We start from the raw sequence: 115343 nt of genomic DNA on the forward strand, positions 1-115343 counted from the left end.
AACCGGGCTAACGGCAGGAACTTACAACCTCACCATCACCGATGCCAATAATTGTAGCACCACACAGAGCGTCATCATTACACAACCTGCTGCAGCATTAAGTGCTACAATGAGTGCACAAACTGATGTAGCCTGTTTTGGTGCTGATACAGGCAGCGCTACGGTTTCAGCAATTGGTGGTACGGCGCCGTATACCTATTCGTGGAATACCAATCCTATACAGACCTCTGCTACGGCCAGCAATCTTATTGCTGGTTCATATATGGTAACGGTTACTGATGCAAATGGCTGTATTACTACACAAAACGTAATGATTGCACAGCCTACTGCTGCTTTAGCGGCGCCAACCGCCAGTGCCATCCAACCTACCTGTAACATTGTTACGGGCAGTATTGAAATCAGTGGGCCTAAAGGTACCGACTTAAGCTATAGCATTGACGGGACAAATTACCAGGCCTCAACCAGCTTTACAACTGTGGCTCCTGGAAATTATCTGTTAACCGTTCGCAACAACGCTGGCTGTACTTCGGAGTCTACCAGCATCACTATAAACAATATACCTTCGGCACCAGGCATACCCGCTCCGGCCAGTATTACCCAACCTAATTGTACGTTAATTACCGGAACGATTACTTTCACGACTCAAACGGGCGTGGAATACAGCATCGATAACGGTATTAACTACCAGAGAAGCGAAATCTTTAACAATTTAAGCCCGGGTCCTTATAACCTAAGGGTAAGAAGTACTACTGATAATACCTGTTTCAGTAATGGAGCAGCAGCAATAACCATTAATTCAGCTATTTGTGCCGCCAACGATACGCCACCCGCAATCGGTGGAGGCAACGGAGGCACCACGCCAAGTGTATTGGATAACGATATCTTGAACGGTATCCCGGTTACACAGACCACAGTAACGCTTAGCCCAGGCACCAGCCCTCAGGCCGGTATTTCGATGAACCCTGATGGTACGGTTACAGTAGCACCGAATACGCCAGCGGGGACTTACACTTATCCATATACGATTTGCGATAAGGTTAACCCGAACAACTGCAGTACGGCAGGTACAACCATTACAGTTAACCCACCGGCAATAGTGGCGAGCAATGACACGCCACCGGCAATTGGTGCTAATGGAGGCAAAATACCAAGTGTACTGGACAACGATACCTTGAACGGTAACCCGGTTTCATTAACAAGCATAACCCTTAGCCCGGGTACAAGTCCTAATCCAGGTTTGGTGATGACCTCTGATGGAACGGTTACTGTGGCACCGAATACGCCAGCAGGTACTTATATTTATCCATACACCATTTGCGATCAGGTTAACCCGAACAACTGCAGTACTGGAAGTACAACAGTAACGGTAAATCCACCGGCAATAGTGGCGAGCAATGATATGCCACCAGCAATAGGTGGAGGGAACGGTGGCACCACGCCAAGTGTATTGGATAACGATACCTTGAACGGTAATCCGGTTAGCCCGACTACGGTAACGCTTACCCCAGGCACCAGCCCTCAGGCCGGTATTTCGATGAACCCTGATGGAACAGTTGCGGTGGCACCAAATACTCCAGCGGGTACCTACACTTATCCATACACCATTTGCGATAAGGTTAACCCGAACAATTGCAGTACAGCAAGTACCACCATTACGGTAACACCACCGGCAATAGTGGCGAGCAATGATACGCCACCTGCAATAGGTGGAGGGAACGGTGGTGTCACACCTTCGGTACTGGACAACGATACCTTGAACGGTAATCCTGTTTCATTAACAACCGTAACCCTTACCCCGGGTACAAGTCCTAATCCAGGTTTGGTGATGAACCCTGATGGAACGGTTTCGGTAGCACCAAATACCCCAGCGGGCACTTACACTTATCCATATACGATTTGCGATAAGGTTAACCCGAACAATTGCAGTACGGCAAGTACAACCATTACAGTTAACCCACCAGCGATTGTGGCAACCAATGATACCCCACCAGCAATTGGTGGCAGTAACGGCGGCACCACGCCAAGTGTATTGGATAACGATACCCTGAACGGTATCCCGGTTAGCCCGACTACGGTAACGCTTAGCCCAGGCACCAGCCCTCAGGCCGGTATTTCGATGAACCCTGACGGAACGGTTACGGTAGCACCAAATACACCGGCGGGCACTTATACTTATCCATATACTATTTGTGATAAGGTGAATCCGAACAATTGCAGTACGGCAAGTACCACCATTACGGTTAATCCACCAGCGATTGTGGCAACCAATGATGCGCCACCGGCAATCGGTGTAAATGGCGGCAAAACGCCATCTGTACTGGATGATGATACGCTGAACGGTAATCCGGTAAGCCTTACTACGGTAACGTTAACGCCGGGTACAAGTCCAAATGCAGGATTATTGATGAACCCTGACGGAACGGTTACGGTGGCACCCAATACGCCTGCAGGTACCTATAGTTATTCCTATACGATTTGCGATAAGGCAAACCCGAACAACTGCAGTACCGCCATTGCATTGATTGTTGTGGAAGCCCCTAATTTCCATATCCCGAACCTGTTTACACCAAACGGGGATGGCAATAACGATACCTTCGAGATCATCGGCCTGGACCAGTTTGCCCAGAACAAGCTGGTAATTGTAAACCGTTGGGGAAATGAGGTATACCATGCAGATGGTTATCAGAACAACTGGACAGGTGAGGGGCTAAACGAGGGCACCTATTACTACCTGTTAAAGGTTAAGAAATCAGGAGATTCAGACTGGAGTGTATACAAAGGTTACATTACCCTGATCAGGGCATTTAAAAAATAGAATGTAAAAAGGAAAGACGGCCGGTTTTAATTTTCCGGCTGTCTTTTAAAGAACTTAAAAGCGATGAAGAGACAACTATTGTTAATAACAGCCTTTTTTTTACTGTTCGTTATTCCTGGTTTTGGCCAGCAGGATGCACAGTTTAGCCAGTATATGTTTAACGGGATTTACATTAACCCTGCTTATGCAGGTTACCGGGAGCAGCTCAATGTTCATGCCTTTTACCGCAACCAGTGGACTGGTATAGAAGGTTCGCCAAAAACGGTTTCTGTTGCAATCGATGCGATAGCGAACGATGGAAATGTAGGACTTGCCCTTCAGTTATCAAGTGATAAGCTGGGTGCGCAGCGTAACCTTGCGGGTTATGCCAATTATGCTTACAGGATTCGTCTGAATGCAGACGGGAGCTCGCGTTTAGCATTTGGCATTGGTGCGGGTGCCGTTCAGCTGGGTATCGACGGGTCTTTACTGGATCCAAACCATCCTGAAATGGACCAGCCACTTGGGGTTCAGAGTACAATTGTACCCGATGCACGTGCAGGAGTTTTTTATTCAAACAACCGTTTTTATGCGGGTTTTTCTGTAGACAACCTGGTTTCCCAATATATAGATATAGACCGTTATGCATTTATTCCCCAGCCTAAACCCCATTACTATTTAACCGCAGGGATGCTGGTGCCAATTAATGAAGATGTTCAGGTTAAACCATCTTTTTTATTAAAAGACGACCGTGGAGGGCCAACGAGTTTAGATGTGAATGCCTTTTTTATCATAGCCGACAAATTATGGCTGGGCGGTTCCTACCGTACGGGGGTTAAGTTATACGATAAATCCTATTTACAGAAAGACCTGACCAATTTAAACTCTGTTGTTGGTGCGGTTCAGGTTTTTCCGAACCAGAATTTACGGATTGGTTATGCCTATGATTTTTCTATTGGCCCGTTGCAGGGTTACAGCAGCGGTACCCACGAAATTTCAGTAGGGTATTTCTTTAACCGTAAAAATGTACGGATGCTTACCCCACGATATTTTTAATAAACGATGTTCCTGCTAAATAATTAAGAAATGAAGAAGAACTACTTAAGTTTACTGCTTGTTGTATTGCTGTTGGGCATAGTACAGAAATCAAAAGCACAATATGTTTTAAAGGCGGCCGATGCCCAGTATGAACTGTATAATTACATTAAAGCAATAGATTTATACGAGCAGGCTTACCAGAAGAAAGCTACGCTGCATGCTGCCGGACAGCTTGCCCGGAGTTACGATCAAACACGCAACTATAAACAAACCGAAAGCTGGGCTGCCATTGCAGCAGGCATGGAAGGGAGCGGGGCTGAAGAGGTACTATTGTATGCCCGGGCTTTACAGAATAATTCCAAATATGCTGAGGCGAGGGTACAATACGAGAAATACAGTTCGCTGGATAAAAAGGTAACGGCCGGGCAAAAAAGCACCTGGCTGCTGTCCTGCGATTCGGCTTTACACTGGATGAAAAATCCAGTGAGTACGGTTATAAAGAATGAGCAGCCATTAAACACACCCTCTTCAGACTGGGGTGCTGTGAAGTACAATCATGCTGTTGTTTTTGCCTCTGACCGGGGATTCAAAACCGACAGTTTAAAGCAGTCGGATAACCGCCCTTTTTTAACGTTTGACGGTTCAAAAAAGCCTGATAAAACCATTTATGGCTGGACAGGGAACCATTACCTGCGATTGTATAACCAGGATGCTGGTGGATTGATCAGCCTTTTTCCGATCAATGCCGGCACAGATTACCATGTCGGTCCTGCGAGTTTTACCTCCGATGGGAACGAGCTGTATTTTACCCTTACGCGTATTCCAAAAAAGCCTGAATATGTAAAAGGTAAACTCGCTACGGTAAACATTGAAATTTACAGCAGCAAAAAGGATAAAGAAGGAAAGTGGGCCACCCCGGTTGCATTTCCATATAATAAGTTAAACGAATATTCAGTTGGCGACCCTTTTATCAGTAAAGACGGCAATAGTTTATATTTCAGTTCTGACCTTCCCGGTGGCACCGGCGGAACGGATTTATATGTAAGTTTTAAAACGGACCAAGGGGATTGGGGGCTTCCGGTTAATTTGAAGGAAGTCAACACCACGGGTAACGAACGGAGCCCGTTTTTTGATGAAAACAACAATTTGTATTTCAGCAGTGACGGCCTGATCGGAATGGGTGGCCTGGATATTTTTAAGGCTGTAATGGCAGGCGGAAAAATGGGTAGGCCTGTAAACATGGGTTATCCGGTCAATTCGCCACAAGATGATTTTGCCTATAATTTAATGAATGTAAGCGAGGGTTACCTGTCTTCTAACCGGGTAGAAGGCCTGGGTGATGATGATATTTATAGTTTTAAAGCCCAGGAACCGGTATTATTCAAACTGACCGGAGTTGCGTATAATAAACAGAGTGGTGAACCAATGGCAAATGCGATGGTTAGTTTGGCGAAAATAGGTGGCGGGGTACTCCAGCTGCAAACAGAAGCAGATGGGCGGTATAAGTTTAACCTGGACAAATCATCAGATTATAACTTAACCGGTGAGAAAACAAATTACCGCAGTGATGGAGCAAAGGTAAGCACCCAAGGGCTTTTAACTTCTACTGAATTAAAGCAGGATCTTTACCTGGAGCTAATTGTAATCAACAAAGCGATCCGGATTGAAAACATTTATTATGATTTTGATAAATCGAACATCAGGCCTGATGCAGCGAAAGAGTTGGATAAGCTGGTCAAGATTATGCAGGATAACCCAACGATCTGGATCGAACTCGGTTCACATACCGATAGCAGGGGTAATGATCAGTATAACCAATGGTTGTCGCAAAGCCGTGCAAACTCTGCTGTTCAGTATATCATAGACCAGGGAATTAGTAAGAATAGGATTACGGCAAAAGGTTACGGAGAAAGCCAGCTGGTTAACAAATGTGCCAACGGGGTTAAATGTTCTGAAGCCGATCATCAGCTAAACAGAAGGACTGAATTTAAAATCGTTAAACAATAATAGGAAATTGGTCATGCATGAGGAGGTTGATGGGTCTCAGGGATGGACATTGGTCTTCCTCCCGGCATGCCCATAATTTAAGGTTGGTTAATTTTTATGAGGCCAAACAACAGCTGAACTGAAAAACTGAATTTAAGTTAGTTAAGCAATAAAAAAACTGGTCATGCGTGCGGAGGTCGATGGTCTCAGGGATGGACATTGGTCTTCCTCCCGGCATGACCATAATTTAAGGTTGGTTAATTTTTATGAGGCCAAACAACAGCTGAACTGAAAAACTGAATTTAAGTTAGTTAAGCAATAAAAAAACTGGTCATGCGTGCGGAGGTCGACGGTCTCAGGGATGGACATTGGTCTTCCTCCCGGCATGACCTTAATTAAATTCGGTTGAATTTTTTGAAGCCGAACAATAGTGAAACAAAGAACTGAATTCAAGATAATTAAACAATAAAAAGAAACTGGTCATGCGCGCGGAGGTCGACGGTCTCAGGGATGGACATTGGTCTTCCTCCCGGCATGCCCATTAGTTTAAGGCTTGAAATCCTTAAGAATTAAATACAGCAAAAGGAAAATCAAAGGTTAAAAAAAGAAATAGTTGCCTGACAACTTGAATTAGATATATGGGACACAGTGTAATTGAAATTATAGATATACTCGAAAAAAAATTCGAGGGTGATAATGTTATTAATCTTTGTAATGAAAATAAAATAAATACCTCAACATTATATCGATGGGAAAAACAATATGGTAAAGTTGTTATGGATCATGTAAGAGTTAAAAAGGATTATGAACATCTGAAGAAAATGTATGACGGGTTGTTGCTGACCTATGAGTGTCTTTATGAAATGATGATTAAAAATGGTAAAAATGAATAAATATTACACATCAACCTGAAATGAATATAGTTTACAAAGCCTGATGATAATAAAAAAGACATTGTATTATTTTTATATGCAACGCCACTTATATTTAGTGCTCAAATAAAAGCCATAGCATCATCGTCATACGACTAATTAATATCTTAACTGTTTTCGTCGTATTCATTTAAATTTGTTTTTTAAGTAATAGATATTTGTTGATTATCGATAAATATCTAATATGTTTGTGTTGTTATTTAAATTGTGTGGCTTTTTATGAGGGTTGTATTTTTCGTAATTGCACAAATATTTAAAAGGGGAATTGAAATTCAAAAAGAAAACAAACTAACGGTGTGAGATAACATATGGCGATTATTGTAAATCTTGATGTCATGATGGCGAAGCGAAAAATATCATTAAACGAACTTTCAGATAGGGTTGGTTTAACACTGTCCAATCTCTCCATACTTAAAACCGGAAAAGCAAAAGCCATACGGTTTAGTACGCTTAATGCCATTTGTAAGGTGTTGGATTGCCAGCCGTCCGACTTATTAGAATATAAAGAAGAAGAATAGAATTCGCATTCGTTTTATTGAAATAATTTAATTCATATGTTATGTTTGTAAAACAATATAATATGCTTATTAACAGTAAGTTGTATTGTTTTAATTACAAAAGGCGCAATCTGTTTGCGCCTTTTGTAATTCTGTTAAAAAATTAAGTTTTAAGTAATCCAACATATCGTAAGCTTAATAATAAATCAATCTGCATTTTTTTATTACGCTTTTGGCTAAAACAAAGATAGATTTGGCTAATCGCTGTTTAGTTACAATTCGGAATTTTGTGTCAACAAAAGATAAAAAATATGAATATTGTTTTGACAGGTTCCATCGGGAACATCGGAAAACCACTTGCAAAAGAATTGGTACAAAAAGGACATTTGGTAACCGTTATTAGCAGCAATCCGGAAAGAAAGCAAGCTATAGAGGCTTTAGGTGCAACAGCTGCAATTGGAAGTATGTTTGACGTAGATTTTCTATCATTAACGTTTAAAGGTGCAGATCTTGTTTACCTGATGGAAACTATGGAAGCAGCTGGAGATGTGTTCGATAAAAGTGTCGATTTTATAGGGACAATCAGTAAAATTGGAAACAATTATAAAACGGCTATAGAACAATCGGGTGTGAAAAAAGTAGTACATTTAAGCAGCATTGGTGCACACACCAATAAAAACACAGGTATTCTCGTTTTTCATCATAATGTAGAAAATATTCTAAAACAACTGCCTGATAATATTTCAATCAAATTTATTCGTCCGGTTGCCATCTACTTTAACATGTTTTCGTTTGTGCAGACGATCAAAAATAAAGGGATGATTATTTCTAATTATGGTGGCGATAAAAAAGAACCATGGGTTTCACCGCTGGATATTGCAGAAGTAATTGCTGTGGAAATGGAATTGCCTTTTGCCGGAAGAACAGTTCGTTATGTTGCCAGTGATGAGGTTTCGCCAAATCAAATTGCAAAGACATTGGGAGCGGCCATCGGTAAGCCAGAGCTGCAATGGAAAGTAATTACGGATGAAGAGTTATTGAGTAATTGGCTAAACATTGGTTTCAACGAACAAGTGGCAAAAGGTTTTGTAGATTTTCAGGCAAGCCAACGTACAGGGATTTTTTATGAAGATTATAATCAGAATAAACCTAAGCTTGGGAAGGTGAAAATTAGCGATTTTGCAAAAGAATTTGCTGAAGTCTATGCTCAGGATTAAATAAAAATGCTGCAAATGTGGTTTCAATACATTTGCGGCTTAAACGCTATTTTGTATTTAGGTAGCAGGTCGTTATTTTAGATTTTATTTATGGAAAAACGTCAGACAAAAAGAATAAAAACCATTACTGAATTTCACCGGTCAAGAGGTTTATCCTCACCTGAGCACCCGTTGATCAGTTTGCTTGATTATGCATCCATTCAACGTCCGGCAGATATTGGTGATTTCAATTGGGTATTCGATTTTTACCAGATTTCCATGAAAAGAGGAATGAATGGTAAGTTGAAATATGGGCAGCAGGAATATGATTTTGATGAAGGTATTATGTTTTTTATTTCACCCAATCAGGTTTTTAGGATTGAACCTGAAGTTAATCTGGTAACCAAGCCCTCGGGCTGGATGTTGCTCATTCATCCAGATTTTTTATGGCATAAGCCACTTGCTAACAGGATAAAACAATACGACTTTTTTAGTTATTCTGTTCGCGAAGCTTTATTTCTTTCAAAAAAAGAGGAAGAGATAATTAATGGAATTGCAGCGAATATCCGGCAAGAATATCATGCCAATATTGATTCATTTAGCCAGAATATCATCCTATCCCATATTGAAACATTGCTTAACTATTCAGAACGGTATTACGAACGACAGTTTATTACCCGTAAAGCGCAACATCACCAGGTTCTCAATCGTTTAGAGGATTTACTAAATAAGTATTTTGATAGCGACGATGTGATTTTAAAAGGTTTGCCAACGGTACAATTTATAGCGGATGAACTTAATGTATCTCCCAATTACCTGAGTCGTTTGCTTAAAGTACTTTCCGGGCAAAGTACACAGCAGTTTATCCATGATAAATTGATTGATAAAGCGAAAGAAAAACTTTCCATCACCGATTTATCCGTGAGCGAAATCGCATATGAACTGGGGTTTGAGCACCCACAATCGTTTACCAAATTATTTAAGAGCAAAACGAATCTTTCTCCTTTAGAATTTAGGCAATCGTTTAATTAAATAGGTTTGCTATAAAGTATACTACGGTAAAACCTTTGCAAACTGGAAAGTAAAGCCAAATAGTAGGTAAACAGAAAATCTGTTTTATCTGCTTGGTGTTGCCATCGAAAAGCAGGTAAATTTTGCTTTTTTTTTAAACGAAAAATGCCTCAATTTACATTGAGGCATTTCGTGCTCACGCTGGGATTCGAACCTCGTTCAAATATCAGCGTTTAAATAGTATTTAGTGTGGTTTTCAAATTCGACTCACCGAATCGCTCACCATTTTTTTCGATACGTTTTAGCTGCAATTGCTATAGAATGAATATAGGGACTTTTGGTCAAAAATTATTTAATTATTCATAATAGAACGATTAATAAGCTTGGATTAGGACTTCAGCTGGTATATGAAGTATATCCGTTAATTTCCGAATCATAGAAAGACTTAGTTTTCTTTTCCCTGATAGGACTTCAGACTTTCTTGAACGTGTACCTAACAAGTCACTTAGTTCATTTTCAGATAAGTTCATTTGTTCCATTCTAAACTTTATAGCTTCTATTGGATTTGGATAAGAAACAGGATAATGTACCTGTTCATATTCTTTGATTAATAGGCTTAAGATTTCTAATTCATCAGAAATTGCAGAGCCCTCTACGATATCAGTTTGCATCAACTCATATACATGAGCCAGAGCATCATCGTATTCTTTCTCAGTTTTAATTGGTTTTAACATAACTAATTGTTTTAGCGTTTATTTTATCATATTGATTATGCGATCCAAACCAGACAATAAAAACAATTTTTAATCGATATTCTATGTCTACGATTAAGCGGTAACTATTACCATGGATATTAAATACAACTCTTTTTTCATTAAGTATAGAAGCATTTTTATATTGTGCTTTTAATTCATTTGGATTATTCCATAGTGCAGAAGCTGCCTCTTCATACCAGCTTAATAATGCTTGTTCTGCCTGATGGAATTCATCAATATAATCTTTTAGAGTTTTTATTGCTATCACTCGCATATTTAACAAAGATACTAAAGCGTTCCCAAAACGGGAACGTTTTGTTTTATTAATTTCTTTTTTCAAATTTATGTATGTATACGGATAGCGATCTTAAAAACTCAATAATAAAGCTTCTTATTTCAAATGCGAATTTGGAAGAGAAAATAAGCGACAATTTGATCAGAAGAAACACCACATGGGAGTTAGTCGATCAGTTTTCTAAGAATCAAGAATTAATCAAAGAAATTGAAAACGTAATCAACACGATTTAAGGATATGGCTTACTCTTTTAAAACCCATTGGGAAATAAAAATGTTATATGATAGGTATCCCAATGGATGTGGGAAAGGTTGTCATTGTGTTCATCCAGCGGACGATTGCGCATGTGATGATTGTGAACTCAGACATTCATACCGACTTTTAAAAAGTCGTATTATGAATAAATTGATCACAATTAGATTGAATTAAGTTTCACTTAGCTCAATATTTTTTAATGCAAAATGCCTCAATTTTCATTGAGGCATTTCGTGATCCCGCTGGGATTCGAACCCAGGACCACTACATTAAAAGTGTAATGCTCTACCAGCTGAGCTACGGAATCATTTCCCCTTCGATTAGGGAGTGCAAATATAGAAATTATTATTATTCATGCCAACACTTTTTTAAAATAGTTTTGTTGTTTTACAGTAATTACAGCACTATTTTTTGTAAGTGTTTGATTTTTAATTTTGTAAAACAACTCAGATAAATGCATTTTTTTCTTATGAGTTAATATTTTTCAACTTTAAGAGCCTTAGTTAAGGCTATTTTATTCTTCCGTTTTCGTTATCCAAAGCCGATTTTCTGTCTCGTGGACCTTTAGATGCCCCATTTGCAAATTTATAAGTAAAGTTTAAACGGATTTGCCTGCTTTCAAAATAACCATAACTTCTGATGGAAAAATTGTCGAGGCTTTGCAACGAATTTAATTTATTGCCTTTATAAATATCACTAAAAACCAATCTAACAGAAGCCTTATTCTCCATAAAACTTTTTTGCAAGCCTAAATCTACCTGACTGTTGGCTTTACTAATTTTGTTCCCGCCAGCTAAACGTTTGGTATTGTAGGCTGTAGAAATTTCTCCGTTGAGTTTAAATGGCAATTTAAAATTTTGCTGTAAGGTAATTCTGCTGGCCAGCTGTTTTAAGTTCTGGCTTCGATAGGCATCGTAGGTAATTTTATTATTTAAATGATAAATAACACCATTAAAATTCAGGTTCCACCAATTGGTTGCGTTAATATTTTGTGTTAATGAAAGTGATAAATTTTCCTGTACCCCAAGATTTCTTGGCATCATTATAATTTTATTCACATCAATGGTATCTGTTATCTCAGTTGTAAATCCATTTGTGCGTGCAAACGTAAAACCAATAATGGTTGAACTTTTAAAAGCGTACTGAGCTATTATTCGATGGGAGAGTTGTGGCTGTAGAAACGGATTACCTTGCCAAAAGGAAAGTTCATCCAAAAGGTAAGTAAAAGGGTTTAAGTCCTGATAGGCCGGTCGGTCTATTCTGCGCGAATAACCAATTGAAAAACTGTGGCCTTCAACAGGTTTATAAGAAATGCTGGCCGAAGGAAACAAATTGGTGTAATTACGCGGAACTTTGTTAATGGTATTTTGTCCATTTTTAGTTGCAAATAATGAACCCTTAGAATCAGAACGCTCTAATCTTAAACCCGCTTCAAAGGTCCATTTGCTAAATATCTTCTTATAATCTGCATAAGCACTCGAAATTTTTTCATCATATTCAAAAGCATTGGAGCGGTTTTCATCCAATGTTTCAGTAGTAGGCAAAACCAGTAAAAAACGCGAATCGTTTGCCGATTGTGTGGAGGAAAATTTTAATCCGGTTTCAAATTTTCCACCTAACAAATTACTGCTGTAATCTAATTTAGCTGCAAATAGATTAATATTGGCCGCATTTACCGATCGGTAAAGGTTATCACTGGTAACCTGCTGTTGATCGTTTGTGTAACGGTTGGATTGTAAATTGCCAGACCCTTTTTGGTAGTAACCATAATCCGCATCAATGTTAAGCAACCTACCCAAACTATCTTCGTACTTATAGTTTACGTTGAAATTATAGCGCTGTGTTTGTTGACTGTAATAATCATTTACGGCATCCAAAACCTGGTTTATGTGAGTCGAATTGGGTAAACTGATGTCGGTTTTAGTTTCTGTAATGCCACCGCCAAACAGAAAATTTCCGTTCATTAAAAAGCCAATCGTATTTTTTTTATTTAGGTTATAGTCAATACCCAGTCTGCCCGACATTTTCTTCCGCTTATCCGTGTCGTCTGTAAAGCTGTTGTATCGGTTGCCCTCTTGTATGCGGTCTGAACCGTACAAATAAGCGTAATTTCCGAAAAAGTGATTGTATCCACCAAATAGATTGAATTTATTTTTACGGTAGCTAAAGGAAAGATCCTGGTTTTGTTTTAAACTTACGCCATAGGATAGGCCGGTAGTTGTGCTGCCGCTAAAGCCACTGATTTGAGTTTTTAAGGTTTTAATATTGATTATCCCTGCAGAACCTGCCGCATCGTATTTGGCTGTTGGGCTATTGATAATTTCAATTGATTTAAGCCCTGAAGCAGGCATTGACTTGAGTAAGTCAGTAATGTCTTTTGCCGAAAGATAAGTTTGCTTCCCGTCTAATAAAACCATGGCACCTGTTTTCCCATTTAAACTAATGTTATTGTCGTTATCAATGTAAATTCCGGGAGCCTTTTTTAAAGCATCAAATGCGGTGCTTCCTTGCGCTGAAATGCTGTTTTGTACATTATAAATCAAGTTGGTTCCATTAGTTTCAATTAGGTTTTGTTTAGATTGTATAACCACATCCTTTAAATTCTGACTTTCGGTAACCAACTGTATTTTGCCAAAATCACGGTCCTCAAATTCGTAAAAAGAAGATTGAAAAGGGCTGAATCCGGTATGTGTTACCGTTACTTTATAACGGCTGGCAACCTTAGGGTTTAGTGTAAAGCTACCCGAACTATCAGAAATAACTTTGCCCATTTCTTTATTTTCGGCATTGTATAAAACAATAGTGCAGCCTGGCAAAGGATTTTGGTATTCATCTATAATAATTCCCTTAATCTGGATGGTTTTATTCTGGGCATAAGTTGCAACAGTAAATAAGAAGGAAAGAAATACCGAAAGGCTGGTAATTCTTTTGGTTTGTGCTATCATTTGGTTAAGGCCTTAATCTGATAACGAATATGCAGATTTTTTAACTTTTAAATAGAATCATACTTGTTGCCATATATTTTTGTTACACCATTTTAATGTTCCGAATTTAATTTTTCAAGCTTGGTTTTAATGTCAGCCCGGTATTTTAATGACAATGCCTTTTTGAAGTATTTAATTGCATTTTGTTTCTCGCCCTTAGCCAAAAAATAGTCTCCCATACTGTCGTAAGCATTAAAACTACCCGGGAAATAATCAATATTTACCTGGAAAAAAAATGCGGCTTTGTTATACTCCTTCTGCTGTAAAAACATGTAGCCGAAATTATTCATGTCTTTTTCTGAAGCACGAATTTCGTAACCCATTTCTTTAGAAAGAGAATCGTAATGGGTTTTAATAAGCTTTTGAAGGTCAGCATTCGAACTGTTTTTATCAAAAAACTGCCTCAAAAGTTCAGCGTTTGGAAACTTGTTATCTCTAAATATAAATTTTAAGGCATCATATTCTGCAATTAAAGGTACCGAAATATGGTCCTCGTCGGGGTAATATTTGAAATTCCATTTCAATTCGTCATTCCTGTTCGTTTTTAGAATATCTGAAAACTTTAAAATTGACCTCATGTGGTGGTTATATTCATTGGTATCAAGCTTAACATTCGATGTATCCATTCCTGTGCGTGCGGTATTTGCAGCTGCCAGGAAAAATGAAGTTTTATTAAATTTTGTTTCCTTAAACTTAACTTCAGCCTGCTTTAGCAGATCATCATGGTTATAAAATAGACTTGGGTCAATGGCAACGTAGGCATTAAACAAATTAGAATGGTTTAGTAAATTATGAACAACCGTTAAGCCACCAAGAGAATGGCCTACTAATATTTGATATGGAGCCGTTGAATAATTTTTATTAATATATGGGATGAGTTCTGTTGATAAGAATTGCGTAAAATTTTCTCCACCTCCTGAGTTCTGAAATGTTGTGCTTTTGGATGGTGTTAAATCTCTATTGCGGTTACCATTTGTATTTGGAATGCCCACAATAATCATTTCTGGAAAACTTGTATTCCCGTTAATTACACTCAGCTGATTGATCATGGCCATTAACGACATAAAGTGGCTGTCGCCATCCAATACGTATAGAACAGGATAACTTACTTTCGTAAAAAAGGTAGTATCCAAAACAGGTGTATAAATTAATAAAGGCCTTTTTTCTTTTAAAATGGTCGAATATAAAGTGTCTATATGTCCAATGTTTGCAGAAATAGGCCCAAGCTGTGCTTTTGCATGATTGAAAAATAAAACACAGGCTATAATTAAGAGAGATTTTTTCATTAAAGTCGTTTTAGAAACAATTAAATTTTCACAAGAATAAGACCCTCAACAATAACTTTTTAAAAAATGGGATGGATTTAGCTGTAAATGAGACAGAAATATTAAACTCAAAGTTAAAATGCTGAAATTTACCATGTATTTATCTTGTTACGTTTTTGAAATTACTATTTTGAACCGTTATATAGTTAAAAAAATCAATCTATGATAACAGATAATCCGGTAGCATCGGCAATTAAAAATAATGATTTTGCTGAAGCACAAAAACTTTTAGCTGATGGCGATAACTTTCCAGAAGGGGTTAATGAATATAGCCTCAGTACACTCTATCAAAGTATATTGAGTGCAAAAGCATTTGGTATAATAGATACTTTAATAGATAAAGGTAAGTTTGAATCTGACATTTATGAGTATGATTCTTTAAAGAGGAGTATATTTAAAACATTGTTTAAGTCGTGGCCAACTGACCGGGAGTCTCTTGACTATCTGGAGAATTTTATAAAAAAGCTAAGCAATATTAATGATGAGGTTGAAGGTGAAACGCTATTAAGTTTTGCCCTTGCAGAGGGTACAGACCCGTTAATTATAAAAGCGTTAATAGATGCAGGGTGCAGCACCGATTTTAGAAATGTTGCGGAGGAAAACCTGGTTTACCAGGTGGCAAACAGTACAACTGTAAAACCGGAGGTTACGCTGCAGTACCTGTCTCTTTTGCTGGATCACGGTATTGATATCAATGAGCCAAATGTTGCAGGTACAACAGCTTTGCAGGAGGCTGTTCAAAGGGTAAAAAGAGAGGTTATCACAGTGTTGCTTGCTAATGGAGCAAATCCTAATGAAGTGGATCAAAAAGGAGAGAGTGCTTTTTATGCAGCCTTGGTTCATTTAAGTGACGCAAAAATTTATGCAGAACTTTCTGAAAACCACCAGGTAGATTTTGAACAGCGAACCAGGGAAGGAGAGACCATATTATCTGCTTTTCTCCGGATGATGCAGGTTTCAGAAAGCGCTTTTAAACTATTAGAGCAGTTGATTGATGATGGGGCAAACCTTAAAGAAGCTTCAACCTATTATAGTAAAAATAAATCCGGAATAGATTGGGTGGCCGAGAAAAAATCGCCGGTATTAATTGCATTGATTCATAAAGGGGCAATTGAGGTAAACGATCAGGATGATGAAGGCAATACGTTACTGCATAAAGTATGTGCTGTGGATTCCAATTACGATCAGGAGGTTGCTAAAGATACTTACAGGAAAGTAAAATTGTTGATCGAATCAGGAGCAGATGCAGGTATAACCAATAATAAAGATGAAACAGCCATGATGCTTGCTTCTAAAGATAATTTGAAAACAAAAACGGTGGAAATTTTATTATCTGCTAACGCTAAATAAAAAAACATGTCATTATCATTTATTATAGCCTGCGAAGGAGGTAAAAGAAAAATTGCTGAATTATTACTCGCCAATAAAGAGGTAGATGTAAGTTATACTGATGAAAAAGGTAGAACGGCATTACATTACGCAGCACACAGGGGGTACCTGGATATTGTAAAATTATTAATCGAAGAAGGCGCTGTACTTGATTATGAAGATCATCAGGGCGAAACACCTTGTTTCTTTGCTTGTCTTCAAAAGCAAAAACAAACTGCATTGTATTTGCTTGAACAGGGCGCCAAAACATCGGTTAACGATTTTAAGGGAAATAGTTTATTACACCTCACAGCGCAAACCGGGCAAATAGAAGTGCTTAAAAAACTGCTTGAACTGGGCGTTGAAGTTGATTTGGAAAATAATGAAGCCGAAACAGCATTACTCATTGCATCTGCATGGCGCCATAAAGAAATCGCTGACACACTGATCAAAGAAGGCGCAAATGTAAATACCAGTAATAAGTTTGGCACCACGCCACTATTATTTGCGGTACAAACTAAAAATATCCCAATGGTAGAGTTGCTTTTAAATAATGGAGCCGAAATAGATCATGTAAACCAGGCCGGAGAGAGTGCATTGCTATTAGCATGTTACGAAACCAATAAAGCTATTATTAATTTATTGATTGATCAGGGTGCTGATTTGTTTATCGCTTCTAAAACAGGACTTTCGCCTATCTGGTATGCCTGTGCAAATAACCAGAAAGAAGTTGTTGCGCTGTTTTTAGCCAAAGGCCTGGATGTTAACCACAATAAACCATTGTCGGGGGCCGAAGATTCTATGAATTCTTACCTGGATTGGATAGAAACGGCTAATGATTTATCTGCCGATAATAGTTTTAACCTTAATAATTCTTATAGTTATGGCGGTGAAAGTCTTTTACATATAGCCGTAAAAAGCGGCCATATAAGTATGGTTAAACTATTGCTGGAGCAAGGTGCTTCCATTAACATACAAGACGAATCTGGAAATACAGCATTACACTATGCAGCAGCAAATGGTAAAAAAGATGCCGTTAAATTATTATTAGAGCAAGGTGCAGATGTAAGCATCGTAAACGTAAAGGAACAAAAGGCTATAGATTACGCTAATATTAAAGGGTTTAATGAAATTACCGAATTAATATTGAAATTCAGCCCTGCCGGGACCAAAGTGTCGGCTGTCTCCAGTCAAAATGCGCCGGCAGAACCCGCTCCGCTTAATGATATGGATAAGAAGAAAAGAGCATTGCTCGACCTTAAAGAGCTTCTTGATGCAGGTATTTTGACGCAGGAAGAGTTTGATGCAGAAAAAATGAAAGTCTTAAAAGGATAAGGCTAAGCATTTAAACCTTAAAAAGAGAAAGAATATTTTAATAAGAATGTTCTTTCTCTTAAAGGGATTTGAAAAACGGATAACTGATTTGAACTTGAATTGATTTGCTGATATAAATTCTGGTTCATTAAATTTATGCACTGAAATTCAAAAGAACTTTTCCATTTGGTGGGTGCATATTTTACATTTAAATCCAGGAAATGATTGCGCACGGTTTGTTGCAGCGATTGCCGATAAGAAGTAAAACTATACGATAACGTGTACGAAATCTTGCTGTTTAAATTGTGTTGCCATTCCGCCTTGAGCTTGTTTATTTTTGTCTCGTTGTTAACTGTATTGAGAATTGTTTTTTGTTGGTTTATAAATTTTGCCATTTCTCCGGTAACAGAAAGTGTGGCTTTGCTAAAAATCTTTTTTCTGGCCGTTATTGAGAAATTAATGTCATACGCATCAAAAGGAGTAATTTCATTATTATAATAACTATTTCCTTTTTGCAGACCAAAACTGCCACTAACCGAAACGTTGGTTTCCAAAAAAAATAAGTATTTGGATAGGCTGCCATTTAAAGTGAATTTATCAGCCTTGTTTCTAAAATCTACCGCTATAACTTTTGTTAAGCCACTTTCAATAATATATGAATTAATAAAGTTTTGCTTTGTCCTGGTAAAGTTAAAATTAAGGTTGTAAAAAAGCATTTTTAATGGTTTACGATAAGCATATCTTGCCCCAAAAGAAATTAAATCAGTTTTAGGCAATGGCGTTTCATTAAAATTAAACTCCCTGTAATTCACTAAAATTGTACCCGGGTAAATTTCATTAATTTGTCCGAAAACGGTTTGCTTCGAATACCTAAAATTAAGTTCACCATACCTGCCCGTATTTTTTCGAAATTCGATTATCGGATTGATTAAAAAATATTTGTTTTTTGTTGATGAACTTTTTTCTGCCGAATAATAATCAATAACATCAAAAGAAGGACTTGTTTCAATAATAAGCGATCCTTTTGGCAGGAGGTAGGTGAGCAATGCTTTCGCAAATGGGCTTAGACGAATGAAGTTTACATCATTTTTGAAAAGACTTCCAACCGGGCTTGTCACATTGGTACTGTCTGTTTTATATAAATTGCTGTTTAATTTATTGCGTTCAAAAGAAATACCTAATGCAGTAGAAAGAATAAACTGGTTAAATTTTAGTTTATAAGTTGCAGATTGATTTATAAAAATGTTTTTGGTGTACACTTGTTGATCAAGTTTTAGGTAGCCTATACTGTCATTTACAATATCTTCCTGAATCCCGGGAGAAATTGTCAAACTTTCATTCATCTTGTAATATTGTACAACCGAATTATATTGGAGAATATGATCTGTTCCCAACGCTTTTACAACGCTGGTTTCATTACTTACAGATAAATAATGAGCAGGCTGACTTTGTGAGAAATTTAATCCATTCAAGGCAGAATTACCCGCCCTGTTCCATTTTGGAATATCTAACTTGGTAATGGATTTTAAGTAAACTGAATTGCTGTTTTTCTCAATTTGAGCCTGAAATTGCCATTGATTTAATGTATAAATGTTATCCTGTAATTCCTGGTACGAAATCGTATCAGCATTTGGTAAAAAGTAATTAACAAAGTTGCTGTAATTATACTTACGTTTTAATTGCAAAGAAGAAAAGTTTAGGCGCAAGCCCCAATCAGATTTAAGTTTAAACAATGTATTAAGGTTTCCCGCATAGTCATTGTTCATTAAATAATATTTATCGCTTAGCGATGGCTGTGTGCCGCCTTCCATAGATAAATAAGGTTGCGCTGTTTTTAGGCTAACTTCATTATTAAAAGATGTGCCTAAATTAGCATTTTCACCCAACAAATCCTGTCCGATATTATTTGCCTTAAGGTTATTGATACTTTTAACTTTCTTTTTGAAAATAAGATTGTTCAGTTCTGCAGAATAAGCCTTATTGCCTAAGCCAGCATGTCCGGTATTAATCGTTATGGTGCGGGCACTATCCGTAAGTTTAAGGTTTAATGAAACATTATTGGTTACTACATAACCATTTAGTGCTTTTATAGGTTGGTCGCGCTCAATAACCTGCACCTGTTCAACAGCGTCAACAGGTACGCTTTTAGTTGCAATTCCATATTTCCCATCCAAAAGATTATCGCCATCAATATAAACGTTAGAAATTCGCTTCCCATTGTAACTGATGGTGCCTTTTTCGTCTATCTGTATGCCTGGTAATTTGTTAATCAAATCAGCAATTACCCGATCATTCTGGTCTCTGAAGGCCTTAACATTATATTTTAAGGTATCGCTGGATAGCGATATTTTACTGTTCGATTTTATGGTTACTTCTTTAAGTAGATTAACCGCTTTTTTTAAGGTAATTACATAGGTTTCGTTTCCTGTTTGAACAAGCCTAACAATAGCTTGCTGGTAACCTAAGGAACTTACTTTAATCGATAATTTTTCTGTAGAGCTTTGAAATTTACAGCTAAAAGAGCCTTGTTGATTCGTTTTGGCAAAAGTAATTCCCGATCCGCTTTCGCTTATAATGGTGACAGATGCTGTCGCTACCGGATTGCCAATACTATCCTTTACTATGCCATTTACAATTACTAAATTTTGTGCAAATAGCAACAGTGTCGAAAACAACAGGGTTAAAAATAAAAACAGGCTTTTTTTGTACACACCAGAAATCGGTTTAATTTTTTAACTCTAAAGGATAGTTTAAAGCTGGCCTTTTAATATTGGATGTAGATTTGTTATTGTTTACGCTAATTTTATCTATGGTTGCGGCACCATCATTATACCCATCCATACTTAAACCTTCTTTGTAGGCTTTTTCCATCCGGTTATATTCTGCATCCGTAGTTGCAATAGCCTCTTTAGGCAAGTTTAACGATAGGCTGTTTGGGATTGTAGTACCCAAGGTTATTTTAGTACAGGTAAATTTTATCCTTTGACTGGCATCATAAGCTTCTAAAATTAAGCCGGGCAAACCATGTAACTTCCAAGGGCCAAAACTAACTGGTACATCTGTTGTAAACCAAGCCGTGTAAGCCCGCCCTTTACAAATACCAATAGCTTTTTGACAGGTATAACCGAGTAATGTTTTAGTTTCTTTTTCAATTTTCCAGTTAATTTTCTCAAAATCTTCTTTAATTACATAATTGTTATCATTGAAAAATTTGTTTACGTAAACGGTGTTTTCGTCTTCTGAAGTATATATATTATCGGCAGTAGATGGAACGAAAAGCCCCATATCAATCTCGTTGGAACCAGATTTAATTGCGGCTTCAAATTTTGCGTTATGAATAGAATCCTGGATTTTCTTGGTATAACTGCTATATAAACTCTTCCGACTATTAAAGGCCATTTGAAAATCTTCTTCCCAAATTTTACCAATATTGGTCGTATCACGAATATGGAAAAAATGGTAAAAAGCAATGCCACTTGCAGGTTCAGGTGCATTTCTATAACTAAAGGAATACAAAGAGTATAATAATGCTGCCGATACAAAAAGCTTCAAATAATAACGCATATATTTTTAATTAAGAATAGATAAAATATGCCCCGGAAAGAATACCGGGACATATTGAAAAAAAGAAAAACCACCCTTTACGCTAAATTATTTCTTATCTTATTAAAATTATGGCTGATAGCATCCAGCGCTATCTAAATGGTCAATTACATAGTGACTTGCGGTGCTTCCCATTTCGGCCCAATACGTGCCATGAGGAGCACTTACATAAACTGTAATTGCTTGTCCGCAGGAGTCATGAAAGGTAAATGCACGCTGTATACGGAAGAAATTACCATTTTCACTCTTTTTTGAATTTGTTTTAATTTCTAATTCTACCTTGATTGATTTACGAAGCTCGTTTTTCGGAGTTAAATCGCTTGCTGAAGCGCTAAATCCAATTACTGTACAAATTAATGCGATAAATAAATGTTTCATAATTTTTGTTTTTTAAGTAATAAATGATTGATTATATGTATTCAGAAGTAGAGGATGGTCATATTTATATTCGTTGTGCTTTTAAAATTGAGGTTAAATTATAAATCACGCAACTGTGAATTTATATTTGCATCTTGAATAGCCATATTCGTGGACTTTGAACCGATATCTGTATTAACCTGTCTTTAATTCAAAACAGATTTCAAATATTAAGCTAAAGGCTACGAATATGGAATGGAAACTGTTGAATATTTAGTGGCTTCTTTACTAAAGTTTTCTATTGATATATTTAAAAAGAATCCAATATTAATCCCTTAAATAAAGAATAACCATACCAATATTTATGCTTTCTGAATTAACCAGATTTGTTCAATTAATGAATGCCAAAACTGTATTCTTATGTTTTGGAGCTTTAACATTGTTAACGGTGTTTTCGTGTAGAGATACCGGAAATACAAAAAAAGGAGCGGAAATTACGCCAATAAAAAAGACGGTCAACAGCGATTATTTATCGCTGATTGTTTCTATGGATACCTTAAACCAAAGCAGTTATAGAAAGGCAATTTACAAGGAAGACAGTCTGCTTAATCTTACTGAAAATAAACTGACTAATCCATTTTACCACTATTTCAGGGCCAGGAAATTCATTGTAATAAAACAGCGGGACAGTGCATTTATTGAATATGAAAAAATAAATAATGAGGGTAAAAATGAAGAAGTTAGTTTACTGAAGGATTACTGTATTTTAAACTACAAAACCAATAATGGCGGCGCAGTAGATGCTACATTGATGAAAGAGCTGCTTGCTAAAATGGAAGAAGCGGAAAAAATCAACAGCAAATTAACCTATTTTTTTTACGATTTACTTGCCAAAGCTTATTATCAAAACAAAAATGTAAGAGAAGCACTAGTGTATGCAGAGTTGTATTATAAAAGCCATCCATATAAAGCACATAAAGTAATTCAGCAAAGATATTTCGACATTTCCTTTTTATTAGCTTCTAAAGTGGGCGACTATAATAAGATGATGTTTTATAATACCAAAGCACGGAATTTTGCTAAAAGCATTAATGATAGTCTTGCATTAGCCCGAACTTATGACAATGAATCTCAAATTTATAGCCGCAGAGGACAGTTCGCAAAATCTTTAGCCAGCAGTAAAATTTATTTCAATTATTTAAAAAGGACAAATAACCTTAACGATGTTGCCTATAACAATTTAGCAACAAGTTTTGCTCAAAACAAATTGATTGATTCTGCCATCTATTATTATAAGGAGGGTATTGCTTTCGAAAAGAAAAATCGTTTAGGAAGACGGAAGAATATGTATTATAACGGGCTTATAAATGCATATAAAAAGAAAGGTGCGTATGCCGAAGCCTTGCAGGCAGCTGATTCATCTTATGTGATGGAAATACGGGATATTATTGCAATAGATGCCGTAAAAGTAGCCGAACTACATGAAAAGTATGAAGCTGAAAAGAAGGATCGGAGTATAATTGAACTCAACAGCCGTAATGAACTTTATCAAAAAATCATTGTTCAGCAAAGGTGGACACTCGGTTTGGGTTTACTTATATTCTTAGGTCTGCTTTTCTTTTTTTATATCCTTTACCGGCAGCAAAGGTTAAAGGGGAAAAATAAACTATTAGCATCAGAAAATAAAAGATTAAACATCGAACAAAAATTATTGCAGGCCCAACTTAATCCGCACTTTATTTTTAACGCAATTGCCAATTTGCAAGGTTTAATAGCTGCCGGCGATACGAAAGAATCAGTACGTTATTTATCATCTTTTTCAAAGCTATTAAGAAGTGTACTGGAGCAGAGCAGGAAAGATTTTATTGATCTGGAAGAAGAAATAAGTTCCTTGGATAATTACCTCCAGTTGCAGCAAATGCGCTTCGCAGGGCTTTTTGATTATCAGGTAACTGCTGATGAAAATCTCTGTTTGGAGAATACGCTTATTCCACCCATGTTAATACAACCTTTTGTTGAAAATGCAATTGAACATGGTTTCAGAAACATTAAGTACAAAGGTATTTTGCAAATTCTGTTTAAAACAGAAAGTAATCAACTCGTGATTATTGTAGATGATAATGGCATAGGTATAGCGAATGAAGAAACAAAAAAACCAAAGAAAAAATCACTTGCCCGGGTTATATTAAAAGAACGACTCGATGTACTTTTTAATTCGGGTGGGGAAGATGCAAAGTTTGAAGTTGAAGATAAAAAGGATCAAGGAACCCACGGTATACGGGTAGAAATTAGAATACCGTTAGTAAAAGATTAAAAAAAGGCAATATGAAGCTGTATATACTCGAAGACGAAATCCACATCATGCAGCACATTTTACAAATTGTGCAGAAGTTGAATCATTTTAGCGTTGTTGGTTACTCAGGAGAAGTTGCCAAAGCCGCCGCTGAAATACCGTTGTTAAAACCTGAAATTATTTTAGCAGATATCCGCCTTAAAGATGGCGACAGTTTTGCCCTTTTTAATGATATGGGAATGGAAGATTTTCAGGTTATTTTTCTTACCGCTTATGATCAATATGCTATACAGGCACTTAATATGGGTGCATTTGGATATTTGCTTAAACCAATAGATGAGACCGCACTTGCTGAAGTGCTGGATAGGTGTTACCGGCAACGAGAACAAGAACATTTTGACCATCAGCAACTTGAGGTTGCCCGAAATCATTACCTTTCGCAAGGTATTGGTGGTACTAAACGCATTGCATTAAAAAGTTTTGAATATATTGAAATTGTTGATGTGGAGGATATTATGTATTGTAAAAGTGATAAAGGATACACAACCTTTTACTTAAAAAACAAGCGCGAAATTCTGGTGTCAAAAGGTTTAAAAGAATACGAAGCCATGTTAACGCTTTTAGGCTTTTTAAGGTGCCATCAATCTTATCTGATCAATTTTCAATGCGTAAAAAAATATTACCGGGAAGGCTTTTTGCAAATGCAGAATGATGAAAAAATCCCGGTATCCAGCCGTAAAAAAGAAGAAGTACTCCGGTATTTACAAAACATCGCTTAATGCCTCATAATTTGCTTGTAACGCTAAGGCAGGCATCCAAAATGCCTTGGCTTTGCAAGTATCTAAAAGAAGCAGGATTTGCAACCAAAGTATATTTAAATTTGGGTTCGGCACTTCTGTTTTATCTCCATTATTCTTCCTGTTAAAATTAATTTACTGATAATAAGTAAGTTATATCTATATTATTATATTTATAGCAAAGTACATTGTATAGCTATGTATTTTATTATATGTTTGCTGTATGAACGAAACCTTTATAGCAAATTGGAAATCGCAGTTAAAAAAGGGAACCCTGACTTTTATTATCCTAAACATTCTAAAAGAAAATGAATATTACGGTTATGAGCTTATCGAGCAGATTAGAAAACATGCCGAAATAGAAATTGCTGAAGGCACCTTATATCCGCTAATGAACAGGTTGAAGACCGAAAATTTAGTAAACTCTAAATGGGTAGAGCAGGAAACCGGCATTCCGAGAAAATATTATTGTTTAACAAAAAACGGAACAGAAACCCTGCTTCAAATGAATTCGTATTGGAAAAATTTAGAAAGCGCCATCCAAAAAATAATCAAATGAAAATAGAAAACATAAAGTTTAATCAAGAAGCCTCCAAAAGAGTATATACAGATTACATGAGGCGCGTTAAAAAAGCAACCGCTTCTCTTTCAAAAGAAAACCAGGACGATATTTATATGGAATTTAACAGCCATATTTTCGAAGCAATTCAGCAAAATGGCCATTCCAATGAAATTGATGCCTTACTGGATATTTTAGAAAAGCTTGGTACACCTGAAGAAGTTTTAAAACCTTTGGTTGCCGATAAAAAATTAGAACAGGCTACAACGACCTTCAATCCGATTCATATTTTTAAAGCATTAATGCTAAACCTTACCAATGGTATTTCGTATCTGATTTTCTTTATTTTGTATTTGCTGTTGTTTGGTTTTGTATTCTTAATCTTTGCTAAAATTATCCATCCGGCCGAAGTAGGTTTGTTCTACAAGGATTCCACATTTTTGGTTTTAGGTAGTTCTAACCAAACCAGCCAAAGCGGAGTAACAGAGCAATTAGGCAACTGGTTTATTCCGGTTATGTTACTTTCTATTGTACTGTTTTTCATGCTGATTACATTCCTGTTAAAATTCAAAAACAATATCAACAAAAAATAAATCATGATTAGAAAAATTATAGTATTCAGTCTGATGACTGTATTTGCGGCAACTTGCTTCTCTCAAACGCTTAATAAACAACGTTTGGATAGCTTATTTACCGTTTTAAAAGAAAACGATAAGTTTATGGGAAGCATTGCCATTTCAAAAGATGGTAAACTTTTATATAGTAATGCCATTGGTTATTCTGATGTAGATCTTTCTAAAAAAGCCGATCCCAAAACCCAATATAGAATTGGTTCCGTTTCTAAAATGTTTACAGCTGTATTGGTGTTAAAAGCTGTTGAAGAAAATAAAATTCAGTTGAAACAAACACTTGACCCTTATTTTCCGCAGATTGAAAATGCGAACAAAATTACCATTGAAAATTTGCTGAACCACAGGAGCGGCATTCATAATTTTACAAGTGACAAATTGTATTTAGATTACCACACCGAGCCTAAATCAGAAAAAGAAATGGTTGAGATTATTGCTAAAGGAAAAAGTGATTTTGAGCCCAATAGCAAAGCACAATACAGCAATTCTAATTATGTGCTTTTAAGCTATATTTTAGAGAAAATTTATAGCAAACCTTATGCAAAAATCTTAGATGCAAAAATTATTAACCCTTTGAGTTTAATGAATACGCATTCGGGCGGAAAAACCAATTCCGATAAAAATGAATCTTTTTCTTATGCCTTTGATGATAAGTGGATTAAAGAAGATGAAACAGATTTATCGGTACCCATGGGCGCAGGTGCAATCGTATCTACGCCAAGGGATTTAACTATTTTTATTGAACAGCTTTTTGCGGGTAAAATCATCACAAACCATTCGTTAACGTTAATGAAAACCATGAATGAAAAATTTGGCTTGGGTATGTTTGAATTTACGTATGCTGGTAATACTGGTTATGGCCATACGGGAGGAATTGATAAATTTCAGTCTGTTTTATGGTATTTTCCAAAAGAAAAACTTTCAGTAGCATTAATTTCCAATGGAATGATATACTCCATTGATCAGGTGCTGCAAGGTGCATTGAGTAGTTATTTTAACCAGACATTTGAAATGCCAACCTTTAAGTCAATCGTTTTAAAAGCAGCAGAATTAGATCAGTTTTTAGGTACCTACGCAAGTGCACAAATGCCGGTAAAAATCATTATAACTAAAAATAACGATAAATTATTGGCCCAGGCTACGGGCCAGGCAGCGATTGTTTTAGACGCAACTGCCCCAAACGTTTTTCAGTTTGAAAAATTTGGAATCGTAATGGAATTTATCAAAGATAAAAAACAGGTTGTACTTAAACAAAGTGGCAAAGAACTGCTCTTTACCAAAGAATAAATGATTTCTTTGATGGTGTAATTTTATTTTCAGAAAATCGTGCACACAACTGCACGATTTTCTGCTATAAATTAATGCTCAGGCGCTACGGGCTGAATACGCAGATATTGATTCTTCATCAGCGAATTGTAATTGAAACTGGGCGAATTTAAATCAGCAGAATAATTAAAAATAATTAACTGTAGCTTCAACAAGCAATTAAATATTCAGTAAATTCTTGCATTACGAAGATGAAAACATTTAAGTTTAAGCAGCACAATAAACAAATAGCGCTTATGTTTGCTGTTGCTTATTTAATTATAGTATTTGCGCTGTTTTACTATGTGCTTGGTGGTATAATTGGTATGGCAAATCAGGTTAATCGTATTGGAAGTCCTAAAGCTGCAGGTTTAATTGTTGCCGTACTGGTGCTTGGTCCGTTTTTTTTGCTCCTGCAACTGTTGCATCAAAAAATAGAATTAGACATCAATTCCAGGGAAATGATTGTTAAAAGAAAAGGCAAGGCAGCAGTAATCATCAACCTGGCTACGATTCATAAAATGGAGTTCAATGCAACTTCCATTAACCGATTGGATATTTACGACAGGCAAAATAATCTATTGATCAATTTTCATCCGGCCAATACACCTGATGTAGCTAAGCAAATTATTAAAGAAATTTGTGGTACTACAAATTTCGAGCGAAAAGCAGGCAGCAAAAGTTATTTTAGAACAAGAATTGAAACCCTTACTTATACAAGAGTATAATTTTTATTTCTTGTATAGATTTTCTTCTTCTTTTAGTCGATGTTATTACCGAAAAGCAGGTAGATTTTGTTTTTTTTAAACGAAAAATGCCTCAATTTACATTGAGGCATTTCGTGATCCCGCTGGGATAATGACTTATTAATCCAATTGGTACAAAATGAGCAAGTTGTGAAAATTATATAATCATTATTTCAATGTGGGCACCAAATTGGGCACCAGTTATTTTGATATGATATGACTAGTTTTGAAAGAACATTTTTTTTAATACAATATAGTGATTATTTTAATGTTAAAATATTTTTAAAAATAAAATCAATAAGTATAAGGTAATGTTTTTTTTAATCACAGATTTTTTTCTTCCTTCTTGGGATACCTAGTATGATTTCCGTAAGGAATTTATCTCTCAAATTATTATTTCTTTCTAGTTCATCTTTTGAAAATGAAGTTTGTGAATTTCGGTTATAAGTCTGGAAATTTCTTTGAATTGCACAAGTTCTCTGCTCATTACATTTATCTTTTCAATTAGTTCCACATTTGTTTTGAGGATTTGCTTTAAAATTTCCTCATTTCGGTTGTAATCTAGTTCTCTTATTCTGGTGTTCATTAAACAATTAACATTTAGGAGGAACGGTTATGGGTATAATTTATTTTCTATTTCATCTTAGTAGAGAATATTGCATTTGATCAAAACACTTATAAATATTTGATATTTAATTAATTGGCAAATCGCCGGTCAGTTACTCAACCAAAAGTCAGACATCTTTGTCAAATGATGAGACTTGAATAACTGTTTAAATTTCTGCTTGTTAAATTATTTTCTACATTTGTACTGGATGAAATACCTAGCCATCATATTCTGTCTTTACATGACCATGTTAACCCTTCTGCCTTGCCAGGATAAGGAGGATTTTGCAGATGGCAAGGTGAGTAAGTCATCCATCCAAAAAACACCAAAAGGTGTTGAACATTATGGACAGGAAACATGCCCACCCTTCTGCACCTGTTCCTGCTGTTCGGTTTCACGGGATTTCATTCAGTCCAAAGCTGATAAGGTTATAGTTTACCATATTGAAATTCCCTACAGCGAATATCAAATGCCAGCAATTGCAGAGCAACCGCTAGACATTTACCAACCTCCGCAAATCTCTTAATACGTTTACATTTCTAAATTTTTGCCGCCAATTGATTGGACGGTAATTCTGTACGTATTAAATTTCATATTTCATGTTTGATAAAATCATATCGTTCTCCATAAAGAACAAAATAACGATAGGGCTGGCTACCCTGGCGCTTATCCTTGTCGGGATATATTCTGCCTACCACCTACCCATTGATGCCCAGCCCGACATTACGAACAATCAGGTTCAAATTATAACCCAAGCCCCCAGTCTTGGCGCACAGGAAATTGAACAGTTTATCACTGCGCCAATAGAACTGGCAATGGCCAATATCTCGGGGATCGTAGAAAAACGTTCCATCTCTCGGTCTGGGATATCTGTGATCACCATTGTATTCCATGACAACATCGATATCTATTGGGCAAGATCACAGGTAAATGCACAGCTAAAGGAAGCTGAAAATTCAATCCCAAAGGGATTGGGCGAACCTATGCTTGCACCGATCACAACGGGACTTGGCGAAATCTACCAATATGTGATACATGCCAAGAAAGGCTACGAAGAAAAATATACAGCGACCGACCTGCGTACCCTGCAGGATTGGCTGGTGCGGACACAGCTTGCCGGAACCGTTGGGGTTGCCGAGGTGAGTGGATGGGGCGGCTATGTAAAGCAATATGAAATTGCCCTGGATAACGATAAGCTGAACTCGCTGGGCCTTACCATTCCAGAAGTTTATGAAGCCCTTGAAAAAAACAACGAAAATACTGGTGGCTCCTATATAGAGCAGCAACAGAATGCCTATTTTATCCGTGGCCTAGGACAGGTTCAGAACTTGGACGACATCAGAAAAATAGTAGTCAAAAACCGCAATGGTTCGCCAATATTGGTTCGTGACGTTGCTATCGTACAATTTGGAAGTGCCACTAGGTATGGTGCTGTAACACGGAACGGAGAAGGAGAAGTTGTAGCTGGTGTGACCCTCATGTTAAAGGGAGAGAATTTTAGCGAGGTTATCCAGAACGTAAAGGACAGGATGGCACAGGTACAGAAATCATTGCCCGAGGGCGTGGTAATCGAACCCTTCATTGACCGGACAGAACTGGTGGGCAGGGCAATTGGAACGGTTAAACAGAATTTGCTTGAAGGTGCACTGATCGTAGTCTTCGTACTGGTGCTGCTGCTAGGAAACTGGCGAGCAGGACTTGTGGTAGCCTCGGTTATTCCTTTGGCGATGCTTTTTGCATTTTCCATGATGCAGCTGTTCGGTATTTCCGGAAACCTGATGAGCTTGGGAGCAATTGACTTTGGGCTGATCGTTGATGGTGCGGTAATCATTGTGGAAAGCGTGGTGCATCACATTACCACAGGACGATACCGAAAGGAAGGCATATTGAAACTTACTTCTGCACAGATGGATGTTGAGGTAAGGGACAGTGCCAGCAAACTGATGAAATCTGCCGCATTCGGACAGATCATTATCCTGATCGTGTATCTTCCCTTATTGTCATTGATCGGCATAGAGGGAAAGATGTTTAAACCAATGGCACAGACAGTGGCCTTTGCCATACTCGGGGCATTTATTCTTTCGCTAACCTATGTGCCAATGGCGAGTGCGCTCTTTTTGAGCAAGAACACTGCGCCCAAAAGAAATATTTCCGATAGGCTGATTGAGTTCCTGCAAAGAATTTATCAAAGCGCACTTATTAGAATTCTGAAAATCAAAAAAATAACGGTTGCCATTGTAATTGCAGTTTTTGCCCTTGCGATATGGGCATTTTCCAATATGGGTGGAGAGTTTATCCCGACGCTGGAAGAAGGTGACCTTACCGTAGAAATCTCGATGATGCAGGGAACCTCACTTTCCGAAGTGGTAAAGATCTTTGGAAAGGCAGAAAAATTGCTTAAAGATAAATTCCCGGAAATCAAGCAGGCAGTTACCCGTATCGGGAGTTCTGAAATCCCAACCGATCCAATGCCAATGGAAAAAGGTGACATGATGCTCTCCATGAAGCCAAAAGATGAGTGGACTTCAGCCAGAACAAGGGAAGAGCTCATGGAAAAGATGGAAGAAGAACTTGCCATTATTCCAGGAATAAGCGTAGAAATATCCCAGCCCATGCAGATGCGCTTTAATGAGCTGATGACAGGTATCAGGCAGGATGTGGCCATTAAGATCTATGGCAGCGACCTTGATATTCTTGCCCTGCAAGCCAACAAAATTGCAAAACTGATCGCTCCAGTTGCAGGGGTAAACGAGCCCTATATTGAAAAGGTAAATGGATTGCCACAAATCCAGGTTACCTATAACAGGGATGCAATGGCTCAATATGGACTAAATATCCAAGATGTGAACATCATTCTAAAAACAGCCTTCGCCGGCAATGTGGCAGGGGTGGTTTTTGAAGGCGAAAAGCGTTTCGATATGGTGGTAAGATTAAATCGTGATCTGAGGGAAAATATATCGGGCGTAGAAAACCTGTTGATTCCGTTGCCATCTGGAAACAAAGTACCTTTAAACCAAGTGGCTACTGTTGAATTTAAGGATGCACCAGCACAGGTTTCCCGTGAAGGCGGTAATAGGAGAATATACGTTGGCTTTAATGTAAAAGGTCGTGATATCGAAACTACGGTAAAAGAAATACAGGCAAAATTGGATAAAGAGCTTAAGCTGCCCAGTGGTTACTATACCACTTACGGTGGGCAATTTCAAAACCTGCAAGCGGCCAAAGAAAGATTATCCATAGCCGTACCAGCTGCCCTAATTTTAATCCTATTACTACTTTATGTAACCTTTAGATCGGTAAAGGATAGCCTTTTGATATTCACTGCTGTTCCACTTGCTTCAATGGGTGGCATTGCTGCACTGCTTCTTAGGGGAATGCCTTTTAGTATTTCTGCCGGTGTTGGTTTCATTGCACTTTTTGGAGTTGCGGTACTGAATGGGATTGTACTGATCGGTTACTTTAACCAGCTAAGGGACGAGGGGATGAGCGACATTTACCAAAGGGTAATGGAAGGAACAAAAACAAGGCTACGGCCTGTACTGATGACAGCCTGTGTGGCATCATTAGGGTTTTTGCCCATGGCATTGTCATCCAGTGCTGGTGCAGAAGTGCAAAAACCACTGGCCACGGTTGTGATCGGTGGACTGATAACCGCAACCCTGCTCACACTTTTTGTACTGCCATGTCTATATCTTTTATTTAACAGAAAGGAAACGATCAAAGTGAAAGTTCCAAAACCGATTGCAGTTATTTTATTGATTGGTGCTTTGATTTTTGCCCAGTCAGCTAATGCAAATGCACAACAAACTAAGCTTACACTGGACAGTGCCATTGCAAAGGCTTTGAAAAATAACCTACAAATCCGCACTTCAAGACTCTCGATAGAACAGGCCAAGGCGCTTCAGAAATCTGGTGTCGATATTCCCAAAACCGAACTGCTTTTGACCCAAGATCCAACAAGTGGAGGTAACATGGATAATTCCTTTGGGATTACCCAGAATATTGCCTGGCCCGGTCTATATAAAAACAATAAAAAGCTGCTGAACCAGCAAACGATATTAGCGGAAAGAAACAGCGGATCCGTTCAGACCGAGATTATCCGTAATGTTCGCATTGCCTGGTATAGCTATCTGTTGAACAGAGAAACCCTTCGTGTGCTAAATTACCAGGATAGCGTCTATAGCAGTTTCGTTAAAAAGGCCGAGATAAGGTGGAAAACGGGCGAAACTTCTAAACTTGAGCTGATCAGTGCCACGACCAAGTTCCAGGAAGTGCAGGCATTGAAAGCAAATGCGGAAGCAGAACTCAGCAATAGCGAAGCAGTCCTAAAACAGTTGTTGAATATTTCTGAACCTTTGAAGATAGCCGAAAGCGGTCTTACCATGCAACCAATTAATGAAAAAGAAAATACCGACCTTTCGTCAAATGCGCAGGCCCTGGTCGAGCTGCAGAACATAGAAGTTGCGGATGCGAGGTTAGCAGTAGAAAAATCCAAATCGCTCCCCGACTTTTCACTCGGCTACAGCCAACAGCTCATTATTTCTGGTTTCAATCCCGCAGGCATTTCCAGAACCTATTCCCCAGGAACTCGCATAGCAGGTTTTCAGATCGGTGTTGCAGTTCCAATCTTCAATGGTGCTGGCCGCTCTAGGGTAAGGGCAGAAAAGATAGCCATAGAGGTGGCCAGATCAAATTATGAGAGCCAAAAATCTCAAGTTGAACTCGCCTATGAGCAGGAACAGCAACATTATCTGACATTTAAAAAGCTTGTCGATTATTATACTAATTCTGGGATCAAGCTTGCGGATGAACAGTCTAGGATCGCACAGGTATCGTTCAATCTTGGAGAGATCGGTTATGTGGAATACATACAGCACATCTCTGGTTCTGTCCAAACCAAACTGGCCTATCTCGAAGCGTTAAGCCAGCTCAATCAATCTGCAATCCAATTACAATATCTAAAAGGAAATTAATCATGCATACGTTCAAATTTAAATATATAGCACTATCTACCCTGTTAAGCTTAGGCCTGATGCTGGGCTGTTCTGGCGACAAGTCAAGCGAAACAAAAACTGAATCCCCTACAGAAGAAGCAAATCCAGCCGAAGGAGGGCTTGAACTCACTACCGCCCAGATGAAAACCGTGGGAATAGAAATTGGCAGCATCGAAGACCGGAACTTGGATGCCGTTGTAAAGGCCAATGGCCAGTTAGAGGTACCGCCGCAGAACAAGGCTGACGTTAGTATCCTTTCTGGAGGCATCATTACACGTATAAACGTGCTGGAAGGACAACAGGTAAGAAAGGGGCAGGTTTTGGCAACAATAAACAATCAGGATTTGATCAAGATCCAACAAGATTATCTATCTAGCAAAAATAGTTTTACCTATGTGCAGGCAGAATATGAGCGCCAAAAACAGTTAAAGGATGCTGGTGCAGGAACAGGAAAGTCTTTTCAGTCAGCAGAGGCTACCTATAATGCAGAAAAATCTAAGCTCATGGCCTATGAAAGCCAGCTCAGCCAACTTGGCGTTTCTCCATCCAGTATTGCAAAGGGAAAGATCATTTCACAGTTTCCTGTGATTTCACCAATCAATGGTACGGTTGGACAGATTACAGCAAATACAGGTGCATTCGTTCAACCTGGAACCTCGATTATGGAAGTGGTCGATAATTCAAAGATACACTGCGACCTTACTGTTTTCGAAAAAGATTTGATGGCGGTAAAAATTGGACAAAAAGTAAGCTTCCAATTGACCAACCAGGGCAATCAGGTAATAACCGGAAAGATCAACGGGATCAACAAATCTTTCCAGAACGAGACCAAAGGTGTAATCGTTCATGCGGTAATCGATAATGCGACCAAAAAGAACCTTATACCAGGGATGTACGTAACGGCATTGATCAGTACGGGCAGCCAGATGACGCCATCGTTACCCGTTGAGGCTATTGTCCGCTCGGGAGGCAAACAGTATATTTTCATTGTTTCCGACGATAATAAGGATTCAAAGACGGGTACATTCCGTTTTGTGAAAGCTGAAGTGAAAGCCGGCGTTTCAGAACTTGGCTATATTCAGGTTACGCCTTTGGAAGAATTGCCGAAAAATACAAAAGTGGTAACTAAGGGTGCATTTTATCTGGAATCTAAAGGTGCTGGTGGAGCGGAGGAAGAGTAAAATGAAAGAGCTTGAGCAACGACTTATTGATAAACAAATCAATCCAACCGCTATGCGCTTGGTAGTCCTGGATTTTTTGCTTGGCCAATCTTCAGCCCAGAGCCTGACCGATATGGAACTGAAAATGGTTCGTACCGATAGGGTAACACTTTATCGAACGATTAGGACTTTTGAAGAAAACGGAATAGTTCATCGTATTGAAGATGGAAGTGGAATAACAAAATTTGCACTTTGTTCAGCTGGATGCGACGTAGAGGGACATCACGATCTTCATTTACATTTTTATTGTACGGTATGTAAGCAGACCCATTGTTTGCCAAAAACTATTATTCCAGAAATCAGCTTGCCCGAAGGATATCAATCTTTGGAAACCCAATTGATGGTCAGGGGAATCTGCAGAGACTGTGGAATTTGAAGTTTGCAATACGATTGCAATCGAACTGGGCCTAGATTTGTTATAAATAAAAAATATGAATAGTCAATTTGAAAATATCGAACTACAATTGAAAGATCTTAGGCCTGCCGTTAAGGAAAAGGCATTGGAAATTTTAAATGCGATGCCAGCTGAAACCAAGTCAGATCAGAAATCGGCAATAAAAAAAGCGATCGAGCAGGCAGAAAATTGGTTCATGGATTCTGAAGGGTAAACATTAAAAATATTATTATGAAAGATTGTTGCGATAACGACGATAAAAAAAAGCCAAAAACAGTACATCCAGTAAGGGATTCAAAAGCTTCGCCAAAAAAAGCGAAAGCCGAACATTCTAATGAAGAGGAAGAGGAGGGGCATGACCACGGGCATGCAGACCCCAGCCAGCCGCAATGGAAACAGCATCTGGGGTTGTTGATAGGGCTTTTTATATTGGTCTGTGTGCTGGTTGCAGATTACGGTTTTGGTATCAAGCTTTCCAAATGGGTTTCCCTTGGCGTAAATAGTGCGGCATTCATATTAGCTGGTTGGGGCGTGCTCAAGCTTGCATTCAGAAAAGCAATCAGGGGCGATTTCTTTAATGAGTTCGTGCTGATGAGCGTTGCCACTTTGGGAGCTTTCTATATCGGCGAATATTCGGAGGGCGTAGCGGTTATGGTATTTTATTCCATTGGAGAATGGTTCCAGGATTCTGCGGTGGACAGGGCAACGGCAAGTATCAAAGCGCTTTTGGATATTAGGCCAGACGAGGTAACGGTAATCAGGGATGGAAAAGCACAGGTTATCCCCTCTGCTGAGGTTGAACTTGAAGAAACGATACAGGTCAAGGCTGGGGAAAAGGTGGCGCTTGATGGTGAACTTTTATCGGATAAGGGTTCTTTCAATACTGCGGCACTAACGGGTGAAAGTCGGCCCGATAGCAAATACAAGGGTGAAGCTGTTCTTGCAGGAATGATCAATCTGAACACCGTTTCAGAAGTTAAGGTAACGGCATTATTCAAGGACAGTAAACTCAGCAAAATACTGGAGCTGGTACAGGATGCTTCTTCCCGTAAATCCCAGACCCAGCTTTTTATTTCAAAATTTGCGAAGATCTACACGCCTATTGTATTCTTTTTGGCATTGGCGCTGGCACTTGTTCCCTATTTAGTGGTAGAGAACTATGTATTCAATGACTGGCTGTACCGCGCTTTGGTTTTCTTGGTGATCAGTTGCCCGTGTGCGCTGGTGGTCTCTATTCCGCTTGGATATTTTGGTGGGATTGGACTGGCCTCTAAAAATGGAATCCTGTTCAAAGGAGGAAACTTTCTAGATGTAATGACAAAGATCAATACCATCGTGATGGATAAGACAGGAACATTGACCAAAGGTGTATTCAAGGTGCAAAAGGTAGTCCCAGTTGGGTTTACAGAAAAACAATTAGTGAAATTGGTGGCGGTACTGGAAAAGAATTCCACCCACCCGGTAGGGCAGGCAATTATTGAATATGCAGGAAAAGCAGCAGATGGTGAAAAGGCTACGGGTGTGGAAGAGATATCAGGGCATGGGTTAAAGGGCAAAGTAGATGGCAAGGATGTATTGGCCGGAAACCTGAAGCTTTTAAAGAAATACAAGATCGATTACCCAAAGGAAACAGAAGAGATTGTAGAAACGATTGTTGTCGTTGCTGTAGACAAAAAATACGCTGGTTATATCACCATTGCTGATGAAATCAAGGAAGATGCTGCCGAAGCAATTAAACAGATGCATTCATTAAATATAAGAACAGTTATGCTTTCTGGAGACAAACAGGCAGTGGTTGATTACGTAGCGAAAAAACTGGGTATCGATAAAGCATTTGGAGATTTATTACCAGAAGGTAAAGTTGAAAAAGTAGAGGCACTAATTAAGGAAGGAAGACATATTGCATTTGTTGGGGATGGGGTCAATGATGCTCCAGTTATTGCCCTTGCTGATGCAGGTATTGCAATGGGCGGGCTGGGCAGTGATGCGGCAATCGAAACCGCTGATATTGTGATCCAGAACGACCAGATTTTAAAGATTGTATCTGCATTGAAAATTGGAAAATTAACACGCAATATTGTTTGGCAAAATATTATCCTAGCCATGGCGGTGAAAGTGGCAGTGCTATCATTGGGAGCTTTTGGCGTTGCCAATTTATGGGAAGCAGTTATTGCCGATGTGGGGGTTGCATTCCTTGCGATACTGAATGCAATAAGGATTCAAAAGAAAAAGATCTGATCACGCGAAGCTGTGCATAAAAAAACTATCAGATCATTGAAGCAGAAAGCCAAAAGAAAGCGTTCAACAGCCTATATGATAAAAAAGGTATTCTTTTGGATCATGTGGATTGTACTTGGTGCTGCGGCCGTTATGAAACTTTTGCATGTGTTTAATATGCATGTTTTTAATTAACAGCGTATCCTTGGAAGCTTGTTTTTTATGATGATGGAATAATAGACAAAATAAAAGAAGCCGGGAATTTTAAATCCCGGCTTCCTGTTCCTATTTACAGGTCTTTTTGCATTCTCCTGATGCCTTACAGGCCTTGCTACAGGTATCCAGGCAATTTGGCTTGCCACAGGTCTTTGAACATTTTGTACAACTGTTCATCTTGCTGTTACAGCAAGGGGTGTTGGCATAAGAAATAGAGGATATAGACGATAGCATCACCATGGTGATGAAAAGAAATTTTTTCATGATCTTGATTTTAAATGATTAATAATATTTACCTACAGGTAGATGTACTGAAGTTATTATTAAACTTTTGGAGGATGCCAGCCAATCTGCGGATAGCCTGTGACGATACCGATAGTCGAGAATAGAATAGGTTTGTCCGTAGCTAAGTCAATCTGATCCAGTAATAACAATTGTTCTGTAACGACGAAACCGCAACGGCCACAGGAGGCCATTCTATTGCAAGCCTTGCTATCGCAACCCTTATCCTGCTGTGTGTGTTTCCCATGATTACAGGAAACTCCCTTACAGCAAGCTGCAATCGAAGTCGATTGCGTAACGCTTCCATTTCCCTGAAGGGAAGAAAGGAACAATAGACAAGCTGCCAGAAAATAAGCGATCGGCTTCATAATACAAATAACGTAATTTCAGATTGATAAGTTTCCATTTCTATCAAATTATTGATGGCTCATTGTAATTATGACAAAAGCAGGTGAACTGGATCCAAAACAAAAGCATGTGCTTAAAAGTGATGTCATGGCTTATTGATCCAGCTTTGCAGTTCTCAGGCGTAGGGAATTCAGAATGACAGAAACAGAACTAAGACTCATGGCAAGTGCAGCTATCATTGGTGATAGTAAAATTCCAAAAAATGGATATAGAAGTCCAGCGGCCACAGGTATCCCCAATACATTATATCCAAGGGCGAAATAGAGATTTCCCTTAATATTACCCATTACTTTGTGGCTTAACAATCGTGCTTTTGCAATCCCATTCAAATCTCCCTTTACAAGGGTAATTGCAGCACTTTCAATAGCAACATCGGTTCCTGTCCCCATAGCGATACCAATATCTGCCTGCGACAATGCTGGGGCATCATTAATGCCATCGCCAGCCATAGCTACCTTTTTTCCTTGGGCCTGTAGTTTTTTGATTTCGTTCAATTTATCCTCTGGCAGCATCCCAGCTTTGAAGCCATCTAAATTCAAGGTTCCGCTAACTGCCCTTGCAGTATCCTCATTGTCGCCAGTAAACATAATTACCTCCAAGCCTTCATCCTGAAGTTTTTTGATAGCGGTTGCACTGGATGCTTTGATTTTATCAGAGATTACCACAAAACCAACAGCTTTATTTCCAACGGCTAAATAAGAGACCGTCTTGCCTTGTTTTTGGGCAGCTTTGACCTGCTCTTGCAATTCGGGATCAATTTTAGCCTTAACGTGTTCCATTAATTTCTGATTACCCAAAGCAAGTTTTTCCTCCTTCAATGTGCCAGTTACACCTTTGCCGGTTACCGCTTCAAAATTTGAAATTGGTTGAGCCTTTACTTTGTTTTCTTCTCCGTAACGTAATGTTGCCTGCGCTAAAGGATGTTCACTGCTACTATTTAGCGACACTATTCTTTCAAGGACTTCCTTTTCATCAAAATCCGGATTTACACTAACAACGCTTTCAACTGAAGGTTTTCCTTCGGTAACCGTCCCTGTTTTGTCAATGATCACTACATCAATGGCGTTCATTTTTTCAAGGGATTCCGCATTCTTGATCAATATGCCAGACTGGGCGCCTTTACCAACACCAACCATTATAGACATTGGCGTAGCGAGACCCAGTGCGCATGGACAGGCAATGATCAATACGGCAATGGCATTTACAAAGGCGTATACATAAGAAGGTTCAGGCCCATAGATTGCCCATACGATGAACGTTACTATGGCAATCAATACCACCACAGGCACAAAATATCCCGAAATCCTATCGGCCATTTTTTGGATAGGTGCTTTTGAACGACTAGCGGAATTAACCATTTCAATGATCTGGGAAAGCAGGGTTTCCGAGCCTACCTTTTCGGCAAGCATGACAAAGGTCTTGTTGCCATTGATGGTTCCTGAACTGATTTTGTCCCCAACCTTTTTCTCGACCGGAATAGGTTCTCCAGAGATCATGGATTCGTCTATGACGGCTTCTCCTGTTTTGATACTGCCATCGACAGGTATTTTTTCACCGGGCTTTACCCTGAGCAGGTCTCCCTTTTGGATGTCATCTATGGAAACAATTGTCTCTTTGTCCCCTACAATCCTTGTGGCTGTATTTGGTGCCAATTTCAATAATTCTTTAATGGCGCTATTGGTCTTGCCATGCGCACGAGCTTCTAAAAGCTGGCCGAGCAAGACCAAAGTCAAGATCACGGTTGCCGCTTCAAAATAAACATAGACGGTACCATCATGGGTCTTGAACTGGTCTGGAAAAATATCGGGAAAAAGCAGGGCCACAAGGCTAAATAGCCAAGCGACCCCCGCACCAATTCCAATTAATGTAAACATATTTAACTTCCAGGTGACCATCGATTGCCATGCACGCTCAAAGAACACCCATGTTGCATAAAAAACCACCGGCATAGAAAAGACGAATTGAACCCAGTTCCAATATTTCAGTTCCATTAACTTAAAGATCGGATTACCGGGTATCATTTCTGACATTGCGATTAAAAAAATGGGAACGGTAAAAATGGTGGCAATCCTAAATTTACGTAACAAGGTCACGTAGGTTTTATCTTCCTCTTCCAAATTAACACCCAGCGGCACCAAATCCATTCCACATATAGGGCATGCACCAGGCTGATCTCTAATGATCTCGGGATGCATAGGACAGGTAAATTGTGTTCTTTGTTTTAATTCAGGTTGCTTTAGTAGATCCATCCCGCAAACTGGGCAATGACCTGGTTTATCATAGGTTTTATCCCCTTCACAATGCATGGGGCAATAGTATACTCCGCTAGTTTCATTTTCATGAGCCTTTAATGGAGCATTATCATGGCGATGATGGACAGAATTAGAATACTCCTGATGCCCGTGATTATGCATTTGTTTATCCTCGGTAATCTTATGCGATCCTGACATTTGGATCGTGTAATTTCCAGCAGCGGAAAGAGTTTCTTGCAATTTTTCGATTGGAATGTGCTTATCCATTGTGATTGTTGCTTCCGCAGTTTCCAAGGTAACCTTTGCAGAAACACCACCAATCCCGTTCAATGCGTTTTCAACCTTTGTTCTACAACCCTGACAGGTCATTCCGGTTATTTTATAAATATGCTTCATAACGTGATGATTTTAATAAGTTAATAGTTTAAGGTTAGTCCGGCACCATAGCCCATGTCACTATCATAGTGGGTAGATAGGCCAAAATATTTGGTAACGATATATCTAAATCCGGCCATATACTCCTTATCTGTATTGACCATAAACTGAAAGCGTAATCTTTTGGAGATTGGTACATCTTCCCGCATCAACTGAAATCTGACGTTCCCTTTGTGATCCACAGAAGCATCTGCGATAATTAACATTGGCAAAGTATATTGTACCCCTAAATGAAATACCTGCCTAAAGTTTTTAGAATTGCTCTGTCCGAAAAGGTTGTTACCTGGTGATAGGGATTGTCCAAAAATATTTTTATCCAATGGATCAATAGTCCTTTTTCTAAAGTCCCAACCCACGTAAGGTAATAGCCATTGATTTCGCCCGATATACCTTCCAAAGTGGCTTTCACTTTCATAGCCCATTTCTTTATCAAAGCCAATTCTCCACTCAGTTGTGAAACGATAGCGGGTATTGGCCAGCATAATTTCACCGTCACTACCATTGGTTTCTATTCCAACCCTTGCCATGGGATGAAATTCCCGGTCATCACTGAACAATTTGCGCTGTGCTAATTTAGGATTTGGGATTTCGGGGTTAGGTGGCGAATTTTCATAGCTGAATACCCTGCCCATACCGCTCATCATGTGGTAAAGAATATGGCAATGGAAAAACCAATCACCTCCGGGTTCCGTAGCAGCAAATTCAATGGTGTCCCTTTCCATCGGCATAATGTCGATAACGTTTTTCATAGGTGCATTTTCACCCTGTTCGTTAACTACCCTAAAATCATGACCGTGAAGGTGCATTGGATGGCGCATCATACTATTGTTAAATAGGATAATCCTTACATTTTCACCTTTTTTAATGAGGATTTTATCGCTTTCAGAAACCGTTTTGTTATCCAAAGACCATACATAACGGTTCATATTCCCGGTAAGGTCAAACTTCAGCTCTTTCCACGGTCCTTTAGGTAAAGTTGTTTTCTTCGGATCACGGAGCATTCCATAGTTTAAAGTAACGATATCCGGGTTATCAGCGGCCATATTCATCCCTGCCATACTTTTATCGTTCGGCATTTGCATACCTGCCATGGCTGCTTTTTTATTCTCTTTTTTTGGCTTCTCTTCTCCCGTCACCTCTGGGTACATGACGGTATTCATATCCATGACCTGGTTTTGCATTTTCATACCTTCCATTTCGATCATGTTGCCACTCATGTCCATCATATCATTCATCATTTTCATTCCGGCAAAGTACTTCAACTTAGGTAGCTTCTGGGCCGGAACTTTTTCTCCCTCGCCCAGCCACAATGATGCCGATTTGGTGCGGTCTTCGGGCGTTACCAAAAATTCGTAGCTCTTATTTTCTGGAATAGTTACTACCACATCATACGTTTCGGATACGGCAATGATCAACCTGTCTACCTCTACGGGCTCTACATCATTTCCATCTGTAGCCACTACGGTGATCTTACCACCGGCATAGGTTAGCCAGAAATAATCGGATGCGCCACCATTGGCTATACGAAGCCTTACTTGGTCGCCTGCTTTAAACTGGGGCTGAACATTTTGGTTCTTGCCGTTGATTAGAAAGGCATCATAATAGACATCACTAACATCCATAGCATTCATGCGCTTCCACTCGTTATTGATTTTGGTTTTGAAGTGTCCTGTCCTGATTGCCTCGGCATAACTTTGGGTCGTTCCTTTTTTAATGGCAAACCAATCATTGGCATTCTTTAAGCTTCTCTGTACCTCTTCTGGTTTCATATCCGTCCATTCACTCAATACTACCGGAAGGGTTGGAATATCCCATTCTTTCCTTTTGTTCATAATGAATGCGCCATACATACCAATCTGCTCCTGCAATCCGCTATGGCTGTGATACCAGTGTGTTCCATTCTGAACGATGGGAAATTTGTAGATATAGGTTGAATGGGGCTTAATAGGCATTTGTGTAAGGAAAGGAACTCCATCCATTTGGTTCGGCAAAAACAGGCCATGCCAGTGCAAAGCTGTCTCCTCATCCAGGTTATTGTGTACGTAGATCAATGCCGTATCACCTTCGGTAAAGGTTAAGGTTGGCATTGGTATCTGTCCGTTTACTGCAATTGCCCGTTTTGTTTTCTTCCCGAATGTTACGGTTGTATCGGCAATGTAAAGATCATAGCGAACTGTTCTGGGCTTTGAACCGTCGGCAATTGTTTTAATTGGGCCAAGGTTCGCCTTTGCCTTTTTGATGTTTGCCATGACCATATCACCACCTCCCATGTCCATGCCGCCCATTCCAGCCATTTTCTCATCTTTGGTTTTCTGGGGCATTTGCATTCCGACATTAACCATTGCATCTGCCTTTGGTTTCTCCTTCACCAGTTTCATGCCACATTTAGGACAGTTTCCAGGTCCAGTCTGATGGACTTCAGGGTGCATGGGACAGGTATAAGATTCTGTTTTTGTAGCCTGATTATTGTTCTGGTCTGCATTTGGCATAGCCATTATTTGCATCTTTTGGGGAGTGCTAGGCTTTTTTGCCAGAGCTATATTTTTAACTGCTACAGGTTTCTTTTTGACCAGGGCCATACCGCATTTGGGACATTTGCCCGGTCCGGCCTTACTAATTTCAGGATGCATTGGGCAGGTGTAGATCTCAGCTTTTGGACTGGCACTTACAGTTTTATGTCCCGAGTGCTGGGCAAGGGCAACCTGAAAGGTACAGATTGCCATTATAAATAGGATTAATTTTTTCATTATCTTTTGTTTTGATTGAGACTGTCCAATGTGCCATCGACCCAGTCCGTCAGTATTTTTTGTTCCCTGTCCGAAAGCTTTGCACTGCGATGGACCAGGGTGTAAGAAGGAAGTGGCATGCTCTGATCCCCGATACGGTTTGCAATGGACTTTAGCTTACTCTGTTTTCTTCGCAGGCTGTAGGTGCTAAATTCATCAAAATTAAGTTCCACCTTCCCTTTATTGACATGCGATCCCATCCACCAACCTATCGGTTGCAGCATGGTATACCATGGGTAGCTGGTCCTATTGCTGTGGCAGTCAAAGCAGGATCTACTAAGGATCTGTCCAGTTTGTTGTGGGACGTTGAACTCCCTTTGAAAATCCCCATGCAAAGGATCGCCCTGGTCATTGCGGGACGGTTGGATAAACTGCAACCCGATAATTAATGCTGCAATCCCGATGAACACCTTACTGCTGTTTTTCATTTTAGTTGAGCTCTTCCTTTAGGCTGCCGCAGTCCTGCATGGCCTTCCCATAATAGGGATTGTGAATTTCCTTGGTCTCACTGATCCAATTACCTCCTTTACCCTTGTTGTACATAGGGCAATTGGCATAATAGAGTTTTTTTCCAGTAGAGTTTCCAGTTTTCAACAGGTCATATATTTCTCCACTGAGGGTTTCAAAATGTTCTCTCTGGTGGCTGATGTTCCCTGCATTGGCTCCGATATGCTCGGCATGTTCCCTGGCATCCGCACTGATATCTGCAAATACCTTTGCCTGTGCCGCAGCAAGGGATAAGGTGTCGATCTTACCAATGGAAACGACAAGGCTCCTGCCTGCTAGGGCTGCCTGCCCATCGTTATCTTGTACAAGGGCATTCTTCAGCTTTAGGTAATCGCTGATGAGGTTTGCAGTTGCATCTTTCTTTGCCGGACTAGACGCGAGCGTACTTTTAGTGGTATCAGATACTTTTTTGTCGGTCGTTTTTGTAGTAGTATTGCATGCAGCAAACAAAAGGCTGGCCATGGCCATACCAAATATGATATTTTTCATTGTTGATTTTTTTGTGGATGTGGGCAACCACCCTTGGGATGTTTTGCCAAGGGTGCAGCCTTTAAGTTAGTTTATGGTCTCTGTTACTTTTCCGCAGGTCAGCATCGAGGACCCATAGAAGGGATTTTTTATGGCCTTTTCACTGCTGATCCAGCTGCTCTTTTTCATCGGACAGTACTGGACATAGATTGGTGCGTCCGAAAGCTTGGCAGATTTGGACAGCGTAATGATACTGCTTGAAAGTGGAGCAAAATGCGCTCTTTGGGAATTAATGTCCTTATCGCCAGAAATCATAGCAACGTGTTTTAGAAGGTCGGATTTGTCCTTATCGCCGATTGTCTTGCTATCCGAACTTTCGATAGCCTTTGTAAGTTCAGCCGATTTTGCCGAAGCAGTTGATGCATCGCCGCTGACTAAGGCATCCTTTAATCCGTAGTAGGAAGCAATGACAGTTGGTGCTTGATGGTGGGTATTATGATCGTTCTGTGCAAAACCTGTTTGCACTAGGGTTGAAGCCATTGCGACAACCAATATTAGTATTTTTTTCATTTCCTTGATTTTTAATGTACATAGATTATCATGTTGATATCAGCGAAGCTGCATCAAAATAAAAAATGGTTAAAAAATCAGATCTGAAAGCTTTGTACCGCAATACGGATATCGGGGATGGGTGGATGGTGGTGCCTTACAAAATAGCTGTTATTCGGTGAATGTATGCCAGTTGCAATGCTGACGAACTGTAAAAAAGCAGGAACAATGGCAACTGGGAAAAGCAAGGGAAGTTTTATGTCGATAGCTTTATTGAGCTGTTTATCTGCATCGACAAATTTCGCAACTTCGTCCTTGCAGCAGTTGTCTTTGGTTGCAGTTTTCTCTTTTGCCGGATGGTCGTGCTGTTCAGCTTTAGCATGTGAATGGCCGTGCTTTTTTGTACCTGGCGGATGGGAATGTTCAGCTATTTGGACAGTGGAATGTCCCAGGTCATGATGTCCCTTATTGAAACCCATGCCTATCCCGAGCGAACAGGCAAAGCCCACCATGGTATTCAAAAGAAAAACGAATGTGAGAAATATGGCTTTTGCTCTAACGGATGGGCGGATCTTCATTTTTTAAAGATTATGGCTGATGTCCTTTATGTCTAACACAAAGATAGCTTTACTATGTTTGATTAAATTTACACAATTTCCACGAAGATTTATATAATTATGGGAAAAATGTTCCATATGATGTCGCATGGGATATGGTAGTCTGTTCTATTTTTAGAATAAAGATAATTATTTTTAAGGTTGAAATTATCCAATTGACAGTCAGTGACATGGGTATGTTAGTGGTTGATTTTTGCAAATAATTTGTGTATGCTACTTATATATCGTAATATTGCAATATAAAATTATGGGACTTACAAAAAGTGAAATATTCACAGATGAACAGAACCGACTTTCAACATTGTTGAAAGCCATTGCGCATCCAGCACGTATCGCAATCCTCCAAAGAATTATCATTTCTAACACCTGTATCTGTGGTGATCTGGTAGGTGAACTTGGACTGGCTCAGGCGACCATTTCGCAGCACCTGAAGGAACTGAAAAATGTCGGGATCATACAGGGCACTATAGAGGGTGTCAGTGTCTGCTACTGTATCAACCCTAAAACGTGGAAGCTTCTGGAAGACCAGCTTGGAGCTTTTCTAGGTTCTTACAAAGGTGAGACAACCTGCTGTTAAACTTTTTTTGCTCGTATCAATCGTTAAATTGCAATAATACTTTAAATATATAAACTATGAAATTATCAGAAATAAAAGAAATTTTAGCAAGCGCGGAAAGTGTGAATTTCCAGTTGGAAGATGGCAGTGCCGTACCTGAACATTTCCATGTTACCGAAGTGGGGATCGTTACAAAGGATTTTATTGACTGTGGCGGCAAGGTGCGCCATGAGAAAGTGGCGAACTTTCAGTTGTGGGATGCCGATGATTATGAGCACCGTTTGAAAGCTGGGAAACTTTTAGGGATCATTTCCCTTTCGGAAAAGGTATTGGGCATGGAGGACTTGGAAATTGAAGTTGAATACCAGTCGAACACTATCGGAAAGTATGACCTTGGCTTTGATGGTACAAACTTTCTGCTTCTTGCAAAACAGACTGCCTGCCTTGCAAAAGAAGCATGTGGTGTGGAAGATGCTCCCAAAAAAGGAATGGTCAATCTTGCGGGTGCAGCAAGCAGTTGTACTCCTGGCGGTGGTTGCTGCTAATTCTCAATTATGGAAATACGAAGTTTAGTGGCTTCCGATTGGGAGGCAGTAAGGTTGATCTACGAAAAGGGCATTGCTACAGGTAATGCTACCTTTCAGACCTCGGCGCCATCATGGGAGGAGTGGGATAGTTCGCATCTTTCTTCGTGCAGAATTGTGGCTGAAGAAAGCGGAAATGTTGCTGGTTGGGCGGCGCTAACGCCTGTATCTTCACGTTGCGTGTATGCAGGAGTTGCGGAAGTTAGCGTGTATATCGACCCTACATTTTCCGGAATGGGCATCGGTCTTTCACTGTTAGATCGTCTTATTGCCTTGAGCGAAGCCGAAGGAATCTGGACATTACAGGCAGGAATTTTTCCCGAAAACATGGCCAGTCTTCGTATCCATGAGAAAGCTGGATTTAGGATACTTGGAACAAGGGAAAGGATCGGCAAGCAGAATGGAGCTTGGCGGGATACGGTACTGTTGGAGAGAAGAAGTAAAATTATCACCTAAATATATATGAAAAAAATATTAGTGCTGTGCACCGGAAATAGTTGCAGAAGCCAAATTGCAGAAGGGTATCTGAGGTTTTATGCAGGAGATCGGGCAGAAATCTATAGTGCAGGAATAGAAACACATGGTGTAAATCCCAAAGCGGTACAGGTGATGGCAGAAGATCATATTGACATTTCAGGTAATACCTCTAACCATGTAGATGAATATTCTAAAATCGACTTCGATATGGTAATAACAGTTTGCGATAATGCCAATGAAGCGTGTCCATTCTTTCCCGGAAAAGTGGAACGTCTTCACCAGAATTTTCCCGATCCTGCAAAGGCTACTGGAACACCAGAAGAAATCATGGACGAGTTCAGAAGGGTGCGTGACCTGATCAAAGCTTTTTCAGCAGATTTTGTAAATCAATATATAAATGAATAAATCATGAGTGCTAACAATTGTGCCCCTGTGGCCGAACGAAAAAAACTGGGGTTTTTAGATCGTTACCTGACCCTATGGATCTTTATAGCTATGGCAATCGGTGTAGGGACAGGATACTTTATCCCGTCCTCTTCAGGCCTTATCAATTCCTTTTCTTCGGGAACCACCAATATACCTTTGGCTATCGGCCTCATACTTATGATGTATCCACCACTTGCAAAAGTGAAGTACGAAAAAATGGGCGAAGTATTCAAGGATACCAAGGTATTGAGCGTTTCATTGGTGCTTAACTGGGTAATTGGCCCACTTTTAATGTTCTTTTTGGCCATTACATTTTTAAGGGATTATCCCGAATATATGGTCGGCCTTATACTGATCGGTCTTGCAAGATGCATCGCTATGGTTGTGGTATGGAACGAGCTTGCAGAGGGCAACAGGGAATATGCCGCTGGACTTATTGCGCTGAACAGCATCTTTCAGGTTTTGCTCTACAGCGTTTTCGCTTATGTTTTCATCACCGTACTGCCGCCATATTTTGGACTTAAAAGCCTAGAAGTAGATATAACTATTGGAGAGATTGCCAAAAGTGTGGGCATCTATTTGGGACTGCCTTTTGCAATGGGCATTATCAGTAGGTATGCCCTGATCAGACTTAAAGGTGAAGACTGGTTCCAGAACAAGTTCGTTCCGTTTATATCGCCAATCACCTTGATCGCTTTGCTATTTACCATTGTAATTATGTTCAGCCTAAAGGGTAACCTTATCGTGCAGATACCAATGGATGTAGTCCGTATCGCCATACCTCTGGTGATCTATTTCTCTATTATGTTCGTAGTAAGTTTTTTTGCGGGCAAGTACTTTGGTGCAGATTATTCAAGAAGCACTTCCATTGCCTTTACCGCTACGGGAAACAATTTTGAACTCGCCATTGCAGTTGCAATTGGTGTATTTGGGATCAATTCAGGGCAAGCTTTTGCTGGTGTAATCGGCCCTTTGGTTGAAGTTCCTGCACTGATCGCCTTGGTAAACCTGGCTTTCTGGTTCAGGAAAAAATACTATCGCACACCAAAAATCAACAATTAAGAAAACCAACAATTATATTATGAAAATTGCTTTATTCTCTGACATCCATGCCAATCTTCCGGCACTGGAAGCATTCCTTAAAGACGTTGAAACCAGAAATACCGATGCCATCTATTGTTTGGGCGACCTTGTCGGCTATAACATCTGGCCGAATGAGGTGATTGATGAAATCCGAAGACGAGGCATTCCCACCATAGCAGGGAATTATGATTGGGGCATTGGCCGTTCAAGTGACGATTGCGGTTGTGCCTATAAGACCGATGAAGAAAAAGCAATGGGAAAAGTTTCCATTTCCTATACTAATGAAGTGGTAAAAGACGAACAGCGAGCCTACCTCAGAACGCTACCTGCCCACATTAGGCTGGAGTACCAGCTGAACCATGACAGACGCAATATCCTTTTTGTACACGGAAGTCCAAGAAAGGTAAATGAATACCTATTTGAAGATCGTGATGAGAAAAGCATGTTAAGGATCCTGGAGCAGGCAGAAGCTGATATTATGTGTTTTGGTCATACCCACCAACCTTATCACCGCATTTTAAATTCTGGAACGGATGGTAGTAATCATTTCAGGCATGCGATAAACATCGGATCTGTAGGAAAACCAAAGGATAAAGACCCAAGAGGTGGTTATGTGATCCTGACCATAAACCCTGACAGTACTGTAACGGACAAGGATAGTATAAAAGTAGAGTTTATCCGCTTTGAATATGATGTTGAAAAAGCAGCAAAGGCAGTAGAGGATAGTCCGCTACCAAATGAATACGCTGATATGCTACGCAACGGATAGATCATGAGGATAGCACTATTTTCAGATATACACGCCAATCTTCTAGCTTTCCAAGCTATGCTAAAAGATATGGACAGTCTAAGACCTGATGCTGTTTATTGCCTCGGAGATTTGGTTGGCTACCACATCTACCCCAATGAAGTTATTGATGAAATAAGGAGACGGGGTATACCAACTCTTAAAGGCAATCATGATGAAAAGGTTGAAAACATCATCACTAATGCGGAAAGCCTTAATGAACCAGGCAAGAAATACGCATATCATTTGATCCGTGAAGATAACAAAGAATATTTAAGGACACTTCCAGCCCATATCAGACTTGACTTTAAAATGAATAACGAAAAGTTCAACCTTGTATTTGCACATGGAAGTACTCGAACTATCGACGAATATGTGCTTTTTGACACGGATGAAAATTATGTATTACAGATGATGGAAGAAGCAGATGCTGATCTACTTTTTGTGGGGCATTCACATAAACCATACCATCGCGTTATACAAACTGATGGCAGGTTCAAACACGTTATCAATCTTGGCTCTGTTGGAAAACCAAAAGATGGTGACACCAGGGGATGCTATGTGTTGGTTACCTTGAATAACGACGCTTCAGTATTTACCATTGATTGCATAAAGGTAGAATTCAGAAGAGTTGAATATGATGTAGAAGCATCTGCAAAATCGATTGAAGACAGTCAGCTACCTGATGAATTTGCCCAAGCGCTAAGAGTAGCTAAATAGATCGTGCTTATCAATCCGTTTTTGTTTTGAAATTTCGAACTACAATTGCCTTTTGGTTCAGGAAAAAGTTCTAGGTATTTTCCTCAGCTTTATCTGGTTAATGTACAAAATAATAATTCTTAAACACAACAAATGGCCAACTTCAAGAAGAGTATTCCCTGTACTTCCGGTCATCAGTATTAGCAGCCCTGTTAAATTTTATAAGTCAAAAATGGGCTTTCATGCTAGGCATCTTGAAAAAAGCTTTGCTATTTTGGTGACGAATGAAAAAAGCACTATTTGTAGGTACTACCCATCCAATACCCAATTACACTAATATATCCTTCTCAATTTTGCTATAGTATTTTAATATGCAAATTATGGCAACTATTGAATTTATAACAAAAGAGGATCTTGATCAGTTCAAGCAAGAACTTTTTTCCGAATTAAGGCGACCTGGGCAAAGGCTGCATAAAATCAGCGAACAAAAAGAATGGCTGAAAAGCTATGAAGTTCGAAAGTTATTAAGCATATCACCTGGCACTTTACAAGGGCTTCGAGATACTGGCAAACTCAAATTTAACAAAGTTGGTGGGTTGATGTTCTATAAGTACGACGATGTGATTGCCCTTGTGGAGGGTAAGAAAATAATTTCAAAACCCTAAATCTAGAACCAGTTAATTTCCAAAAACTAAGAACCTTATTCCACGGGAATTAACAAATAAACGAACCATTAAATTTCATAATCTTAAGTTCCAAACCAATGTTCTATGGGCTACGTGTAAACACCCTAGTGTTTGGCAAGATGTATTTTCGCATGCGCGAAAAAATCTTGCCGCCCTTGAGGTCGGGGATTTGCTCGGAACTCGCAAATCTTGGAACTTTCTTAAAGTGATAGGTATGCCAAGGAAAAAACTTAAAAATGAAGCCGAAATACTCAGCCATAATTTGATAGTTAGGGTAGATGCAGCCCAGTTTAATAAGCTTGAAAAACTTCGCATAGAAAGCAATTGCCAAACTGTTGCTGAAATTGTACGTAGGATTCTTTCTGGCAAGAAGATCAATTGCTTCTATACAGATGTGAGTATGAATGCTCCTATGGAGGAACTGGTCAGTATCAGAAAAGAACTCAAAGCCATTGGCATTAACATTAACCAGATCACCAGAACATTCAATCAGGAGAAGACCTCTGAAAACAACAGAGCTTATTATGTGCTGAAAGTGGCTGATCTGTACAAAAAGGTCGATGAAAAGGTGGATAGGCTTCTGTTACTCATTACAAAACTCACCGAAAAATGGTTGCAAGGATAATCAGTGGCAAAAGTATTAGGGGATTGATCAATTATAACGAGAGGAAGGTCACAAATGGTGAAGCAACTTTAATTCTGGCAAGCCGTTTCGGAACTGATATTGAGAGGTTAGACTTTAGAAGTAAGCTCAACCGTTTTGAACATCTAACCAATCGAAATATTAAAGTTAAGACAAATGCATTGCATATCATGCTCAATTTTGATCGAAGTGATAAGGTTAATACTGAATTGTTTCAGCGACTGTCATCTTCTTATATGGATCGTATTGGCTTTGGAGAACAACCATTTTTGGTTTATCAGCACAAAGATGTTAGCCATCCGCACATCCACATTGTGACGACCAATATACAAGCGGATGGCAAACGTATAGATGTTCATGGACTTGGAAGAACGTTGTCTGAAACGGCAAGAAAGCAATTGGAGATTGAGTATAATCTGATTAAGGCTGAGGGCAGAAATAAGAGTGAGGCAATTTCAATCGCACCAGTTTCGATTGAAACAGCCGACTATGGAAAGGTGCCAACTAAAAAGACAATCTATGGTGTTGTAGCTGAGGTGATGCGAAGTTACAAGTTTACCTCTTTTGCCGAATACAACGCTGTTTTGAAACAGTTTAATGTTGTTGCCGACCGTGGAAAAGAGGATACGGTTATGTTCGAAAAGCGGGGACTTGTTTATTCCATCATTGATAAAAATGGTAACAGGGTCGGTATTCCCTTTAAGGCAAGCGAATTGGCAACCAGGCCCACGCTAGGTACTGTAGAAAAAAAGTTCCAGAGAAATGCCGAAAAACGAATTCCCTATAATGAAGGGCTTAAAAAACGTATCGAAAAAGTATTTTCAAAATATGAGGCCATAACAAAGACGACTTTGGTAGCGGAGCTTAAAAATCAAGGAATAGCGTTAATATTCAGACAGAACGATCAGGGGCTTGTTTATGGCGCAACTTTTATAGACCATAAGAGTAAATCAGTTTTTAAAGGTAGTGATTTGGATAGGGGATATGGTGCAAAGGCATTGCTGGGTCGCTTGGGTAACACTGACAGACCTAAAATTTACCTTAAAACTAGCGAGCAAAACAAATCTTATTTGGGACCTATTGCACCAACCAATTATTTAAAAGGCTTGATGGAAAGTAATAATACTGACCAAGTACCAACTATTGGACAAAAAAAGAAGAAGCGAAAAAAACACAAAAGTTTTGCTCGTTAGGGAAAGTCCTTATTTATATAATTTAAATAAACAACCATGAATACAGGAGAGGATGCACAAGGGCTCAGAAAGATCGTAGATTTTACCCGCTTCATTAGCGTTGTGATTTTGGGCATTCATTTTTACATTTTTTGTTATGAGGTTTTTAACGAATGGAGCTTGACAGCGGAGATCACCGACAAGATAATCTTGAATATCTCAAAGACAGCAGTTTTTAATCATACCACGAATGCAAAATTGGCCTCATTGCTCTTTTTAGGAATATCCCTAATTGGTTTAAAAGGCAAGAAGGATGAAAACATACAGCTAAAATTAATCAGTAAATATTTGTTTTCGGGATTGGTATTATATTTTACCAGTGGGCTTTTCTACTATTTACATCTGGCTCAAGATACGACTGCAATCCTTTACATAACAGTAACCGTAATTGGCTTCCTGCTCATCTTATCTGGCGGAGCTATGCTGTCGAGGTTGATAAAGGAAAAACTCGATAAGGATATTTTTAATGATGAAAATGAAACCTTTCCGCAAGAGGAAAGACTGCTCGAAAATGAGTATTCCATTAATCTTCCGGCCAAATACAGATTGAAGAACAAGACTAGGGACAGCTGGATCAATTTTATCAATCCATTTCGTGGGATGTTGGTTGCAGGAACGCCAGGTGCTGGAAAATCATATTTTGTAATCAGGCACATCATAGACCAGCATCTTAGAAAGGGATTTTCTATGTTCATTTACGATTTCAAGTACGACGATTTAACCAAAATAGCCTATAACAAGTTATTAAAATATCATAAGAACTTTAAAGTACAGCCCGCATTTTATATCATTAATTTTGATGACCTAAATCGAACGCATCGATGTAATCCGCTTGATCCCGATGGCATGGAGGATATTACCGATGCTACAGAAGCAAGCCGAACCATCATGTTGGGACTTAACAGGGACTGGATAAAGAAGCAGGGAGATTTCTTCGTAGAAAGTCCAATCAACTTTTTAACCGGTATCATCTGGTACCTGCGTAAGTATGAAAATGGGAAATACTGTACTTTGCCACATGTAATCGAGCTGATGCAGGCAGATTATGATCCATTGTTTGCTATATTGAAGGAGGAAGAAGAGATTAAAGTACTAATAAATCCTTTTGTTTCTGCATTTCAGAATAAGGCAAGGGAACAATTGGAAGGGCAGATTGCCAGTGCAAAAATTGGATTGGCAAGATTGTCGTCACCGCAATTATACTATGTACTTAGCGGTAATGATTTTACACTTGATGTGAATAATCCATTAGAGCCTAAAGTGATCTGTGTGGGTAATAATCCACAAAAAATACAAACTTATGGAGCTGTGCTGTCGCTCTACATTTCCAGAATGATTAAACTTGTTAACCGAAAGGGACAACTCAAGAGCAGTTTGGTATTCGATGAGTTTCCAACGATTTATTTTAATAATATGGATAGCTTGATAGCAACTGCAAGGAGTAACAAAGTCTCAACAACATTGGCAGTTCAGGATTTTAGCCAGCTGAAAAAGGATTATGGTGCAGAACAGGCGGATGTGATCAGTGGGATAGTGGGTAATATCATTAGCGGACAGGTAACTGGAAGTACGGCTAAAAAACTATCGGAAACTTTTGGAAAAATTATGCAGGATAGAACAAGTCTAAGCATCAATAGCTCTGATACATCTATTTCTAAATCTACACAACTAGATTATGCGATACCAGCCTCAAAAATATCTTCTCTTTCTTCGGGTGAGTTTGTTGGTATTGTTGCAGATAATCCTGACCAGAAAATAAAGCTAAAGATTTTTCATAGTGAAATTCAGAATGACCATGTGACGATTAGTAGGGAAGAGGTAAATTACCAATCTATCCCTGTAATTAAAAAGGTCAATGAAGTGGATATTCAGGAGAGTTACCTAAAAATTAAGGCCGATATTGAAATGATATTTGAAATAGAACTTAAGAAGATCGATGAAAGAAATCCAAAGGTTGATAGTGAAAAACAACAAGAAAATAAAAGTGAGGGTAGCGAAGGAGAAGGGTTGTCAGAAAATGGACGATCAGTTTCTATGTAATTAGAACTTTTAATAATTTATTCTAACACATGTGCAACTTTCTCCTCTAATTCAGTATCAATTATTAAAAATATAGCTTCAATATCCGAACCGCATTCAAATGCTAATATCAGTTCATTTTCAAGGTTAGATGGCTTGTATATTTTACCATTAAGTAATTTAAAATGCTTATAAATAAAATTGTCTCCAATCGGCTTCACTTTATAGAATTGATACTTTTCATTAATATAAGCGATCAGTTTTTCTCTAAAAATCTTATGTGTATCTTTCTTGAAATTGCTTTTTAATGTTGAATTTCTTGATAAATAAGCTGAAAGCACAAACAAGAAATTGATATTATATGATTGAACAAATAGCGTATCTCTGTCAAATAGTCTGTCTTCAAAATGAAATTGCATTATTGGTTTTCCTGTCTCTTTTAAATGCGATTTACAAAAATCGAAATCTTTATCGACAAAAGCAGAAATGAAAAAATTTGGGGTAATGTTATACCCTTCTGTTTCATTTTCTCTGTATCTAATTTTTTGGTCTAAATTTCCATTATTAAATAAATCAATATTGTACTGGATTACATTCTTTGCATAAGTAAGTTGTTTTGCTTTTGAATTTTTTCCAAAGCTGTTTTGAGGTTTGTAATATTTGCTATCTCCAACAAAATAGATTTCATCTTCAATTAGAAGTGATTTATATTTGTAGATATGATCAATCTGTTTTCCATCAGCGTGATTCTTTAGTTCAGGGAATAACTTATTATCCCCAATTAAATCATCTATCATATCCTCGAAAACGATATTGAAATCTTTAATTAGAAGAATTTCTTCTATGCGTTTTTTAGACTGCGTTCTTTCACTTCGCTCAAAATAGGTAAAAAGTAAGTTATATAAACAGAGCATTTTGTCAGAAAAATATTTGTATTTAATACTTTTCAATATTCGGCATCCTCTTCTTAAAACAGTTTCAAATTGATTTCCTTTGATAAGGTTATAGTTTTGAGGAATCTGAAAATTAAATGCGTACTTCTCTTTAATGTAATTTAATGTTGAATAAAAAAGTATAAGTAATTCCTCATCATCATTTCTCTTCTTTCTTGTGGTCGCTAAATCAATATAAATGGGTTTATTATTTTCAATAATTGCATGTTTTTTATTAATTGTTTTATGCCAGTTTATTTTGTTTTGTTGAGAGTGAGCTGTTCTTGAAATAAAAGTAAATAAGTCTTGGTTTTCTTTATAGAACCGCAATAGACTTAAAACTATGTCAAGTTCGGTACTTGAATTTTCATCTAAATTGGTTACGATCTGATTAATAAATTGATTCTCCGAAATTGAATTGTAAAAATGCCTTTTGTTAAATTGTTGAATTGCTTGATACAACCAAGTTGAAATTTCGAAAATTAACTTGTTTTTGCTCGTTTCTTTTAACCTGCTTTTTGTTTCAAACGATGGATCGATTAAAGATTCTGGAGTAAATTCATCAAAAGCCAAATTATTTTCATTGATAAAAACTTTAGGAAAAATAATTATAGCATCTCCCTTTCCGTCATTTATTTGTGAATTGAAATAATATCCAACGAAGTTGATTTTTGAGTTAATACCATTAATTGGGAAATAATACCGCTCGGTTAAAACTTTTGAAAGATCTTCCGTTTTATAATGATATTCTTCAAATAATATTATCATTGTTCAGATTGTATTCCGTTGAATTTTAAAAATGCTTTAACAATATCTGTTGCATTGCTGTTATAAAGCTCTCCAAATTGAAAATCTAAAACAATATTTTCATCGTTTTCATATTTAAAGATAGAACTCTGAGTGCCAAATTCATCTTTATAAACTTCCGACCACAAGTAAAATAAAACTTTAGATCTGAATTGGTCAAATGTTATATTTCCTTCTTTTGGATTTACAAAACGGTTTCCAAATTGTTTATCCTCACTTCCTGTCAGTTCTCTAATTTTAGGATTTATATTTTGGATAAATTTACCCCAATTGTAAATATTATCTTCTATAACAATGTTTAAAGAATTTGCATCTTCATAATTGATTGGTACAAATTCCCAATCCCAACGTCTTTTGAACGCACTGTCCATAGGAAATAAAGATTGGTCTGATGTATTCATCGTAGCCAAAATAAAAAGGTTGTTTGGTAAAATGATTTTATCAAAATCTTCTGTTTGGATGATAGATCTATAGTTTTCTACTGCAGCAATATTTGGGGAAATTGCAAAAACCGATTTTAAATAGTTTGCCAAATCTTTATCGCAATTGATCTCATATTTTGAAAATCCTTTATCATCCCTATCTAAACACTGAAATAGATCACCAAATATTTGAGCGCAGTTTCCTCTGTTGATTTCTTCGATAATTAAGAAATAAGGCTGCTCAGGGTTTAACCAAGCATTGCAATAGGCCCTTGTAAAAGATTGGGGAACAAATTCATATTTTATGTTCATTCCATCCATCACAGGTTTATAACTTCCCACGAACGAGTGATAATCTGTTTCTGGATGGAACGTTGTTCTTGATCTATTATGGCCATTAGTTCTAAGTTCAATTTCACGGCTTTTTCCAGTTCCAGGTGAACCATAAAAGATGATTTGATGTGATAGGGGTGTATTATCACTGAAATTTGACAAAACTGTATTATTTTGATTTGCCGTTGAACCAATTTTGTAAAATTCCAAAACATTGAAATTGGCAAGCAAAAGGCATTTCAAGTTTTCTTGGCCAGAATACAGAGGTTGAATGAAAGGTCCTCTCGTTAACTCACCTGGATTAGCTGTTATTAATGACTTATCAAATCCAATAGTATTCTTTGTGTTATCAGTTAGGTTAAATTCATTTCTTAACTTTGTAAAAATATTTTGCCTATTAGGCTGATTAATATCAAATTCAAGAACAATTTCACTTTGTTTTGTAAAAAAAGTATTAACAGCCTCATTTAAATGAAATTTAACAAGGAATTGATTTACTAAATCATCTTCACTAATTGCATCGTCAAATACTTCATTTTGCATGCAGATTACAGCAATATTTTTCAAGGGTAAGGAGTTGCTTTTTAGCAGTATTTGAAAAATATTGTGAACCCAATTATTTGGGAAGATGATGTTTAGTGTTTCTTGGGATGGAAAATTTTTTTTGTTATCATCATCAAAAAAATATTTCTCTTGTAATGAAAGAGATAATTGCCCTGCAAAAACATTATATTGAAAGTTTGACTCAACTGGCTCCCCTTGTTCTAGATTTAAGTGTTGTAAAAGTTCAAGCACACCAAAAAATTTATTTAACGGTGTTCTGGTCGTTTCTCCTATGTCAATTAGTTGTTTCCATGATTCAAATATTGTAGCTTCTGAGAGGAATTTCATATTTCTTATTTAATGGTTTCTAACATTTTTTTAATTATGGCTTGTAATACTGGAACAGCAACGGAGTTGCCCAACTGCTTATATGCTTGGTTATCTGAAATTGGGAATTTAAAATTATCTGGAAAGCCTTGTAAACGTTGAGCTTCCAAAACAGAAAGTTTTCTTTGTAAATCCCACAACTTTGGAACTCTATTGGCGATAATAGTGGGTGCATAAGTTTCTTCGCAGGCATAAAATGCTTCCTGAATTTGTGTTTTAGCTATATCTCCAATATGAAATCGCAAAGCCCCATCAGCTTTCTGAAAAGAATAAACACCATGCTTTCCCTTTTTTGTATTCGAATTATATTTAGAATTGTCATGTTTTACTCGCTCGTCGTTTGAACTGAAATGAAAATTTATTCTTTCAATTTCAAATTCAGATAGCTTTAGTTTTTTATCTAAATTAGCTTTTTCATCAATAATTGCTTTTATTTTGACCCCTCTTTTATTCCCTTTAGGGAATTCAAAATCAACTTTTTCTTTGAAGCCCACGCAATACCATCTTTCACGATATTGAGGTAAACCAAAATCATAGCTATTCAGAATTTCCCATTTTATAGTATAGCCTAACTCTTTTAAAGAATTTTCTATAATTTCAAGCGTTTTACCTCCTTCATGGGATTTTAAACCTTTAACATTTTCAAGCAAAAACATTTTTGGTTCTGTATTTTTCAATATTTCTAATATATCAAAGAATAAGGTACCTCTTGTCTCATCAAACCCTTGTTTAAGGCCTGCGTAGCTGAATGGCTGACAAGGAAATCCTGCACAAAGCAAATCATAGTTCTTAGGTATGAATTTTCTAGTTTCTGCTTTCGTAATATCTCCAAATGGAGTTTCTCCAAAATTTGCTTCATATGTTTTTTGCGAGAATTCATCCCATTCACTAGAAAATACACAATTGCCACCAAGGTTCTGAGATGCCAATCTGAAACCACCAATTCCTGAAAATAAATCTATAAACTTAAATGTTGGGTTCTCTGGACTCGGAAATGGTATCTTTTCCTTTTTATAGTTGAATAAAAGATACTCCATAGCATTTTCCGCCACGGTATTAGTTATCTCGATTTCCGGATACTTCAGCTCAAGTACGTGTTTTAAATATAAATGTGCACTTTTCTTATAATTTTTTGAGATACCATTTGTGCTATTGTGCAGATAATGCGACAATGACGCTTTTCCATAATCTATACTTTCTATCAACCTTACTTTATAAGTTTTGCCGCTTATTTCTTCTAAACTTATATTCTCTACCAATTTCATTTTCAAATTATAATTTAGAATTTTTGCTTTTATTATTCATTTCAATTAACAAATCTTTTGCTTCAACATTCAATATTTTTGCAATATCAAACAACACTTCAATACGAGGCTGTTGTCTGTTTTGAATATAAGAATTGACCATGTTATAACTCTTACCTAACTGTTCGGCTAGCCACTTTTGTTTAATTCCCTTTTTGTTTAATACATCTTTAATTCTGTTCATGGAACTTTTCTAATATCTACGTCCAAAAATGTAAATATATAAGTATTGTGTTTAATGTCTCGTATTCCAAGATAAAAAAACACCGTTTTGATAACCAAGCAATAAGACCATTAAAGCATTTATGCAATATTTATTTATAATAAAATCTACAATTAAGTTAGACATTGGTCATATTAACATATAAAAACAAATTAAAAACAATTAGCTAATTTAAATAGTAGAAAACTAAATAAATGCTAACAAATTTAGTATTTATTCTTGTTTAACCAAAATCCTTCGCTAGCTTTGTTGTTCATTTTTATTTATGAATAATTTAAAGCACATAATCCACATGGATCAAGATGCTTTTTTCGTGTCCGTGGAGGTCAGGAAAGATCCATCATTGATCGGCAAACCAGTTATTATTGGTGGTACAGCAGACCGTGGTGTGGTCGCTTCATGCAGTTATGAGGCTCGTAAATATGGTGTGCATTCTGCAATGCCATCTCGAATGGCAAAACTTTTATGTCCGCAAGCCATTTTTGTTCGCGGGAATATGGATGAATATTCCAAAGCTTCACTAGAAATTACAGACATTCTTCGTGAACGAGTGCCGCTGATTGAAAAAGCGAGTATAGACGAACACTATATTGATATGACGGGCATGGACCGTTTTCATGGTGTAATGAAATATGCACATGAATTAAGGTCGTTAGTTATAAAGGAAACTGGCCTACCAATTTCTTTTGGATTATCAGTTAATAAGACTGTTTCCAAAATGGCGACCAACGAGTGTAAGCCTAATGGAGAATTGAATATTGAGCAACCCAACGTACTTCCATTCTTAAATCCTTTATCCATTAAAAAAATACCCGGCTTGGGCGAGAAAACCTTTGTAAAGCTATCGGATATGGGTATCAAGAAGATTATCAATCTTTCACAAGTTCATCCTGATATGATGGTTTCTGTATTGGGTAAAAACGGATTGGTACTTTTAAACAAAGCAAAGGGAATAGATAATTCACCTGTTATCCCTTACACCGAACAAAAAAGCATCGGTACGCAAAGTACATTTAAAGCGGATACGATTAATGTGGAAGCCATCAATCAATTATTAGCTGCAATGGTTATGGACTTAGGTTTTGAACTGCGTGAGAAACATAAATTAACTGCCTGCGTAACCGTGACCATACGCTATTCCAATTTTGAAACGGTAACAAAACAAGCCATGATTCCTTACACGTCCTTAGATCAGGTTTTACTTACCAAAACTAAAGAACTTTTCAAATCACTTTATTCAAAGAGAATGCTTTTACGACTGGTAGGGGTTCGTTTTTCGCACCTCGTTTCTGGTTTCGAGCAAATGGATATGTATTCATCTTCCAAGGAAGCCTATTCGCTTTGCCAAGCAATGGACAAGATTAGAAAGCGGTTTGGAGCTGGTTCCATTTCATTAGCTTCTACATTAAACCTCGATATCTAATACCATGTACATCAATGTCCACTCACAATATAGTTTGCGGTATGGCACTATGTCAATCGAAAAGATTGTTTCGGAGGCTATTGGGTATGGTATCACCCAGTTGGTGCTTACAGATATCAATAATTCGACTGGCGTAATGGAGTTTTTCCGTGAATGCAGTGCCAAAAATGTAAAACCCATTGCTGGCATAGAATTCAGAAGAAACAAGAAATTATTATTTATAGGAATTGCCCGAAACAAAGAGGGCATGAAAGAACTTAATGATTTTCTAACCTACCATAATTTGGAGCAATTAGATTTACCAGATGTTGCTCCAGCCTTTCTAAACGCAAATGTCGTTTATCCGTTTGGTTACGAAGGTAAGCTTCTTTCCAATGAGTATCTGGGCATCCATTTTTCGCAGTTACACGAATTATTCAATGTAGATATTTCGGTAATACGAACCAAGTTGGTGGCTTTGCAACCCGTTTTTGTTGCTGATAAAATCGAATACAGACTGCACGAATATTTGCGGGGAATTGATATGAATACCCTGCTCACGATGGTAGAGCCGATGGATAAATGCCGGTCAACCGATATGTTTCTTAAGGCTGGCGATATGGAGGCCAAGTTTAGCAAATACAGTTTTATCTTGGATAATACCCGCTCCATGATGAACGATTGCGTAATGGATTATCCATTAGGAAGGATTAATCTAAACCGCAAAACATTTACCGGTTCAAAGAAAGATGATAAGGCATTACTAGAGAAACTTGCGTTGAAAGGTACAATTTATCGCTATGGCAGCAAAAATGCTGAAGCCTTAAAAAAGGTTAAAATTGAACTCAAGGTAATTGTCGATCTTGACTTCTGTGCGTACTTTCTAATTACTTGGGATATCATCAGGTATGCAAAAGATCAGGGCTATTACCACGTGGGTAGGGGCTCTGGCGCAAATTCTACAGTAGCCTATTGTTTGGGCATAACAGATGTTGACCCGATTGAATTAGACCTTTACTTTGAACGATTTTTAAATGCAGAGCGAACTTCTCCGCCAGATTTTGACCTTGACTTTTCTTGGGATGAGCGAGAAGATGTACAGGATTATATATTTAAGAGGTACGGACGAGAGCATACTGCCTTGTTGGGTACCATGTCAACATTTAAAGATCGTTCTGTAATTCGGGAAATTAGTAAAGTAATGGGGTTACCCAAATCCGAGATTGACGGTTTTACCGACCCGTCACGAGCATCTATCAATCGTGATAATGCAACTTTTAAAAAAATCACTGCCATTTATAACCTGATGCAGAATATGCCAAACCAGCGAAGTATTCATGCAGGCGGGGTATTGATCTCGGAAGAACCGATTACTTATTACACTGCATTGGATTTACCTCCAAAAGGAATGCCGACGGTACAATGGGATATGTACGAGGCAGAAAAAATTGGTTTTGATAAATATGATATTCTTTCACAACGGGGAATTGGACATATTAAAGAAGCCGTTCGACTAATTGAAATTAACCAACAACGCAAGGTTGATGTTCACAAAGTGAAAGATCTAATTAGAGATAAAAACTTAAATGATAGGTTGAAAACAGGGAACACCATTGGCTGTTTTTACATTGAATCTCCGGCAATGCGACAATTGCTGACTAAACTTACCTGCGACAATTATTTAACATTGGTTGCAGCAAGTTCTATTATCAGACCAGGGGTAGCTAGTTCTGGAATGATGAAAACATATATCCAAAATGCGCATAATCCTAGGGGTGTAAATTATCTGCATCCAGTAATGGAAGAGAAGCTGAGCGAAACCTATGGCGTGATGGTTTACCAAGAAGATGTAATCAAAATCTGTATCCATTATGCTGGGATGGACGGAACAGATGCTGACATCCTTCGAAGAGGGATGAGTGGAAAGTATCGTTCGAGTGCTGAATTCGATAGGCTGGTTATTAAATTTCATGAAGGAGCAGCATTGCTTGGCCGACCAGAAGAAACCACTAAGGAAGTGTGGCGCCAAGTTTCATCATTTGCTGGCTATAGTTTTTCAAAGGCACATTCTGCAAGTTTTGCTGTAGAAAGCTATCAGAGCCTATTTTTAAAAACCTACTATCCAAAAGAGTTTATGGTAGCTGTGCTGAATAATTATGGTGGTTTTTATTCCAGATCATTGTATGTGCATGAGCTTAAACAAGCTGGTGCCAACGTTTATTTACCATGTATAAATAATAGTTTTGGTGTAGTAGCAATCTATGGCGATGATTGTTATTTGGGGTTTATAGGTATTCAGGGTTTCGAAGGTAAATACATTGAAATCATTATTGAAGAACGGAAATTGAATGGCATTTTTGTTTCTTTAGAAGATTTTGTGAAACGTAGCGAAATTTCATTGGAGCAATGCATTATCCTAATCAGAGTAGGAGCATTACGTTTTACTAAAAAAAGCAAAAAGGAGATGCTTTGGGAAGTACATTTACTTTTTGGTTCAAAGGTACGGCCAAATAAACACGCTGAACTTTTTGCAGTAGAGCATAAAGATTATGCTATGCCAGAGCTGGTTAATACCACTTTAGAAAATGCATACCATGAACTAGAATTACTAGGGTTTCCTTTGTCTCTATCCATGTTCGATCTATTAAAAACAGATTACCGTGGCGATGTTATGGCGAGCCAATTAATGAGTTCGGCAGGGAAGACCATTAGAATGGTAGGCCTATATGTTACAGAAAAAACCGTAATTACCAAGAATAAGAAAAAAATGTGGTTCGGGACATTTTTAGATCCTGAAGGAAACTTTTTTGATACCACTCATTTCCCAAATTCTACACCTACATATCCTTTCAGAGGAGCGGGTTGTTACCTAATAGAAGGCAAAGTTGTGTTAGATTTCGATTTCCCTTCAATCGAAATTATACGTTTTGCCAAGCTGCCAATTAAACAAAATCCTATTTTGGATTAGTTATGTACATATAGGAAAGGATCTATTTACAAGAAATTAATATAATGAGGCCATACTCCAATTCAAGATAGCCTCATTATTTCATTACTTCCCATAACAATAATATGCTACCAAAGTTTAACCAATTTTTCAATTAAGGCGATGTCAGTTGCATCTACTGATAGTTTTACGCCGGATGGATATTCTAGCGTTATTTCTCTCTTTGCGAAACCATCATTATTATTTGATGTATAATTGTCCAATCTTGGTTCTTCAGTCTCTACCCAAAAATCTTGTTTGGCGTTTCCAGAATTAATTTTGGCATTGTTTGCAACTAATGCATTTTTGCGATGGTGAAAACTTTCTTCCAAACTCTCCTCAACAATTCCCTTGGTTGTAATTGATAGTTCTGAAAGTAAATCTGGTTTGCCATTTGTAATGCGCCAGTATTTTGAATATGGGCGTTGTGGGAAATCAATCAGCCATGCAAGAAGCTCAAAGTTTCTTTCATGAGTTTTAAGGTTTCTGTTGATGAAATTGGAAAGTGCCTTAAATTTATCAACGTCACATTTTTTAACTGCCAAATCTGTAAGTTCTTTATCAAAAGGCATTTGAAGAAATTCTCTTATTACTCGCTTATCCCCATTGTCGCATCCGGCATTGTATAATAATCGAAACTCGTTGCGGAGGTTAGCACAGGTAGGTATCATTAGGTTAGTTGAGAGCTTACCTAATGTTTTTTTTTTTCGTAGAAGTTCAACACTTCTGATCTGTATATTTCTATCATAGTTAAAACATTAGATATTAAATCTACAGGAAATTCCTAAATCAAAGGCTTATTGATTTTAAATTTATGAAGATTACGGGAAACCGTAAATTAAAATTTATCATCTTCCATACCTTTAGAAATATCTAATCATTCAAATAATTATTTCAATTAACTAAGCTCATTATATTGAATATTATTCAATATTTTTACAATATTATATAGATTATGGAAGCTCCAAATAAAAGACCAGAAGATAAGTTAATTGAAATTGCAACTCAGTATGCAGATACTACTTATGTCGAAAATAATGAACGTAAAATTGCTGCTAAGGGATATGTGGTGGGATATCAGCAAGCATTATCAGATAAGAACGTCGAAATAAAGGAGTTGGCTAGTATAGTTAAAATGCTGTTACCTGGTATTGGTTCTGTGTCTCCAGAAAACCTTAAAGTGCTTGAAGATTATGTTGAGAAATTTAACGACAAATAGAATTGCAGTAACTCGGGTAATTTAAGTTCTATTGCTAATTCAACATCTCCTTTGGCAATTCAATTAAAATACGTCCCTGCTTAGCCAATTTTTTGATCCGCTTTTCTTCTCGATAATCGAGTATACTTAATCTGAACACAATTATTGCTATCAGATATGTTATTGCAATAAATGACGTTCCAAATATTAAGTTTCTATAAAAGAAATCTCCAAGGTTATCAGAAAGGTCTGACTTTATCCAGTTAATCTCTGGTTGATACGGAAGATAGGATATTTTAGCAATCACGGGGTAAGTTGGTTTCTTCCAATCTTTTTTATCTAGCGTAAAAGTATGCGAACTTGACTTGATTATTTTGCCATTTGGTAGCGCAAAGGTATAGTCAAAGTTCCGCATTCTTGGGTGGTCTGAATACTCGTAAAGACCAGACTCCCCATAAATTTTTCCAACTGCAACTTCCCCATGCTTTATTAATTGATAATGTCTGTACGGATTAATGTGCTCTCCCCATAAAAAGAAATAGATAAACGCCAGTATGGCGATGTCGAGCCATGGAAACCAAACGCTATAAATTTCCTTGAGGAAGGAGAGGATTTGAGCTTTAATTTTTTTCATTTCTAAACAGTATTTATTTCTCCCTAGATAAATTCTATTCTAATTTAAAGAGAATATCGTTCACCAATTATTAATAACTAAAAACAGCCCAAACAAAATAAACGCATAAGCTAGCAGTTTACAAAGTCCCTCAACAGATCGGGTAGCGACTGATTTTTCATAACTAGAAAAACGCTCTAGTCCATTTAAGTTTCTTCTATTAAATCTTCTTCGATTAATCCAATAGCGCAAGCACATTCCAAAAAGCATTATTGAAATTCCGATTACAAAAGGTGTATTCATAGCGTCATCATTCGATTGCTTATTTAAAAATACGACCCTAAAATGTTAAAAGTGGTAACATTATCGATTTTAGAACTTTGGGTTTAGGAAAAAATAAGCTTACGTTTAGAAAAGAGTGCTCATTTGTGGATGCCCCAGATGTGTTTGCAATTAAAAAGAAAAGCAAAAATATTCTTTCGAATATCTCTGCTATCTAAATTAACGCTCTCGAAGTAAAGATATGTTTTAGCTTTGAATTACCAAAGTAAACTAGTTAAGTAAAATATTGTAAGTTAGCATTTTCAAAAATATTTAAACTAATTCTCTCCATGCAGTTTATAAGCAATAAAAGTTTAACTGAAAATCACCTAACAGCCATAAATGATGGTTTATCTAATTTTAACGAAGCATATTTTGCAGTGGCTTTTCTTAAAATGTCTGGCTATAGTAGCTTACTGCCACAACTATCCAATTTTATAGAAAATGGAGGAGAGATTAAGATTGTTGTAGGCCAATATTTCGCTTTAACAGAACCAAAGGCACTCTATGCTTTGTTTAACTTATTTCAAAAATATCCAACTTCAAAATTATTCTTGGCAAAGGCTGAAATTGTTACTTCTGTTTTTCATCCAAAGTTGTATCTGTATAAATCATCTGATAATTGTCGAGTTATTTCAGGTTCTGCAAATCTTACCAAAGGTGGGCTAATAAGTAACAAAGAAACTTCATTGTCAATTGATTGCGATGAAAGACAAAGTATTTGGTTAGATGCCAAAGGTTATTTTGAAACTTTAGTTAGCTCAGAACACGCTGAAGAGGCATCACTTTTGGTTATTCAGCAATATGAAACATTTTACGAGCAACAAAAACAAGCAAACAAGCAGATTAAACCCATTCCGATTAAGACTAAAGCCCAATTAGCTTTTAATTACGATAATCTTATTAAGCACTTCAAAAAGTTCAATAATCCTGAAAGACAACAAAATTTCAAGGATAAATTGAATAATTACAAAAAAGCGAGGGCTATTTTAGATCAGATAGCTGACAATCCCAAATTAACAAAGAAACAATTTGAACCACTTTTGGATAATCTTGTTGGTAGTAAAGATATAGACAGTCTTTGGCATTCTGGAAGCCTATATCGTTTAAGAAAGTTTGTTTATCCTTATTATATAGAATTCCATCAGCTTGTTAGATATATAAGAGATCATCAAAATGATCCAGCGGGTGCCGTTTTTGAAAAGGCAAAAGAGATGGTTAAGCCCATTGAAGGAGCAGCAGTAAATTATGTAGCTGAATTAATGATGACCTATAACAGTTCGGACTTTGCCAATCTAAACAAAAATCCAATAACTGTTTTAAAAGAGGAGGGAGGCGTTAATCTTAAAGCCCACTCTTCGTCTTTTACTGCAATCGATTATGAAAAATATACGCTGCTTGTTAAGGAGATAAGTCTTAGACTTGGACTCAAAAATATGCTCGAAGCTGATAGTTTTTTTAACGAAATATACTGGGAACTTGATTAATATAACTGAATACTGTCAAAAAAATGCTCTACTCAAAACAACAACTTGAAACTCTAGCAACAAAAGAAGAAAAATCAATAGCTTCAAAGCGTTATCTGTATAAAGTGCATAATGGTGATGTAAAGAAATTATGGCCTCACGAATGTGAATTTGTTTCTTCTTTTTTGCCAAGTATTTTTACTGAAAAAGACCTAAAAACTCCTGCATACAATATTTATGAACTTAGCTATTGTGCTGAGCCGCTTTTTAAAAGATTAATTCTTACTTATTTGGATAATTTAGATTTTCTAATGCCAGCATTTAATGGCATTAAATATTTAAATGCCACAGAAATAGCTAAAGACAAAACTAAATTTGATGAACTTCTTCAAAGTTGGATTTTGAAATTAAAACCTGATTTTAGCGGGCCATTTTTACATGAAGTAAAAATTGAATATAATCGAAAGCTAAAGATATTAGAAGAGCAATTTAAACAGGGTTTGTATGGTAGAAGGATGTATGATAGAAAAATACAAGAACAACAAATTGCTTGTTTTTACATATATTATATTACGAAAACTTTTTTCAGAAGTAATAAAAGTAACTATGTTAGTTTCCAATCGCATAACTCTATTTTTTCAGTTAATACTTATAGCTATGTGCATATTATTTCCAGACATTACATACCTAAATTGAATGGAATAGATTCAGAAAAAAGCTTTAACACTGAATTGACCTGTATAGATCCATTTAACTTGCCGTTTAGTTTGCGAGATTTTATATTAGATTATCTAAATAATGCACCAGCAAATTATTCATTACATCCAGAATATATGATTTTTAGTGAGGGTAATGAATTTTATATCATATGGTGGAAAAAAAAGCCACTAGAAGAGTTGAGCTTACAAACTGGATATGAAATACGTACGCTTTACAAAATCGAAGCCGAAAGAGATAAACAAAAGATAAACCACAACAACTTCTATCAGAAAAGCGATCGCATAAAATATTTCTACTAATTGCTTGCAATTACTATTTCATAAGTTTTTCTTAAGATTAACTTATTTAGATATCTCAATAATTTAAAAAGAACCTGCAAAAAATAGTTGACAATGATTAAATTAACCGAAGATGAAACAGTAATAATTTTAGCTGAACATTTAAAACAAAATGGGTGGATAATTGAAAGTTTTTGTTTGGGGCAAACAAGGGGAAACGATATCGTCGCTTCTAAACTAAATACAACGCTTGTTATTGAGGCGAAAGGTGCTAGAGCAGGTGATAAGTCGCCAACAAAAAAGAGAGAATATTTTGATTGTGGACAAATTAAAACCCATTTCGGTAAGGCACTCGTGAAAATTTTGGATGAAAAGCATAGAAATCCACAGAATGAGTTTGCTATTGCCCATCCCGATGATAAGAATATTAGAAAAGCTATAGGGCATTTAAAACAATTTTTAAAAGTTTTAGAAATTAAACATTTTTGGGTTTCGGCCAACGGAACTGTAATTGAGGAATGACACATGGAGATAAAACAAAGCCAACTTTCACTAGAAGAATTATTAGTAAAAACTTCTTATCAAACCCAAACCACATTAGATAATGACAAGCTTTGCGAAAACCCACTTGCTTTTGGATCAGGATTTATTGTTAAATATGAGAATGAAAAGTTTTTTATAACTGCTGACCATAATTTACACCTTGATGATTACGAAGATGAAATTAAAAGGACAGAGAAAGAATATATTGTTTCAATATTTAATAACTATTCACCTCCCGATAATTTCCTCTCAACTGTGTTAACCCCTTTGCAAGGTTTTTACTACATGGAACAATTTAATCTTGCGAAACCTGATCTTGCTGTTGAACTTGTTGATATAACCCTCTGCATGTTGAAAGATATTAATTTACAATATCCATTTCTTTGTGATGATGCTAAATATAAAAATCAACAAAAACTAATAATTCCAGTAGAATGTTTTGCACAACCACAAGCAGATGAAAACTATTTTATATTTGGGCAAATAAAAACAAGACAGGAAGGTATTAGACTGGAACGAGAAAAAACAGCAAAAAATTATTTAAGATTTAATTCAAAAGCAGGTGACTATCTTTTATTCAATACCCCAGAAATTATTAAAGATTTAGAAGAGTGGGCGGGATTAAGTGGCTCGCCAGTGATTAGTGAAAATGGAAGCTGTGTCGGAGTACTGTGTTCGGTAAATGTAAATTCAAATTCAATTTTTGTAATGCCAATTGGTATTGTCAAGATGTTGATTGAAGAATCTGTTCGACTAGAAAAACTTAAAGGTTTAAATGATAAATAATTCAATTAGCTGTAAGTTGTGATAAAACGAATGTAATTTGGATAATATTGTACAAGTTTTCATACAAACATCAATAATTGCATTAAACCTCAAAAATTTAACAGTAAGATTATGAATAATATTGAGTTCATAAAAATAGCATTGAAATCTCTAGGGAAATCTCATTCTGAAGCTCAAATATTTAACCTATCCTTTCACGGAAATGTCACAAAGATAACAGAGTATTTTATTACAGTCAACTTATGTAAGGAACTTTATGAGTGGAATTCGCATAATAATTACCCATATAAAATTGAGGCGGAAAAATCCACATATGATTTCTATCAAAATTGTTTTGAATGTTTTAAGCTTGAAGAAAAGAACAATATTTTTAGTAAAACCTTATTCGCTAGTAATTACCAAGAATACTCAAAAAACTTATCATTAATTCGAAAAGGAAAGATTGATATTGTTTTATCTAAAAACACAAATGGGTACACAGATATTGCAGAATATATTATTGAAGTTAAATCTGTTAATCCAACTTTGATAAAATTGAAACAAGATTTTTTGCGTATACAAAATTATTTAAGCGCCAAAATTCCAGGATTTGAAAATTCATTAATTAGTGGATTTATAGTTTTTATCAAGCATATCAACACGGTAAAAAAAATTCAATCTGAAAAAGAATTATGCCATGAGAAGGAAGTTTATCTCAATAGTCTTTCAAAACATTTAGGAGGCATAAGTTTTGAGGATATTACTCATAGCATTACCACTGATTTCATTGAATATTCCCCATTTGAAAATTTAAAATTATATGATGAAAACAATGATTTTGCAGAAATAGCATATAATACCTATTCTGCATTCTCGGTCGTAATAGAAATTAAAAATACTACCATTGGCATGGCTCCTACTTAAAAAAAATCCCTCCAACTACATTCTTAAGTTAGTTTCTGTCTTGTCTAAAGATTTAAGTGACCCCACCAAACACTTAAACAATTTAGACGAAGTTTTTAAATAATCAAAATGCAAGTAATGTTACTTCATAACAAGTAATTAACTTAATAGATTGCATGGAATTAAAATTCAAGAAAGAATTTAGTAGTTATGGCTAGAAAAAAAAATATTGAATTTTAATTATATCAATTAGCGAGAATGAATTCCGAAAATACATCTAAAAGCACATTATTAAACTATAGTAAAGTTTATCTCTTCGGTATCGAAATTGCGTTCCAAGAACTACTTGACTACTACAAGATAATTGAGCAAGGCTTAGTTTCTGAAAAAAATACGCGTTTTAAAAATTTTAGCAAAAATTATAAAGACGCTGTTTCTAACGTAAATGAGCAAGGATATGAAAGCTATTTACAAAGTGAGCTAGCAAGTGAATACATGAAACTAGATTATTATTTTCCACATAACTTTAGGGCTTCATTTCTAATTCAAATTTTCTCTTTTATCGAATATGAGCTGAAACAAATTTGTAATCACCACCATCATTTACTTGCAACAGATATTTCTATCTCTGATTTAAAAGGAAGTAGTGATTTAGATAAAGCAAATCTTTATTTAAAAAAAGTTTGTAAAATAAATTTTAACAATCTACAGCCTGAATGGAACTACTTGAATTCTGTAAGGAAAATACGTAACAGATTAGTGCACCATCAAGGTACAATTACGTTTGATGACCCTGATAGAAAAACAATTCTTTCTTTTATAAAATCTAGTGAGGATATTTCCATTAAAGAGGAAAAATTAGAGAAAAAAGATTTTGATAAGAAGGACATTACTATTATGATAACAGGTAAAGAATTCAACGAGAAATTTTTAGATAATGCTGAAATTTTCTTTAAAAACCTATTGGAGATAGAAGGGAAGAATTTATTTACGTTTTGATTGTATTTAGTGTGGATTTATAAATTAATAATACACCAACATCTTTTTTTAGTTACACTACTTTCTTTACAATTTTAGTATTTAGATTTAATTGAGTTTTAGAGTGCCTTGGATAATCTATTACTACTATTTATTTTCAAAAACTACACACTATGTAATTTATTAGCCTTTGTAACTTGATTTTTTAGGATTTGAGTTTATTCTTGCAACATGGAAAAACACATAGAATGCAGAGATTGTAGGAAGAAATTCGATTACATGATAATCGAAGAAAATGGCCCAGGGAATAAAACTCAGGAGGAAATTGATTGTCCACATTGTGGGAAATTACATTGTGAAATAATGACGAGTGGCGTGGTAAGATGCTTTAAAAGATGTTCATGATTTGAAAACAAAATGCCCCATTTTTGGGGCATTTTGTAATTGATAGTATAGTTATGGATGTAAATATTTTAATCCCACTCTTCCTCTGGTCGTAATTTTAACCCTTCGCATATAAATTCAACGATTTCATTGTATTTGACATCTAGAGCCAAGGCAATCAAGTATATTTCTTCAATAGATGGTTTAGATTTAATATCGACGTGTAATTTACTAATCCTATCCTTAGAAATTCCAGTTCTTCTTGAAAGCTTAGCTTGACTTAATGGTTTTTTAGATAAATAAAGTCCAAACCTTGTTAATGTTTCTTTTCCCACGCATCTTCTATTATTAAATTAAATTTAAGATGTAAGAAATTTAGTTGAGAATTTATTTGTAAATGAGTGTAATTATTCTATATTTGTATGTAATTACTCTACATAATTTATAATTTTAAAAATGTAAAAATTAAATATTACGTTTTATTGAGAACGTAATTGGATTTATTCAAGAGTCTTGTCAACGAAAACTAGCACTTTTAAACGACGCAAGATGATAGGAGTAAACCCATAACTGTTATTGTGTATATTTGCACAATCTACAGGGATGGGTTCCTATTGATGTTGCGTCTTGGTTCTAGTGCTAGTACCTCGTTGTCGACAGAAAATATGACCCACCCTGTAGTATTTTCTAAAAGACTCGTATAAACTACGAGCAATGAAAAAACAGTCCGCAACACTCATTACTATCATCCTAGCCTTTACAAAAGAGGCAGGGGAGGGTTATGTTGTTTTCAGCTTGTCAAAACCAGTTAAATCTACAAAACAGCTGTTTCAGCTAATCATAAAAAGCCCTGTTTGAGTTATTAAACCCTGCTTCCTTTAACTAAAATAATTTTAGGTGATAATAGTTAATGAGCATTTTAAAGGAGCAGGGTTCTTTCTTCCTGTCTTGGTTTTTAACCAAAACCATTTGGGCAACATTTTTTAATCAACAACTAACTTAATATATGAAAAAAACAACGATATACATCGTATTGGCTTTGCTATGCGTAGATTTTTGGGCAAGGGCACAAGACAATAAAGCGGTAGATGTAACCTTAAAAGGTATACAGATAGGGCAGAAGGTGCCAGATATTACCATTAACAATTTACACAATTATAAGGATGCTAATGGCAAACCCGCCACAATTGCAAAAATTTCAGATTTTAAAGGGAAACTACTCATTTTAGATTTTTGGGCTACTTGGTGTTCGCCATGTGTAGCTATGATCCCTAAAATGGATAGCCTTCAAAAAGCTTTTGGAGATAAAATTCAGTTCCTTTCGATAACCTATCAGACGGAGAAAGAGGTTTTACCGTTTTTATCAAAATTGGAACAACAGCAAAAAAAGCATTATAATTTGCCTGTAGTTATGGCTGAATTAGAGTTGCATAAACTTTTTCCTCACGTTTATCTGCCACACTACGTTTGGATTGATGGGAATGGGGTAGTTAAGGCTATCACTGGTTTTGAGGCAGTAAACGAAATTAATGTTGATAAAGCCATTAAAAATTCTATTCAGCTTGAACAAAAGAAGGATATGAAGATTCGGTATGATGCCAGCAAACCATTTCTTATCAATGGTAATGGTGGCGATGGTTCCAATTTAATCTATCATTCTGTTTTTACAGGTTTTACAGATGGAATGCCAGCGGGATACTCTATAAGCCCTCTTTTATCATACACCAAGAGAAAAATTACTGCTAGAAATTTAAGTATACTTCAACTTTATAAATTGGCTTATGGCGGTGATAAACAATACTTTGGTTGGAACAAAGTGATTCTAGAAACCCGTGATGCAGCCAAGTTAAAAACGGGTTTAACAGGTAAAGAACTATTAGATTGGAAAAAGGCAAATAATAGTTACAGCTATGAAGTGAGTGTTCCAGCTCATCTAGCTAATAAAATTTTCAGTTTAATGGTGGATGATATTAATAAAGTGATTCCACAATATGACGCGAATATAGAGAGCAGAAAAACTAAATGCTATGTACTGAGAAAAACCACCACTGGAGATAAAATGAAATCTATAGGTGGAAAAGTTGAAAATCAATTTAGTGGACTGGGATGCATTTTAAAAAACAGCACTTTAAATGATCTGGTTATGCGTTTAAATGTTTTTTATATGCAAAATTCCCAATATCCAATTGTAAATGGAACAGGGTACAGTTACCGTGTTGATATGGAAATCAATGCAGACCTATCGGATATGAAAGCATTAAATCTAGCATTAGCCAATTACGATTTGCAGTTTGTTTTGGAAGATTTTGATACAGATATGTTGGTGGTAAGAGACAGTGAGGCACAAAAGAGTAAGATTTGAATTCACACCAAACTTTCTAATAAGAAAAAATGAAAAAAACTATATTTTTTTTGATAATACTGTTTAATATATTCGCTGAAACTAAAGCCCAAGTTGCCGTATCTGGAAAAGTAATATCTGCTACAGATGGGGGCATATTAGCTAGAGCAACCATAACCATAAAGGGGAGAAGCAACGGCGTAATTACCAGTACAGATGGCAAATTTGCCATTACAATCAGAAGTCTTGATACATTACTTGTCTCCTATGCGGGGTATGCACCAAAGCAAATAAACCCTCCAATATCAGATAATATTACCATTCGGCTGGAAGAACTAAGTAACAACCTAACCGAAGTGGTTGTATCTACGGGTTACCAAACATTACCCAAGGAACGGGCAACAGGCTCGTTCGTAAAAATTGACAATGCACTTATAGAAAGGAGCGTAAGCACCAGCATTGCCGATCGTCTTAGGGATGTTATCCCTGGACTTTCTTTTAACACTTATGGAAACAGCGCAATTAGTATCAGAGGGCAAAGTACAATTTTTGGCAATGCAGAACCACTAATAGTAATAGACAACTTTCCCTATGATGGAAATTTATTGGATATCAATCCAAATGATGTAGAAAGCATTACGATTCTTAAAGATGCTGCTGCTGCTTCGATATGGGGTGCGAGGGCAGGTAATGGGGTAATTGTGATCACCTCAAAAAAAGGTAAATATAATAAGCCAGTAGAGATTTCCTTTAATAGTAATGTTACCGTTGGGGGTAAGCCCGATCTTTATGCTAGAGGCAGTCTATCATCGAGTGACTATATTGAAATTGAAAAAAGGCTATTTAGTGATGGCTATTACAATGCAGCAAATCTTTCTGGCTACCATCCTTTAACTCCCGTTGTAGAACTATTATACCAAAAGCAAGCAAATCCTTCGCAATCGGCAATGATAGATGCAAAGATAGAAGCACTTAAACAACAGGATGTACGCCGTGATTTTGATAAGTATTTTTATCAAAAAAGTATAAATCAACAGTATGCCCTAAACCTGAATGGTGGAGGCAGGGACTATACCTATTTTTTATCGACAGGTTACGATAATAATAGGCAAAGCCTTGTTGGTAATGCATATTACCGTGTATCTATCAATGCTGGTAGTAATTTTAAGCTCTTTAACGATAGGTTAAGTGTAGATGCAAACATTGCTTTTATAGATAATGAAACATCTAACAATAACTCTGGAATTAATGGTGTAACCAGTGCTGCGGTAAGTAGTGGCATTTATCCTTATGCATCTTTGGCAGATGAAAACGGTAATGGCTTACCCATTATTAAGACTTACCGTACATCATTCACAACTGCCGCTCAAAATAATGGATTGCTAAACTGGGAGTATTACCCTCTTGAGGAACTGGCATCATCTGATAATACCAATAACAGGAAAAATATAAGGTTAAGCACTGCATTGAAATATAAAATATTGAATGGACTAAATGCTTCTGTTTTATATCAATATAACAATATTGCAATTAATGGACGTAATTTACGAAGAGAAGATAGCTTTTATGCCAGAGATCTCATTAACCGCTTTACGCAGGTTAGTGGAACGACTATATCACGCCCCATACCTTTAGGTGGTATATTAGACAGGTCAGAACAGCAATCCACCAACCATACCTTTAGGGGGCAATTAGATTTTAACCACAATTTTAATCAAGTACACGAACTATCCGCAATAGCTGGTTATGAGATAAGAAATACCCGTTCGGAAAACCACAGCTACCGATATTACGGTTATAATGATGAGTATGCCACAAGTAGTATAGTTGATTATACAAATACCCAATTTCCGATGTACTATGATATTACAAGGCGTGGACAAATACCTAATGCAGACGAAATTGGATTATACAATGACCGTTATCTTTCATATTATGCAAATGCGTCCTATACCTATAACGCAAAGTATACACTGTCTGGGAGTAGTAGACTAGATCAGAGTAATCTTTTTGGCGTAAACACTAATCAAAAAGGTGTTCCGCTATGGTCGGCAGGCCTAAGCTGGAATATAAGTAAGGAGAGCTTCTATCAGCTTCCTTTTATTCCATACCTTAAACTTAGGGCTACCTATGGTTACAACGGAAGTGTAAACAAATCTGTTTCAGCGTTTACTACAGCTACCCTAACTGGATTAAACCTTTACCAACAGCCTTACGCAACAATTATTAATCCTCCAAATCCAGAATTGCGATGGGAGCGGGTAAAAATCCTGAATACTGGTATTGACTTTGGATTAAGGGGAAATCGTATTACTGGTAGCGTAGAGTATTATTATAAACAGGGGATAGACCTTATCGGAGATACACCTTTTCCTCCATCATCAGGAATTTTGCTTTTTAGAGGGAATACAGCAAATACCAATGGCAATGGTGTTGATATTGCCTTACATACCATTAATTTTAATGGGGCTTTAAAATGGCAAAGTGATATTGCTTTTGGTTATTTAAAGGAGAAAATTAGCAAGTATGGTGTGACTTTACAGGCTAGCGGAAGCTCTGGGTATATTCAATATCCCTTTGCATTACCGCTTGAAGGAAAACCACTCTATGGTATTTACAGCTATAAATGGGCAGGGTTAAATCCACAATCGGGCGATCCACAAGGTTATATTAATGGTGTGGAATCAACAGATTATACCAATATTTTTAATGGAACGAATTTAGATAATATGATATTTAATGGTTCATTAAGACCTGTTACTTTTGGCTCGATTATCAATACAATTTCCTTTAAAGATTTTTCTATTTCATTTAATATATCCTACCGCTTGGGCTATTACTTTAGAAAAGCATCCATAGGTTATGGAAATGATTTTGGATTAAGTTCAAATTCAAAGGATTATGAACTTAGATGGCAAAATCCAGGTGATGAGATCAGCACATCTGTTCCGTCAGTTCCCCTCACACCAAATGCAAATAGGGATGTTTTTTATGGCTACTCCAATGTACTGGTTGACTACGCTGACAATATCCGCTTGCAAGATATGAGATTAAATTATTCACCAAAATCAGGTCTATTCGGTAAGAATTTCAAAAATGTAAATTTTTTCATTTATGCTACAAATCTTGGGATAATATGGAAGGCTACTAAGTTTGATGTAGATCCAGATAACCAATTTGGCAATGCTCCATTTACAATGTCTGCAGGTTTAAAACTAACCATACGATAATTCAATTGATATGATAATGAAAAAATTTAAACACCTATTTAGCATTTCCATGTTCTTTTTAGTAAGCCTTTCGGCATGTAAAAAAGGATATTTGGACATTAAACCAGATCAGAACTTACTTATTCCGGTCAAATTGGATGACTTTCAGAAAATATTGGATAACATTACCATCATGAATAATGGGGTAGGATTACCTTCTCTTGCCTCTGATGACTATTTGATAACTTCTGCAAATCTCAACACGTTTACTACTCCCGCAGAGCGAAATGCTTATTTTTGGGCTGATGATATTTATGAAGGTTTACAAGCGCCCGATTGGAACCGGCCTTATCAACAGGTATTCTATGCCAATGTAGTTTTAGACGGACTTGATAAAATAACCGTTACTACAGCTAATAAAGCCCAATGGAATCAAATTAAAGGAAGTGCACTTTTTTACAGAGCATTTGCCTTTTATCAACTTGCTGATGAATTTGCACTGCCTTACGAGGCAGGGAACGCACAAGTTTTGCCTGGAATACCTTTAAAATTAAGTTCAGATGTAAACGAAAGACCAAAAAGAGGAACTCTGAGTGAAGTTTACGCTAGAATTCACAGAGATTTAAATGAAGCCGTAAATCTACTCCCATTAAAATCGGCTTGGCTCAACCAGCCTGGAAAACTGGCAGTTTGGGCACTTTTGGCTAGAATACAACTCTCATTAGGAAATTATCAAGAGGCATTAGCTAATGCAAATAACTGTATCAAAGAAAGCCCAACGCTTTTAGATTATAATTCCCTATCAAGAACATCCATTAGGCCTATTGCAGCAAGGAATGTTGAAGTACTCTATAATAACTTTATGTTGGTCTATTCCTTTACATCTTCTACAATTTCTAGTATCAGCCCTGAGTTAGTTGGAACTTATCATAATAACGACCTCAGGAAGTATATTTTTCTGCGTGATAGAGGGAATGGTATAGTAACTTTCAAAGGAAACTATTCAGGCTCAGCCACCGTATTTTCCGGTCTTGCAACTGATGAAATGTATCTGATAAGAGCCGAATGTTATGCTAGGGATGGAAGAATAGCTGAAGCCATGGATGATTTGAATGACTTAATGATGAAGAGGTGGGACAATAAGGTAACATATCCCAGAATCACTGCTTCAGATTCTGGAGAAGCACTTTCTAAAATTCTTACGGAGAGAAGAAAGGAATTGATTACAAGGGGAACCCGTTGGGCTGATCTTAAAAGGCTGAATCTTGATGCTCGTTTTAGGTTGGATATTAAACGTGAACTCAATGGAAAAGAATATATCTTAAAACCAAATAGCAACAAGTACGCTTTCCCGATTCCTCAGAATGAGATTGATAGAAGTGGTATTGATCAAAATCCGAAGTAGATTTTGTTAAAAAAAAGATATAGCCGTTTGTTGTTTTTAACGGCTATATCTATACAATTAGTTTTCAGGCACAAATTGTCCTTCAACCACATTTAACGGGGTAGAAGGAGTTACGTCTGGATCAATACTCTCATCAAATTCAGCAGTACAAATCTGTTCAGCTCCATTACAAAGGTAATCACGAGTATTTTCCTCATCTGATTGTTGCTGTCCAGTTATGTCCGCCCATCGATGTCCAGCAGGAGCAGTAGGATCATAAGACCATTTCTTCATTGCTAGATTTTTTGAAGGTGTGAAGGCCATTGTAGCGAAAGCCACTAATACCAAAGCCATTAAACCGATTTTGTTCACGCTTTTAAGCGCATTTTTAAATCTTTCCATAATTGTAAGTATTTGTAATTGCACCCTTCTTTTTTATAGATACAATAGTTTTTATCTTCAGATCACTTGAGCTTAGATCTTCGGATGATTAATTTCATTTTTTTTTCTTGCAGGTAAAGCCCTAAGCCCTGCATTATCGTCTCATTCAATTGTCAGGCAAGTTCCTTTCTTTTTTTAAGGTGAAACCAATTTTTAGTTATCTTCCAATTATTTTCCAGTGCAATACCAACTAAGGAAATTGCAATAAAGAAGAGATTAAATATCAGATGTATTCCGTAACTCATATTTTTTAGAATGCCTCCACAACTACATGGTATCCTGCCAAATACACCAGTCATCACAATTCCGATATATAGGGTAAAAATTGTTAGTAGGATGAAAGAGCCCCATAATGCTTTCTTTCTGGTTTTAGGAAAGAGTAAAGTAATCATAAATAAAATTTCAAGCGTAGGGATAAGCCAAGTCAGAAACCAGGCAATTTCTGTAGGAAATATCTGATTTTTCATTTCCCATTGTGATTTTTCATAATCTAGCAGCTTGCTAAAAGAAGCATAGAAAAAAAGGGATGCGATAATTCCGCTAATAATCTGAAGTGTTGTTTCCTTTTTCATGGTTGCTAGTTCCTTTATTTCAGTTGTTTATCTTAAACCAAAATTAAGTTGTTTACAATCCAATGAACCGGACGGATGTCGCTAAATAAATGGCAATATGTCAGAAAATAACTGGACGTATGTCCATATAATCCGAGTAATTATCTACCGTGAGCTAGTTCTACAAGTAACCGACTCAATTGCTTGTCACTGATCCTTAGATAGGATGAAAGCACGCGTTTAGGAAGATCATGAATAAATTTTCCCAATAAATTTGATGCAAATCTGTACCTTTCTATAGCAGGTTCCAAACGCATCATTTCTGCATTTTCAATTTCCTTTAATTTTTGCTCTTCCAAAATGCACAATAAAAGTTTTATCGCTTCTGGCTGTTGCCTAAAAAAGCGTTCAAGCTGTTTATGGTTAATGGAAAGTAGTTCAACTTGACTTAAACATTCAATATATTCAAGACTTGGTCTTTTAAGGTATATGCCATTTTGCGTAATGAAATCTCCTATAATAAATAGCTGGCTTGTTCCCGCCACTCCTAATCTTAATGGATAGCGTCGCAACAAGCCATTATTTACGAAGTATAATGAATTATTAAAGAGGTTAGGACCAATAATAGTCTGGCCTTTTAAATAATCAACAGAAAGAAACTGTTCTGAGAAAAGAAATTTCATCTCCTTTTTGCAATGTGGCATTTCATGAAGTTTATCGATGAGCTTTTGGTTTTTCATGTTTTTGATGGCAAAAGAAGAGTGTTTTTATATCGCAGTCAAGTGTAATGCCTAGTTGCTGTTTTTCCACCCGTAAGGGTTTTACCTATGATGCTTGTCTTGACAGCAACTTTTCTGGGTGGATTTCTTTGTCCTATTATTTTTAAGGGTTTTGTCTGTAGCTTATTAATAGTTAGACTAATCTTAAACAAAAAATCACCATGTTACCACTTTTAATGTAAATAGGTGCTAAATTGAGTTTTAACCCCTATTGTTTATGAAAAATATTGACTTTGCAAATGCGAGTTTCAGGGATTTTGAGAATATTCCTGGAATTGATGTGATGGAAAGGGCTGGAGAGTTCCAGTTGTTTCTAGATTATCTAAGTGCGAACGGGCACTTGAACTACAGAATAGAATCCCTATCAGGATGTGCTCCGGAGATGGATCTGCTTTTGCCAGGAAAAAGTAAAGCACAGAGATGTGCCTGTTTTGTATCCAATGACTATCTTGGATTTACACAACATCCTGCAATTAAAGTGGCATTACAAGATGCAATAGAACAATTTGGTAGCGGTGCAGGTGCATCTCCCGCTATCGGTGGTCATTTTGTTTACCATCGGCAATTGGAAGATAAGATTGCTAAATTTTTCAAGAAAAAAAGTGCCATACTTTACACTACAGGTTATACTGCAAATAGCGCAACATTGCAATGTCTTTTGCAAAAGGAGGATATTGCAATTATTGATATGGCTGTACATGCAAGTGTGTATGAAGGTTGCCAGCTTACCAATGTTAAAACATTTTTACACAACAATATGGAGGGGTTAGAGCTCGCACTGAAGCATGCACAACATACCTTTCGCACCAAAATGGTAATCATTGATGGTGTATATTCTCAAGATGGAGACTTGGCTACGATGGATCGGATTGCTGACCTTACTCATCACTACGGGGCTTATTTGGTAGTTGATGATGCCCATGGAACGGGAGTTGTTGGAAAGACGGGCAGAGGTGCAATTGAAGAATATGACCTATTTGATAAGGTTGATATTATAACGGGGACTTTTAGCAAAGCATTTGCTCACATAGGCGGGTATGTAGTGGCAGATACCGAACTGATCAACTTCCTAAAATATCAATCAAAACAGCATCTTTTCTCTACTACAGCCACGCCAACTACTTTGGGTATACTTAAAGCAATGGATTTATTGGATGAAGAGCCATTTTGGAAGGATAGGCTCTGGGAAAATGTAAATTACCTTAAAGTTGGATTGTTAGGTATGGGGCTCGATATTGGTACAACAGCATCAGCGATTATACCTGTTAAGATTGGCGATATAGGAAAAACCTTGGAAGCTGGAAAGCTATTGCTTGATGCAGGGGTATATGCAAATCCAATAATGTATCCAGCAGTATCAAAAAAGAATGCCAGAGTAAGGCTAAATATTATGGCTACCCATACCAAGGAACATTTGGACAAGGTGCTGAATGCCTTTACTCATGTGGATCGTAAACTATCTATTTCAAAACCCTAAATTAACAGCCTATGCCTCTCAGATATATAAACATTTCTGGTCATGTAAAAAATAAGGAACAGACCATGCAACGGCTCATAGATGCTGTTGGCACTATCATCAAGCACAAAGGTTATAAAGGACTAGGGCTGAACACCATTGCCAAAGAAGCGGATGTTAGTAAAATTTTAATTCATAGGTATTTTGGAGGAGTTGATCAATTAGTTGAAGCTTATGTCCTTAAGAATGACTATTGGATAGCTAAAGCTAAAGACGTAAATAGAGAAGCTAGTGGCAATACAGATCGGGAAACTTTAAAAAACCTAGTATCGGATCTGTTAAAAGGGCATTTTGAATATTTCAATACGCATGAAGAAATGCGCTCGATTATCTTATGGGAAATTACCGAAAAGACTGACCTACTCAATAGCATCTCACATGTTCGAGAAGAGGTAGGGAAGCTATTGCTTGAAAAGTCAGCGCCTTTATTTAAAAATAGCAAAAAGAGCCTTAAAGGTATTACTGCACTCATGGTGAGTGCAATCTACTATATGATACTTCATGCCAAAAAGAATGAATCAACGATCTGCGGAATAGATATCAACTCCCAGGAAGGCCAAATAGAAATATTAAAGACTATAGAACAGATTGTTGATTGGGCATTTGATAAAAAATGAGGATATGGAATAAGTTGTGACGGATTATGGAAAATGAAAACCCTAAATTTTATGTTAAGGCACTTGAAGAACTGCGAAGAATTGCGCATGATCTAATGCAATCTAGTCATGAATCTTTCCCAGATAGTAAGGAACAATTTATTCTTGAAATTAATAGTGTTATTGCAGGCACACACATAGATTTGTTATTTATGCAATTGCATTTGGATGAGAATGCAGTTGTTTTTATGGATCATCTACAATCAGAATTGGTGCAGTTATCAGAAGAATGCAATACATTTATTTTGTCTGATAAAAAAGCACAGATTGAACCAGATGTCAAAGAATATCTATTAATTATGCTGGATGCAATTAATAATCTCTTCGACCATTTAAAAGACCACTACAACTACTGCTTTAACTTTAAAATGGTAGTACCTGTTCGTTATAAACAAAAAACAGATTTAACTCTAACCAAAATTTCTGATAAGCTTATCCAATCATTTAAATCAGCTGGGATAGATGAAGGGCTAAATGAAATACTTAAGGGATATTTTCTGGAAATGAAAAATACTAAAAAAACCAGTTTCCATTTGCTGGATTTTCGTCAAGGGCTTACACATGACCTTATTAAAATTAGTTCAGCAAGTATGGATGAGAATGAACTGGATCTGCGAAGGATTTTTTGCTACCATAATTTCAATTATGCACCTCTTATTCAATACTACATATCAAGATTGCAACTTGATTATAATGCCGTTGATAATTATAGGGAGGAATATATCAAGATTACCGTCGAGATAAGAAAGTTGAGGCAATTGATTATTAGACGGGGATATAGCTATGATGCCGATGCTGTTGAATTAAGGGAAGTACTCTGCCATACATTGGAAAATGAACTTGTTTGTATCAAGAAGTTGATCAATATGAATAAAAAAATCTTTGAGGGAAGTGGAACAAAATATTTTCTACAACAGTTCTACTTTAAAATCTCTATATCTATGGAGCAGTTTTTGTTCATTTTTCGGCTCTTAATCGATAAAGGCATTGTATTAGTCAAGCGCAAGGCTGATCTCTATGAATTTATCCACGCTCATGTTGGCACTGCCAAAAAAAATAACCTTTCCATTGGAAATATGCAGAACACCTATGCCGAGAATAATAGAGTTACCGCAATAAAAGTTAAAGCGTTATTACAATCGTTAATTAAGCAAATAGATGAGAAGTATCTTTCTTTATGCTGCATCCTGATAGCCTTTTAATTTCTCTTAATCATACTACTAATATTTAGAGAATACATACGCTTACGTTATTTTCTCTTTACTATTTGATGGTACTATTCTTTCCAATCGGAACATTTGTCGCTGATGCGTTCTGCATCAGCATTCAAATTAATCAACTCCAGATTTTATTAGAATTATTGGACATTCCAATCCATCTGCAAGTTTCTAAATATGCTGCTTCAAGTGAATTTTATGTACTTGAGGTGGAATAATTAGTAAGGTCTTTCCACCTAAAAGACAATGTTCATTTTCAAACTTTTGTAAAAGATACACCAAGCGATACTTAAAGCAAGATCATACATGTTATGACCAAATTTCGCTCAAAGTTTAATCTTTACTCAACGGCTATAAGCTGTATAATTTTCTTGAATATGATTTTAACAGCAGCAACAACACTTTTTGAAGAGCTCTTAGAAACTATAGAGCAATTGGAACAGGATAACAGGGAAGTTCTAATCGATCCTGCACCTTACCTTAAAACTGCAAACCATTTTATGAATGCCCTGCAATCACTGGTGCTCACAGGAAGTTTTGTTGATCAGCAGGAAGAAATTCTGTTTTTTAAGACGGTGAAGCCCAAGTTCAGGTCTTTGCAGATTTATTATTTGACATTGCAAGATATCACTTTTAAAAAACCGAAGGGCTGCAAGAAGATATTGAAGAAATTCTATAACGATGAAATTCAGAAGATTTGCTCTTTTCATTGTTACAACCAAAATCTCCTCAATTATTACTATTCGGGAGCAACTGAGATGGATGAACAACTCTTCTTAAGAAAAGTTGAGGAACATCCGCATTGGTTACTCAAGCCGAAGCTTGAACGTGATGAAAGATTTTCAACTCCAGCAGATTATTTGGTGGCAAAGATCTTAGCTATGGAAAAAATCAGGCTTTATTTGGCCGAAGAAATAGTAAAACTGCAGGATGGTAATGTTACTGGAAATGGTTCTGCAGACAAAAAGGAATACCGATGGACAGGTGAGGCAATTAATCTAGTGGAACTTGCCTATGGCTTGTATTACACTGGTGAAATCAATAATGGTCATGCTGGAATAGCTGAGATAGTAAGACTATTTGAAACGACATTCAATATAGCTATAGGTAAACCTTCAAGGAGATTTGCTGAAATCAAGCAGCGCAAAAGGCTAAGCAAGACCAAATATCTCGATCAAATGAAAACCGCTATTGATAAAAGAATAGATGAAGACGATGAGTTTGTTCCAAAGCCTAATTTTAGGTAATTATTAATCGCCTGTTTATTAGGTTATTGTGTTTTTATTTTTGGGTAGTACCCAACTGGTTGCCAAACAAAAAATCGAAAGCTTAGAAACTTTGCTTCATCAAATCCCAATGCAATGGTGCTTGGGAGAAAAGCAAAGAATTTATGTTGGCACAATTTACATGGCAGGAGTTTTGGCTTGCAATGCTCCTGCTCACCTTACTCTGGTATCCGGGCATCATCCTGCTGTATTACCGCAAAGAACTTAATTCATTTTTTAGCAAAGGTTCAAATCCCAAAGAACCGCTTCCGCACCGCTGGTCAGATCGGGTAGAAGAACCCAATCAGAAACCTGAAGAACACGATGGACTACTGGGCGCTTCTAAACCTGCTGTGGGAACCAGTACGGTCAGTATGGGGCAAATCAGTTTTGGACAGGATGAAAATGCTAAATCTGAACAGCTTGGATTGATACCCGATGTACTTCAGGAGCTGAAAGAAATTTTTTCCATTCTGGAAAAAGAGGACGGTAACAAACAGGACTTTTTCAATATGATGGAAATGGTCAGGGCAAAATATGGACAGATTGGTTCCAACCCACGCATCGTTCAGATTAACCAGTTTATTGCTGAACATGCCCCATTCCACCTCTCGAAAGAAGAATTGGAAAATCTCTGGGATTAACATCTACCAATTAGCATCAAAATTTATTCTCAAGCTGTAAAATCAAAAACATTATGAAACGTCAATCCAATAATAACGGCAACCAAAATTTAGGCAAGTCTCTATTGCTATTATTTACCCTTTGTATCTATAATTTGTTGACCAGTCTGTCTCTTTTCGCCCAGGATGGAAATGCAGGGATACAGGAAGCAACCAACAAGGTAAAAGGCTATTTCGACACGGGAACCGACCTGATGTATGCCATCGGTGCAGTTGTTGGCATCATAGGGGCAATTAAAGTTTTCAATAAGTGGAATGCAGGAGAGCCAGACACCAACAAGGTAGCTGCAGCGTGGTTCGGTAGCTGTATCTTTTTGGTGGTAGTGGCCACTGTTCTTAAATCATTTTTCGGGATATAGCCATGGCCAGCGTTTATAAAATCAATAAAGGTGTAACCAGACCTATTGAATTCAAAGGCTTAAAGGCACAATACATTGCCTATCTAGCTTTAGGGCTAGTTGTATTGCTCATCAGCTTTGCCATTCTCTACATTTCTGGACTGAGCCTTTTGGTGCTATTACCATTGATCATCACCCTTGGAACAACACTTTTTTTCAGTGTATTCCGCTTAAGCCAACGTTTTGGCGAGCATGGCTTGATGAAGTTTTGGGCAAAACGTAGCCTTCCAAATCACTTGAAATTCCATTCCAGACGATTGTTTACCTCGCTCAAAAGTAAATCGAATATTCCAATAACATCATTTAAAAACTAATTCAATGGTAGAAGCAAAGAACATATTGCCCATTTACAAGGTTGAGAATGACGCCATTATTTCGATGCATGGCGATGTAACCATTGCTTACAAAGTGGAGCTTCCAGAAATTTTTACCCTATCAGAAAGGGATTACGAAGCTTACCATCAGACTTGGGTAAAGGCGATTAAACTATTGCCACAGCATAGCATTTTTCTAAAACAGGACTGGTTTACAGAAGCTAAGTACAAGGCTGATTATACCAGCGAGCGCAGTTTTCTTTCCCGTAGCAGTGAGGTATTCTTTAACGAACGACCATTTTTGGATCATGAATGCTATATTTTCCTTACCCAGAAACCAAAGGATAGAAAGCTATCAAGTTCTGTATACAGTAATATCCTTCGCAAATCCATTGTACCTAGCCAGACCATTTCAGCATCTCTTTTTAAGGATTTTGTGGACAGCGCAGGGCAGTTTGAACGTATACTGACCGATAGTGTATTTGTTGGACTGAAAAGGCTGAACGATGATGAACTGGCTGGAACTGCTAACAACGCTGGCATCATAGAAAGATATTGCTTTTTATTGAACAAGAATAACCAACCAATGATCCGTGATATCCACGTGAAAGATGAGATCGTAGTTGGCGATAAAAAAGTTGAACTCTACACGTTATGTGATACGGAAAATATGCCTGCACTTTGCGGAAGTCGTATAAATTATGATAAGTACAGTACCGATAGGAGCAAGTTTTCCGTTGGTTTTGCAAGCCCATTAGGTTCACTCTTAAATTGCAACCATATCTTGAGCCAATATGTTTTTGTATCAGATGTGCAGAAAACCATCAAAAGATTGGAAGCCAAAAAGCTCCGTCTACAATCCTTATCTGCCTATTCGAGAGAAAATTCAATTTCCGGAGATGCCACAAACGACTTTCTGAACGAGGCAATTGCCCTGCAACGATTACCTATCAAGGCACATTTCAATGTATTGGTATGGTCGGAAGACCAAGAAAAAAGCAGAGACCTTAAAAATCTCGTATCGTCGGCAATGGCGCAACTGGATGCAGTTGCCAAACAAGAAACCGATGGTCAAGCTCAAATCTGGTGGGCTGGACTTCCCGGAAATGCTGCCGATTTTCCTATGAACGATACCTTCGACACTTTTATAGAACAGGCAACCTGCTTTTTCAATCTGGAAACGGGTTATCGTTCTTCTCTCAGTCCATTTGGATTACGTTTAGGTGATCGCCTTTATGGTAGACCTGTACATGTAGATATTTCTGACGAACCGATAAGGATGGGCTTTACCACCAACAGGAACAAGTTTATTTTGGGGCCAAGTGGTAGCGGAAAATCATTTTTTACCAACCACATGATCCGTTCCTACTATGAGCAAGGGGCTCACGTGGTATTGGTGGATGTGGGACATAGCTACAAAGGTTTATGTGATCTGGTAGGTGGCTATTATTTTACCTACACCGAGAGTGAACCCATCAAATTTAATCCATTTTACCTTTCTGAAGATGATGTACTGGACACCGAAAAAAAGGAAAGTATTAAAACGTTGCTACTAGCTTTATGGAAGAAAGATGATGAAAATTTCAGGCGTTCGGAATATGTAGCCTTATCAAATGCATTGACGCTTTACTTTGCCCAGCTTGCAAACAGACCTGATATTTTCCCTTGTTTCAATACCTTTTATGAGTTTCTGACAAATGAATACGTACAGGTATTGGAAACAAGCAAGGTAAAGGATAGGGATTTTGATATCGATAATTTTCTATATGTTCTCAATCCTTACTACCGTGGCGGCGAGTTCGATTATCTGTTGAACGCATCTGAAAATCTGGAACTGTTGCACCAGCCCTTCATTGTAATAGAGTTGGATAACATCAAAGACCATCCGATATTATTTCCTGTGGTTACACTGATCCTGATGGAAATGTTCATTTCAAAAATGCGTAAGCTCAAGGGCATACGTAAGGTTTTGCTAATTGAAGAATGCTGGAAAGCCATTGCAAAAGAGGGTATGGCAGAATACATCAAATACCTCTTCAAAACGGTGAGAAAGTATTTTGGAGAAGCCATTGTGGTAACCCAAGAGGTAGAGGATATCATCAGTTCGCCGATTGTAAAACAGGCCATCATCAATAATTCAGACTGTAAGATTTTATTAGACCAATCCAAATACCAGAACAAGTTTGACGCCATACAGGAACTTTTGGGGCTGACAGAAAAGGAAAAGTCGCAGATACTTTCGATGAACAAAGCCAATGATCCCAAGCTTAAATACAAGGAAGTCTTTATTTCTCTCGGTGGCCAGTACAGCAAGGTTTACCGCACAGAAGTTTCAACAAGTGAATATCTCGCCTACACCACCGAGGAAAGTGAAAAAATACAGGTTCAAACTTATGCACAGCAATATGGAAGCATCCAAAAGGGTATAGCGGTACTAGCAAATGAATTAAAAAATAAATAATAATCAGTTATGATAACCATTCACAAAACTGGTGCGGTTGCCTGCATCAGTGCAATCAAAAAAGTTATGAAAAAGTACATGGTCATCCTTCCGGTGAGCGCCATGACGCTGTTTGTATCCATACCCGCAGGGGCAAATGCACAGATAGCCGTTTTGGAAGTCATCAAGGCAGGAGTAAAGAAAGTAATTAAAGCTGTCGACCTCAAGGTTCAGCGCCTTCAAAACGAAACCATTTGGCTACAAAATGCGCAAAAGGTACTGGAAAACCAGCTTTCAAAATTAAAGCTGACAGAAATAGCCGATTGGACAGAGAAGCAGAAAGAACTCTACAAAAATTATTACGAAGAGCTATGGAAAGTTAAATCGGCCATTGCCTATTACAAGCGAATTAAAGACCTGACCGAAAAACAGATTGCCATTGTAGATGAGTACAAATGGGCTTGGGGCTTGTTCCAGAAAGATAAACATTTCACCGCTGATGAGCTGGAACACATGAAGAAAGTCTATTCGGGGATACTGGATGAAAGTATCAAAAATTTAGACCAGATCCTGCTCGTGGTTAATTCATTTAAAACGCAGATGAGCGATGCCAAAAGACTGGAAATCATCAGTGCTGCCGCCGCTCAAATGAATACCAACTTTAGCGACCTAAAATCTTTCAATACCCAAAATAGCCTGTTGAGCATCCAAAGGGCAAAATCGTTGGATGAGGTAACCATTTTAAAAGAATTGTATGGAATTCAATAGACAACAACAATGTAGTTATAGCCATAAAGGTATGTCTGTATCGAAACCAATCAGCCTTTTAGGGCTAGTATTTCTATTACTTTTTGTAGGTACAAACGCTTTTGGTCAAACCTGGGGCGAATTCTTCAACCAAAAAAAAACGCAGAAAAAATACCTGCTCGAACAACTTGTTGCTTTGAAGATGTATGCAGGCTACCTCAAGAAAGGCTATGATATTGTCGGCAGTGGAATAGGTGCTGTTAGGGATATAAAGAATGGCGAGTTCAGTTTGCACAGCACCTTTTTTTCCTCGCTCAAAAGCGTCAACCCTGTCATCAGAAAAAATGCAAAAGTTTCCAGTATCATTTCTCTGCAAGTCTCCATCGTAAAGGCTTTTAAAGGGCTTGGTATTAATGATGAACTGAAACTTTCTGACAACCAGTACATATTAGGTGTAAAGGATAGGGTAACCGATGATTGCCTTGATGACATAGAGGAACTATTACTGGTTATTACTTCTGGAAGGCTGGAAATGAGTGATGATGAGCGGCTAGAAAGATTGGATGGCATTTATGAAAGGATGCAGGAAAAAGCTGCATTTGCGCAAAGCTTTACTGGCGAGGTAAAACTGCCCATCCATCAAAGAAAGAACGAACAAAAATCCATTAACCATTTAAGAGAAATTTATGGAAACGATTAAAATAATTAGAGTAAAGGGTGTAAAAAGCACTCTTTATTTAATACTGACTTTATTGTTCATCTGCCTTTCATCTACGGTTTTTAAGCTAAAGGCACAGTCTACGGAAGTGCAACAACTCTTACTAAATGTAGAGAAGCTTAGCCAATTAAAAAATATCCTTTCTGATATGAAGCGTGGATATACTATTGTTGCCAATGGCTATAATGCAGTAAAAAATATTTCACAGGGCAATTTCTCCATACATGAGGTATTCCTAGACGGTCTGATGCTGGTCAATCCAGAAATCAAGAAATATGAAAGGGTTGCGGATATCATCACCTATCAGCAGCATTTGATTTCAGAATACAAATCTGCCTACAACCGTTTCAGAAATGACGACACTTTTAGTCCTGAAGAACTAAGTTACCTATCCGGTATTTATGGGCGGCTTTTCGATCAGAGCATCAATAACCTGGATGAACTTTTAACGGTGATCACCTCTTCAAAACTAAGAATGAGCGATGATGAGCGTTTGAGGGCAATCGACAGAATTTTTTTAGACATTCAGGACAAGCTCATCTTTTTAAGAAGTTTCAACAAAGAGGCGAGTATACTGAACCTGCAAAGGCAAAGGGAGAAATTGGATATCAATGCCACCAGAAGATATTATAACCAAAATTGAGCTGTGATGAAAAAAGCAATTATGTTATGCATTGGGGCATTTGCCCTGCTCTCGCCATTGGGCTCATATGCACAGGGCATATCGGAAACACTAGGTGGAATGCAACCCGTTCTTGACAGGGTGTACAGCGAGATGTTGCCATTATGCAGTCGGCTTATCGATGTGGGCAGGGGGATAGCGGGATTTGGTGCGCTATGGTATATCGCCAATCGTGTATGGCGCCAGATTGCCAGTGCCGAACCCATAGATTTTTATCCATTGCTCAGACCTTTTGCATTGGGAATGGCAATTTTGATGTTTCCCTTGGTCATTTCACTAATGAATGGAGTATTACAGCCAACTGTTTCGGCAACTGGAAAAATGGTAAGCGATAGCAACAAGACCATCGAACGCCTGCTTAAAGCCAAGGAAGCAGCCATTAAAAAAAGCAAGCATTGGCAAATGTATGTTGGAGAAAATGGGAGTGGAGACCGTGAAAAATGGTTGAAGTATACTTTTCCGGAACAAGGTAGTGAAGGTATATTAGATGGTTTAGGACATGATATCCAGTTTTTTATGGAGAAGCAGTCTTACAACTTCCGCAATTCCATCAAGCAATGGATGAAAGAAGTTTTTGAGGTGCTTTATGCGGCCGCTTCACTGTGCATCAATACTGCAAGAACGTTTTTTCTGATCGTTCTGGCCATTTTGGGACCTCTGGTATTTGGTTTTGCGGTATTCGATGGTTTTCAGAATACCTTAACGGTTTGGCTGGCAAGATATGTGAACATATTCTTGTGGCTTCCCATAGCTAATATCTTCGGAAGCATCTTGGGAAAGATACAGGAGAACATGTTAAAACTCGATCTTTCGCAAATCGAACAGCAGGGCGATACCTTTTTCAGCGGAACAGATACAGCTTACCTCATATTTTTGCTGATTGGCATCATAGGCTATTTTTCTGTGCCGAATGTGGCAAACTACGTAGTCCATGCGGGTGGTGGAAATGCTATCCTACAAAAGGTAAATGCGATCATTAGTAGTACCAACAGTACGGGAATGAAAACCGCATCATCTGGAGCTGGAATGGCTGCAGATATGATGGGCAATGCTTACCGTAATATGCAACAGGGTTATGCTGCTTCCAGTAATGGCGATTATCTGCCAGATCAGACGCCTGGACAGCATCAACACGATAAGCTGAGTGGTAAGGAAGGAAAATCATAATCTTAATAGTAACACCTAATCTATTTACCCATGTTCAGTCAACTAAGAAATATAGATACCGCATTCAGGCACATCAAAAGGTTCAGTCTTTTTCTGATCATTGCCTGCATTACCATTTCAGGATTTGCCATTTACAAGAGCTATGAAATGGTTGGTAAAGCACAGGCAAAAGTTTACATTCTTGCCAACGGAAAAGCCATAGAAGCTTTCAGTACCGAACGGAAAAGCAACCTACCTGTAGAGATCAGGGATCACGTAAAAATGTTCCACCACTACTTTTTCACCCTTGATCCTGATGAAAAGGTTATCCAGCGCAACATTAGCAAAGCTCTGGAACTATCAGACCAAAGCGCAAAGAAAAGTTACGATAATCTGAAGGAACAAGGTTTCTATAGCAACCTGATTTCGGCCAATATCTCACAGGAAATAACAATTGATAGTGTTCATCTTGATATTGAACAGTATCCTTATTATTTCCGCTGTTATGCTACCCAACAGCTTATTCGTTCGAGTGCTACAGTAAACAGAAAACTGGTTACCCAGGGGTATTTAAGAAATGTCGGACGCAGTGATAATAATCCTCATGGTTTTTTGATCCAACGCTGGGAAACTTTGGAGAATAGCGACTTACCCTTAAAGCCCTAAACGTATGAAACTTTTTAGGAAAAACAGTACATCAATTGGCGGCGATGCGATTGCCGAGAAAATTGCCCAAAAGATTATCGATAGGCAAAGGATATTAGCCAATTATCTGAACAGAAAAACAAGGAACATTTCTGGCAAGTTATGGATGGCTATTCTGATAATTTTTTGTGCGGCTTTTGGGTGCTATTGTACATTTCTGCTCATTAGGGCGCTAGGCTGATTTAATCAAATACAGAAAAATCATTTAAAAATAAGATTATGGAAACAATCAACAAAAAGGACAAGCGGAAACAGCTTCTCATCATTCCGTTACTTATCATCCCATTTTTGGCACTGGGATTTTATGCGATGGGCGGGGGTAAAGGTAGCGGTGCAGATCTTCAAAAAGGTCATCGGGAAATCAATGCCGACCTGCCAGATGCAGCTTTCAAAAAGGAAGAGCCAACTGATAAAATGGGTTTTTATAAGCAGTCTGATACGGACAGCTCTTACATTAAGGAAAGTGTAGGGGATAGTAGCCTTAATAGGATTAATGCCCGTTTGGCCAGAAATAGAGACCAGCAGGATATAAGGACTGATGCCATTAATCAGAAGCTGGAAGCTTTGAACAAAGAGATCAATCGTACAGAAGAGCCACGTTCAAATCCTAACGCTCAATCAAAGGGTAGGCAGGAAGCATCCATCAAAAACGATGTTGACAGGTTGGAAGCCTTGATGAAAACAATTCAATCTGAAAAAGGAGAAGACGTGGAAATGGCACAATTGAGTGGGATGATGGATAAGATCATCGCCATTCAGAACCCTGAAATCGCTCGTTCAAAAGAACAGCTGAACTCGGTTAGGGACAGCCAGTTCAGAGCTGTGCCAGCAACGATTGTAGAAAATCAAAAGGTGGTTCAGGGAGCAACGGTTAAGTTACGATTGAGTGACAGCGTTCGGCTGAATGGTCAGTTAATTCCAAAAGGACATTTCTTGTTTGGAACCTGCAACATTACCAATCAGCGCTTATTGCTACAGATTAAAAATATCAGGCTGGGAACTTCTATTGTCCCCGTTGATCTGACGGTGTATAGTCTGGATGGAATGGCTGGTATTCCTGCACCAGAAGCTGAATTGACAGGAGCAGTTAATGGTGGTGCAGACGATGCACTGCGAAGTATGCAGTTTCTTTCCATGGATCAGTCTCTAGGGGTTCAAGCTGCTGGAGCTGGGATTGATGCCGCAAAATCCCTTTTCAGCAAAAAGCTTAAAAAAGTAAGGGTCAAGCTCAAAGCTGATTATCCTATACTCATCCGCATCAATAAAAAATAAGCATTTAATAAATTTTAAACTGGGATAAACCTGAACAAAACAATTTCAGAAAATCCCAATAACCAATTGATTATGAATCTGAACAATTTGGAAAATCTCAAAGAAGAGATGAAAAATCTGGGCTTCAAGGATAAGCTCATTGAGAAAATGGAAGATAACATGAGAAAAGATGTTCCCGAGTTTATTCTTCACGACAATATCCCAGCAACAAAAGGACAAGTTGATCTTGCACTTCATTTTAAGCAGTCTAACCAATCTGATTTCTATTACTTTAACAAGTTTACTGTTAGTCATAACCAAGGTAAACCATTGGAGGAAGGTCAGCAGTATATGGTCATTACCAAAAATGAAGAAGGAAAAAATATCGTTAAGAAATACGAAAATGTGAGCGATGCACTTGCTTTCTTTAAGGAACAGAAAGGCAACAGTGAACTTGCGGTAGGAAAAGATGCCGCCAATAAAGTAATGGTAGCCAGCATGGAAAATGGTAAGGTAAATTATGTAGCAAAGGAGTTCAACCGTACCTATTATGCAAGCCCTGCAACCCAGACCATTTGGCTGGAGCGTGGTAAAGGCTTTACAGCTGAACAAGCCGCCAATTTGATACAAGGTCGTTCGGTCTATCGTGATGACATGATGAATATGGGCGGGGAGACTTATAAAGCTTGGATTAAATTGGATTTTGATAAGGGTAAAGACCGTTTTCAGAATTACAGCATCAACCAGTACCATGACCCGTCCTATGGTTTCGATATCAACAAAGTTCTTGATAAATTTAACATCAAGGAGCTGGAAGATCCTGCGAAGAAAGTGCTTTTGGAAGCATCATTGCGCAATGGCAACAGACCGCTGGTAACAGTTGAAAAGGAAGGGCAGGAGGTGAAGGTATTTTTGGAAGCTGTACCGCGTTACAGCCAGTTGAATATGTACGCAGAGAACGGTAAGCCAGAAAAAAGGGAACAGTTTTTGAAAGAGACTGCACTTTCAAGTAAGCAGGAAAACACTAAAGGTCAAGAAAAGGAAATGAGCGAGAGCCAAGGGGTGAGGAGATAATTTAATATCCTAGTTTTTTGTACTTGTAGATTTAATAAATGTAAATAATGAAATTGCTGAAAAGCAATTCAAACCACTAAAATTTAATTTAAAATAGCATGGAAAAATTCACAGAATTAAAGGCGCTGATCGCATCAGCAGAAGCAGATGCCACTGCATTTTTTGAAAAGAACAATAAGGCAGCTGGAACAAGGCTAAGGAATGCGTTACAGCAGACAAAAGCTTTGGCACAGGATATACGTAACGAAGTTACCGCCAAAAAGAACGAAAAATAAACAGTAAAACTGTTTTGGGTAAATGCCTGACTGGAAACGGTCAGGCATTTTTTTTATGTTTTTTTTCAGGTTTTATGCTCTTAAATCACTTATTAAATGACAACTCAGCGGTAAAACCGCTTTGCTCGTACCTCGCTTCAGCCGATTTTCCGCATGTATGCAACAATGGCTTCGTGCCTCGCCAACGTTGCGCTTTCTGATACATCATATCAGCATTCATCTTCCATAAACTTTTGGAAAGATCAGGGTAAAAATTCCACCTAGGCTTTTTGTTGCAAAATTTCTGAACAAGCCCTTTGACGTCAAGGCCAGGCCCTACGGGTTTGCTGAAAAAAAATCTTCCTCGCTCGCTGCGCTCGGAGCGTATTTTTTTTCGCAAAGCCTTGCCTTACAAAGGGCTTGTGTCAGGAGCGGTGGTTTAACAAAAAGCCAGGAGGCCCTACCGACTGGATTTATAAAAAAGATAGCCACATGATAGCAACAAAGGACAGAAGCCCACCCACCCAAAGCGGTACAGCAAACAGCGACCGCCTAAAAAGGACTGCCCCAATAGGGGAAATTATTCAAATCATTATCAATAAAAATTTAAAATCAAAAGTTATGAAAACTGCACAATTAAACGGTTCAGCCGTAAATGGAAAATCAGAAGTTAAAATTAGTCAACCTGTAAACAATAGTACAGCAAATAAGGTAGAGACAAAAGCCGAAGAGGTTAAGGACATTGCACAATCAATCGATTTGAAAAATGTGGAACAGGTAAAACCGGAAGCAGGAACGCCAGCAGTAGAGCAACCAAAAGTTGAACCTACCAAGATGGAAATCAAGGAACAGTTAAAAGAAGAAAAACCCGCCCTTAATTTAGAAAAAACCATCAAATTGGCATTGGATTTAAACCGCCGTATCAATCAGAGAGGTAAATTATTGGAAACAATAAACACCTTGGAAGCCTTTGAAGTAGCGCAAAAAGATGATGCAGATGAAACAGATACCAACTTTTTTCAAGGCTGTACCCTTACCCTTGAAGATGATAAAGGGAGGGAGTTTACTACCAAAAACCCTTTTATCATTCGTGAAGTGGCAAGCAGGGTAAACGCTTTATGTGTTGATAAATTGGCTGAAATCGAAGGAGAAATTTTTATTCCTGCCTAATCCTAACTACGCCCTTTGCATTTTGCAGGGGGCGTTTATTCATTTATCAAAATCCAAAAAAAATGAAATACGAGACAATATTTATTATGGCTCGGGTGGCAGTTCATGCCGACCATATCAATTTGGGGGATATCGTACACGAAATAGAAACCCAATCTAAACTAACATTAAGCGATACCGCTAACATCAATATTTTAGAAACTGAAATTTTGGTTTCACGAGTGAGGAACATTAAAAATATCAACCATGGCACACAACCTAAATTATAACCAAAAAACAGAAAAGTATAGCTTTTTTAGCGTAAAGGAAAAAGCCTGGCATGGACTGGGGCAGATTATAACCGATTACCCTACCAGTGCTGAAGCGATAAAACATGCAGGACTAGATTATCTAGTAGCAAAAAGAAGTTTGATTACTTTTTCTGAATACATCGACCAACAGGGAATGCTAAATAGTATTCCTGATATTGAGGTAGATAATTTTTATGCAAACGTAAGAACCGATACTAAAGAAGTTTTAGGCGTTGTCGGCAAGGATTACAATATTGTACAAAACGTAGACGCATTTGCCTTCTTTGACAGCATTGTAGGTGGTAAAGATGGAATACTATATGAAACTGCAGGTGCTTTAGGCAAAGGGGAACGAATTTTTATTACGGCAAAACTGCCCGACTATATCCGTGTAGGTAGGGTGGACTGCATTGAAAAATATTTGTTTCTAACTTCCTCCCACGATGGATTTGGTAGTATTACTGCATCTTTTACCCCTGTTAGAATTTGTTGTCAAAACACCTTAAATGCAGCACTAAAAAATCATACCAATTCGATTAAGATACGCCACACGGCAAGCGCACAGGAAAGGCTAAAACAGGCACACCAACTTTTAGGAATTACCAACCAATTGGCTAACGAATTGGAGGAGGTTTTTAACCATTGGTCGAAAGTTAGGATTACGGATAGGCAGGTTAAAAGATTGGTTCAGTTGGCAATGGCTCCAAATAAAGGAACTTTGAACAACCTTAAAACCAATAAACAGGATGATTTTTCAAGTGCATATACCAATATAGTAAATAATGTTTTGGAATATGCGTTAACAAGTCCGACCCAGCAGGAAGTGAGTACAAAAGGAACTGTGTTTGGTGCTTACAATGCGGTGACGGGTTATTTTCAAAATGTAAGAAATTATAAAGACGATGAAAATAAATTTAAATCAATCATGTACGGAACTGGTTTACAAAGAAGTCAAACTGCATTTGATTTATGTAGTAGTTTTGCTAAAAATGGCGTAGAAGCGTTAAATTAAGCTGTAATAGCATATAAATGCCCACTTCATTAATTAAATGGAGAGGGCATTTTTATGTCGGCGCCTTAAGTGCTTTAAATGTTTTTCTAAGGGACTGGATGTAAATTAATTGAGGTTTAATTATAATTGAATTACTTGGTTGCAGATTTCGGAAGGGGTGACCATATCATTTCGACGAGTGGTATTATATTTTAAATACAATCACCGGCATCTTCAAAGAAAAATGTATCCTCAAAACTACGCTAGAGCCAGAAGATTGATCTAGGAGACAAACCACCTATAGACATGCCATCACATAAATGAAAGGAAGAAAGAATTTTTAGGACTTATCAAATCCAAGCTACCTGCAGTTAATCCATTAATTTATTCAAGGATGAATGGAATGAGGTGTTGAACTAGGATTTGAAAGGAGGCTCGATTTTAATCAATGTATTAAACCGATCCGTAAAAAAGATAATTACCTAAAAAATTTTATATTTAAAAAAAATAAAAATATATGCTCTCTAAACCCCTACAATTTTATTTAGTATTGATTGGGTTCTCCCCAGTTGCTTTAGTGTTCGGACTGGTTGCTGCGGTCGATTTCCTAAAGCACTATGACCTCCATTTTCTGCCTATCAGCAAAGCAAGCCTTTTAACTGGACTGGACGTTTTTTTTCAGGCGGGCGGCTTGTACCTTCTAAGTTTTATACTACTCATCCCATTGACCGCATTGCTGTTGAAAGCAATTCGAAAAAATGCGGAAGTGAGGCCAATTGAAGCAAAATCAATTAAAAGTTACGATTTTCAGATGAATACAGTCTATTTAAGCTACATTCTGCCATTCGCCAAATTTGCGCCATTGGAGTGGAAAGGGATTTATACCATTGCCTTTCTTTTTATTCTGCTTATTATTTCTTGGAGTAACAGAAGAACTTATTCAACCAATGTATTTCTTTCGGTTTTCTTCAGTTATAGGCATTTTGAAGTGCAAACCAAAGCTGAAGTTACCTACATTATGATGAGCAAAAGACACCTGATTAATACCAAAGATATACGGGCCTACATCAAACTCGCTGATTTTATCATTCTAGATCCTGAAAAATAAACTGATATGTCAAAAGCCATCAACAATTTCTTCTCTATACTAAAAAACGGTGAAGTCCGTAAGATAAGCCTCTCACAACAACTAACCAGGGAAATAAAGGGTACATTTCTAAAGGGCAGCTGGATGTTAGACAATAATACCGTTAAAACAAACTTTACCGGGGAACTGGTGCCAAGGGAGGAGGAGGTCGTATTTGTCAATCTTGACCTGCCTGATAACATCACCCATGCAGCGCAGAATCCAATTGGTACCCAAGAACTCCAACTGGATAAAGACGAAATTAAAACCCTTTTCTGGTATGATGATGGGAATTATTATTTCCAGAACTTTGACAGCCGGAAACTGCTCCGAAACAAAAGTGTTTTATTCTTTGGGGGTAATACCTATAACAAGCTCGATACGAATGCATTCATTGTCGATGATACCGTTAATGCAGTATACTCCGAGGGAGAATTTTTGTTCACGTCCTATTCCAATGCCAATAAAATTTTTCCGCTTGTGGAGTTTTTCGAAGCTGCCACCAATGAAGACCTGGAGGCTTTTGCAGACCTAGATAGTATAGTCATTGATAAAACCTGGCTTTTGGACAATGTGAACATTACTTTGAGAAAACTCATTACCTATACCAAGAAAACTGGCGTACTTAGCCAGAAACTTACAAAAAAAATCATCAAAGGCGGTAAGGACTTCGATATTGAAATCGTTCAGGTCGACGGAAAAATAACCTTTCCAAGCCAGCTTAGCCAATGCCGTGCAATGCTTGAATATCTAAATGACCAGTATTACCATGGGGTGGTATCAGGCAAAAAATATAGAACCAATTCCAAGGCAGAGTTTAAATCAAAACCCGTTAATTAGTGGGAAATAAAAGCCCTGTTCATAGCAGGGGCAGGGTTTCACTAAGGAAATCACCTATTATTTTAACTAATTCCTTGTCAGCATTGATGTTAAGAGTTCTAAAACCACCACCTCTTTCCGTATTTTTGTAATAGGCTAATCTATTTCAATTATAAGTTGATGTTGTAAATTAAGAAATATAAAGAAGATGTTTTCGATACATTTAAGTATAAGTGTTTCATTTTGAGACAAAACTTCAAACCGACCAAACATAAATTAACTGCTCTAGATGTACATTTCCAAACTTGTTATAAAGAATTATAGAACCTTCAAAGATTTTACAATTAATCTGAAACCTTTAACCCTAATTGTGGGGGAAAATAATATTGGTAAAAGTAATCTTCTGGATAGCATAGGTCTGATATTTAGTCAGGATGTTTCTTACCACAAAAGAAGGTTCCTAGAGGTTGCGGACTTTAACTATGATGTAATTCTTGAGCTTAAAAAGGCTGTGTTAAATAATAGTGTGCATGCCAGCCAGATTGAATTTCCAAAAATTATCATACAGGCGACTTTAACTGATTGGGATGCCGATCAAGGAGCTGTCGTTGCTGACTGGTACGAGGCGAATCTTACCGATGCTACCTTAACCTACGTTTTTGAACCAAATGCACGTTTCAAATCCGAGGAGGAAATACTTGAACAACGAACATTCCTGGACAATTACAAAAAGGAAAATGGGGATACTTTTTTCAATGCCTTACCCGAACAGGCCAAACTAGATCTGGTCAACTTTCCCATCTCAAAATACTATTATTACATATACGGAGGGCCATCGGATGCTTCGCAAGCAAATCCGTTTTTTCTAAATCAATTGAAGTTTGAACTATTGGATGCCCTACGTGATGCTTGCACGGAACTGGTGGCAAGTCATCATAGCAAACTGCTTTTTCGCGTATTGAATTCAAAGCCTGAAAATGAATATCAGGATCTTAAAGGTCAGCTTGTAGGTCTCCAGTCAGCGATAAAGAACAATACGGCTTTGCAGGATATCCGGCAAGGCATCGCTGATCAATTGGATAAGATATCACTTGCGACGGATGATGTATCGAACGAAGTAGACCTGCTATTCTCTATGCCTGATGTCGCTGATATCCTTAAAAAAATCAGTTTGATTTATGGAGAGAATCCTATAAAAATTGAACGAAATGGTACTGGACGAAATAACCTTCTTTACATTTCCCTAGTATTATCTTATATAGAGGATATTACAAGAGCAAACTGCGTTTATTTCAGAGTAGTCGGTTTGGAAGAACCAGAGTCTCATCTACATCCAAACTTGCAAGATCATTTGGCACACAATATTGAAGATATGATACTGATGCCAGACCCTGCCGCCCCTAATAAAAAGATCAATCGGAAAGATATTCAATTACTGATCACTTCTCATTCTACGCATATCACCACTAAGATTGATTTTGAAAATACCTTAGTCCTATATAGAGATGGAAAATCGATAAGATCACATTATATTTTATCTGGATTTGGTAGCAGTGCCCTCGCATCAAAGCGAATACGTTATTTGAATAAATACCTTGATGCTGTTAATGCAAATCTTTTTTATTCAAGAAAAATCATTCTGGTAGAAGGGATTTCTGAAAAATTGTTGGTTCCTACTTTCTTTAGACTGCTTACCGGACATTCCACAGAGAAGTCAAGTTGTTGCGTGATCAGTGTAAACGGACTTGCTTTCAGTTATTTTTTAGAAATTATAAAAAATGGGTTTTTTCAGAAATGTACGGTCTTTACAGACCGTGATAGCGACACGCAGAAAGAGGATCGTGCAGAGAACCTAGAAACCGCTTATAATTTGATTCCACAGATACATATTTCAATCAGTGGAACTTCTACTTTTGAAAAGGATTTAATTGCTAGTAATGCAAGCGGTGCTGGACGTGAATTGCTTTTAAATGCACTTAAAATTGTAAGACCAACATCTGGTAAGGCGTTCATTAATAAGTTGGGTAATGCTGTTATTCCTGTTGACGATTACTTCGCACTGATACAACATTTCAAATCTGAGTTTGCCTACACGCTTATGCTTATGCTCGACGAAGACCCAGCTGGTTTTGTTATCCCAGATTACATCTCTGAAGGAATTAAATTTCTTGACTGATGGCCAAATCAAAAATTGCAAAAACATCTCTCGTTATCGCTGGACCTGGTGCAGGTAAAACACACAACATGGTTGAGGAGATTATCAGTCATCTGCCTCAACTGCACCCATGTCGATTTATGGCAGTTGTCACACATACAAACTCTGCAACGAACAATATTAAAAAGAGGCTTGCAAATAAAATTTCTGTTCCTCCAAACCTCTTCGTTGGAACTATTCATGCATTTCTTAATAAGTTTATCGTAATCCCGTTTTCGAGTTTTGGTGACAGAAAAGTCGGCATCGATAAGATGTTCATGCAGTTTGGAATCAACGACCTTTTCCAGCAAATCGAAAAGGATAAGCCAAAAGCGCAACGCTGTAGTACCTTCCAGGAAAAAGCAACAGTCAAAAAAAACATAAAAAACTCAATGAATGCCAAAGGATATATTACTTTCGATCAAACTCTTTCGATTGCAAAGGAGTCTATGGAAAAAGATAAAATATGTCAATTGGTCGCCAATCGTTTGCAATTTCTCTTCGTCGATGAGTTTCAAGATACCGGAACCGAGGTTTTCCTAATTTTGGAACGATTAAGAAAGCTTAACCTAACCAAGATTTATTGCGTGGGAGATCCTGAACAATATATTCTTAGTTTTGACTCATCAATAAAAATGTTCAACAACATCCCGATTTTGAAGGCTGCGACGAGTTCTAATTACGATGTGCAGTTCAACTCAAGTAATTTTCGGTGCGGGTCGAAAATTGTTACCTTTTTGAACCATTTTAATAAACGGGTATTGAACTCGGAGGCATTTCAGCAGATAGCCAAGTCTAAAAATGATGCACCATCAGTGGCCGGATACGATGTGTTATTTATCAGGGAGACCCTAGATGTTAAACCTATTGTGGAGAAATTCAATGATATCTGTGAACAGTCAAGTATTGTTGTCGGCAACCGGTGTCTGATCGCTAAAAGTAACGCCGTGATTGCAAAAATAACTGCAGTTTTAAACAACCGTTATATGAATCCAAAGAAGGACAGCTTTTCTTCTCCCTTCAAGATAATACAGGATGTATTGTTGTATACTTTGGGGCTGAATAGTTCTCAATTCTGCAAGAAACACGGCTGGACACCACATGACTTACGCAAGTTAACGATCGAACTTTTTCACCAAATCCGTAAAGGTGCAATCGCGTCAGAAAATGCGTTTGGAAATTACATTAAAGATCACCACGATTTGATTATGGTGGAAAAGCTAACCGTAAAAATTGAGAACCTAAAGTTTGACTACGTAGTTTCCGAAGACAACAGTAATGTGATGACGGTTGCCAACATTCATACGATTAAAGGAATGGAGCATGAAGCAGTTTTAGTAATTGCTCGTAACGAGGAGGAACTATTGGGATGGATTGAAACCGATAGAATCAAAAGAGACGAAGATAAAGATGACGTTTGCAGGCTGGGATATGTTGCCTTTAGCAGGGCAGAAAGGTTGTTGTGTATTGCTTGCCTAGAAAACGTATCTTTAGAAACGCAAAGAATACTGAATAAGCTTGGCGTTCTTTTGTAAAACTAAAAATCGATATACTTTCGAAAGTTATTTATGATTTATTTTGAGATGATCGATAATTAGCTTCCAAATATAGGCGCATCTGAATATCCTAAAGCATTTAAATTATAACCAAATTAGGTAGTATAACAAGGTTTGAAGTCAGGGAGAAGTACAAAAGTATTTGCTTATCTATCTACAAATTTTTTGTTTTATTATAATCTGGTCAAGGCGATTTAACTTAGAATCTCCTGATTTTTGATACCTAACTAAATGATTTTTCTATCCAAATACTCAATTCTAGGCTCAATAAGCATTAACAAGCAACTCAAATGTTTAAACTATTCATTTTGATCGGTACTTAAATTAATTTATTAAAAAGCTTTTTTTAATTCTCCTGTTTCATCAAATAATATACTTTTGGCTTCATTCATCTTTTTTCCTATCCTGCTTTTCTTTACTCTGGCATATCTTTGAGTAGTGCGAATATTTTTGTGTCCTAACATCTTACTTACATCCTCTAATGGAAAATTCAGAACATTTAGCATCATATCGGCAAATGTATGCCGTGCAAGATGACTATTTAGTGGTCTTCCAATCTTGCATATATCAGATAATTCTTTTAAATAGGAGTTATACCTAAAGTTGCTATTTACTGGAATTAAGCGATTATGTACTTTACAATAAGGATGTTTTTTATACTTTTCTATTAGTTCACCAATAATTGGAAGTACCGGAACCATCTCTGTAACCTTAGTTTTTCCACGTTCTTTTACCAACCAAGGTTCATTTTCAGATCCAACATATATGATATGCTCATAACTTAGATTATAAATATCCTGATAAGCGAATCCTGTGAAACATTGGAATATGAATGCATCCCTAACTTTAGCCAAGCGTTCAATACCAATCTTTTTTCTCCATAATTTTTCTACTTCAAAAATTTCAAGAGGTATTATCTCTGGATCTTCTGAGCCACATTTGAATTTTGTAATTGGATTCTTTGAAATCCATAAGTTTGTCTCCGCTATATTTAATATCTGCTTTAAATTTTTAATTTGTTTCATTGTAGCGGCCTCTTTCAATGTCGGAGTTCTTTTTACTGCAAGATATTTATAGAATTTCTGTGCGAAAGAATATTCAATATCCAATAGGCTAAGATCGGTTACCTTAAATTCAAACTTTAAAAACTCAGATATTTTCTTTTGAGTTGCTTTCCATTGTTTTAATGTCTCTTTTGATCGTAATTTCTTCTCTACTAATTCACTGAAGTCTTTAATATGTATTTCAATTAATTCTAATAATAAAGGTATTTTATGTTCTTTTACCTCATGCTTTTTGCCATCAATAGGAAAGTTATGGTAAATATTTTTTAGCATTAATGGGCTAACAGAATCATACTGGGTTTTTAAAACAGTAAAATTAACTTCGAGTGAGCTTTCAATGTGATTAAGTGCCGAATTGATTTTTTTAGAATCAGCCGACCTTGTTACTTTTTTTGCTTCAACGTCCCAGTCCGCAATATGTACTTTTTGGGATGTTGAAAATTCTTCATCTTTTCCATCAATAGAAATCCGACAGATAATAGGGGCAAGGCCTTTTGAATCGGCTTTTGACTTACGGTGCCAGAATAGGATTTTTAGGGTTTGGTTACTTTTCATTTCTCAATCTTTTAGTAAAACATTTTATTTGTTTTCAGATTGTTCTTCTTACTTTAAATCAATTTGATCAGGTATGACTGGTGCCCAAATTTACCGATTACAATTGGGCACCAGTTAGGGCACCAGTTTGTATGGTTTAAGATGGTTTGAAATGACTTATTATTTTTTCGGAATTGCGGTTTAAAATATCTTTTAAACAGAAAAGGCGCAATTTCTTGCGCCTTTCGTGATCCCGCTGGGATTCGAACCCAGGACCACTACATTAAAAGTGTAATGCTCTACCAGCTGAGCTACGGAATCATTTCCTTTTGTTTAAGGAGGTGCAAATATAGAAAATAATATATATCGTGCCAACACTTTTTATGATAATTTTATGTTAATGAAACTATACGCTTGGTTATAAAATAAATAGATTTTCATTTACGGTTAAAAAGCCATTTTCTTCTGGCTTAAAACCGTCAGGAAATTCGAAAATAAGTCTCTAATGTTAAGATTAAACTTAAAGATGTTGTTATTTCTTCTCGTCATTGTGGTCTTTTTTAAGTTTAAAATTATTTTTATCTTTGCATCGCTAATTAAAACCACAGGCATAATGTAATATTTAATTTCTTTCAGGACAATTAAAGGCGTTTAAAAGCGCTCAAATTATTCATCTTTTAAAGAAAGAAATTATGCTTATTCTTCAAGATATTACATACATACACCCAAATAAAGATTTATTGTTTGCTGATTTAAGCATTAGCATTAATAAACAAGATAAGATTGCTTTAATCGGCAATAATGGCGCTGGAAAGTCTACGCTTCTGAAAATCCTTGCCGGAAAGTTGAATCCATCATCAGGTAATGTTAAAAGTGCTGAACAACCTTATTATGTACCGCAGCTGTTCGGTCAATTTAATCATTTAACAATTGCACAGGCGCTTCAGGTTGGGGATAAATTAAATGCTTTAATGCAAATTCTGGAAGGCAATGTAAACGATGAAAACATGACTGTGCTAAATGATGACTGGACCATTGAAACGCGTTGTGAAGACGCCTTGAAGTATTGGAAACTGGAAGGATTGGATTTAAATGAACAAATGGATTCACTCAGTGGCGGACAAAAAACTAAAGTTTTTTTAGCTGGAATTATGATCCATCAACCAGAAATTGTTTTAATGGATGAGCCTACCAATCATTTAGATTTATGGAGTAGGGAGATGCTTTACAATTATATAAAATCGAGTAAAAGTACGATGGTTGTGGTAAGTCATGACCGAACATTGTTAAATCTGCTTAACACAATTTATGAACTGGATAAAAATGGAATAACCGTTTATGGAGGCAATTATGAATTTTACGTAGAGCAGAAAGGAATAAATCGGGATGCTTTAAACCAGGATTTAAGAAATAAGGAAAAGGCGCTTCGAAAGGCAAAAGAAATAGAAAAAGAATCAGTGGAACGGCAGCAGAAATTAGATGCCCGGGGAAAGAAAAAGCAAGAGAAGGCTGGTTTACCCACCATTTCTATGAATACGCTTAAAAATAATGCAGAGAAAAGTACTTCAAGGATAAAAGGTGTGCATATGGAAAAAATAAATGAAATTGTACGTGAAATAGGGCAGTTACGGGGTAGTTTACCTGATTTAGACAGGATGAAAGTTAATTTCGACCACTCATTGCTTCACGCTGGAAAAATACTGGTGAATATGATTGAAGTAAATTTTAGTTACGGTGACCAATTTATATGGAAAAAGAATTTAAATTTTCAAATCAGAAGTGGCGCACGCTTAGCAATTAAAGGTTTAAATGGAGCGGGTAAAACCACGCTAATTAAAATGATACTGGGCGCCTTGCAACCTCAAAAGGGAAACATTGAAAGGGTAGAAGTTACCGCAACTTACGTAGATCAGGATTATTCTTTAATTAATCCGGAATTAACGGTTTATGAGCAGGCAGAATATTTTAATTCTGGTGTACTGCAAGAACATGAAATTAAAATCAGACTGAGTCGGTTTTTATTTACCAAAGAATATTGGGGTAAAACCTGTCGCTTTTTAAGTGGTGGAGAAAAAATGCGGTTACTACTATGCTGTTTAACCGTAGGTAACCAAGCACCAGATATGATTATTTTAGATGAACCAACCAACAATCTGGATCTTCAAAATATAGAAATTCTAACTTCTGCCCTTAAAGAATATAGAGGAACGTTACTAATTGTTTCGCATGACGAATATTTTCTAAGGCAGATTAATGTAGAAGATAAAATCGAATTGTAGCTTTAAACAATAGATAGCGGCCATCTAAATAAAAGTTAAAGACTTTGAATATATGCCTGAAATGTTGCATTTTGCACCTAAATACCTGTATATGTCAAGGAAAATTACTGATGGCCCCGTTAGAAATAAAGAAAGAACAAAGAAAAAAATATTAGATTCTTTGGGCGAAATTTTGAAGAACGATGGTTTTACCGATTTAAGTTTAAGTAAAGTTGCCACTAAAGCAAATGTAGACCGCAGGCTTATTTACGATTACTTCGGTGGCTTTGATGGCATGATAAAGGAGTATTTAAGCAGCAGGGATTATTGGAAAACCAGCCCGGATGATGTAGCTGCTATTGTAGAAAGCAGTAAGGAAGACCATGGCAAGCATATGGCTTATACATTAGTCGAAAAGCAGTTTGATGCCCTAATGGAAAACCCTGAAATACGCCAGATTATTAATTGGGGACTAAGTGAAAATTCAATACCTTTAAAAGAACTAAATCTGCAGCGGGAACATTTGGGAGAGGAGTTTTTTACCCAGATTACCGATGGACACTTTAAAGGAAAGGATAAAAATATAAGGGCAATTGAAGCCATTCTGGTCAGTAGTGTTTATTATCTAACGCTTAATGCCAATATGAATGAAAGTACAATGTGCGGCATTGACGTTAATCAGAAAGAAGGGGAAGAAGAAATTAAAAGAACAATTAAACAAATTATTGACTGGGCGTATTCTTAAACGAGCAGCTGTTATACATTACTTATATACAGGTTTTTTCAAGTCTTCTGCAGCTTGTAATTTTCAATCTGAATTGGCCTCTATGCAGGGTGTTACCGCACAATTACAAGCGCATATTAATATGAGCATAAACCCAGGCATTACAGAAGCACAATTACTTAAGGCATTTGAATTGATTGAAAGTACGTAAATACAGCGCAGGCTAAAATTGCTCATGATGTTCTTTCGAAAATTACCTTAACACAGCAAAAACAATAGCATACAATGAAAACAACATATAAAATACGGGTTTTGCTCTTGGTAACACTAACTGTATTTTGCAGTTATAATAAAATTTACGCACAGCAGAAGGATCAAATGGTACGAATTTCTGAAATTGAAATTAAACCTGGTTATCTCCAGGAGTATAAAGCAATATTAAAAGAAGAAAGTGAAGCATCTATTAGGCTGGAGCCAGGTGTGATCGCTATTTTTCCAATGTTTCAGAAAGATAACCCAACACAGGTTAGGATACTGGAGATTTATGCGGATAGAAAATCATATGAATTGCATTTAAAAACACCACATTTTCAGAAATATAAAACCAGTACACTTAATATGGTAAAAGCATTAAGGCTTGTTGATATGGATGTTTTAGATACAGGAATGATGCCTTCCCTTTTTAAAAAGCTGTAATATAACCAAGGTGGCTTTTAAACAGTAACTTCAAATTTTTTATTGTAAAATAAGTTTATGTTTAAATATATCATCAAATCACTTTTAGTTTTATTATTATACTCATGTAACCTGGCCTATGCCCAAAAAAAAGAGTCTGTTCTTTGGGAGATAACCGGCAATGGCCTTAAATCAAAATCGTACTTATTTGGAACATTCCATACAGTAAGCGTTAAACTTATAAATCGCTTTCCCGAAATTAAAGCGGCGATTAACAGGTGTAATGTAGGCATATTTGAAAAATCCGCAAACTCTATTGGAGCAGTTGCTGATGCAGAGATTAAAACCCCGCCATTAGATTCTGTTTTTACCAAAAAAGAATATTTACTGGTAGACGATTTTTTTTCAAAATCTCCCTTTGGTAGCATTAGGCCACATAACAACGAGGCCTCTTTGCTTGCAATGCTGCAAGCAATCATGATGCTGAATAAAGAACAAACAAAAAATCAAAGCTTGTTTTTTGATGAATACATTCAAGCCTATATGATTGACAGTTTGAGTAAAAAAACATTTGGCCTCGATGAACCGATTGAAATGGCCGAATCTGCAAAAAAAACAGATTACAAGTCTATCGCTAAACTTATTATTTATTTAATAGAATCGAAAGCTGATATTGATACACTTGGTGGCAATGCGTTTTTTGATGAGCCGCTTTACATTCAATCTATGCAGGCAGATATGAAACGATCTGAAGAGGTAAAAGTTATTGGCATTAAAGAAGGAACAGTGGTTAGAAATCAAATATGGCTTCCCAAGATTATCAGTAAAATTTCGGAAGACTCCAGCTTTATTGCCGTGGGTTTAGGGCATTTACAATATAAAACCGGGTTAATTACATTATTGCGTGCTCATGGATACACATTGAAACCTATCCATTTAAAAAAGTATTAATATTCATTTTAGTTCCGCTTTAAAAATGATTAGAGATAAGAATGGTAAATCCGTTTTGCTGAATATTGATAAAGCTAACTTAGATTGACCATTTTGTTGTCAGAAAACATAACTAAAAAACCAACGCTTCAGTATTTCATATTAGTTCTAATTAAGAAAGCGTAAACTATTTGTTTACGCCTTTGGATGAATATTACTAAATAGAAATTTTAAGTCTGAAGTCGTTTCAGGATTAATATGGCTTGCGCATACAGCTAATTCTAAATTGGCTACTGCGTGCGTTTTTTTTCCTCTTCACTTGCGGTACTTCTTTTTCTGGATGCTGTAACATTATTTCCCAATCGATAAGAGAAACTGAAGGTGGCATTACGGGTGTCTGATTTTTCATAAAACCCATTTCTTTGGTTCTCATAATCTACATCAATGCGGAAAGCATTGCCATAAAATAGATCACCGCAGGCTAATCTAAATGTACCCTGTCCGTGTAGTATTGTTTTGCGTATTCCTGCACTAACATCATAGGTTCGAGCAAGCTTATATATTCCCTGAACGGTGGGAGAGGAATACCAGGCACTGATCTCTGCTTTTAATCCTAAATTTTTGCTCAAGGTGAATGCATGACTGCTGCTCAGGTAAACTCCAAGCGCACGGTAGTCATAACTCGCTTGCAGGTAACCTGACCTTTCCTGCCTGCGAGCGGCTTGTATATCATTGTTGATTTCCCACCAGGAAGTTGGATTTAATGGAAAGGAAACGGAGACTCCAATTTCCTGGCTTAGATCCAGATTGGCCTGGGTGTCATAAAATATTTTGCTCTGGTTGTCCTGAACGCTAATGTTGCTAAAATAATTTAACGTTCTGCGCAGGTAAACGGAAAGATTGTACTTTTGTTTGTAGGTGTAACCTAACTCGCTGTTATAGATGGTGGCAGGTTGAAGGCCAGGATTTCCTTCTAAATAGGTATAGGGACTGGTATATGATTTGAAAGGATTCAGTCTCCAATAATCAGGACGATTGATCCTTGAATTATAAACGAGGTTTAACTCATGGTCTTTACTAACTTTGTAAATGATGAAAAGGCTTGGGAAAAGGCGGAAATAATTGTTTTTATTTGTTTTTGCCAGACTAAGCGAGGTACCTCTGGTATTGGTATATTCTCCACGAAGCCCTCCCTGAAAACTCCACTTGCCCATCTCGCCATTTGCACTGGCATAAAATGCCGCTGTATTTTCTTGATAATTGAATTTATCGCTGAGTTCCTGGACAAGTACAGGAACTTGAGTTGATGTATTAAAAAAATCAAGACTATTTTTTGTGGTAATGCTGCTGTATTTTAAGCCTGATTCGATCTTCCAGTTCTTTGAAACTGGATAAGTGTAGTCCAGTTTTCCGGAATAAATATTAATGTGTTGGCTTGCAGGGGTAGAAATATTATAGCTGTCAGAGAGGATGTTTCCGTTAGGTAACATCGAATGGCTAATAACATGCTGATTATTGTTGTTTCGGAAGGGCACGTAATCTATATCCAGGTTTAGACTTTGCCCTGCAGTATCAATCTTAATTTTATAGTTAAGGTTGAAACTAAATTGTGCCGTTTTACCCGTGCTGAGGTTATTGGTTTCCAACGTAGAATCGGGCAGGGTTTTATGATTGTTGAATATACTTGTTTTTGTATTGTTCTTTATTTGGTTCCTTCCGTTGTAACCATTAATTAAAAACCCAATTATCTGCTTGCTTGTAAGGTTATAGTCTGCACCAAGCTTGTAACTATTGGCATTTCCAGATCGGATTCCGAGTTTTTCATTTTGCCAATTGGCATAGTTTTGTGGGGTTTCAAAGATAATGTATTCTGTCTCGGTATGGTCTTTCTTACGATCAGAATAGCCGTATGTGCCATATACATTAAGCTTATTATTTCTTAAATTGAAGATTGCCGCAGAATTATAACTTGAATAGCTCGCCTGTGTATATCCGCCAGAAAGGGTTGCGCTGAGGCCATCTCCCTTAGGTTTTTTTGTGATAATGTTGATTATTGCTCCGCCCTGGGCATCATATTTAGCGGGTGGGTTGGAAATGACTTCTATCCGGGCAATGTTATCAGAAGGCAAGGACTGGAGGTAGGCAGTAAGGTTTTCTCCCGAAATTCTAAGTGGTTTATCATCCATGTAAATTACCGCGCCCTTATTATTTGCCGTAATGCCACCATCGAATTTAGTCTGGACACCTGGTGATTTTCCCAGCGCATCCCAAACGGTACCACCCGAAGCAAGGATACTGTTTTCTACATTAAAAATCACGCGATCGATTTTTCGCTCAATTAAAGGCTTTCCTGAAGTTATATTTACCTGTTGCAAGGTATTAGTCGCCACTGTCAGCCGTATGCTAATGGAATCCATTGGTAAGTGGATAGATTGCTCCATTCTTTCATAGCCGACTGCGCTCGCGGATAAAATATAATTTCCATTAATTAAATTCTTGAAACTAAATGATCCATTTTTAGAGCGTTCTGTTGCCACAATTTTATTTTTCTGACTCAGGGTCAAGGTTACGGCATCAATTGGATGAGCATTGCTATCCACAACAATACCCTTGAATAATTGGGCAAAGCAAAATAATGGGGATAAGAAAATGATTAACAGTATATATTTTTTCATGCCTCAAATTTCGTAAGGGCGCATGTAAAGCATGGTTAATCTCGGTTAATTAAGGTTAAATCTTCAACTACATTCTCGATAACCGAATGGATTTACCGATTTTAGGAGCATGAAATGGCTTTCTTCCAGGTACGCATACCCGCTGGCAATATTTACGATAATCATAACTGTTTGTTTACAGGCAGTATGGATAAGGCAGTTGTATATAGCACAGGCAATTGATATCAACAACAGATTGGAAGCTTCGGTGAGTGAGGCATCCAGGAATGCAACCTATAAAACAATTGCACAGGGGCATGAGAAAAGCGTTCGATTTCAACAATTCTTTCTCTCTGCTGAATGGATTTCGCTCAGGCAGGCATTTGATGAGTTAAAGATAGATAACCTGCACAGTCAGTTCCATTATGGAATCACCAGAGATAGCTCTGTGGTGGAAATGCGAATATCGTTTCTTAACGATTCATCGAAAAAAATAGCTTTTCGTTCGAAATCTTTTATTCAGGGAAACGACGATAAGCAACTCAGTCTGGCAGATCAGCAGGATCTTAAGCAAATGGATAGCTTGGTGCATTTGGAGCTGGCATCTTTGGGAGGCGCCATAAAAAGCAATTATGTAGTATACGATTATGGGAGCGGCCTAATTAAAAAGGGAATGGCTTTGCCTAAAAAGAAGGATTTTGATTTTATCAGCAGCAAATATACTTACAACCTAAAGTTTCTAAGCCGTTATCAGTTACTTGTTCGCTCCACCAACTGGCTTATTATTTACGCTATGCGCTATTATCTGCTCTCTTCCGCCTTGATGCTGCTGTTTACTGTGCTGGCCTTTTACCTGATTTTGAAGCTAATGAAAAATCAACAACTTTATGCCCATGCACGGATTTTGTTTACCAGCAACATTACTCATGAGCTCCAAACACCCATCTCAACGATTAATGTGGCGCTGGATTCCATCAGTAAGTTTAAGCTGATTGAGGAGCCGGAAAAACTTAATAATTATTTAGATATCAGTAAGTTTGAGCTTAACCGGCTCAAGGTGATGATCGATAATATACTAAAACAAGAGGAGATGGATCATGGAGAGACTAAGATGCAATTTGAACTTTTTGATGTTTATGCTCATCTCTCACAAGTGATAGAATCTATGGGTTTACAAACCCGGGCGAAAGATGCTGAAATTTCTTTGCTTCCTATTCCTGAACCGTTATTCGTTTGGGCTGATGCGATGCATTTGACTAATGTATTTTATAACTTAATTGATAATGCGTTGAAATATTCACCAGTACACTCAAAAATCGAAATTACCTGTTCGGCAATTAAAGGTATTGTTGTTATTCAATTTAGTGATAATGGTCCCGGTATTGATGAGCTTTATCACCAACGTATCTTTGAACGCTTTTTCAGGATATCTGGCAAAGGGGACCTGCATAATGTAAAGGGATTTGGCCTGGGACTGCATTATGCAAAACAAGTTATTGAAATGCATGGAGGAGATATAAAGGTGTTTAGCAGGCCGGGTAAGGGGGCTGATTTTGTTATACATTTGCCGCAACATTATGAAAACTAAGGTTTTATACGCAGAAGATGAGCCATTTTTAGCCCGGATTGTTTCTGATGGATTAAAAAGTATTGGCTATCAGGTTGAAGTCGTTTCAGATGGTGAGCAGGCAATTCATGTTTTCCAGGCTATTCAGCCAGACATCTGCATTCTTGACATTATGATGCCCTTAAAGGATGGTTATTCTTTAGCCCAGGAAATCAGGGCGCAAAATCAAAAAGTTCCCATCATATTCCTTAGTGCGAAAGCCCTAACAGAAGATGTTGTCAAGGGATTTAAAAGTGGTGGGCATGATTATCTCAAAAAGCCTTTTAGTA

The 115343-nt window shown here is 37.4% G+C and carries 98 protein-coding genes and 2 tRNA genes (1 of these 100 running past the window's edge); 73 read left to right on the forward strand and 27 right to left on the reverse strand.

The window, feature by feature from the left end; genetic code table 11:
* The 7 genes from R2Q77_RS18870 to R2Q77_RS18900 all read left to right on the forward strand — a co-directional run.
* The coding region (locus R2Q77_RS18870) for a gliding motility-associated C-terminal domain-containing protein (RefSeq protein ID WP_316805271.1) at positions 1-2815 on the forward strand (2815 nt) is incomplete at its 5' end.
* Between the two features lie 63 nt (positions 2816-2878).
* Positions 2879-3850: a type IX secretion system membrane protein PorP/SprF gene (locus tag R2Q77_RS18875; RefSeq protein ID WP_316805272.1), complete on the forward strand. Its 972-nt coding sequence runs from the start codon at positions 2879-2881 to the stop codon at positions 3848-3850.
* A 30-nt stretch (positions 3851-3880) separates the two neighbouring features.
* The gene (locus tag R2Q77_RS18880; RefSeq protein WP_316805273.1) at positions 3881-5839 is read left to right on the forward strand and encodes an OmpA family protein; all 1959 of its coding nucleotides are present in this window, start codon (positions 3881-3883) and stop codon (positions 5837-5839) included.
* A 617-nt stretch (positions 5840-6456) separates the two neighbouring features.
* The gene (locus R2Q77_RS18885; protein WP_316805274.1) at positions 6457-6711 is read left to right on the forward strand and encodes a hypothetical protein; all 255 of its coding nucleotides are present in this window, start codon (positions 6457-6459) and stop codon (positions 6709-6711) included.
* A 347-nt stretch (positions 6712-7058) separates the two neighbouring features.
* A complete protein-coding gene (locus tag R2Q77_RS18890) occupies positions 7059-7268 on the forward strand; it encodes a helix-turn-helix transcriptional regulator (protein WP_316805275.1) in 210 nt (69 codons plus the stop codon).
* Positions 7269-7558: 290 nt separating this feature from the next.
* On the forward strand, positions 7559-8464 hold the full coding sequence (locus R2Q77_RS18895) for an SDR family oxidoreductase (RefSeq protein WP_316805276.1): 906 nt from the start codon (positions 7559-7561) through the stop codon (positions 8462-8464).
* Positions 8465-8554: 90 nt separating this feature from the next.
* On the forward strand, positions 8555-9475 hold the full coding sequence (locus R2Q77_RS18900) for a helix-turn-helix transcriptional regulator (protein WP_316805277.1): 921 nt from the start codon (positions 8555-8557) through the stop codon (positions 9473-9475).
* A 353-nt stretch (positions 9476-9828) separates the two neighbouring features.
* Here the strand turns inward: R2Q77_RS18900 and R2Q77_RS18905 are convergent, their stop codons facing one another.
* From R2Q77_RS18905 to R2Q77_RS18925, 5 genes are all read right to left on the reverse strand, one after another.
* A complete protein-coding gene (locus R2Q77_RS18905) occupies positions 9829-10188 on the reverse strand; it encodes a type II toxin-antitoxin system HigA family antitoxin (RefSeq protein ID WP_090782145.1) in 360 nt (119 codons plus the stop codon).
* A complete protein-coding gene (locus R2Q77_RS18910; protein ID WP_316805278.1) occupies positions 10172-10549 on the reverse strand; it encodes a type II toxin-antitoxin system HigB family toxin in 378 nt (125 codons plus the stop codon). Before R2Q77_RS18910 ends, R2Q77_RS18905 begins: the two co-directional genes overlap by 17 nt.
* 444 nt (positions 10550-10993) lie before the next feature.
* Positions 10994-11066 (reverse strand) — tRNA-Lys (locus R2Q77_RS18915).
* Positions 11067-11268: 202 nt separating this feature from the next.
* On the reverse strand, positions 11269-13704 hold the full coding sequence (locus tag R2Q77_RS18920) for a TonB-dependent receptor domain-containing protein (protein ID WP_316805279.1): 2436 nt from the start codon (positions 13702-13704) through the stop codon (positions 11269-11271).
* A gap of 92 nt (positions 13705-13796) precedes the next feature.
* Complete coding sequence (locus R2Q77_RS18925; RefSeq protein WP_316805280.1) at positions 13797-15029, reverse strand: alpha/beta hydrolase-fold protein; 1233 nt, start codon at positions 15027-15029, stop codon at positions 13797-13799.
* A gap of 201 nt (positions 15030-15230) precedes the next feature.
* Between R2Q77_RS18925 and R2Q77_RS18930 the strand changes: the two genes are divergently transcribed.
* The gene (locus tag R2Q77_RS18930; protein ID WP_316805281.1) at positions 15231-16418 is read left to right on the forward strand and encodes an ankyrin repeat domain-containing protein; all 1188 of its coding nucleotides are present in this window, start codon (positions 15231-15233) and stop codon (positions 16416-16418) included.
* Between the two features lie 6 nt (positions 16419-16424).
* A complete protein-coding gene (locus tag R2Q77_RS18935; protein WP_316805282.1) occupies positions 16425-17771 on the forward strand; it encodes an ankyrin repeat domain-containing protein in 1347 nt (448 codons plus the stop codon).
* A 17-nt stretch (positions 17772-17788) separates the two neighbouring features.
* Here the strand turns inward: R2Q77_RS18935 and R2Q77_RS18940 are convergent, their stop codons facing one another.
* From R2Q77_RS18940 to R2Q77_RS18950, 3 genes are all read right to left on the reverse strand, one after another.
* The gene (locus R2Q77_RS18940) at positions 17789-20461 is read right to left on the reverse strand and encodes a carboxypeptidase-like regulatory domain-containing protein (protein ID WP_316805283.1); all 2673 of its coding nucleotides are present in this window, start codon (positions 20459-20461) and stop codon (positions 17789-17791) included.
* Positions 20462-20474: 13 nt separating this feature from the next.
* Positions 20475-21314 (reverse strand): GLPGLI family protein, encoded by an 840-nt coding sequence (locus R2Q77_RS18945; RefSeq protein WP_316805284.1) that lies wholly within the window; start codon positions 21312-21314, stop codon positions 20475-20477.
* A 108-nt stretch (positions 21315-21422) separates the two neighbouring features.
* Positions 21423-21731, reverse strand: a complete 309-nt coding sequence (locus R2Q77_RS18950) for a hypothetical protein (RefSeq protein ID WP_316805285.1) — start codon at positions 21729-21731, stop codon at positions 21423-21425.
* 343 nt (positions 21732-22074) lie between these two features.
* Between R2Q77_RS18950 and R2Q77_RS18955 the strand changes: the two genes are divergently transcribed.
* The 12 genes from R2Q77_RS18955 (at position 22075) to R2Q77_RS19010 (ending at position 37492) form a co-directional block, all read left to right on the forward strand.
* The gene (locus R2Q77_RS18955) at positions 22075-24024 is read left to right on the forward strand and encodes a histidine kinase (RefSeq protein ID WP_316805286.1); all 1950 of its coding nucleotides are present in this window, start codon (positions 22075-22077) and stop codon (positions 24022-24024) included.
* Positions 24025-24035: 11 nt separating this feature from the next.
* Entirely contained in the window at positions 24036-24782 is a 747-nt protein-coding gene (locus R2Q77_RS18960; RefSeq protein WP_316805287.1) for a LytTR family DNA-binding domain-containing protein, read from the forward strand.
* A 241-nt stretch (positions 24783-25023) separates the two neighbouring features.
* Positions 25024-25359: a PadR family transcriptional regulator gene (locus R2Q77_RS18965; protein ID WP_316805288.1), complete on the forward strand. Its 336-nt coding sequence runs from the start codon at positions 25024-25026 to the stop codon at positions 25357-25359.
* Entirely contained in the window at positions 25356-25952 is a 597-nt protein-coding gene (locus R2Q77_RS18970; RefSeq protein ID WP_316805289.1) for an HAAS signaling domain-containing protein, read from the forward strand. Before R2Q77_RS18965 ends, R2Q77_RS18970 begins: the two co-directional genes overlap by 4 nt.
* A gap of 3 nt (positions 25953-25955) precedes the next feature.
* Positions 25956-27275: a serine hydrolase domain-containing protein gene (locus R2Q77_RS18975; protein WP_316805290.1), complete on the forward strand. Its 1320-nt coding sequence runs from the start codon at positions 25956-25958 to the stop codon at positions 27273-27275.
* A gap of 230 nt (positions 27276-27505) precedes the next feature.
* Positions 27506-28021 (forward strand): hypothetical protein, encoded by a 516-nt coding sequence (locus R2Q77_RS18980; protein WP_316805291.1) that lies wholly within the window; start codon positions 27506-27508, stop codon positions 28019-28021.
* Positions 28022-28854: 833 nt separating this feature from the next.
* Positions 28855-29172 carry a DUF6660 family protein gene (locus R2Q77_RS18985; protein WP_316805292.1) on the forward strand — a complete coding sequence of 106 codons (318 nt, stop codon included), beginning with the start codon at positions 28855-28857 and terminating at the stop codon, positions 29170-29172.
* A gap of 73 nt (positions 29173-29245) precedes the next feature.
* Entirely contained in the window at positions 29246-33619 is a 4374-nt protein-coding gene (locus R2Q77_RS18990; RefSeq protein WP_316805293.1) for a CusA/CzcA family heavy metal efflux RND transporter, read from the forward strand.
* 161 nt (positions 33620-33780) lie between these two features.
* Positions 33781-34821 carry an efflux RND transporter periplasmic adaptor subunit gene (locus R2Q77_RS18995; protein WP_316805294.1) on the forward strand — a complete coding sequence of 347 codons (1041 nt, stop codon included), beginning with the start codon at positions 33781-33783 and terminating at the stop codon, positions 34819-34821.
* Between the two features lies 1 nt (position 34822).
* On the forward strand, positions 34823-35236 hold the full coding sequence (locus tag R2Q77_RS19000; RefSeq protein WP_316805295.1) for a Fur family transcriptional regulator: 414 nt from the start codon (positions 34823-34825) through the stop codon (positions 35234-35236).
* Positions 35237-35291: 55 nt separating this feature from the next.
* Positions 35292-35468: a hypothetical protein gene (locus tag R2Q77_RS19005; RefSeq protein ID WP_316805296.1), complete on the forward strand. Its 177-nt coding sequence runs from the start codon at positions 35292-35294 to the stop codon at positions 35466-35468.
* Positions 35469-35485: 17 nt separating this feature from the next.
* Entirely contained in the window at positions 35486-37492 is a 2007-nt protein-coding gene (locus R2Q77_RS19010; protein ID WP_316805297.1) for a heavy metal translocating P-type ATPase, read from the forward strand.
* A 977-nt stretch (positions 37493-38469) separates the two neighbouring features.
* Here R2Q77_RS19010 and R2Q77_RS19015 read toward each other — a convergent pair.
* The 6 genes from R2Q77_RS19015 to R2Q77_RS19040 form a co-directional block, all read right to left on the reverse strand.
* On the reverse strand, positions 38470-41025 hold the full coding sequence (locus R2Q77_RS19015; RefSeq protein ID WP_316786653.1) for a heavy metal translocating P-type ATPase: 2556 nt from the start codon (positions 41023-41025) through the stop codon (positions 38470-38472).
* Positions 41026-41045: 20 nt separating this feature from the next.
* A complete protein-coding gene (locus tag R2Q77_RS19020; protein WP_410479312.1) occupies positions 41046-43787 on the reverse strand; it encodes a multicopper oxidase domain-containing protein in 2742 nt (913 codons plus the stop codon).
* A 23-nt stretch (positions 43788-43810) separates the two neighbouring features.
* Positions 43811-44278, reverse strand: coding sequence for a heme-binding domain-containing protein (locus R2Q77_RS19025; RefSeq protein WP_316786656.1), 468 nt, complete (start codon positions 44276-44278; stop codon positions 43811-43813).
* 1 nt (position 44279) lies between these two features.
* Complete coding sequence (locus tag R2Q77_RS19030) at positions 44280-44846, reverse strand: DUF3347 domain-containing protein (protein ID WP_316786657.1); 567 nt, start codon at positions 44844-44846, stop codon at positions 44280-44282.
* A 66-nt stretch (positions 44847-44912) separates the two neighbouring features.
* Positions 44913-45395, reverse strand: coding sequence for a DUF3347 domain-containing protein (locus R2Q77_RS19035; protein WP_316805299.1), 483 nt, complete (start codon positions 45393-45395; stop codon positions 44913-44915).
* A 77-nt stretch (positions 45396-45472) separates the two neighbouring features.
* The gene (locus R2Q77_RS19040) at positions 45473-45952 is read right to left on the reverse strand and encodes an HYC_CC_PP family protein (RefSeq protein ID WP_316786659.1); all 480 of its coding nucleotides are present in this window, start codon (positions 45950-45952) and stop codon (positions 45473-45475) included.
* A gap of 286 nt (positions 45953-46238) precedes the next feature.
* Between R2Q77_RS19040 and R2Q77_RS19045 the strand changes: the two genes are divergently transcribed.
* The 11 genes from R2Q77_RS19045 (at position 46239) to mobC (R2Q77_RS19095) (ending at position 55204) form a co-directional block, all read left to right on the forward strand.
* Positions 46239-46568: a metalloregulator ArsR/SmtB family transcription factor gene (locus R2Q77_RS19045; protein WP_316786660.1), complete on the forward strand. Its 330-nt coding sequence runs from the start codon at positions 46239-46241 to the stop codon at positions 46566-46568.
* Between the two features lie 56 nt (positions 46569-46624).
* A complete protein-coding gene (locus R2Q77_RS19050; RefSeq protein WP_316805300.1) occupies positions 46625-47092 on the forward strand; it encodes a DUF6428 family protein in 468 nt (155 codons plus the stop codon).
* 9 nt (positions 47093-47101) lie between these two features.
* Positions 47102-47587 carry an N-acetyltransferase family protein gene (locus R2Q77_RS19055; RefSeq protein WP_316786664.1) on the forward strand — a complete coding sequence of 162 codons (486 nt, stop codon included), beginning with the start codon at positions 47102-47104 and terminating at the stop codon, positions 47585-47587.
* 6 nt (positions 47588-47593) lie between these two features.
* Positions 47594-48013, forward strand: coding sequence for an arsenate reductase ArsC (locus R2Q77_RS19060; protein ID WP_316786666.1), 420 nt, complete (start codon positions 47594-47596; stop codon positions 48011-48013).
* 3 nt (positions 48014-48016) lie between these two features.
* Positions 48017-49096: an ACR3 family arsenite efflux transporter gene (arsB, locus tag R2Q77_RS19065; RefSeq protein ID WP_316805301.1), complete on the forward strand. Its 1080-nt coding sequence runs from the start codon at positions 48017-48019 to the stop codon at positions 49094-49096.
* Between the two features lie 19 nt (positions 49097-49115).
* On the forward strand, positions 49116-49886 hold the full coding sequence (locus R2Q77_RS19070; protein ID WP_316805302.1) for a metallophosphoesterase family protein: 771 nt from the start codon (positions 49116-49118) through the stop codon (positions 49884-49886).
* Positions 49887-49889: 3 nt separating this feature from the next.
* A complete protein-coding gene (locus R2Q77_RS19075; protein ID WP_316805303.1) occupies positions 49890-50624 on the forward strand; it encodes a metallophosphoesterase family protein in 735 nt (244 codons plus the stop codon).
* A gap of 359 nt (positions 50625-50983) precedes the next feature.
* Positions 50984-51268 (forward strand): helix-turn-helix domain-containing protein, encoded by a 285-nt coding sequence (locus tag R2Q77_RS19080; protein ID WP_316805304.1) that lies wholly within the window; start codon positions 50984-50986, stop codon positions 51266-51268.
* A 235-nt stretch (positions 51269-51503) separates the two neighbouring features.
* Positions 51504-51914, forward strand: coding sequence for a plasmid mobilization relaxosome protein MobC (mobC, locus tag R2Q77_RS19085; RefSeq protein WP_316805305.1), 411 nt, complete (start codon positions 51504-51506; stop codon positions 51912-51914).
* Positions 51899-53125 carry a relaxase/mobilization nuclease domain-containing protein gene (locus R2Q77_RS19090; protein ID WP_316805306.1) on the forward strand — a complete coding sequence of 409 codons (1227 nt, stop codon included), beginning with the start codon at positions 51899-51901 and terminating at the stop codon, positions 53123-53125. The genes mobC (R2Q77_RS19085) and R2Q77_RS19090 overlap by 16 nt, the downstream gene beginning before the upstream one ends.
* Before the next feature lie 36 nt (positions 53126-53161).
* Entirely contained in the window at positions 53162-55204 is a 2043-nt protein-coding gene (mobC, locus tag R2Q77_RS19095) for a conjugal transfer protein MobC (RefSeq protein ID WP_316805307.1), read from the forward strand.
* Positions 55205-55221: 17 nt separating this feature from the next.
* On the opposite strand, the gene R2Q77_RS19100 is transcribed toward mobC (R2Q77_RS19095), so the two are convergent.
* The 4 genes from R2Q77_RS19100 to R2Q77_RS19115 are packed head-to-tail and all read right to left on the reverse strand — an operon-like array spanning position 55222 to position 60095.
* Positions 55222-56883 (reverse strand): LlaJI family restriction endonuclease, encoded by a 1662-nt coding sequence (locus R2Q77_RS19100; RefSeq protein ID WP_316805308.1) that lies wholly within the window; start codon positions 56881-56883, stop codon positions 55222-55224.
* The gene (locus R2Q77_RS19105; RefSeq protein WP_316805309.1) at positions 56880-58568 is read right to left on the reverse strand and encodes an McrB family protein; all 1689 of its coding nucleotides are present in this window, start codon (positions 58566-58568) and stop codon (positions 56880-56882) included. Before R2Q77_RS19105 ends, R2Q77_RS19100 begins: the two co-directional genes overlap by 4 nt.
* 5 nt (positions 58569-58573) lie before the next feature.
* Positions 58574-59872 carry a DNA cytosine methyltransferase gene (locus R2Q77_RS19110; RefSeq protein WP_316805310.1) on the reverse strand — a complete coding sequence of 433 codons (1299 nt, stop codon included), beginning with the start codon at positions 59870-59872 and terminating at the stop codon, positions 58574-58576.
* A gap of 7 nt (positions 59873-59879) precedes the next feature.
* Positions 59880-60095 (reverse strand): helix-turn-helix transcriptional regulator, encoded by a 216-nt coding sequence (locus tag R2Q77_RS19115; protein ID WP_316805311.1) that lies wholly within the window; start codon positions 60093-60095, stop codon positions 59880-59882.
* 304 nt (positions 60096-60399) lie between these two features.
* Between R2Q77_RS19115 and dinB the strand changes: the two genes are divergently transcribed.
* The gene (gene dinB, locus R2Q77_RS19120; RefSeq protein WP_316805312.1) at positions 60400-61557 is read left to right on the forward strand and encodes a DNA polymerase IV; all 1158 of its coding nucleotides are present in this window, start codon (positions 60400-60402) and stop codon (positions 61555-61557) included.
* A 4-nt stretch (positions 61558-61561) separates the two neighbouring features.
* On the forward strand, positions 61562-64504 hold the full coding sequence (locus tag R2Q77_RS19125) for a DNA polymerase III subunit alpha (protein ID WP_316805313.1): 2943 nt from the start codon (positions 61562-61564) through the stop codon (positions 64502-64504).
* A 107-nt stretch (positions 64505-64611) separates the two neighbouring features.
* Here the strand turns inward: R2Q77_RS19125 and R2Q77_RS19130 are convergent, their stop codons facing one another.
* On the reverse strand, positions 64612-65193 hold the full coding sequence (locus tag R2Q77_RS19130; RefSeq protein ID WP_316805314.1) for a hypothetical protein: 582 nt from the start codon (positions 65191-65193) through the stop codon (positions 64612-64614).
* A gap of 284 nt (positions 65194-65477) precedes the next feature.
* Between R2Q77_RS19130 and R2Q77_RS19135 the strand changes: the two genes are divergently transcribed.
* Entirely contained in the window at positions 65478-65741 is a 264-nt protein-coding gene (locus tag R2Q77_RS19135) for a hypothetical protein (protein WP_316805315.1), read from the forward strand.
* Positions 65742-65775: 34 nt separating this feature from the next.
* Here R2Q77_RS19135 and R2Q77_RS19140 read toward each other — a convergent pair whose 3' ends face one another.
* The gene (locus R2Q77_RS19140) at positions 65776-66354 is read right to left on the reverse strand and encodes a hypothetical protein (RefSeq protein WP_316805316.1); all 579 of its coding nucleotides are present in this window, start codon (positions 66352-66354) and stop codon (positions 65776-65778) included.
* A 590-nt stretch (positions 66355-66944) separates the two neighbouring features.
* Here R2Q77_RS19140 and R2Q77_RS19145 point away from each other — a divergent pair.
* The 6 genes from R2Q77_RS19145 to R2Q77_RS19170 all read left to right on the forward strand — a co-directional run bounded on the left by R2Q77_RS19145 (position 66945) and on the right by R2Q77_RS19170 (position 72328).
* Positions 66945-68141 carry a phospholipase D-like domain-containing protein gene (locus R2Q77_RS19145; RefSeq protein WP_316805317.1) on the forward strand — a complete coding sequence of 399 codons (1197 nt, stop codon included), beginning with the start codon at positions 66945-66947 and terminating at the stop codon, positions 68139-68141.
* A gap of 23 nt (positions 68142-68164) precedes the next feature.
* Positions 68165-69139, forward strand: a complete 975-nt coding sequence (locus tag R2Q77_RS19150) for a hypothetical protein (RefSeq protein WP_316805318.1) — start codon at positions 68165-68167, stop codon at positions 69137-69139.
* A 93-nt stretch (positions 69140-69232) separates the two neighbouring features.
* On the forward strand, positions 69233-69640 hold the full coding sequence (locus R2Q77_RS19155; protein ID WP_316805319.1) for a hypothetical protein: 408 nt from the start codon (positions 69233-69235) through the stop codon (positions 69638-69640).
* A gap of 3 nt (positions 69641-69643) precedes the next feature.
* Positions 69644-70447, forward strand: coding sequence for a hypothetical protein (locus R2Q77_RS19160; protein ID WP_316805320.1), 804 nt, complete (start codon positions 69644-69646; stop codon positions 70445-70447).
* 111 nt (positions 70448-70558) lie between these two features.
* Complete coding sequence (locus tag R2Q77_RS19165) at positions 70559-71350, forward strand: hypothetical protein (protein WP_316805321.1); 792 nt, start codon at positions 70559-70561, stop codon at positions 71348-71350.
* A 237-nt stretch (positions 71351-71587) separates the two neighbouring features.
* A complete protein-coding gene (locus R2Q77_RS19170) occupies positions 71588-72328 on the forward strand; it encodes a hypothetical protein (RefSeq protein WP_316805322.1) in 741 nt (246 codons plus the stop codon).
* A 452-nt stretch (positions 72329-72780) separates the two neighbouring features.
* Here the strand turns inward: R2Q77_RS19170 and R2Q77_RS19175 are convergent, their stop codons facing one another.
* The gene (locus R2Q77_RS19175) at positions 72781-73026 is read right to left on the reverse strand and encodes a helix-turn-helix transcriptional regulator (RefSeq protein WP_316805323.1); all 246 of its coding nucleotides are present in this window, start codon (positions 73024-73026) and stop codon (positions 72781-72783) included.
* Positions 73027-73814: 788 nt separating this feature from the next.
* On the opposite strand from R2Q77_RS19175, the gene R2Q77_RS19180 reads away from it, so the two are divergent.
* From R2Q77_RS19180 to R2Q77_RS19190, 3 genes are read left to right on the forward strand one after another with little or no spacing between them, the layout of a single operon-like run.
* Positions 73815-75053: a TlpA disulfide reductase family protein gene (locus R2Q77_RS19180; RefSeq protein WP_316805324.1), complete on the forward strand. Its 1239-nt coding sequence runs from the start codon at positions 73815-73817 to the stop codon at positions 75051-75053.
* Between the two features lie 29 nt (positions 75054-75082).
* Complete coding sequence (locus R2Q77_RS19185; protein ID WP_316805325.1) at positions 75083-78262, forward strand: SusC/RagA family TonB-linked outer membrane protein; 3180 nt, start codon at positions 75083-75085, stop codon at positions 78260-78262.
* 16 nt (positions 78263-78278) lie between these two features.
* The gene (locus R2Q77_RS19190; RefSeq protein ID WP_316805326.1) at positions 78279-79646 is read left to right on the forward strand and encodes a RagB/SusD family nutrient uptake outer membrane protein; all 1368 of its coding nucleotides are present in this window, start codon (positions 78279-78281) and stop codon (positions 79644-79646) included.
* Between the two features lie 57 nt (positions 79647-79703).
* Here R2Q77_RS19190 and R2Q77_RS19195 read toward each other — a convergent pair whose 3' ends face one another.
* From R2Q77_RS19195 to R2Q77_RS19205, 3 genes are all read right to left on the reverse strand, one after another.
* Positions 79704-80027, reverse strand: coding sequence for a hypothetical protein (locus tag R2Q77_RS19195; protein ID WP_316805327.1), 324 nt, complete (start codon positions 80025-80027; stop codon positions 79704-79706).
* A 152-nt stretch (positions 80028-80179) separates the two neighbouring features.
* A complete protein-coding gene (locus tag R2Q77_RS19200) occupies positions 80180-80638 on the reverse strand; it encodes a MauE/DoxX family redox-associated membrane protein (protein WP_316805328.1) in 459 nt (152 codons plus the stop codon).
* A 140-nt stretch (positions 80639-80778) separates the two neighbouring features.
* On the reverse strand, positions 80779-81357 hold the full coding sequence (locus R2Q77_RS19205; RefSeq protein ID WP_316805329.1) for a cyclic nucleotide-binding domain-containing protein: 579 nt from the start codon (positions 81355-81357) through the stop codon (positions 80779-80781).
* A gap of 256 nt (positions 81358-81613) precedes the next feature.
* On the opposite strand from R2Q77_RS19205, the gene R2Q77_RS19210 reads away from it, so the two are divergent.
* The 23 genes from R2Q77_RS19210 to R2Q77_RS19320 all read left to right on the forward strand — a co-directional run bounded on the left by R2Q77_RS19210 (position 81614) and on the right by R2Q77_RS19320 (position 104587).
* On the forward strand, positions 81614-82873 hold the full coding sequence (locus R2Q77_RS19210) for an aminotransferase class I/II-fold pyridoxal phosphate-dependent enzyme (RefSeq protein ID WP_316805330.1): 1260 nt from the start codon (positions 81614-81616) through the stop codon (positions 82871-82873).
* Between the two features lie 11 nt (positions 82874-82884).
* On the forward strand, positions 82885-83529 hold the full coding sequence (locus R2Q77_RS19215; RefSeq protein WP_316805331.1) for a TetR/AcrR family transcriptional regulator: 645 nt from the start codon (positions 82885-82887) through the stop codon (positions 83527-83529).
* A 26-nt stretch (positions 83530-83555) separates the two neighbouring features.
* Positions 83556-84770: a hypothetical protein gene (locus R2Q77_RS19220; protein ID WP_316805332.1), complete on the forward strand. Its 1215-nt coding sequence runs from the start codon at positions 83556-83558 to the stop codon at positions 84768-84770.
* A 392-nt stretch (positions 84771-85162) separates the two neighbouring features.
* The gene (locus tag R2Q77_RS19225) at positions 85163-86032 is read left to right on the forward strand and encodes an RteC domain-containing protein (RefSeq protein ID WP_316805333.1); all 870 of its coding nucleotides are present in this window, start codon (positions 85163-85165) and stop codon (positions 86030-86032) included.
* A gap of 143 nt (positions 86033-86175) precedes the next feature.
* The gene (locus R2Q77_RS19230) at positions 86176-86694 is read left to right on the forward strand and encodes a hypothetical protein (protein ID WP_316805334.1); all 519 of its coding nucleotides are present in this window, start codon (positions 86176-86178) and stop codon (positions 86692-86694) included.
* A 53-nt stretch (positions 86695-86747) separates the two neighbouring features.
* Entirely contained in the window at positions 86748-87092 is a 345-nt protein-coding gene (locus tag R2Q77_RS19235) for a DUF4134 domain-containing protein (RefSeq protein WP_090993251.1), read from the forward strand.
* A gap of 2 nt (positions 87093-87094) precedes the next feature.
* Entirely contained in the window at positions 87095-87445 is a 351-nt protein-coding gene (locus R2Q77_RS19240) for a DUF4133 domain-containing protein (protein WP_316805335.1), read from the forward strand.
* A gap of 4 nt (positions 87446-87449) precedes the next feature.
* A complete protein-coding gene (locus R2Q77_RS19245) occupies positions 87450-89906 on the forward strand; it encodes a TraG family conjugative transposon ATPase (RefSeq protein ID WP_316805336.1) in 2457 nt (818 codons plus the stop codon).
* 9 nt (positions 89907-89915) lie between these two features.
* A complete protein-coding gene (locus R2Q77_RS19250; protein ID WP_316805337.1) occupies positions 89916-90653 on the forward strand; it encodes a conjugal transfer protein TraI in 738 nt (245 codons plus the stop codon).
* Positions 90640-91332, forward strand: a complete 693-nt coding sequence (locus R2Q77_RS19255; protein ID WP_316805338.1) for a hypothetical protein — start codon at positions 90640-90642, stop codon at positions 91330-91332. The genes R2Q77_RS19250 and R2Q77_RS19255 overlap by 14 nt, the downstream gene beginning before the upstream one ends.
* Positions 91319-91993, forward strand: a complete 675-nt coding sequence (locus R2Q77_RS19260; protein ID WP_316805339.1) for a TerB family tellurite resistance protein — start codon at positions 91319-91321, stop codon at positions 91991-91993. Before R2Q77_RS19255 ends, R2Q77_RS19260 begins: the two co-directional genes overlap by 14 nt.
* Before the next feature lie 6 nt (positions 91994-91999).
* Positions 92000-93199: a conjugative transposon protein TraJ gene (gene traJ, locus R2Q77_RS19265; protein WP_316805340.1), complete on the forward strand. Its 1200-nt coding sequence runs from the start codon at positions 92000-92002 to the stop codon at positions 93197-93199.
* Positions 93200-93229: 30 nt separating this feature from the next.
* The gene (gene traK / locus R2Q77_RS19270; protein WP_090993256.1) at positions 93230-93844 is read left to right on the forward strand and encodes a conjugative transposon protein TraK; all 615 of its coding nucleotides are present in this window, start codon (positions 93230-93232) and stop codon (positions 93842-93844) included.
* A 258-nt stretch (positions 93845-94102) separates the two neighbouring features.
* Entirely contained in the window at positions 94103-95155 is a 1053-nt protein-coding gene (traM, locus tag R2Q77_RS19275; protein ID WP_316805341.1) for a conjugative transposon protein TraM, read from the forward strand.
* 72 nt (positions 95156-95227) lie between these two features.
* Positions 95228-96208 (forward strand): hypothetical protein, encoded by a 981-nt coding sequence (locus R2Q77_RS19280; RefSeq protein WP_316805342.1) that lies wholly within the window; start codon positions 95228-95230, stop codon positions 96206-96208.
* Between the two features lie 98 nt (positions 96209-96306).
* Positions 96307-96483, forward strand: a complete 177-nt coding sequence (locus R2Q77_RS19285; protein ID WP_136877740.1) for a histone H1 — start codon at positions 96307-96309, stop codon at positions 96481-96483.
* A 471-nt stretch (positions 96484-96954) separates the two neighbouring features.
* A complete protein-coding gene (locus tag R2Q77_RS19290) occupies positions 96955-97632 on the forward strand; it encodes a hypothetical protein (protein ID WP_316805343.1) in 678 nt (225 codons plus the stop codon).
* Positions 97633-97694: 62 nt separating this feature from the next.
* A complete protein-coding gene (locus R2Q77_RS19295) occupies positions 97695-97901 on the forward strand; it encodes a hypothetical protein (RefSeq protein WP_316805344.1) in 207 nt (68 codons plus the stop codon).
* Complete coding sequence (locus tag R2Q77_RS19300; RefSeq protein WP_316805345.1) at positions 97879-98934, forward strand: DUF932 domain-containing protein; 1056 nt, start codon at positions 97879-97881, stop codon at positions 98932-98934. The genes R2Q77_RS19295 and R2Q77_RS19300 overlap by 23 nt, the downstream gene beginning before the upstream one ends.
* 790 nt (positions 98935-99724) lie before the next feature.
* Positions 99725-100021 carry a hypothetical protein gene (locus R2Q77_RS19305; RefSeq protein ID WP_316805346.1) on the forward strand — a complete coding sequence of 99 codons (297 nt, stop codon included), beginning with the start codon at positions 99725-99727 and terminating at the stop codon, positions 100019-100021.
* 6 nt (positions 100022-100027) lie between these two features.
* Entirely contained in the window at positions 100028-100879 is an 852-nt protein-coding gene (locus R2Q77_RS19310) for a Kiwa anti-phage protein KwaB-like domain-containing protein (protein ID WP_316805347.1), read from the forward strand.
* A gap of 268 nt (positions 100880-101147) precedes the next feature.
* Positions 101148-103034: an ATP-dependent nuclease gene (locus R2Q77_RS19315; protein ID WP_316805348.1), complete on the forward strand. Its 1887-nt coding sequence runs from the start codon at positions 101148-101150 to the stop codon at positions 103032-103034.
* On the forward strand, positions 103034-104587 hold the full coding sequence (locus R2Q77_RS19320; RefSeq protein WP_316805349.1) for a UvrD-helicase domain-containing protein: 1554 nt from the start codon (positions 103034-103036) through the stop codon (positions 104585-104587). Before R2Q77_RS19315 ends, R2Q77_RS19320 begins: the two co-directional genes overlap by 1 nt.
* 353 nt (positions 104588-104940) lie before the next feature.
* Here R2Q77_RS19320 and R2Q77_RS19325 read toward each other — a convergent pair whose 3' ends face one another.
* Together R2Q77_RS19325 and R2Q77_RS19330 are read right to left on the reverse strand one after the other, a co-directional pair.
* Complete coding sequence (locus tag R2Q77_RS19325; protein WP_316805350.1) at positions 104941-106227, reverse strand: site-specific integrase; 1287 nt, start codon at positions 106225-106227, stop codon at positions 104941-104943.
* A gap of 227 nt (positions 106228-106454) precedes the next feature.
* Positions 106455-106527: transfer RNA gene (locus tag R2Q77_RS19330), tRNA-Lys, on the reverse strand.
* Between the two features lie 371 nt (positions 106528-106898).
* Between R2Q77_RS19330 and abc-f the strand changes: the two genes are divergently transcribed.
* The 4 genes from abc-f to R2Q77_RS19350 all read left to right on the forward strand — a co-directional run bounded on the left by abc-f (position 106899) and on the right by R2Q77_RS19350 (position 110814).
* Positions 106899-108485, forward strand: coding sequence for a ribosomal protection-like ABC-F family protein (gene abc-f, locus R2Q77_RS19335; protein WP_316805351.1), 1587 nt, complete (start codon positions 106899-106901; stop codon positions 108483-108485).
* A 91-nt stretch (positions 108486-108576) separates the two neighbouring features.
* The gene (locus R2Q77_RS19340) at positions 108577-109209 is read left to right on the forward strand and encodes a TetR/AcrR family transcriptional regulator (RefSeq protein WP_316805352.1); all 633 of its coding nucleotides are present in this window, start codon (positions 108577-108579) and stop codon (positions 109207-109209) included.
* A 264-nt stretch (positions 109210-109473) separates the two neighbouring features.
* Positions 109474-109884 carry a putative quinol monooxygenase gene (locus R2Q77_RS19345; RefSeq protein ID WP_316805353.1) on the forward strand — a complete coding sequence of 137 codons (411 nt, stop codon included), beginning with the start codon at positions 109474-109476 and terminating at the stop codon, positions 109882-109884.
* A gap of 57 nt (positions 109885-109941) precedes the next feature.
* On the forward strand, positions 109942-110814 hold the full coding sequence (locus R2Q77_RS19350; protein WP_316805354.1) for a TraB/GumN family protein: 873 nt from the start codon (positions 109942-109944) through the stop codon (positions 110812-110814).
* A 269-nt stretch (positions 110815-111083) separates the two neighbouring features.
* On the opposite strand, the gene R2Q77_RS19355 is transcribed toward R2Q77_RS19350, so the two are convergent.
* Positions 111084-113468: a TonB-dependent receptor domain-containing protein gene (locus R2Q77_RS19355; protein ID WP_316805355.1), complete on the reverse strand. Its 2385-nt coding sequence runs from the start codon at positions 113466-113468 to the stop codon at positions 111084-111086.
* A 109-nt stretch (positions 113469-113577) separates the two neighbouring features.
* Here R2Q77_RS19355 and R2Q77_RS19360 point away from each other — a divergent pair, with 109 nt between their 5' ends.
* Both R2Q77_RS19360 and R2Q77_RS19365 read left to right on the forward strand, forming a co-directional pair.
* Entirely contained in the window at positions 113578-115035 is a 1458-nt protein-coding gene (locus R2Q77_RS19360) for a HAMP domain-containing sensor histidine kinase (RefSeq protein WP_316805356.1), read from the forward strand.
* Positions 115025-115343 carry the start of a response regulator transcription factor gene (locus R2Q77_RS19365; RefSeq protein ID WP_316805357.1) on the forward strand. 368 nt of this gene lie beyond the right edge of the window, so only the first 319 of its 687 coding nucleotides appear in the window; the start codon lies at positions 115025-115027; its stop codon lies beyond the right edge, outside the window. Before R2Q77_RS19360 ends, R2Q77_RS19365 begins: the two co-directional genes overlap by 11 nt.

Origin of the sequence: Pedobacter nototheniae, from assembly GCF_032678625.1 — a bacterium.
GTDB lineage: Bacteria > Bacteroidota > Bacteroidia > Sphingobacteriales > Sphingobacteriaceae > Pedobacter > Pedobacter nototheniae_A.

What these genes read in the sequence shown, in the direction of transcription:
- R2Q77_RS18875 (WP_316805272.1), top strand. Translation starts at nt 2,879, where the DNA reads ATGAAGAGACAACTATTGTTAATAACAGCCTTTTTTTTACTGTTCGTT.
- R2Q77_RS18880 (WP_316805273.1), top strand. Translation starts at nt 3,881, where the DNA reads ATGAAGAAGAACTACTTAAGTTTACTGCTTGTTGTATTGCTGTTGGGC.
- R2Q77_RS18885 (WP_316805274.1), top strand. Translation starts at nt 6,457, where the DNA reads ATGGGACACAGTGTAATTGAAATTATAGATATACTCGAAAAAAAATTC.
- R2Q77_RS18890 (WP_316805275.1), top strand. Translation starts at nt 7,059, where the DNA reads ATGGCGATTATTGTAAATCTTGATGTCATGATGGCGAAGCGAAAAATA.
- R2Q77_RS18895 (WP_316805276.1), top strand. Translation starts at nt 7,559, where the DNA reads ATGAATATTGTTTTGACAGGTTCCATCGGGAACATCGGAAAACCACTT.
- R2Q77_RS18900 (WP_316805277.1), top strand. Translation starts at nt 8,555, where the DNA reads ATGGAAAAACGTCAGACAAAAAGAATAAAAACCATTACTGAATTTCAC.
- R2Q77_RS18905 (WP_090782145.1), bottom strand. Translation starts at nt 10,188, where the DNA reads ATGTTAAAACCAATTAAAACTGAGAAAGAATACGATGATGCTCTGGCT.
- R2Q77_RS18920 (WP_316805279.1), bottom strand. Translation starts at nt 13,704, where the DNA reads ATGATAGCACAAACCAAAAGAATTACCAGCCTTTCGGTATTTCTTTCC.
- R2Q77_RS18925 (WP_316805280.1), bottom strand. Translation starts at nt 15,029, where the DNA reads ATGAAAAAATCTCTCTTAATTATAGCCTGTGTTTTATTTTTCAATCAT.
- R2Q77_RS18930 (WP_316805281.1), top strand. Translation starts at nt 15,231, where the DNA reads ATGATAACAGATAATCCGGTAGCATCGGCAATTAAAAATAATGATTTT.
- R2Q77_RS18935 (WP_316805282.1), top strand. Translation starts at nt 16,425, where the DNA reads ATGTCATTATCATTTATTATAGCCTGCGAAGGAGGTAAAAGAAAAATT.
- R2Q77_RS18945 (WP_316805284.1), bottom strand. Translation starts at nt 21,314, where the DNA reads ATGCGTTATTATTTGAAGCTTTTTGTATCGGCAGCATTATTATACTCT.
- R2Q77_RS18950 (WP_316805285.1), bottom strand. Translation starts at nt 21,731, where the DNA reads ATGAAACATTTATTTATCGCATTAATTTGTACAGTAATTGGATTTAGC.
- R2Q77_RS18955 (WP_316805286.1), top strand. Translation starts at nt 22,075, where the DNA reads ATGCTTTCTGAATTAACCAGATTTGTTCAATTAATGAATGCCAAAACT.
- R2Q77_RS18960 (WP_316805287.1), top strand. Translation starts at nt 24,036, where the DNA reads ATGAAGCTGTATATACTCGAAGACGAAATCCACATCATGCAGCACATT.
- R2Q77_RS18965 (WP_316805288.1), top strand. Translation starts at nt 25,024, where the DNA reads ATGAACGAAACCTTTATAGCAAATTGGAAATCGCAGTTAAAAAAGGGA.
- R2Q77_RS18970 (WP_316805289.1), top strand. Translation starts at nt 25,356, where the DNA reads ATGAAAATAGAAAACATAAAGTTTAATCAAGAAGCCTCCAAAAGAGTA.
- R2Q77_RS18975 (WP_316805290.1), top strand. Translation starts at nt 25,956, where the DNA reads ATGATTAGAAAAATTATAGTATTCAGTCTGATGACTGTATTTGCGGCA.
- R2Q77_RS18980 (WP_316805291.1), top strand. Translation starts at nt 27,506, where the DNA reads ATGAAAACATTTAAGTTTAAGCAGCACAATAAACAAATAGCGCTTATG.
- R2Q77_RS18985 (WP_316805292.1), top strand. Translation starts at nt 28,855, where the DNA reads ATGAAATACCTAGCCATCATATTCTGTCTTTACATGACCATGTTAACC.
- R2Q77_RS18990 (WP_316805293.1), top strand. Translation starts at nt 29,246, where the DNA reads ATGTTTGATAAAATCATATCGTTCTCCATAAAGAACAAAATAACGATA.
- R2Q77_RS18995 (WP_316805294.1), top strand. Translation starts at nt 33,781, where the DNA reads ATGAAAACCGTGGGAATAGAAATTGGCAGCATCGAAGACCGGAACTTG.
- R2Q77_RS19000 (WP_316805295.1), top strand. Translation starts at nt 34,823, where the DNA reads ATGAAAGAGCTTGAGCAACGACTTATTGATAAACAAATCAATCCAACC.
- R2Q77_RS19005 (WP_316805296.1), top strand. Translation starts at nt 35,292, where the DNA reads ATGAATAGTCAATTTGAAAATATCGAACTACAATTGAAAGATCTTAGG.
- R2Q77_RS19010 (WP_316805297.1), top strand. Translation starts at nt 35,486, where the DNA reads ATGAAAGATTGTTGCGATAACGACGATAAAAAAAAGCCAAAAACAGTA.
- R2Q77_RS19015 (WP_316786653.1), bottom strand. Translation starts at nt 41,025, where the DNA reads ATGAAGCATATTTATAAAATAACCGGAATGACCTGTCAGGGTTGTAGA.
- R2Q77_RS19020 (WP_410479312.1), bottom strand. Translation starts at nt 43,787, where the DNA reads ATGGCAATCTGTACCTTTCAGGTTGCCCTTGCCCAGCACTCGGGACAT.
- R2Q77_RS19025 (WP_316786656.1), bottom strand. Translation starts at nt 44,278, where the DNA reads ATGAAAAACAGCAGTAAGGTGTTCATCGGGATTGCAGCATTAATTATC.
- R2Q77_RS19030 (WP_316786657.1), bottom strand. Translation starts at nt 44,846, where the DNA reads ATGAAAAATATCATATTTGGTATGGCCATGGCCAGCCTTTTGTTTGCT.
- R2Q77_RS19035 (WP_316805299.1), bottom strand. Translation starts at nt 45,395, where the DNA reads ATGAAAAAAATACTAATATTGGTTGTCGCAATGGCTTCAACCCTAGTG.
- R2Q77_RS19040 (WP_316786659.1), bottom strand. Translation starts at nt 45,952, where the DNA reads ATGAAGATCCGCCCATCCGTTAGAGCAAAAGCCATATTTCTCACATTC.
- R2Q77_RS19045 (WP_316786660.1), top strand. Translation starts at nt 46,239, where the DNA reads ATGGGACTTACAAAAAGTGAAATATTCACAGATGAACAGAACCGACTT.
- R2Q77_RS19050 (WP_316805300.1), top strand. Translation starts at nt 46,625, where the DNA reads ATGAAATTATCAGAAATAAAAGAAATTTTAGCAAGCGCGGAAAGTGTG.
- R2Q77_RS19055 (WP_316786664.1), top strand. Translation starts at nt 47,102, where the DNA reads ATGGAAATACGAAGTTTAGTGGCTTCCGATTGGGAGGCAGTAAGGTTG.
- R2Q77_RS19060 (WP_316786666.1), top strand. Translation starts at nt 47,594, where the DNA reads ATGAAAAAAATATTAGTGCTGTGCACCGGAAATAGTTGCAGAAGCCAA.
- arsB (WP_316805301.1), top strand. Translation starts at nt 48,017, where the DNA reads ATGAGTGCTAACAATTGTGCCCCTGTGGCCGAACGAAAAAAACTGGGG.
- R2Q77_RS19070 (WP_316805302.1), top strand. Translation starts at nt 49,116, where the DNA reads ATGAAAATTGCTTTATTCTCTGACATCCATGCCAATCTTCCGGCACTG.
- R2Q77_RS19075 (WP_316805303.1), top strand. Translation starts at nt 49,890, where the DNA reads ATGAGGATAGCACTATTTTCAGATATACACGCCAATCTTCTAGCTTTC.
- R2Q77_RS19080 (WP_316805304.1), top strand. Translation starts at nt 50,984, where the DNA reads ATGGCAACTATTGAATTTATAACAAAAGAGGATCTTGATCAGTTCAAG.
- mobC (WP_316805305.1), top strand. Translation starts at nt 51,504, where the DNA reads ATGCCAAGGAAAAAACTTAAAAATGAAGCCGAAATACTCAGCCATAAT.
- R2Q77_RS19090 (WP_316805306.1), top strand. Translation starts at nt 51,899, where the DNA reads ATGGTTGCAAGGATAATCAGTGGCAAAAGTATTAGGGGATTGATCAAT.
- mobC (WP_316805307.1), top strand. Translation starts at nt 53,162, where the DNA reads ATGAATACAGGAGAGGATGCACAAGGGCTCAGAAAGATCGTAGATTTT.
- R2Q77_RS19100 (WP_316805308.1), bottom strand. Translation starts at nt 56,883, where the DNA reads ATGATAATATTATTTGAAGAATATCATTATAAAACGGAAGATCTTTCA.
- R2Q77_RS19105 (WP_316805309.1), bottom strand. Translation starts at nt 58,568, where the DNA reads ATGAAATTCCTCTCAGAAGCTACAATATTTGAATCATGGAAACAACTA.
- R2Q77_RS19110 (WP_316805310.1), bottom strand. Translation starts at nt 59,872, where the DNA reads ATGAAATTGGTAGAGAATATAAGTTTAGAAGAAATAAGCGGCAAAACT.
- R2Q77_RS19115 (WP_316805311.1), bottom strand. Translation starts at nt 60,095, where the DNA reads ATGAACAGAATTAAAGATGTATTAAACAAAAAGGGAATTAAACAAAAG.
- dinB (WP_316805312.1), top strand. Translation starts at nt 60,400, where the DNA reads ATGAATAATTTAAAGCACATAATCCACATGGATCAAGATGCTTTTTTC.
- R2Q77_RS19125 (WP_316805313.1), top strand. Translation starts at nt 61,562, where the DNA reads ATGTACATCAATGTCCACTCACAATATAGTTTGCGGTATGGCACTATG.
- R2Q77_RS19130 (WP_316805314.1), bottom strand. Translation starts at nt 65,193, where the DNA reads ATGATACCTACCTGTGCTAACCTCCGCAACGAGTTTCGATTATTATAC.
- R2Q77_RS19135 (WP_316805315.1), top strand. Translation starts at nt 65,478, where the DNA reads ATGGAAGCTCCAAATAAAAGACCAGAAGATAAGTTAATTGAAATTGCA.
- R2Q77_RS19140 (WP_316805316.1), bottom strand. Translation starts at nt 66,354, where the DNA reads ATGAAAAAAATTAAAGCTCAAATCCTCTCCTTCCTCAAGGAAATTTAT.
- R2Q77_RS19145 (WP_316805317.1), top strand. Translation starts at nt 66,945, where the DNA reads ATGCAGTTTATAAGCAATAAAAGTTTAACTGAAAATCACCTAACAGCC.
- R2Q77_RS19150 (WP_316805318.1), top strand. Translation starts at nt 68,165, where the DNA reads ATGCTCTACTCAAAACAACAACTTGAAACTCTAGCAACAAAAGAAGAA.
- R2Q77_RS19155 (WP_316805319.1), top strand. Translation starts at nt 69,233, where the DNA reads ATGATTAAATTAACCGAAGATGAAACAGTAATAATTTTAGCTGAACAT.
- R2Q77_RS19160 (WP_316805320.1), top strand. Translation starts at nt 69,644, where the DNA reads ATGGAGATAAAACAAAGCCAACTTTCACTAGAAGAATTATTAGTAAAA.
- R2Q77_RS19165 (WP_316805321.1), top strand. Translation starts at nt 70,559, where the DNA reads ATGAATAATATTGAGTTCATAAAAATAGCATTGAAATCTCTAGGGAAA.
- R2Q77_RS19170 (WP_316805322.1), top strand. Translation starts at nt 71,588, where the DNA reads ATGAATTCCGAAAATACATCTAAAAGCACATTATTAAACTATAGTAAA.
- R2Q77_RS19185 (WP_316805325.1), top strand. Translation starts at nt 75,083, where the DNA reads ATGAAAAAAACTATATTTTTTTTGATAATACTGTTTAATATATTCGCT.
- R2Q77_RS19190 (WP_316805326.1), top strand. Translation starts at nt 78,279, where the DNA reads ATGAAAAAATTTAAACACCTATTTAGCATTTCCATGTTCTTTTTAGTA.
- R2Q77_RS19195 (WP_316805327.1), bottom strand. Translation starts at nt 80,027, where the DNA reads ATGGAAAGATTTAAAAATGCGCTTAAAAGCGTGAACAAAATCGGTTTA.
- R2Q77_RS19200 (WP_316805328.1), bottom strand. Translation starts at nt 80,638, where the DNA reads ATGAAAAAGGAAACAACACTTCAGATTATTAGCGGAATTATCGCATCC.
- R2Q77_RS19205 (WP_316805329.1), bottom strand. Translation starts at nt 81,357, where the DNA reads ATGAAAAACCAAAAGCTCATCGATAAACTTCATGAAATGCCACATTGC.
- R2Q77_RS19210 (WP_316805330.1), top strand. Translation starts at nt 81,614, where the DNA reads ATGAAAAATATTGACTTTGCAAATGCGAGTTTCAGGGATTTTGAGAAT.
- R2Q77_RS19215 (WP_316805331.1), top strand. Translation starts at nt 82,885, where the DNA reads ATGCCTCTCAGATATATAAACATTTCTGGTCATGTAAAAAATAAGGAA.
- R2Q77_RS19220 (WP_316805332.1), top strand. Translation starts at nt 83,556, where the DNA reads ATGGAAAATGAAAACCCTAAATTTTATGTTAAGGCACTTGAAGAACTG.
- R2Q77_RS19225 (WP_316805333.1), top strand. Translation starts at nt 85,163, where the DNA reads ATGATTTTAACAGCAGCAACAACACTTTTTGAAGAGCTCTTAGAAACT.
- R2Q77_RS19230 (WP_316805334.1), top strand. Translation starts at nt 86,176, where the DNA reads ATGTTGGCACAATTTACATGGCAGGAGTTTTGGCTTGCAATGCTCCTG.
- R2Q77_RS19235 (WP_090993251.1), top strand. Translation starts at nt 86,748, where the DNA reads ATGAAACGTCAATCCAATAATAACGGCAACCAAAATTTAGGCAAGTCT.
- R2Q77_RS19240 (WP_316805335.1), top strand. Translation starts at nt 87,095, where the DNA reads ATGGCCAGCGTTTATAAAATCAATAAAGGTGTAACCAGACCTATTGAA.
- R2Q77_RS19245 (WP_316805336.1), top strand. Translation starts at nt 87,450, where the DNA reads ATGGTAGAAGCAAAGAACATATTGCCCATTTACAAGGTTGAGAATGAC.
- R2Q77_RS19250 (WP_316805337.1), top strand. Translation starts at nt 89,916, where the DNA reads ATGATAACCATTCACAAAACTGGTGCGGTTGCCTGCATCAGTGCAATC.
- R2Q77_RS19255 (WP_316805338.1), top strand. Translation starts at nt 90,640, where the DNA reads ATGGAATTCAATAGACAACAACAATGTAGTTATAGCCATAAAGGTATG.
- R2Q77_RS19260 (WP_316805339.1), top strand. Translation starts at nt 91,319, where the DNA reads ATGGAAACGATTAAAATAATTAGAGTAAAGGGTGTAAAAAGCACTCTT.
- traJ (WP_316805340.1), top strand. Translation starts at nt 92,000, where the DNA reads ATGAAAAAAGCAATTATGTTATGCATTGGGGCATTTGCCCTGCTCTCG.
- traK (WP_090993256.1), top strand. Translation starts at nt 93,230, where the DNA reads ATGTTCAGTCAACTAAGAAATATAGATACCGCATTCAGGCACATCAAA.
- traM (WP_316805341.1), top strand. Translation starts at nt 94,103, where the DNA reads ATGGAAACAATCAACAAAAAGGACAAGCGGAAACAGCTTCTCATCATT.
- R2Q77_RS19280 (WP_316805342.1), top strand. Translation starts at nt 95,228, where the DNA reads ATGAATCTGAACAATTTGGAAAATCTCAAAGAAGAGATGAAAAATCTG.
- R2Q77_RS19285 (WP_136877740.1), top strand. Translation starts at nt 96,307, where the DNA reads ATGGAAAAATTCACAGAATTAAAGGCGCTGATCGCATCAGCAGAAGCA.
- R2Q77_RS19290 (WP_316805343.1), top strand. Translation starts at nt 96,955, where the DNA reads ATGATAGCAACAAAGGACAGAAGCCCACCCACCCAAAGCGGTACAGCA.
- R2Q77_RS19295 (WP_316805344.1), top strand. Translation starts at nt 97,695, where the DNA reads ATGAAATACGAGACAATATTTATTATGGCTCGGGTGGCAGTTCATGCC.
- R2Q77_RS19300 (WP_316805345.1), top strand. Translation starts at nt 97,879, where the DNA reads ATGGCACACAACCTAAATTATAACCAAAAAACAGAAAAGTATAGCTTT.
- R2Q77_RS19305 (WP_316805346.1), top strand. Translation starts at nt 99,725, where the DNA reads ATGAATACAGTCTATTTAAGCTACATTCTGCCATTCGCCAAATTTGCG.
- R2Q77_RS19310 (WP_316805347.1), top strand. Translation starts at nt 100,028, where the DNA reads ATGTCAAAAGCCATCAACAATTTCTTCTCTATACTAAAAAACGGTGAA.
- R2Q77_RS19315 (WP_316805348.1), top strand. Translation starts at nt 101,148, where the DNA reads ATGTACATTTCCAAACTTGTTATAAAGAATTATAGAACCTTCAAAGAT.
- R2Q77_RS19320 (WP_316805349.1), top strand. Translation starts at nt 103,034, where the DNA reads ATGGCCAAATCAAAAATTGCAAAAACATCTCTCGTTATCGCTGGACCT.
- R2Q77_RS19325 (WP_316805350.1), bottom strand. Translation starts at nt 106,227, where the DNA reads ATGAAAAGTAACCAAACCCTAAAAATCCTATTCTGGCACCGTAAGTCA.
- abc-f (WP_316805351.1), top strand. Translation starts at nt 106,899, where the DNA reads ATGCTTATTCTTCAAGATATTACATACATACACCCAAATAAAGATTTA.
- R2Q77_RS19340 (WP_316805352.1), top strand. Translation starts at nt 108,577, where the DNA reads ATGTCAAGGAAAATTACTGATGGCCCCGTTAGAAATAAAGAAAGAACA.
- R2Q77_RS19345 (WP_316805353.1), top strand. Translation starts at nt 109,474, where the DNA reads ATGAAAACAACATATAAAATACGGGTTTTGCTCTTGGTAACACTAACT.
- R2Q77_RS19350 (WP_316805354.1), top strand. Translation starts at nt 109,942, where the DNA reads ATGTTTAAATATATCATCAAATCACTTTTAGTTTTATTATTATACTCA.
- R2Q77_RS19355 (WP_316805355.1), bottom strand. Translation starts at nt 113,468, where the DNA reads ATGAAAAAATATATACTGTTAATCATTTTCTTATCCCCATTATTTTGC.
- R2Q77_RS19360 (WP_316805356.1), top strand. Translation starts at nt 113,578, where the DNA reads ATGAAATGGCTTTCTTCCAGGTACGCATACCCGCTGGCAATATTTACG.